The organism is Pseudomonas sp. PKS, assembly GCF_051913525.1.
GTDB lineage: Bacteria > Pseudomonadota > Gammaproteobacteria > Pseudomonadales > Pseudomonadaceae > Aquipseudomonas > Aquipseudomonas guariconensis_D.
On record NZ_JBEGDO010000011.1, the window covers coordinates 1 to 115,343 of the forward strand.

Annotated in this window: 95 protein-coding genes, 1 pseudogene and 2 riboswitches (1 of these 98 running past the window's edge); of the genes and pseudogenes, 34 read left to right on the forward strand and 62 right to left on the reverse strand. The window is 63.4% G+C overall.

Translation table 11 applies throughout. The features are described from left to right. Positions 1-57: 57 nt before the first annotated feature. The 13 genes and pseudogenes from ABOA88_RS13195 to ABOA88_RS13255 all read right to left on the reverse strand — a co-directional run bounded on the left by ABOA88_RS13195 (position 58) and on the right by ABOA88_RS13255 (position 14,463). A complete protein-coding gene (locus ABOA88_RS13195) occupies positions 58-942 on the reverse strand; it encodes a methyl-accepting chemotaxis protein (RefSeq protein ID WP_390483973.1) in 885 nt (294 codons plus the stop codon). Further along, positions 916-1,656 (reverse strand): annotated as a pseudogene (locus tag ABOA88_RS13200) (HAMP domain-containing protein); the annotation flags it as partial. The pseudogene ABOA88_RS13200 and the gene ABOA88_RS13195, both read right to left, overlap by 27 nt. Before the next feature lie 534 nt (positions 1,657-2,190). Beyond that, positions 2,191-3,483 carry an adenylosuccinate synthase gene (locus ABOA88_RS13205; protein ID WP_013974430.1) on the reverse strand — a complete coding sequence of 431 codons (1,293 nt, stop codon included), beginning with the start codon at positions 3,481-3,483 and terminating at the stop codon, positions 2,191-2,193. Between the two features lie 56 nt (positions 3,484-3,539). Then, positions 3,540-4,727 carry an ATP phosphoribosyltransferase regulatory subunit gene (locus ABOA88_RS13210; RefSeq protein ID WP_043211975.1) on the reverse strand — a complete coding sequence of 396 codons (1,188 nt, stop codon included), beginning with the start codon at positions 4,725-4,727 and terminating at the stop codon, positions 3,540-3,542. Positions 4,728-5,017: 290 nt separating this feature from the next. Beyond that, complete coding sequence (gene hflC / locus ABOA88_RS13215) at positions 5,018-5,887, reverse strand: protease modulator HflC (RefSeq protein ID WP_196169278.1); 870 nt, start codon at positions 5,885-5,887, stop codon at positions 5,018-5,020. Further along, on the reverse strand, positions 5,887-7,068 hold the full coding sequence (gene hflK / locus ABOA88_RS13220; protein WP_196169279.1) for an FtsH protease activity modulator HflK: 1,182 nt from the start codon (positions 7,066-7,068) through the stop codon (positions 5,887-5,889). Before hflK ends, hflC begins: the two co-directional genes overlap by 1 nt. A 96-nt stretch (positions 7,069-7,164) precedes the next feature. After that, complete coding sequence (gene hflX, locus ABOA88_RS13225) at positions 7,165-8,466, reverse strand: ribosome rescue GTPase HflX (RefSeq protein WP_043211980.1); 1,302 nt, start codon at positions 8,464-8,466, stop codon at positions 7,165-7,167. 12 nt (positions 8,467-8,478) lie between these two features. Then, positions 8,479-8,739, reverse strand: coding sequence for an RNA chaperone Hfq (gene hfq / locus ABOA88_RS13230; RefSeq protein WP_003258160.1), 261 nt, complete (start codon positions 8,737-8,739; stop codon positions 8,479-8,481). 94 nt (positions 8,740-8,833) lie between these two features. Then, entirely contained in the window at positions 8,834-9,805 is a 972-nt protein-coding gene (gene miaA, locus ABOA88_RS13235; RefSeq protein ID WP_196169280.1) for a tRNA (adenosine(37)-N6)-dimethylallyltransferase MiaA, read from the reverse strand. A gap of 1 nt (position 9,806) precedes the next feature. Beyond that, positions 9,807-11,705: a DNA mismatch repair endonuclease MutL gene (gene mutL, locus ABOA88_RS13240; protein ID WP_367851637.1), complete on the reverse strand. Its 1,899-nt coding sequence runs from the start codon at positions 11,703-11,705 to the stop codon at positions 9,807-9,809. Then, positions 11,702-13,141 (reverse strand): N-acetylmuramoyl-L-alanine amidase, encoded by a 1,440-nt coding sequence (locus ABOA88_RS13245; RefSeq protein WP_196169282.1) that lies wholly within the window; start codon positions 13,139-13,141, stop codon positions 11,702-11,704. The genes mutL and ABOA88_RS13245 overlap by 4 nt, the downstream gene beginning before the upstream one ends. Further along, positions 13,142-13,615: a tRNA (adenosine(37)-N6)-threonylcarbamoyltransferase complex ATPase subunit type 1 TsaE gene (gene tsaE / locus ABOA88_RS13250; protein ID WP_043211984.1), complete on the reverse strand. Its 474-nt coding sequence runs from the start codon at positions 13,613-13,615 to the stop codon at positions 13,142-13,144. Next, a complete protein-coding gene (locus ABOA88_RS13255; RefSeq protein ID WP_367851636.1) occupies positions 13,603-14,463 on the reverse strand; it encodes an NAD(P)H-hydrate dehydratase in 861 nt (286 codons plus the stop codon). The genes tsaE and ABOA88_RS13255 overlap by 13 nt, the downstream gene beginning before the upstream one ends. A 65-nt stretch (positions 14,464-14,528) precedes the next feature. On the opposite strand from ABOA88_RS13255, the gene queG reads away from it, so the two are divergent. Continuing rightward, positions 14,529-15,593 carry a tRNA epoxyqueuosine(34) reductase QueG gene (queG, locus tag ABOA88_RS13260; protein WP_196169284.1) on the forward strand — a complete coding sequence of 355 codons (1,065 nt, stop codon included), beginning with the start codon at positions 14,529-14,531 and terminating at the stop codon, positions 15,591-15,593. A gap of 32 nt (positions 15,594-15,625) precedes the next feature. Here the strand turns inward: queG and ABOA88_RS13265 are convergent, their stop codons facing one another. Next, complete coding sequence (locus ABOA88_RS13265) at positions 15,626-16,237, reverse strand: trimeric intracellular cation channel family protein (RefSeq protein WP_367851635.1); 612 nt, start codon at positions 16,235-16,237, stop codon at positions 15,626-15,628. 108 nt (positions 16,238-16,345) lie between these two features. After that, positions 16,346-16,888: an oligoribonuclease gene (gene orn, locus ABOA88_RS13270; protein WP_196169286.1), complete on the reverse strand. Its 543-nt coding sequence runs from the start codon at positions 16,886-16,888 to the stop codon at positions 16,346-16,348. Positions 16,889-17,023: 135 nt separating this feature from the next. Here orn and rsgA point away from each other — a divergent pair, with 135 nt between their 5' ends. Beyond that, a complete protein-coding gene (rsgA, locus tag ABOA88_RS13275) occupies positions 17,024-18,055 on the forward strand; it encodes a small ribosomal subunit biogenesis GTPase RsgA (RefSeq protein WP_196169287.1) in 1,032 nt (343 codons plus the stop codon). Between the two features lie 76 nt (positions 18,056-18,131). Here the strand turns inward: rsgA and motB are convergent, their stop codons facing one another. Next, on the reverse strand, positions 18,132-19,166 hold the full coding sequence (gene motB / locus ABOA88_RS13280; RefSeq protein ID WP_196169288.1) for a flagellar motor protein MotB: 1,035 nt from the start codon (positions 19,164-19,166) through the stop codon (positions 18,132-18,134). Positions 19,167-19,169: 3 nt separating this feature from the next. Further along, the gene (motA, locus tag ABOA88_RS13285) at positions 19,170-20,021 is read right to left on the reverse strand and encodes a flagellar motor stator protein MotA (protein ID WP_043211996.1); all 852 of its coding nucleotides are present in this window, start codon (positions 20,019-20,021) and stop codon (positions 19,170-19,172) included. Positions 20,022-20,151: 130 nt separating this feature from the next. Here motA and ABOA88_RS13290 point away from each other — a divergent pair, with 130 nt between their 5' ends. From ABOA88_RS13290 to asd, 3 genes are read left to right on the forward strand one after another with little or no spacing between them, the layout of a single operon-like run. Next, positions 20,152-21,687, forward strand: coding sequence for an HDOD domain-containing protein (locus tag ABOA88_RS13290; RefSeq protein WP_367851634.1), 1,536 nt, complete (start codon positions 20,152-20,154; stop codon positions 21,685-21,687). 46 nt (positions 21,688-21,733) lie between these two features. Next, positions 21,734-22,543: a rhodanese-like domain-containing protein gene (locus tag ABOA88_RS13295; RefSeq protein WP_196169290.1), complete on the forward strand. Its 810-nt coding sequence runs from the start codon at positions 21,734-21,736 to the stop codon at positions 22,541-22,543. A 17-nt stretch (positions 22,544-22,560) separates the two neighbouring features. Then, entirely contained in the window at positions 22,561-23,424 is an 864-nt protein-coding gene (gene asd / locus ABOA88_RS13300) for an archaetidylserine decarboxylase (protein WP_043212003.1), read from the forward strand. 71 nt (positions 23,425-23,495) lie between these two features. On the opposite strand, the gene serB is transcribed toward asd, so the two are convergent. Further along, positions 23,496-24,710, reverse strand: a complete 1,215-nt coding sequence (gene serB, locus ABOA88_RS13305) for a phosphoserine phosphatase SerB (protein ID WP_043212004.1) — start codon at positions 24,708-24,710, stop codon at positions 23,496-23,498. 136 nt (positions 24,711-24,846) lie between these two features. On the opposite strand from serB, the gene ABOA88_RS13310 reads away from it, so the two are divergent. Beyond that, the gene (locus ABOA88_RS13310) at positions 24,847-26,292 is read left to right on the forward strand and encodes a histidine kinase (protein ID WP_367851633.1); all 1,446 of its coding nucleotides are present in this window, start codon (positions 24,847-24,849) and stop codon (positions 26,290-26,292) included. A gap of 168 nt (positions 26,293-26,460) precedes the next feature. On the opposite strand, the gene ABOA88_RS13315 is transcribed toward ABOA88_RS13310, so the two are convergent. The 8 genes from ABOA88_RS13315 to ABOA88_RS13350 form a co-directional block, all read right to left on the reverse strand. Continuing rightward, positions 26,461-27,174, reverse strand: coding sequence for a PqiC family protein (locus ABOA88_RS13315; RefSeq protein WP_196169292.1), 714 nt, complete (start codon positions 27,172-27,174; stop codon positions 26,461-26,463). A 175-nt stretch (positions 27,175-27,349) separates the two neighbouring features. Then, the gene (parC, locus tag ABOA88_RS13320; protein ID WP_367851632.1) at positions 27,350-29,608 is read right to left on the reverse strand and encodes a DNA topoisomerase IV subunit A; all 2,259 of its coding nucleotides are present in this window, start codon (positions 29,606-29,608) and stop codon (positions 27,350-27,352) included. Positions 29,609-29,684: 76 nt separating this feature from the next. Next, complete coding sequence (locus ABOA88_RS13325; RefSeq protein WP_367851631.1) at positions 29,685-30,671, reverse strand: esterase-like activity of phytase family protein; 987 nt, start codon at positions 30,669-30,671, stop codon at positions 29,685-29,687. Continuing rightward, on the reverse strand, positions 30,668-32,572 hold the full coding sequence (gene parE / locus ABOA88_RS13330; protein WP_196169295.1) for a DNA topoisomerase IV subunit B: 1,905 nt from the start codon (positions 32,570-32,572) through the stop codon (positions 30,668-30,670). Before parE ends, ABOA88_RS13325 begins: the two co-directional genes overlap by 4 nt. 35 nt (positions 32,573-32,607) lie before the next feature. Then, the gene (locus tag ABOA88_RS13335; protein ID WP_196169296.1) at positions 32,608-33,216 is read right to left on the reverse strand and encodes a YqiA/YcfP family alpha/beta fold hydrolase; all 609 of its coding nucleotides are present in this window, start codon (positions 33,214-33,216) and stop codon (positions 32,608-32,610) included. 174 nt (positions 33,217-33,390) lie between these two features. Continuing rightward, entirely contained in the window at positions 33,391-34,206 is an 816-nt protein-coding gene (gene cpdA, locus ABOA88_RS13340) for a 3',5'-cyclic-AMP phosphodiesterase (RefSeq protein WP_367851630.1), read from the reverse strand. A gap of 85 nt (positions 34,207-34,291) precedes the next feature. Continuing rightward, positions 34,292-34,744: a DUF1249 domain-containing protein gene (locus ABOA88_RS13345; RefSeq protein WP_070090498.1), complete on the reverse strand. Its 453-nt coding sequence runs from the start codon at positions 34,742-34,744 to the stop codon at positions 34,292-34,294. Next, positions 34,735-35,352, reverse strand: coding sequence for an NUDIX domain-containing protein (locus ABOA88_RS13350; protein WP_043207336.1), 618 nt, complete (start codon positions 35,350-35,352; stop codon positions 34,735-34,737). Before ABOA88_RS13350 ends, ABOA88_RS13345 begins: the two co-directional genes overlap by 10 nt. 184 nt (positions 35,353-35,536) lie before the next feature. On the opposite strand from ABOA88_RS13350, the gene ABOA88_RS13355 reads away from it, so the two are divergent. Further along, positions 35,537-36,283 carry an RsiV family protein gene (locus ABOA88_RS13355; RefSeq protein ID WP_367851629.1) on the forward strand — a complete coding sequence of 249 codons (747 nt, stop codon included), beginning with the start codon at positions 35,537-35,539 and terminating at the stop codon, positions 36,281-36,283. Here ABOA88_RS13355 and cytX read toward each other — a convergent pair. Beyond that, the gene (gene cytX, locus ABOA88_RS13360; protein WP_196169299.1) at positions 36,252-37,535 is read right to left on the reverse strand and encodes a putative hydroxymethylpyrimidine transporter CytX; all 1,284 of its coding nucleotides are present in this window, start codon (positions 37,533-37,535) and stop codon (positions 36,252-36,254) included. The two genes, ABOA88_RS13355 and cytX, sit on opposite strands and share 32 nt — an antisense overlap. A gap of 189 nt (positions 37,536-37,724) precedes the next feature. Then, on the reverse strand, positions 37,725-39,611 hold the full coding sequence (gene thiC / locus ABOA88_RS13365) for a phosphomethylpyrimidine synthase ThiC (RefSeq protein ID WP_043207332.1): 1,887 nt from the start codon (positions 39,609-39,611) through the stop codon (positions 37,725-37,727). A gap of 141 nt (positions 39,612-39,752) precedes the next feature. Further along, positions 39,753-39,859, reverse strand: a riboswitch (TPP riboswitch). Positions 39,860-40,012: 153 nt separating this feature from the next. Here thiC and ABOA88_RS13370 point away from each other — a divergent pair. Further along, positions 40,013-41,443, forward strand: a complete 1,431-nt coding sequence (locus tag ABOA88_RS13370; protein ID WP_196169300.1) for a TolC family outer membrane protein — start codon at positions 40,013-40,015, stop codon at positions 41,441-41,443. A gap of 77 nt (positions 41,444-41,520) precedes the next feature. On the opposite strand, the gene ABOA88_RS13375 is transcribed toward ABOA88_RS13370, so the two are convergent. The 3 genes from ABOA88_RS13375 to ABOA88_RS13385 all read right to left on the reverse strand — a co-directional run bounded on the left by ABOA88_RS13375 (position 41,521) and on the right by ABOA88_RS13385 (position 44,285). Beyond that, on the reverse strand, positions 41,521-41,970 hold the full coding sequence (locus ABOA88_RS13375) for a hypothetical protein (protein ID WP_196169301.1): 450 nt from the start codon (positions 41,968-41,970) through the stop codon (positions 41,521-41,523). 104 nt (positions 41,971-42,074) lie between these two features. After that, positions 42,075-43,343 carry a lipid IV(A) 3-deoxy-D-manno-octulosonic acid transferase gene (gene waaA, locus ABOA88_RS13380; RefSeq protein ID WP_367851628.1) on the reverse strand — a complete coding sequence of 423 codons (1,269 nt, stop codon included), beginning with the start codon at positions 43,341-43,343 and terminating at the stop codon, positions 42,075-42,077. Between the two features lie 51 nt (positions 43,344-43,394). Continuing rightward, complete coding sequence (locus ABOA88_RS13385; RefSeq protein WP_196169303.1) at positions 43,395-44,285, reverse strand: LysR family transcriptional regulator; 891 nt, start codon at positions 44,283-44,285, stop codon at positions 43,395-43,397. Between the two features lie 88 nt (positions 44,286-44,373). Between ABOA88_RS13385 and ABOA88_RS13390 the strand changes: the two genes are divergently transcribed. The 4 genes from ABOA88_RS13390 (at position 44,374) to ABOA88_RS13405 (ending at position 47,838) form a co-directional block, all read left to right on the forward strand. Continuing rightward, positions 44,374-44,706 carry a DMT family transporter gene (locus ABOA88_RS13390; RefSeq protein WP_043207325.1) on the forward strand — a complete coding sequence of 111 codons (333 nt, stop codon included), beginning with the start codon at positions 44,374-44,376 and terminating at the stop codon, positions 44,704-44,706. Between the two features lie 231 nt (positions 44,707-44,937). Further along, positions 44,938-46,113, forward strand: coding sequence for an NAD(P)/FAD-dependent oxidoreductase (locus tag ABOA88_RS13395; protein WP_367851627.1), 1,176 nt, complete (start codon positions 44,938-44,940; stop codon positions 46,111-46,113). Then, the gene (locus ABOA88_RS13400) at positions 46,110-46,922 is read left to right on the forward strand and encodes an aldo/keto reductase (RefSeq protein ID WP_196169305.1); all 813 of its coding nucleotides are present in this window, start codon (positions 46,110-46,112) and stop codon (positions 46,920-46,922) included. Before ABOA88_RS13395 ends, ABOA88_RS13400 begins: the two co-directional genes overlap by 4 nt. Positions 46,923-46,959: 37 nt before the next feature. Next, entirely contained in the window at positions 46,960-47,838 is an 879-nt protein-coding gene (locus ABOA88_RS13405) for a metal ABC transporter ATPase (protein ID WP_437437093.1), read from the forward strand. Positions 47,839-47,877: 39 nt separating this feature from the next. On the opposite strand, the gene ABOA88_RS13410 is transcribed toward ABOA88_RS13405, so the two are convergent. The 6 genes from ABOA88_RS13410 to msbA form a co-directional block, all read right to left on the reverse strand. Beyond that, positions 47,878-49,815 (reverse strand): acyltransferase family protein, encoded by a 1,938-nt coding sequence (locus tag ABOA88_RS13410; protein WP_440127979.1) that lies wholly within the window; start codon positions 49,813-49,815, stop codon positions 47,878-47,880. A gap of 199 nt (positions 49,816-50,014) precedes the next feature. Beyond that, positions 50,015-50,662 (reverse strand): acyltransferase, encoded by a 648-nt coding sequence (locus ABOA88_RS13415; protein ID WP_196169306.1) that lies wholly within the window; start codon positions 50,660-50,662, stop codon positions 50,015-50,017. 3 nt (positions 50,663-50,665) lie between these two features. Continuing rightward, on the reverse strand, positions 50,666-52,090 hold the full coding sequence (gene hldE / locus ABOA88_RS13420) for a bifunctional D-glycero-beta-D-manno-heptose-7-phosphate kinase/D-glycero-beta-D-manno-heptose 1-phosphate adenylyltransferase HldE (RefSeq protein ID WP_196169307.1): 1,425 nt from the start codon (positions 52,088-52,090) through the stop codon (positions 50,666-50,668). Positions 52,091-52,155: 65 nt separating this feature from the next. Next, on the reverse strand, positions 52,156-53,556 hold the full coding sequence (locus ABOA88_RS13425; protein WP_367851625.1) for a PIG-L deacetylase family protein: 1,401 nt from the start codon (positions 53,554-53,556) through the stop codon (positions 52,156-52,158). A 3-nt stretch (positions 53,557-53,559) separates the two neighbouring features. Next, entirely contained in the window at positions 53,560-54,456 is an 897-nt protein-coding gene (locus tag ABOA88_RS13430; RefSeq protein WP_196169309.1) for a GNAT family N-acetyltransferase, read from the reverse strand. Beyond that, entirely contained in the window at positions 54,450-56,270 is a 1,821-nt protein-coding gene (gene msbA / locus ABOA88_RS13435) for a lipid A export permease/ATP-binding protein MsbA (protein WP_196169310.1), read from the reverse strand. The genes ABOA88_RS13430 and msbA overlap by 7 nt, the downstream gene beginning before the upstream one ends. 127 nt (positions 56,271-56,397) lie before the next feature. On the opposite strand from msbA, the gene ABOA88_RS13440 reads away from it, so the two are divergent. Further along, positions 56,398-57,060: a toluene tolerance protein gene (locus ABOA88_RS13440; RefSeq protein ID WP_196169311.1), complete on the forward strand. Its 663-nt coding sequence runs from the start codon at positions 56,398-56,400 to the stop codon at positions 57,058-57,060. A 3-nt stretch (positions 57,061-57,063) separates the two neighbouring features. Here the strand turns inward: ABOA88_RS13440 and ABOA88_RS13445 are convergent, their stop codons facing one another. The 5 genes from ABOA88_RS13445 to putP form a co-directional block, all read right to left on the reverse strand. Further along, complete coding sequence (locus tag ABOA88_RS13445; protein WP_367851624.1) at positions 57,064-58,446, reverse strand: hypothetical protein; 1,383 nt, start codon at positions 58,444-58,446, stop codon at positions 57,064-57,066. A gap of 107 nt (positions 58,447-58,553) precedes the next feature. Then, positions 58,554-59,456 carry a glycosyltransferase family 2 protein gene (locus tag ABOA88_RS13450; RefSeq protein ID WP_196169312.1) on the reverse strand — a complete coding sequence of 301 codons (903 nt, stop codon included), beginning with the start codon at positions 59,454-59,456 and terminating at the stop codon, positions 58,554-58,556. Continuing rightward, entirely contained in the window at positions 59,443-61,197 is a 1,755-nt protein-coding gene (locus tag ABOA88_RS13455; RefSeq protein ID WP_196169313.1) for a carbamoyltransferase family protein, read from the reverse strand. The genes ABOA88_RS13450 and ABOA88_RS13455 overlap by 14 nt, the downstream gene beginning before the upstream one ends. A gap of 177 nt (positions 61,198-61,374) precedes the next feature. Further along, complete coding sequence (locus tag ABOA88_RS13460; protein WP_043207307.1) at positions 61,375-62,211, reverse strand: 23S rRNA (adenine(2030)-N(6))-methyltransferase RlmJ; 837 nt, start codon at positions 62,209-62,211, stop codon at positions 61,375-61,377. 166 nt (positions 62,212-62,377) lie between these two features. Beyond that, positions 62,378-63,856 (reverse strand): sodium/proline symporter PutP, encoded by a 1,479-nt coding sequence (gene putP, locus ABOA88_RS13465; protein WP_196169315.1) that lies wholly within the window; start codon positions 63,854-63,856, stop codon positions 62,378-62,380. A 354-nt stretch (positions 63,857-64,210) separates the two neighbouring features. On the opposite strand from putP, the gene putA reads away from it, so the two are divergent. The 7 genes from putA to yccS all read left to right on the forward strand — a co-directional run bounded on the left by putA (position 64,211) and on the right by yccS (position 77,900). Further along, positions 64,211-68,164, forward strand: coding sequence for a trifunctional transcriptional regulator/proline dehydrogenase/L-glutamate gamma-semialdehyde dehydrogenase (gene putA / locus ABOA88_RS13470; protein WP_367851623.1), 3,954 nt, complete (start codon positions 64,211-64,213; stop codon positions 68,162-68,164). 373 nt (positions 68,165-68,537) lie between these two features. Further along, the gene (locus ABOA88_RS13475) at positions 68,538-69,980 is read left to right on the forward strand and encodes a TldD/PmbA family protein (RefSeq protein WP_196169318.1); all 1,443 of its coding nucleotides are present in this window, start codon (positions 68,538-68,540) and stop codon (positions 69,978-69,980) included. Then, complete coding sequence (locus ABOA88_RS13480) at positions 69,980-71,311, forward strand: TldD/PmbA family protein (protein WP_367851622.1); 1,332 nt, start codon at positions 69,980-69,982, stop codon at positions 71,309-71,311. The genes ABOA88_RS13475 and ABOA88_RS13480 overlap by 1 nt, the downstream gene beginning before the upstream one ends. 92 nt (positions 71,312-71,403) lie before the next feature. Continuing rightward, on the forward strand, positions 71,404-72,831 hold the full coding sequence (mdtD, locus tag ABOA88_RS13485) for a multidrug transporter subunit MdtD (protein WP_196169320.1): 1,428 nt from the start codon (positions 71,404-71,406) through the stop codon (positions 72,829-72,831). Positions 72,832-72,943: 112 nt separating this feature from the next. After that, positions 72,944-74,281 (forward strand): ATP-dependent RNA helicase DbpA, encoded by a 1,338-nt coding sequence (gene dbpA / locus ABOA88_RS13490; protein ID WP_230387760.1) that lies wholly within the window; start codon positions 72,944-72,946, stop codon positions 74,279-74,281. Positions 74,282-74,404: 123 nt separating this feature from the next. After that, positions 74,405-75,586: an NAD(P)/FAD-dependent oxidoreductase gene (locus tag ABOA88_RS13495; RefSeq protein ID WP_367851621.1), complete on the forward strand. Its 1,182-nt coding sequence runs from the start codon at positions 74,405-74,407 to the stop codon at positions 75,584-75,586. A gap of 130 nt (positions 75,587-75,716) precedes the next feature. After that, positions 75,717-77,900, forward strand: coding sequence for a YccS family putative transporter (gene yccS / locus ABOA88_RS13500; RefSeq protein ID WP_367851620.1), 2,184 nt, complete (start codon positions 75,717-75,719; stop codon positions 77,898-77,900). Between the two features lie 48 nt (positions 77,901-77,948). Here yccS and ABOA88_RS13505 read toward each other — a convergent pair whose 3' ends face one another. Then, a complete protein-coding gene (locus ABOA88_RS13505; RefSeq protein ID WP_196169323.1) occupies positions 77,949-78,686 on the reverse strand; it encodes a substrate-binding periplasmic protein in 738 nt (245 codons plus the stop codon). Positions 78,687-78,909: 223 nt separating this feature from the next. On the opposite strand from ABOA88_RS13505, the gene ABOA88_RS13510 reads away from it, so the two are divergent. Then, positions 78,910-79,362, forward strand: a complete 453-nt coding sequence (locus tag ABOA88_RS13510) for a GNAT family N-acetyltransferase (RefSeq protein ID WP_367851619.1) — start codon at positions 78,910-78,912, stop codon at positions 79,360-79,362. A gap of 30 nt (positions 79,363-79,392) precedes the next feature. Here the strand turns inward: ABOA88_RS13510 and ABOA88_RS13515 are convergent, their stop codons facing one another. The 8 genes from ABOA88_RS13515 to tkt form a co-directional block, all read right to left on the reverse strand. Further along, positions 79,393-79,689, reverse strand: a complete 297-nt coding sequence (locus ABOA88_RS13515; RefSeq protein WP_070090534.1) for a winged helix-turn-helix domain-containing protein — start codon at positions 79,687-79,689, stop codon at positions 79,393-79,395. A gap of 12 nt (positions 79,690-79,701) precedes the next feature. Continuing rightward, the gene (locus ABOA88_RS13520) at positions 79,702-80,202 is read right to left on the reverse strand and encodes a M48 metallopeptidase family protein (RefSeq protein WP_070571097.1); all 501 of its coding nucleotides are present in this window, start codon (positions 80,200-80,202) and stop codon (positions 79,702-79,704) included. Between the two features lie 102 nt (positions 80,203-80,304). Next, positions 80,305-81,369, reverse strand: coding sequence for a class II fructose-bisphosphate aldolase (gene fba, locus ABOA88_RS13525; RefSeq protein WP_367851618.1), 1,065 nt, complete (start codon positions 81,367-81,369; stop codon positions 80,305-80,307). Between the two features lie 99 nt (positions 81,370-81,468). Continuing rightward, complete coding sequence (locus ABOA88_RS13530; RefSeq protein ID WP_367851617.1) at positions 81,469-81,798, reverse strand: MliC family protein; 330 nt, start codon at positions 81,796-81,798, stop codon at positions 81,469-81,471. A gap of 78 nt (positions 81,799-81,876) precedes the next feature. Further along, complete coding sequence (locus tag ABOA88_RS13535) at positions 81,877-82,092, reverse strand: hypothetical protein (protein WP_196169326.1); 216 nt, start codon at positions 82,090-82,092, stop codon at positions 81,877-81,879. A 32-nt stretch (positions 82,093-82,124) separates the two neighbouring features. Next, a complete protein-coding gene (locus ABOA88_RS13540) occupies positions 82,125-83,288 on the reverse strand; it encodes a phosphoglycerate kinase (protein WP_367851616.1) in 1,164 nt (387 codons plus the stop codon). A 12-nt stretch (positions 83,289-83,300) separates the two neighbouring features. Further along, positions 83,301-84,362 carry an erythrose-4-phosphate dehydrogenase gene (gene epd, locus ABOA88_RS13545; RefSeq protein WP_196169328.1) on the reverse strand — a complete coding sequence of 354 codons (1,062 nt, stop codon included), beginning with the start codon at positions 84,360-84,362 and terminating at the stop codon, positions 83,301-83,303. Between the two features lie 148 nt (positions 84,363-84,510). Further along, positions 84,511-86,508, reverse strand: a complete 1,998-nt coding sequence (gene tkt / locus ABOA88_RS13550; protein ID WP_367851615.1) for a transketolase — start codon at positions 86,506-86,508, stop codon at positions 84,511-84,513. A gap of 249 nt (positions 86,509-86,757) precedes the next feature. Here tkt and ABOA88_RS13555 point away from each other — a divergent pair, with 249 nt between their 5' ends. The 5 genes from ABOA88_RS13555 (at position 86,758) to ABOA88_RS13575 (ending at position 91,773) form a co-directional block, all read left to right on the forward strand. Beyond that, positions 86,758-87,750 carry an ArsR/SmtB family transcription factor gene (locus ABOA88_RS13555; protein WP_367851614.1) on the forward strand — a complete coding sequence of 331 codons (993 nt, stop codon included), beginning with the start codon at positions 86,758-86,760 and terminating at the stop codon, positions 87,748-87,750. A gap of 20 nt (positions 87,751-87,770) precedes the next feature. Beyond that, positions 87,771-88,961 carry a methionine adenosyltransferase gene (gene metK / locus ABOA88_RS13560; protein WP_196169331.1) on the forward strand — a complete coding sequence of 397 codons (1,191 nt, stop codon included), beginning with the start codon at positions 87,771-87,773 and terminating at the stop codon, positions 88,959-88,961. A 167-nt stretch (positions 88,962-89,128) separates the two neighbouring features. Continuing rightward, positions 89,129-90,799 (forward strand): NAD-dependent DNA ligase LigB, encoded by a 1,671-nt coding sequence (gene ligB, locus ABOA88_RS13565; RefSeq protein ID WP_367851613.1) that lies wholly within the window; start codon positions 89,129-89,131, stop codon positions 90,797-90,799. Positions 90,800-90,859: 60 nt separating this feature from the next. Beyond that, the gene (locus ABOA88_RS13570) at positions 90,860-91,255 is read left to right on the forward strand and encodes a DUF1090 domain-containing protein (RefSeq protein WP_196169333.1); all 396 of its coding nucleotides are present in this window, start codon (positions 90,860-90,862) and stop codon (positions 91,253-91,255) included. Between the two features lie 122 nt (positions 91,256-91,377). Further along, positions 91,378-91,773 (forward strand): DUF1090 domain-containing protein, encoded by a 396-nt coding sequence (locus ABOA88_RS13575; RefSeq protein WP_367851612.1) that lies wholly within the window; start codon positions 91,378-91,380, stop codon positions 91,771-91,773. Positions 91,774-91,894: 121 nt separating this feature from the next. Here ABOA88_RS13575 and ABOA88_RS13580 read toward each other — a convergent pair whose 3' ends face one another. Next, positions 91,895-92,341 (reverse strand): c-type cytochrome, encoded by a 447-nt coding sequence (locus ABOA88_RS13580; protein WP_070571090.1) that lies wholly within the window; start codon positions 92,339-92,341, stop codon positions 91,895-91,897. Between the two features lie 116 nt (positions 92,342-92,457). On the opposite strand from ABOA88_RS13580, the gene mltA reads away from it, so the two are divergent. Further along, entirely contained in the window at positions 92,458-93,609 is a 1,152-nt protein-coding gene (gene mltA / locus ABOA88_RS13585) for a murein transglycosylase A (RefSeq protein ID WP_367851611.1), read from the forward strand. 111 nt (positions 93,610-93,720) lie between these two features. Here the strand turns inward: mltA and ABOA88_RS13590 are convergent, their stop codons facing one another. Next, positions 93,721-94,107, reverse strand: coding sequence for an MAPEG family protein (locus tag ABOA88_RS13590; protein WP_367851610.1), 387 nt, complete (start codon positions 94,105-94,107; stop codon positions 93,721-93,723). A gap of 30 nt (positions 94,108-94,137) precedes the next feature. Next, entirely contained in the window at positions 94,138-94,971 is an 834-nt protein-coding gene (locus ABOA88_RS13595) for an EamA family transporter (protein ID WP_367851609.1), read from the reverse strand. A 214-nt stretch (positions 94,972-95,185) separates the two neighbouring features. On the opposite strand from ABOA88_RS13595, the gene ABOA88_RS13600 reads away from it, so the two are divergent. Next, complete coding sequence (locus tag ABOA88_RS13600; RefSeq protein WP_196169337.1) at positions 95,186-96,421, forward strand: cation:proton antiporter; 1,236 nt, start codon at positions 95,186-95,188, stop codon at positions 96,419-96,421. Positions 96,422-96,452: 31 nt separating this feature from the next. Here the strand turns inward: ABOA88_RS13600 and ABOA88_RS13605 are convergent, their stop codons facing one another. Next, complete coding sequence (locus tag ABOA88_RS13605; protein WP_043207235.1) at positions 96,453-96,854, reverse strand: acyl-CoA thioesterase; 402 nt, start codon at positions 96,852-96,854, stop codon at positions 96,453-96,455. A gap of 179 nt (positions 96,855-97,033) precedes the next feature. After that, a riboswitch (S-adenosyl-L-homocysteine riboswitch) is annotated at positions 97,034-97,129 on the forward strand. Positions 97,130-97,150: 21 nt separating this feature from the next. Between ABOA88_RS13605 and ahcY the strand changes: the two genes are divergently transcribed. From ahcY to ABOA88_RS13625, 4 genes are all read left to right on the forward strand, one after another. Next, on the forward strand, positions 97,151-98,560 hold the full coding sequence (gene ahcY / locus ABOA88_RS13610) for an adenosylhomocysteinase (protein WP_043207233.1): 1,410 nt from the start codon (positions 97,151-97,153) through the stop codon (positions 98,558-98,560). 164 nt (positions 98,561-98,724) lie between these two features. Next, complete coding sequence (gene metF / locus ABOA88_RS13615) at positions 98,725-99,570, forward strand: methylenetetrahydrofolate reductase [NAD(P)H] (protein ID WP_196169338.1); 846 nt, start codon at positions 98,725-98,727, stop codon at positions 99,568-99,570. A gap of 172 nt (positions 99,571-99,742) precedes the next feature. Continuing rightward, positions 99,743-100,522, forward strand: coding sequence for a substrate-binding periplasmic protein (locus ABOA88_RS13620; protein ID WP_367851608.1), 780 nt, complete (start codon positions 99,743-99,745; stop codon positions 100,520-100,522). A 218-nt stretch (positions 100,523-100,740) separates the two neighbouring features. After that, positions 100,741-102,648, forward strand: a complete 1,908-nt coding sequence (locus ABOA88_RS13625) for a DEAD/DEAH box helicase (RefSeq protein ID WP_367851607.1) — start codon at positions 100,741-100,743, stop codon at positions 102,646-102,648. A gap of 64 nt (positions 102,649-102,712) precedes the next feature. Here ABOA88_RS13625 and ABOA88_RS13630 read toward each other — a convergent pair whose 3' ends face one another. The 3 genes from ABOA88_RS13630 to ABOA88_RS13640 all read right to left on the reverse strand — a co-directional run bounded on the left by ABOA88_RS13630 (position 102,713) and on the right by ABOA88_RS13640 (position 106,028). Continuing rightward, positions 102,713-103,291 (reverse strand): YceI family protein, encoded by a 579-nt coding sequence (locus ABOA88_RS13630; protein ID WP_043207221.1) that lies wholly within the window; start codon positions 103,289-103,291, stop codon positions 102,713-102,715. Positions 103,292-103,325: 34 nt separating this feature from the next. Continuing rightward, positions 103,326-103,877 (reverse strand): cytochrome b, encoded by a 552-nt coding sequence (locus ABOA88_RS13635; RefSeq protein ID WP_367851606.1) that lies wholly within the window; start codon positions 103,875-103,877, stop codon positions 103,326-103,328. A gap of 291 nt (positions 103,878-104,168) precedes the next feature. Continuing rightward, positions 104,169-106,028 carry a flavin monoamine oxidase family protein gene (locus tag ABOA88_RS13640; protein WP_196169342.1) on the reverse strand — a complete coding sequence of 620 codons (1,860 nt, stop codon included), beginning with the start codon at positions 106,026-106,028 and terminating at the stop codon, positions 104,169-104,171. A gap of 231 nt (positions 106,029-106,259) precedes the next feature. Here ABOA88_RS13640 and ABOA88_RS13645 point away from each other — a divergent pair, with 231 nt between their 5' ends. After that, positions 106,260-107,666 (forward strand): adenosylmethionine--8-amino-7-oxononanoate transaminase, encoded by a 1,407-nt coding sequence (locus ABOA88_RS13645; protein WP_367851605.1) that lies wholly within the window; start codon positions 106,260-106,262, stop codon positions 107,664-107,666. Between the two features lie 144 nt (positions 107,667-107,810). Beyond that, on the forward strand, positions 107,811-108,530 hold the full coding sequence (locus ABOA88_RS13650) for a 16S rRNA (uracil(1498)-N(3))-methyltransferase (RefSeq protein ID WP_196169344.1): 720 nt from the start codon (positions 107,811-107,813) through the stop codon (positions 108,528-108,530). Here ABOA88_RS13650 and trhA read toward each other — a convergent pair. The 4 genes from trhA to ABOA88_RS13670 all read right to left on the reverse strand — a co-directional run. Next, positions 108,527-109,144 (reverse strand): PAQR family membrane homeostasis protein TrhA, encoded by a 618-nt coding sequence (gene trhA / locus ABOA88_RS13655; RefSeq protein ID WP_196162498.1) that lies wholly within the window; start codon positions 109,142-109,144, stop codon positions 108,527-108,529. The genes ABOA88_RS13650 and trhA overlap by 4 nt on opposite strands. A 110-nt stretch (positions 109,145-109,254) precedes the next feature. Beyond that, positions 109,255-109,716, reverse strand: coding sequence for a chemotaxis protein CheW (locus ABOA88_RS13660; RefSeq protein ID WP_196169345.1), 462 nt, complete (start codon positions 109,714-109,716; stop codon positions 109,255-109,257). Continuing rightward, positions 109,709-114,994 (reverse strand): Hpt domain-containing protein, encoded by a 5,286-nt coding sequence (locus ABOA88_RS13665; protein ID WP_367851604.1) that lies wholly within the window; start codon positions 114,992-114,994, stop codon positions 109,709-109,711. The genes ABOA88_RS13660 and ABOA88_RS13665 overlap by 8 nt, the downstream gene beginning before the upstream one ends. Positions 114,995-115,004: 10 nt before the next feature. Further along, positions 115,005-115,343, reverse strand: partial view of a methyl-accepting chemotaxis protein gene (locus ABOA88_RS13670; protein WP_328327413.1) — the final stretch only. It continues 1,665 nt past the right edge of the window; only the last 339 of its 2,004 coding nucleotides appear in the window; its start codon lies off the right edge, out of view; the stop codon is at positions 115,005-115,007.

Consider the following 115,343-nt stretch of genomic DNA (forward strand, 5'->3'; position numbering starts at 1 on the left):
CACACCAAAGGTCCGGCAGGGCAACAGTTGCCCAGTCACAACCCCCAACGATCTTTTTCAGGCGCGGAACTGCCCCAGGCTCGCCCGCAACTGTGCCGCCAGATCATCCAGCACCTTGCTGCTGGCCGTGGTCTGCATCACCACCTCTGCCGAACGCTCAGCCTGGGCATGGATATTCTCCACTCGTCCGCGCACAGCCTGCGCCCCGTGAGCCTGCTGTTCAGCCGCCCGGGTCGCAAGACCGATGGCCGAGTGCACCTGCTCCACCGCTGCCTGCACCGACTGCTGACGACGCTCGTTGTCACGCAGCACCAGCAACCCCTCGCTGGCCTGGCGGCCCGCCTGGCTGATGGTGGCCACCGCCTCCTTGGCTCCGGCCTGCAAGGCGGCGATATGCGCCTGGATATCGCCCGTGGAGCTCTGGGTCTTGCTTGCCAGGGCGCGCACCTCATCGGCGACCACGGCAAAGCCGCGCCCCGTCTCTCCGGCCCGGGCAGCCTCGATGGCAGCGTTGAGCGCCAGCAGGTTGGTTTGCTCGGCGATGCCGTGGATCACGGTCAACACCACTTCGATCTGCTCGCTCTGCTTGGCCAGACGCTCGATTACCTGAGACCCCGTCTCCACCTCCCCGGCCAGGTTCTCGATCAAACGCGCCAGCTGGGTGGACGCGCGACTGTTCTCGTCAGTGGCCTGGCGGATATCCACCACTTGCTGCAAGGCCGCTTGCATGGCTTGGCTTTCGGCCTGGGCCTCGTCTGCCATGCTCGAAAGATCACGCAGGCTGGCGGCGACCTCGTCACGCTGCAACGCAGCGGCTGCGTCCGCGCCCGCGTTGCGCTGAGCCATGGTGTCGATTTCCACACCCGTACGCTGAGCCACTTCGCCAGCCTCGCGGACAATGGGTTGCAGCTTGTCGACGAAGCGATTGACCGCCGAGGCCATGTCACCGATCTCGTCACGGCTGTCGAGGGTCACCCGCTTGGTCAGATCGCCCTCGCCCGCCGCCAGGTCGTTCAGCGCCCCAATCAGCAAGCGCAGCTTGTTGACCACACGCCGCCCCAGCACCACGGCCACCACCAACAGCACGCCCAAGCCCACTAGCACCAGGCCCAGACCGATCCGCCAGCGCAGCTCGGCAGCGGCATCGCGCACGGTTTGCGCGGTGTTGGCCTGCATGGCGGTGGCGCTGTTCTGTGCGGTCTCGAGACGCGACCGCAGGGCCTTGCCACTGTCGGCGGCGGCCGCGACGAGGCTATCGCCCACCAGTTGCTCGCCGCTGGCGATCAAGGCGGCAAAGCGCTGGTCCAGCGCCTTGAGCTCCTGCTCCACGCCGGCAGTGGACACGCCCATCAGCACCTTGCCGATCTCGGCGCCATTGGGGTTGATGGACGCCTCGACGTAGTACACCGAAGGGTCCTTGCGCGCGGCATCGAGCACCTTGTCCAGTGCACGCTCGCCCTGCCCGCGCTCGATCAGCGTCTGGTTGATGGGATTTTGCCGGTTCAGGTAGCGGGTCAGGTGTTGGCCTTGGGCGTCGTCATAGATGACAAACAGCACGTTGGGATTACGCTGAGCGCGACGCGCAAAGTCCGAAAGCGTCGGCACGTCGTTGTCCCAGATGGCGCGCGGCGCAACAGAGGCCAATAGCTCGGCCATGTCGTTGGCCGAGTCTTTGAGGTTCTTCTCCAGTGTGGCGCGCAGTTGCTGCTGCTCGCCCTGCAGCCGCTCGGAAAGGCCGGCGCTCAAACGCTGACGAGTGCTGGCCGAGAGGCTGTCGAGCCCGGCGCGGACATCCTGCCCGGCCTGCTCCAGTTCACCGGCCAGTTTCTGACTGTCGCTGCCCAGGCGTGCACCCAAATCGGCTTCCAAGGCCGTGACCGTGCTCCGCGTCAGTGCAACGGCAACCAGCACCTGCACCAGAAGAGCGATACCAAGTGCAACAAACACTGGCCGCAAGAGGCGGCTTCGTAACAGTGAAAGAATGGCAGACACGTTGTAACTCCCGTGTTTTCTGGCGCCATTACTTTGATGGCACCGACAGGAGTTTCATACAGCAAGGGTTGTGCCCGACGCAGCAGGGATAAACGCCAATGTCTGGCGCTGGGCAAGGCATTTCTGCATGGCGCTCAAATGAAAACGCCGCACCTCCTTGCGGGGGCGCGGCGTTCGATCAACTGCCGAAGCAGTTGATCAGGCGAACGGATGACGCAGTACGATGGTCTCGTTGCGGTCCGGGCCAGTCGAGATGATGTCGATTGGGGCGCCGATCAGCTCTTCGATGCGCTTGATGTAGGCGCGGGCGTTGGCCGGCAGTTCTTCCAGGGTTTTCACGCCCAGGGTCGACTCGCTCCAGCCTGGCATCTCTTCGTACACCGGCTCCAGGCCGATGTAGCTGTCAGCGTCGGAAGGCGCGTCGATGACCGCACCGTTCTCGTTCTTGTAGCCAACACAGATGTTGATGGTTTCCAGGCCGTCCAGCACGTCCAGCTTGGTCAGGCAGATGCCCGAGATGCTGTTGACGTCGATGGCGCGACGCAGGATCACGGCATCGAACCAACCGCAGCGGCGAGCACGACCGGTGGTGGAGCCGAACTCATGGCCGCGCTTGGCCAGGGTGGCGCCGGTCTCGTCGAACAGCTCGGTCGGGAACGGGCCGGAACCCACGCGGGTGGTGTAGGCCTTGGTGATGCCGAGGATGTAGTCCAGGTACATCGGGCCAACGCCGGAACCCGTGGAGATACCGCCAGCGGTGGTGTTGGAGCTGGTGACGTACGGGTAGGTGCCGTGGTCGATATCCAGCAGCGAGCCTTGGGCGCCTTCGAACATGATGTCCTTGCCGGCGCGACGCAGGTTGTGCAGCTCGGCGGTAACGTCGAGCATCATCGGCTTGAGCTGCTCGGCGTAGGCCATGCACTCGTCCAGGGTCTGCTGGAAGTCGATCGCCGGCTCTTTGTAGTAATTCACCAGCTGGAAGTTGTGGTAATCCAGCAGCTCACCGAGCTTGGCGGCAAAACGCTCGCGGTGGAACAGATCGCCAACGCGCAGGCCGCGACGAGCGACCTTGTCTTCGTAGGCTGGGCCGATACCACGGCCAGTGGTGCCGATCTTGGCTTCGCCACGCGCCTTTTCACGGGCCTGGTCGAGGGCCACATGGTAGGACAGGATCAGCGGAGCAGCCGGGCTGATGCGCAGGCGCTCGCGCACCGGTACACCCTTCTCTTCCAGCTTGGTGATTTCACGCATCAAGGCATCCGGAGCCACGACCACGCCGTTGCCGATCAGGCACTGCACGCCTTCACGCAGGATGCCGGAAGGAATCAGGTGCAGAACGGTCTTCTCACCGTTGATCACCAGGGTGTGACCCGCGTTGTGGCCACCCTGGTAGCGCACTACGGCGGCAGCATGTTCGGTCAGCAGATCGACGATCTTGCCTTTGCCCTCATCACCCCACTGGGTGCCCAGGACGACGACATTCTTACCCATAACACTTGTCCTCATTCACGCAAACTTGGTTGCCGGCCCACGGCCGACGAAGAATCTCAATGGGTCAGCGGCAGTACCTGCCAGCGCCCGTCTTGCTGAATCAATTGCCGATCACAATCCGCCTCGAGAGCAGCACTCAACGGCTGTCCAGGCAGAGCCTGGACCACACGCTGGCCCTCGTTGCGCAACTGGCAGACCATCTGCCAGAGGGCCGTGTCACCGCTGTCGGGCATCCAGATCCCGCCAGAAGGCAATACGACCTCCGCTCGCCCCAGTGTGACCAGGGTCTTCAAATCCGTGGAGAAACCGGTGGCCGGGCGTGCCCGGCCGAAATCGGCACCGATGTCGTCGTAGCGTCCTCCCTGGGCGATCGACTGACCGACACCAGGAACGAACACGGCGAACACCACGCCGGTGTGATAGTGGTAACCGCGCAGCTCGCCCAGGTCGAAGTACAGCGGCAAGTCTGGATAACGCGCCGCCAGGCGATCGGCGATCGCCAGCAGATCGTCAAGCGCCGCCAGCACGCTGGCTGGCGCGCGACCCAGGCGGACACGGGCCTCGGCCAGTACTTCACGACCACCGCACAGCTCGGTCAGGGCGCGCAGCATGTTGCCCAGATCCTTCGGCAGGTCGGCGGTCAGGGCCTGCACTTCATCGACGGCCTTGCGCTGCAGGGCGTCGAACAACTGCTGCTCGACCGCCCCGGACAAGCCGGCGGCACGGGCCAGGCCACGGTAGATGCCCACATGGCCGAGGTCCATGTGCACATCGGCGACATCGGTCAGTTGCAACGTGGCGAGCATCAGACTGATGACCTCGACGTCACTGGTGGGGCTGGCATCGCCGTACAACTCGGCACCGAGCTGAATGGGGCTGCGCGAAGTGGACAGCGCACGGGGTTGAGCGTGCAGAACGCTACCGGCATAGCACAGGCGGCTCGGTCCTTCGCGTCGCAAGGTGTGGGCGTCGATGCGCGCCACCTGCGGGGTGAAGTCGGCGCGGAAGCCCATCAGGCGACCGGACTGCGGGTCGACCACCTTGAAGGTGCGCTGGTCCAGGTCCTGGCCGGCACCGGTGAGCAGCGATTCCAGGTACTCGATATGCGGGGTGACGACCAGCTCGTAACCCCAACTCTGGAACAGGTCCAACACCTGGCGACGCGCGATCTCGATGCGCGCAGCCTCAGGCGGCAGTACTTCCTCGATGCCATCTGGCAGCAGCCAGCGGTCTACCGTTGCCATTACGCCATTTCCCCTCTGGTCCGGGCGGCTTGCCTGCTGGCGAGCCGTCAGTAAAGCAGGCATTGGCGCACAGCAGCGGGCAGCACTGATCCCAGCGCTACCACCGTACCCAATACCCTCGAATAGCCTTGCGACCTGACCAATTCGTCAACCGACGCGTTGCCGATCAACCTTGCAGACGCAAAAAAGCCGGGAATTTCCCGGCTGACTCATCATACACCCCTTTTCCTTCAGGATGCACCCCGCTTGGCATTTTAGCTGCCGGGCGGGGCGCGCCCTTCAGGAGAGACTCAAGGCTTGCTCTTGTCCAGGAAGCGGAAGAACTCGTTCTTCGGATCGAGGACCAGCACGTCGCTCTTGCTGGAGAAGCTCTCGCGGTAAGCCTGCAGGCTACGGTAGAACGCGTAGAAGTCCGGATCCTGGTTGTAGGCCTTGGCATAAATGGCGGCCGCCTGGGCGTCGCCGTCACCACGGGTCTCTTCTGCTTCACGATAGGCCTCGGCCAGCAGCACACGACGCTGACGGTCGGCATCGGCACGGATACCTTCGGCCAGTTCGTTACCCTTGGCGCGGTGCTCACGGGCCTCACGCTCACGTTCGGTGCTCATGCGGTCGAACACGCTGCGGTTGACTTCTTTCGGCAGGTCGATGGCCTTGACGCGCACGTCGACGACCTCGATACCCAGCTCCTTGCTGGCCATGCGATTCAGCGAAGCGGTGATGTCGGCCATCAACGCGTCACGCTCACCGGAGACCACTTCATGCAGGGTGCGCTTACCGAACTGGTCACGCAGGCCACTTTCCAGACGACGGGACAGACGCTCATCGGCGATCTGCTTTAGGCCCGACGTCGCGGTATAGAAGCGCTCAGCGTCCTTGACGCGCCATTTGGCGTAAGCATCGACCATCACCGCTTTCTTCTCGAGGGTCAGGAAGCGCTGGGTCGGTGCATCCAGGGTCATCAGACGGGCGTCGAACTTGCGCACCTGGTTGACGTAGGGGACCTTCACATGCAGGCCTGGCTGGACATCCGCCTGGACCACGCGGCCGAATTGCAGCAATACCGCACGCTCGGTCTGGGACACGATGTAGAAGCTGTTCCAGGCCACGATGGCCAGCACCACGGCGGCGATCAGGGCGATCAGCGATTTATTGCTCATCAGCGGCTCTCCCTAGAACGCAGCGATTGTTGCTGCTGTTGCATTTCCTGCGCCGCGCGCGCGGCCGCATCGTTGGCCGACGCCGGTACAGTGCTGACCGGTGCAGCCGAATGGCGGCTGCCTTCGACCATTTTGTCCAGAGGCAGGTAGAGCAGGTTGTTCTGCCCATCCTTGCTGGTCACCAGGACCTTGCTCGAGTTGCTGTAGACCTCCTGCATGGTCTCCAGGTACAGGCGCTGACGGGTCACGTCCGGTGCCTTGCGGTACTCGGCAACCAACTTGCTGAAGCGATCGGCCTCACCCTTGGCGCGGGCGATCACTTCATCGCGGTAGCCGTTGGCATCTTCGATGATGCGCTGGGCCTGACCACGGGCCTCCGGCACCACGCCGTTGGCGTAGGACTCGGCCTGGTTGCGTGCACGCTGCTCGTCCTCGCGGGCACGGATCACGTCGTCGAAGGCTTCCTGGACTTCACGTGGGGCTGCCGCGCTCTGCACGTTGACCTGGGTGACGGTGATACCGGTGCGGTAGTTGTCGAGGAAGCGCTGTAGGCGCTCACGGATATCGACGGCCATCTGCTCACGGCCTTCGGTCAACACCTGGTCCATCGAGGTGGAACCCACCACATGGCGCAGGGCGCTTTCGGTCGCGTGCTGCAGACTGACCTCCGGCTGGTCGACGTTGAGCACGAAGTCCTGCAGGTTGGTGATTTTGTACTGCACGGTCAGCGGCACCTCGACGATGTTCTCGTCCTCGGTGAGCATCTGACCCTGCTTGGTGTAGGCCCGCTCGCGGGTCACGTTCTCAAGGTACTTACGGTCGATGGGCGGGAAATAGATATTCAAGCCCGGGCCGACAGTCTCGTAGTACTTGCCAAAGCGCAGCACCACAGCCTGTTCCTGTTCGTCCACGACGTACACGGCGCTGTACAGCCAGATGGCCGCCAGCACGGCCAGGCCGATGCCCAGCAGGCCCAGACCGCCACCTTTGCCAACATTGCGGTCACCACCGCCACCGCGTTTCTTGCCGCTGCCGAACATGCCGTTGAGGCTGTCCTGCAGCTTGCGGAAGGCCTCGTCCAGATCCGGTGGACCTTTCTTGTCGCCACCACCACCGCCGCCACGACGGCCGCCCCAGGGATCCTGATTGTTCGAGTTGCCACCCGGCTCATTCCAAGCCATAGCGCTCTCCATCTGATAAAGCAAAGACGCGCCCACGGCGCGCCGTCCAATGCTACAGAATGCCTGTCACGGTCGCCCGGCGACCTCGACGGGCATTTATTGCAAAGTGTGTTGCTCGATGAAAAGTTCAGGCTCCATGCCCTCGCGACTGACCAGGCGATTGAGCTCCACCCGGGGCAATCGCACGCTCAGCAGGCTGCGACCTTCTTCATCGTGCTCTTCGCCTTGCACCGCGCCTAGAGCGAAGAATTGCGCGCGCAAGCGGGCAAGTCGCTGTTCCAGACGCAGGGTTCCGACATACAGATCATCCCCCAGCAACTCGGCAATCGCCTGGCCAACCAGTTCCAGGCCACGTCCATCACGTGCCGATACCCAGACCCGCTGCGGTTTGCCGTCGGCATCTCGCTGGATCTGCGGCTCGACATCTTCGAGCAGGTCGAGTTTGTTATAGACCTCGAGGATCGGCAAGCCTTCAGCGCCGATCTCGCCCAGCACCGCCAGCACCTGCTCGATCTGCTCCATGCGCTCGGGCTCATGAGCGTCGATGACGTGCAGCAGCAGGTCGGAGTTACTCGATTCTTCGAGCGTAGCCCGAAATGCCTCGACGAGCTTGTGCGGCAGGTGGCGGATGAACCCCACGGTGTCGGCCAGCACGATCGGCCCCAGGTCCGCGAGTTCGAGTCGACGCAAGGTCGGATCGAGGGTCGCGAACAACTGATCGGCGGCGTAGACGTCGGAGGTGGTCAAGGCGTTGAACAGCGTTGACTTGCCAGCGTTGGTATAGCCCACCAGCGAAACGGACGGGATATCCGCACGTTTGCGGCCGCGCCTGGCCTGTTCGCGCTGACTGCGCACCTTCTCCAGACGCGCCTTGATCTGCCGCAGGCGGACCCGCAACAGGCGGCGGTCGGTTTCCAGTTGGGTCTCACCCGGGCCGCGCAGGCCGATACCGCCCTTCTGCCGCTCCAGGTGGGTCCAACCGCGTACCAGCCGCGTGCTCATATGCTCGAGCTGGGCCAGTTCGACCTGCAGCTTGCCCTCATGGGTGCGCGCCCGCTGGGCGAAGATGTCAAGGATCAGCCCGGTACGGTCGAGCACACGACACTCGAAGACGCGTTCGAGGTTGCGCTCCTGGCTGGGCGTGAGGGTGTGATTGAATATCACCAGATCGACCTGTTCGGCGTGGACCAGATCGCGCAGTTCCTCGACCTTGCCACTGCCAATCAGGTACTTGGCTGTAGGCTGGTGCCGGGCCACCGTGGCCAGCGAAACGATCTCCGCTCCGGCCGACAGCGCCAGTTCCTGAAACTCCTGCGGGTCTTCGCGCGCCTCAGGGTTCTGACCTTCCAAGTGAACGAGCAACGCTCGCTCACCACCACCGTGGCGCTCAAAGAACAATGCAGGCTCCTATCAGGCGTTGCCTGGCTCGCTGTCGCCGTGTTCGGAATCGGACGGGCTTGGCAGGCGAACCGGACGGGCAGGAACCACGGTCGAAATGGCGTGCTTGTAGACCATCTGGCTGACGGTGTTCTTCAGCAGCACTACGAATTGGTCGAAGGATTCGATCGAGCCCTGCAGCTTGATACCGTTTACCAGGTAAATGGAAACCGGGACCTTTTCTTTTCTCAAGGTGTTCAAGTAAGGGTCTTGTAGCGAATGCCCTTTTGACATATGCCGCACTCCTGTAAGGATCAATAGTAAAAAAACAATAAAATCGGTAATTCAAGCCATTCTAATCGCAAGAATAGACGGCAATTGCAGGGACTCAGCTCAATATGGAGATGGCCCCCAGGTATTTCAAGGTGCGGGACAGATTGTCGCAGGCCAGGCTGTCGAGCCACTCTACGCCGGACCAACCACGTAACCAGGTGAATTGCCGCTTGGCCAATTGGCGAGTGGCAATGATACCGCGTTCACGCATTTCTTCGGCTGTCAGCTTGCCGTCCAGGTAGTCCCAGACCTGCCGATACCCCACTGCCCGTATAGACGGCAGCCCTGCGTGCAAGTCACTTCTGGCGCGCAGTGCTCGGACCTCGTCGACGAACCCCTGTTCCAGCATTTGCGAAAATCGTAGCGCAATTCGCTGATGCAAAATGTGACGATCTGTAGGAGCAATCGCCAAACTGGCGACAGTATAGGGCAAATGGCCGCCCGCGCCTGCGTCTGAGCCGCGACTTTCCGCGTATTGACGTTGTCGGTGCGCGGTCATGCTTTCGCCGCTCACCCGATAGACTTCCAGGGCGCGGATCAGTCGCTGCGGGTCGTTGGGATGGATGCGCGCCGCCGACTCCGGGTCCACCTCGGCCAGTTGCCGGTGCAACGCGGCCAGGCCCAAGTCCCGCGCCTGGGCTTCGAGCTCGGCGCGTACGGTAGCATCTGCGGCGGGCATGTCCGCCAAGCCATCGACCAATGCCTTGTAATAGAGCATGGTGCCGCCCACCAGCAAAGGGATCTTGCCCCGGGCGGTGATCTCAGCCATCGCTTCCAGCGCATCGGTGCAAAACTGCGCCGCCGAATAGCTCTCGGCCGGGTCGAGAATGTCGATCAGCCGATGGGGGTGTGCGGCCAGCACATCCTTGGAGGGCTTGGCGGTGCCAATGTCCATGCCGCGATAGACCAGCGCCGAATCGACACTGATCAGCTCACAGGGCAGCACTTTGGTCAGCTCGATGGCAAGGTCGGTCTTGCCGGCCGCCGTCGGGCCCATGAGGAATATCGCTGGGGGCTTGCCGCTCATGTCATCGACCGCGCAGGAAAAGTTTGTCCAGATCATCCAACCCAAGCTGTGTCCAGGTCGGCCGACCGTGGTTGCACTGGCCGCTGCGCTCGGTATTCTCCATGTCACGCAGCAGCGCGTTCATCTCGGGGATGGCCAGGCGGCGGTTGGCACGCACCGCGCCATGACAAGCCATGGTACCGAGCAGCTCGTTGAGGTGCGCCTGGATACGATCACTGGTGCCGTACTCCATGAGATCCGCGAGCACGTCCTGGACCAGCCGGTTGGCCTCGGCCTGCTTGAGCAAGGCAGGAATCTGTCGGATCGCCAGGGTTTCTGGGCCCAGGCGCTGCAGTTCGAAGCCCAGGCGCTGGAACCATTGGGCATGCTCCTCGGCGCAATCAGCCTCGCGCTGGCTCAGGGCCAGCGACTCGGGCACCAGCAGCGGCTGACCACTCAGCCCTTCACTGGCCATTGCCACCTTGAGGCGTTCGTACATGATGCGCTCATGGGCGGCATGCATGTCCACCAGCACTAGGCCAACGGCGTTCTCGGCCAGGATGTAGATGCCTTTGAGCTGGGCCAGGGCAAAGCCCAGCGGCGGTACATCGCCCTGGCTTTGCGGCAGCGCCACCGGGGCAGGGACGCCGCCCTCCAGCGGGGCGAAGAACTCACGATAGACAGCCTGCGCTTCGGCAACCGGCACAGGCTGCGAGGGGCGCGGGGTGTATTGGTACTGATAACCCGAACCACCGCCACCGGCGAACGACTGCCGCGGCTCGGCCTGAGGCTGCTCCAGCACTGGCGAGGCCAGGCGCATCTCGCCCTGGGGCCCGAACTCACCGGCCTGTAGACCACTGGGACGTACGATCTCGGTAGCCGCAGCCGGCGCAGCGAGCTGGTCTTCCGGACGCACGTCCGCCAGGGCACGGTGCAGGGTGCCATACAGAAAATCGTGGACCATGCGCCCTTCACGAAAGCGCACTTCATGCTTGGTGGGGTGCACGTTGACGTCAACCCCGTTCGGTTCGAGTTCAAGGAACAATACGAACGTCGGGTGGCGACCATTGAACAGTACATCGCGGTAGGCCTGACGAACCGCGTGCGCCACCAGCTTGTCACGCACGGCGCGACCGTTGACGAAGAAATACTGCAGGTCGGCCTGGCTGCGCGAAAACGTCGGCAGCCCCACCCAGCCCCACAATCGCAGGCCATTGCGCTCGACATCGATCGGCATGGCCTGCTCGAGGAAGCCCGGACCGCAGATCGTTCCGACCCGCCGCGCCCGGGTCAGCTCATCGGGCGCCTCGTGCAGGCTGAGGATGCTCTTGCCGTTATGGCGCAAGTGGAAGCCGACATCGAAGCGGGCCAAAGCCAGACGACGGACAACTTCCTGCAGGTGATCGAACTCGGTCTTCTCCGACTTGAGGAACTTGCGCCGGGCCGGGGTATTGAAGAACAAGTCACGCACCTCGACCGAGGTGCCGACAGGGTGCGCGGCAGGCTGCACACGCGGCGTCATGTCACGCCCCTCTGTCTCTACCTGCCAGGCTTCGCCAGCGCCGGCGGTGCGCGAGGTGAGCGTCAGGCGCGCCACCGAACTGATCGACGCCAGGGCCTCGCCGCGAAAGCCCAGGCTGAGCACGCCTTCGAGGTCTTCCAGTTCGCGAATCTTGCTGGTGGCATGGCGCGCCAAGGCCAGCGGCAGATCATCAGGCGCGATGCCGCCACCGTCATCCCGCACGCGCAGCAGCTTCACTCCGCCCTGTTCGACCTCCACATCGATACGTCGAGCACCGGAGTCCAGGCTGTTCTCCAGCAGCTCCTTGGCCACCGAAGCCGGGCGCTCGACCACCTCGCCTGCGGCGATCTGGTTGGCCAGCCGAGGGCTGAGCAACTGGATGCGCGAACCACCACTCATTGCTGGGCAGCCAGGGTAGTGCCAGGGATGTCGAGGTGCTGGCCGACCTTCAGCTCATCGCTCTTGAGGCTGTTGGTGGTCCGCAGGCTAGCCACGCTGACCTGATAGCGCACAGCGATCATGGCCAAGGTCTCACCGGGGCGCACGGTATGCTCGCGCGGCCCTTGGGCAATCTTGCCGCTGTCGCGCAGCCACGCGATGTACGTCCCCGGTGGGGGGCTTTGCTGGAAGTACTGACGCACACCAGTGTGGATCGAGCGAGCCAAGGCCTGCTGGTGGCTCGTGGTCGCCAGCTTGGCGGCTTCGTTGGCATTAGAGATGAACCCGGTTTCCACCAGGATCGACGGAATATCCGGGGATTTCAGAACCATGAACCCAGCCTGCTCCACGCGGCGCTTGTGCAGCGGGGTAATGCGCCCCATGTTGCCCAGCACCTTCTGCCCCACATCGAGACTGGAGCTGAGCGTGGCGGTCATGGACAGGTCCAGCAGCACGCCCGCGAGCATGCGGTCCTTGTCGTCGAGGCTGACATTGCCGGCGCCCCCGATCAGGTCGGAGCGGTTTTCCGTATCGGCCAGCCAGCGCGCAGTCTCGGAGGTTGCGCCCCGATCGGACAACGCGAACACCGATGCACCGAAAGCGGCCTTGGACGGCGCGGCATCGGCATGGATGGAAATGAACAGATCGGCGCCCTTCTTGCGCGCGATCTCGGTGCGCTTGCGCAACGGGATGAAGTAATCGCCCGTTCGAGTCAGCTCGGCGCGATAGCCGCGCTCGGTGTTGATCTGGCGCTGCAGCTCGCGGGCAATCTGCAGGACGATGTCTTTTTCATGCTGGCCACGCGAGCCCGATGCACCCGGGTCCTCGCCGCCATGTCCGGCGTCGATGGCGACGACGATGTCGCGCTTGCCACTCGGTACCGGCGGCAATTTGATAGCCGGCTGGGCAGGCGTCACCGGCACGGCCGGGGCGGTAGCGGGTGTCTGCGCGGGCGGCGGGGTCGGGGTAGTGGCGGCAACGGCGTCGGCCTCCTGGTCGTACAGGTCGACCACCAGGCGGTTGCCATACTGGGCGTTGGGCGCCAGGGTGAAGCTCTTGGGCGTCACGGCCTTTTTCAGGTCGACGACCACGCGCAGATCAGTGGGCGTGCGCTGGGCGGAACGCACACTGTTGATCGGTGTATTGGAGGTGGCGACATTCAGCGCCCCCCCCAAGGTGGCGCCGTTGATGTCGATGACCAGGCGGTCCGGCGCGGTCAGGGTAAAGACGCTGTGCTGCACAGGGCCGGATAGGTCGAAGACCAGCCGTGTGTTATCCGGTGCGCGCCACAGACGCATGCTCTTGACTTGTGTGACGGCCAGAGCGTCAACGGTCACCGCTGTCAGCAGCAGCCCAACGACGGCGACCAGTGCGCGTATGCGCATACCTAACCCCATTTACTGTTTGAATTCTGTGGCCAGGGCGGCGCACCAGGCCTCACCGCGAGCCCCCTGCGGTGAAAGGAGAAGCGAGCGTCCACTCGCTTGCGGGCTTATGGTAATGGTCAGGTCGGGCTTTGGCAAAACGCCCGCACCCTTTTGTGGCCATTCGAACAGGCACAGCGGGTCTCCTTCGAAATAGTCACGGATCCCCATGAACTCCAGCTCTTCCGGATCGACCAGACGGTACAGGTCGAAATGGAAGGCGCGCACATCGCCAATCTCGTAGGGCTCGACCACGGTGAAGGTCGGGCTTTTGACTGCCCCGGTATGGCCCAGGCCGCGGATCAGCCCGCGCGAAAGCGTGGTCTTGCCGGCGCCCAGGTCGCCTTCGAGAAAGATCACGCCATGACCGCCGGTCACTTCGGCCAAGCGCGCACCAAATGCGACGGTGGCCGGTTCGTCGGCCAGAAACAGGGTTATGCCAGACACGCTGAATGCTCCTCCAACAACTCACGAATGACCGGAACCAGATCACTGGCCGCCAAGCCTCTTCCCTTCACACCCAAGCGCTCCCCCGCACAGGCGTGCAACCACACGCCCAGGCAAGCGGCCGACCACGCGTCCATGCCTTGGGCCAGCAAGGCGGCCAGCACACCGGTCAGCACATCGCCCAGGCCCGCGCCCGCCATGGCCGGATGGCCACGCTCGCACAGCGCCAACTGCCCGTCCGGGCCCGCCACCAAGGTACCGGCGCCCTTGAGCACACAGACACTGGCATGCTTGCGAGCAAGCTTGCGGGCCGCTCCCGGGCGATCGGCCTGAACCGCTTCGGTGGAAATACCCAGCATGCGCGCCGCCTCCCCTGGATGCGGAGTTAGGATGCTGCCGCTGTGCAAGGCCAGGGGTCTGTGCGCCAGTTGATTCAACGCATCGGCGTCCCAAACCTGCGGCACAGGCGCGTTGGCCGCCGCCGACAACAGGCTGCGGCCCCAAGCCGCCTGGCCCAGCCCAGGGCCGACCACCAGCACCGAGGCACGCTCGAGCACGCCCATCAACTGGTTGGCCGAACTCACGCTGAGCCACATGGTTTCGGGCAGACGCGCAAGACCCGCAGCGACGTGCTCGGGGCGTGTCGCCACGCTCACGAGGCCAGCACCACAGCGCAGGGCCGCCTCGGCACTGAGCATCACCGCTCCGCCGGTGCCCAGGTCGCCCCCGACCACCAGCACATGACCGAAGTCGCCCTTGTGGGCGTCGGCGCGGCGCGGTGGCAGGTGCGCAGTAGTCAGGCTGCTCAGCAGCTGGGGGGCATTACCGGGGTGTTTGGTCTGAGGCATGGGGTCAAAGGCTCCGATGTCTGGCAGAATTATACGCACCTCTGCCTGTATTGCCTTGTCCATCCATGTCCGCTTGCCTTCCTGATCTCAATACGCTGGCCCAATCGATCAAGGATTGGGGCCGCGAACTCGGTTTCGCCCACGTCGGTATCGCCGACGTGGCGCTTGGCGAGCACGAACACCATCTGCAGCGCTGGCTGGAAGCCGGCTACCAGGGCGAGATGGACTACATGGCCGCCCATGGCAGCAAACGCTCACACCCCGACGAACTGGTACCCGGCACCGTGCGTGTGGTGTCGCTGCGCATGGACTACCTGCCCGGCGATACACGCATGACCCAGATGCTGGCGCACCCTGAGAAAGCGTACATTTCCCGCTATGCCCTGGGTCGCGACTACCACAAGCTGGTGCGCAAACGCGTGCAGCACCTGGCCGAGCGCATCCAGCAGGCCATCGGCCCCTTTGGTTTTCGCGCCTTCGTCGACAGTGCCCCGGTGTTGGAAAAAGCCATCGCCGAACAGGCCGGCCTGGGCTGGATCGGCAAGAATACCTTGCTGCTCAACCGCAAGGCCGGCAGCTACTTCTTCCTTGCTGAGCTGTTCGTCGACCTGCCACTACCGGTGGACCAGGCCCAGGCCAGCGAACATTGCGGGCGCTGCCAGGCCTGCCTGGACATCTGCCCGACCGCCGCCTTTGTCGGGCCGTATGTGCTCGACGCCCGGCGCTGCATTTCCTATCTGACCATCGAGCTCAAGCACGCAATTCCGGTCGAGTTGCGCCCGCTGATTGGCAATCGGGTGTTCGGTTGCGACGATTGCCAGATCGTCTGCCCTTGGAACCGTTTCGCACGCCCGACCCAGGAAAACGACTTCAAGCCCCGTCACGGACTGGACAACGCCGAGCTGGCCGCACTGTTCCTCTGGGATGAAGCGACCTTCCTGAACAACACCGAGGGCTCCCCCCTGCGCCGCGCCGGCTACGAGCGTTGGTTGCGCAACCTGGCGGTGGGGCTGGGGAATGCGCCGACTACCATCCCGGTGCTCGAAGCCTTGCGAGCCCGGCGCGAGCATCCCTCGGCATTGGTACGCGAGCACGTGGAATGGGCGCTGGCACAGCACGAAGATCAGTAGCGACCCAGCCCCTCAGGCCTGCAGAGGGGCAATCATTGCTGGTCGTTGTAGTGGAACTTGGGCATTTCCCAGTGGAAGCGGATCGCCAGCAATCGCACCAGGAACCCACCGAACAAGGTCAGCAGCATGGACTGCTCGGCCGGCACCTTGAAGTACACGCAGCCCAGGTAGAACCAGGCGGCGGCAAAAGAGACGCTGGCATAAAGCTCCCGGCGGAATACCAGGGGGATATCGTTGCAGAAGATGTCCCGCAGGATGCCACCGAACACACCAGTGATCACGCCACTGATCGAAGCCACCAGCATGCCCTGCCCCATCTCCAGGGCTGTCATGCAACCAATCAATGTGAACGCCACCAGCCCCAGCGCATCGAGCACCAGAAACAGTGAGCGCAGATGGCGCATCAACGGCGCTATGAAGATGGTCAGCAAGGCTGCGAAGCTGGTCAGCACAAGGTACTCAGGGTGCTTCACCCACGTCAGTGGGTAGTGCCCAAGCAGCACATCGCGCACCGAACCGCCACCCAGCGCGGTGACGCAGGCGATCAGCACTACGCCAAACCAATCCATGCCGCGGCGCCCCGCGGAAAGCGCGCCGGTCATGGCTTCGGCGGTAATGGCGACAAGGTAGAGCATCAACAACATGGTGCATGTCCAAAAAAAAGCGGCAAACGCCAAACCCACAAGCAAAACGCCACGGCGGGCTGGTCACTCAGCCGCTGTGGCGCTGATGCTTGGCTCGAGGCTCGAAACTTAGACTTTGATGAAGTGTTCGCGGTAGTGACGCAACTCGGCGATCGACTCACGAATGTCGTCCAGCGCCAGGTGGGTCCCACCCTTCTTGAAGCTGTCACGCACCTGTGGGGCCCAGCGAGCGGCCAACTCCTTGAGCGTGGAGACGTCCAGGTTGCGATAGTGGAAGAACCTTTCGAGCTTAGGCATGTGGCGATAAAGGAAGCGGCGATCCTGGCAGATGCTGTTGCCGCAGATCGGCGACTTGCCCGTGGGCACCCATTGCTCGAGGAAGGCCAGGGTCTGCGCCTCGGCCTCAGCCATGTCGATGCGGCTCTCGCGCACACGCTGGGTCAGGCCGGAAGCACCATGGGTACGGGTGTTCCAGTCGTCCATACGCGCCAGCACCTCATCGCTGTGGTGGATAGCGATGACCGGACCTTCGGCCAGGGTATTGAGCTCACTGTCGGTGACAATGGTCGCCATCTCGATGATGACATCGTTGTCCGGATCCAGACCGGTCATTTCCAGATCGATCCAGATCAGGTTCTGTGCGTTTTGCATGAAGGGCTCCTCGAATAGGCCGTCATTTTAGCCCACGACGCGGCTTTCGTGGCGCAAACGCCAACACAAGGGACAGGATGGTCCATGCTAAACTGCCAGCCGTTTTTCTTTCTGCCCCGCCAACACGGAACCTTCATGGCCAAACGCCAGCTCAACCGTCGCCAGAACTGGCGTATCGAAAAAATCCAAGGCGAGCGCGCCGCTCGCGCCGCCAAACGTGAGCAACACGCTCTGCAGGAGCTGGAAGGGGGCGACCTGGGCCCTGAGCAGTTGGGGCTGGTGATCGCTCACTTCGGCGTACAGGTGGAGGTCGAGGCGCAGGATGGCGAAGCCAAGGGCCAGGTGTTTCGCTGTCATTTGCGAGCCAATTTACCGGCACTGGTCACGGGCGATCGGGTGGTATGGCGAGCGGGCAATCAGGGCAACGGTGTCATCGTCGCGCAGATGCCCCGCACCGCCGAGCTGTGCCGGCCGAACAACCACGGCCAGTTGAAGCCGGTGGCGGCGAACGTCGACCTGATCGTGATCGTCTTCGCCCCTGCCCCCGAACCCCAGGCCAACCTGATCGACCGCTACCTGGTCGCCGCCGAACATGCCGGCATCCGCCCTCTGCTGCTGCTGAACAAGGCCGACCTGATCGATGAGCAGAACGGTCCGACCATAGAAGCCCTCCTGGCGGTCTACCGCGACCTGGGCTATCCCCTGTTGGAGGTTTCGGCTCATCAGGGCGAGGGCATGCAGCGTCTGCAACAGACGCTGGACAAGCACATCAGCGTGTTCGTTGGCCAGTCCGGGGTCGGTAAGTCATCGCTGGTCAACAGCCTCCTGCCGGAGGTCAGGACTCGTGTGGGCGATCTGTCCGAATGGTCCGGCCAGGGCACGCACACTACCACCACGGCCCGCCTGTACCACTTCCCCAATGGGGGTGACCTGATCGACTCACCCGGCATCCGCGAGTTCGGCTTGGGCCATGTCAGCCGCGACGATGTCGAGGCCGGCTTCATCGAGTTCCGCGAGCTGCTCGGCCACTGTCGCTTCCGCGACTGCAAGCACGACCGTGAACCCGGCTGCGCCTTGCTCCAGGCTTTGGATGACGGGCGTATCAAGCCACAGCGGATGAACAGCTATCGCTCGATCATCGCCAGCCTGCCGCAAGACACCTACTGAGCCCCCTCGGTGACAAAAAGGCCGCTCCTGCAGTGATTGCAGGAGCGGCCTTTTGTCGACTGGCCCAGCCCAGGTCTCACTCCTGGGTGTTGTCCATTTTCAAGACGCCATCTTCGAAGATGTTCAGCTTCTGACGCAGTTCTCGCGGCTGCATCGGCGCCTGGGCCGTATCGCCCTGGCCCGGAGTGGCTGGTGCGCTAGCGCCAGGTGTGCCATTGACAGGGGGCGTTTGCTCGGTAGGCACCGGGGCATCCGGCGCGCCCTGCTCGCCCTCGATGCTGCGCTGAGCCTTCTTGGTGAGGACGATGATGTCGATACGTCGGTTGACCGGGTTGAACGGGTCCTTGCGATCGAACAGCGACGACGAGGCGTAACCCACCACCCGTGCCACCTGCTCATCCGGGTACCCCCCGGCGACCAGCGCACGTCGCGCGGCATTGGCGCGGTTGGCCGACAGTTCCCAGTTGCCGAATTCGCCAGTACCGGCATAGGGCTTGGCATCGGTATGACCACTGATGCTGATCTTGTTCGGCACCGCCTTGATGGTGTCGGCCATGGCCAACAGGATGTCCTCGAAGTACGGCTGCAGGCGTGCACTGCCCAGGTCGAACATCGGCCGGTTCTCGGCATCCATGATCTGAATGCGCAGGCCGTCCTGGGTGATCTCGAACAGGATCTGGTCCTTGAACTTCTGCAGTTGCGGGTTTTCCTCGACCTTGTTCTGCAGTTCCTGCAACAGCAATTGCAAGCGCTCCTGCTCGACCTGCTCGGCCAAGGTCTCGACTTTGTCTTTGTCCAACTGGATGCTGGTGTCAGGTGTCGGCTCGGATTTTTCTTCCGGATTGATGGTTTTCTCCGGCGCCAATTGTGGCGAACCACCCAAGTCGATGACGTAGGGGGTGCCGCTCTCGGAGAAGCCTATCGGGTCCTTGAAATAGCCAGCGATGGCGAGCTTCTGTTCAGGCGTGGCCGTGGACAGCAGCCAGAGCACCAGAAAAAACGCCATCATCGCGGTGGCGAAGTCGGCAAAGGCGATCTTCCAGGCACCGCCGTGGTGACCGTCGCCAAAGCGCTTGACGCGCTTGACGATGATGGGCTGATTGTTCTCCATGATTTAGCGACCGCGAACCGCTTGTTCCAGCTCGGCGAAGCTTGGACGGTGCGCCGGATAAAGCACCTTGCGCCCGAACTCCACGGCCAGCGACGGCGGCATGCCAGAGGCAGAGGCCACCAGCGATGCCTTGATTGCCTCGTAGACGTTCAGCTCTTCCTTCGCGTCATGACGCAGGGCGTTGGCCAACGGACCAAAGAAGCCGTAGGCCGCGAGAATACCGAAGAACGTACCCACGAGCGCGGCGCCCACGTGCAGACCGATGGACTTCTGGTCGCCATCGCCCAGCGATGCCATGGTCACGACAATCCCGAGAACCGCGGCCACGATACCGAAGCCGGGCATGCCATCGGCGATGCCTGTCACCGCATGGGAAGGGTGCTCGAGCTCTTCTTTCATGTTCAACAGCTCCATGTCGAACAGGCCTTCGAGCTCGTGGGGCGCCATGTTGCCGGTGGACATGATGCGCAGGTAGTCGCAGATGAACGCGGTCATGCGCTCGTCGCCCAGAACGGCCGGGTATTTGGCGAAGATGGGGCTGGCGGCTGGGTCTTCGATATCACCCTCGATGGCCATCATGCCCTCGCGGCGGCTCTTGTTGAGGATCTCATAGACCAGGCCCAGCACCTCCAGGTAGAAGGTGTGAGTGAAACGGGTGCCGAACATCTTCAGCGACTTCTTGATCACATGCATGGTCATGTGACCAGGGTTGGCCTGAAGGAACGCACCGAAGGCCGCACCGCCGATGATCAGCACTTCGAACGGCTGGATCAGCGCCGCGATCTTGCCGTGGGATAGCACGTAGCCGCCGAGCACGCTCGCGAATACGACGATGATGCCGATAATTTTAGCCATAGGTTCAAAGCACTTGCTGTGGTGGTCAGGGTCAGGGGCGGGAGCTTTAAAACTCTTCTTCTACTTATCGACAGAACTGCGCCAGACTATAGGCACAAAATGCGAAAAGCCAGTTCGGACTGATGTCAAAATGCCAATGGACGCTAAGGTACCAAGCCAGATTCCACCCACGCTCGATGCCTGGGTAAAACTGCTCGACGGCATCCGCCTGCCAGTACCCAAGGAGAGTCATGACCGGGTACTGGCCGCCATCAACGATAGCCGGCGCTCTTTGCGCGACATCGCCGAACTCATGCAGGACAGCCCAGCGCTGGTGCTTTCGGTGATGCGCGAGGCGAACCATCCGGCCAACGCCAGCCAGGCCGAACCCGCCGAAAGCCTGGAAGTCGCCCTCAATCGCCTAGGTCTGGCCCGCACCGCGAGCCTGCTGGCACGTCTGCCTGCCGTCCCCGGCGAAGATATTCCGCCGGTACTGCGTCAGTTCCTGCTGATCAGCCAGCACGCTGCCCAGCAGGCCAGTGGCCTGTTCGCCAGCCGCCTGGCCCGGTTGTGGCAAGAGATCCATTGGGGCAGCCTGTTGTTCCTGTCGCCACTGTGGCCCCTGGCTTTGGCCTATCCCAAGTTGCTCGATGCCTGGGAGCTGCGGGTGATCCATAAGGGTGAGGAAGCTGCCGAGGTCGAGCAGGCGCTGTTCGGCGTGCGCATCGTTACCCTGTGCCAGGCCATGGCCGAGCAATGGCGCCTGCCCGGCTGGGTGACCCAAGGCTATCGCCTGCTGCTCGATGAGCGCGAACAATTGGCCCAGATCCTGAGCATCGCGCGCGAGCAGGATGCCTTCACCCAGCAACAGCGCCTGGATGAAGAGCCCGGGCTGCGCCGCTGGTTCAACCAGCCGGCCAACACCGTGCTGCTGGCCAACGGACTGGCCCTGGCGGCGCAGGTGGGCTGGGACAATCCTCACCTGCTGCGCTGGCAGTTGCTGACGGCGTTGTACCTGCAGACCTCGCTTGATGATGTCCAGCAGCAAATTCACCAGCAAGCGGCGGCCAGTGCCCGGCACCACGCCCGGCACGCCCTGTTCCATCCCGCCGAAGCACTACTCTGGCCCTGGCACCAGCGGCGACCGCATCCGGACATGCTCGCACCTGAGCCACCCACCAGTAAGGATCTGGAACACTGGCGCAAAATCTGTGGCGAGTTGCTGGTCCAACCCAGCCCGTTCACCACCATCCTGCACCTGAGCACCCAGGCGCGCGAAGCCCTGCTGGCCTGCGGCATGCAGCGGGTCATGCTGCTGGCGCTCGACAGACCCAATGAATGCCTGCGCGTGCAGCAGACCGCAGGCCTGCCACCGGAAGCGGCCTCGCTGGTACTGCCGCTGGCCCAAAGCAAATTGTTGCAACGGCTAATGGGCCAAGCGGCGCAACTGCGCCTGACGCCGGAGAACCACGCCCAGTTCTCGGCCTTGCTACCCCCACCTTTGCAAGCACTCCTGTCCAGCGAGCATCTGTTGCTGCGCTCACTGGCAGTCAACGGCCAGGTGGCGATGCTGATGATCGCCGACCAAGGCGGCAGGCCCATGGCCGATGTCAGCGTGCAGGCTTTCGGCAAGACAGCCCAATGCACCGAGCGTGCGCTGTCGGCCTTTACCAACCGCAACGCTTGAGCCTTAGGCTACAATCGCCTCCTCTATTCCACCCTGGAGATCGTGGATGACTGACTTTTCCGGCTTGCCCCTGGTGATCGAACCGGCCGACCTGCTCGCGCGCCTGGATTCGCCACAGCTGATCCTCGTCGACCTGACCAGCGTCAATCGCTATGGCAGCGGGCACATCCCTGGCGCCCGGTTCGTCGATCCCAAGCGCACCCAGCTGGGCCAACCACCGGCGCCAGGGTTGCTGCCGGCGCGGGCTGACCTGGAGAAGCTGTTCGGTGAGCTCGACCACCGGGACGATGCGGTCTATGTGGTGTACGACGATGAAGGGGGCGGCTGGGCCGGGCGCTTCATCTGGCTGCTCGATGTCATCGGGCACACGCGCTACCACTACCTCAATGGCGGCATCCAGGCCTGGCCCGCTGACAAGCTCAGCGTTGAAATCCCACCAAGCAGCGGCGGCCCGGTCAGCCTGCAGTTGCATGCAGAGCCCACCGCCACCCGCGAATACCTGCAAAGCCGACTGGGCGCGGCCGACCTGGTCATCTGGGACGCCCGCAGCCCAGGCGAATACAAGGGCGAGAAAGTCCTGGCCGCCAAAGGCGGGCACATTCCGGGCGCGGTCAACTTCGAGTGGACCGCAGGCATGGACCTGAACGACCACCTGCGCATCCGCTCGGACATGGCCGACATCCTGCAACAACTCGGCATCACCAAGGATAAGGAAGTGATCACTCACTGCCAGACCCACCACCGTTCCGGCTTCACCTATCTGGTGGCCAAGGCCCTCGGCTATCCACGGGTCAAGGCCTACGCCGGCTCCTGGGGCGAATGGGGCAACCATCCGGACACGCCTGTAGAAGTTTGAAATTCCAAGGAAACCCAATGAAATCCCGTTTGTTCATCATCAGCCAGTACCTGCTGCCGCATCACCTGCTCTCGCGGCTGGCCGGCTGCGTCGCCGAATGCCGCGCCCGCTGGTTCAAGAACGCCTTCACCGCCTGGTTCGCCAAGCGCTACCAGGTGAACATGTCCGAAGCATTGGTCGAAGACCTGACCGCCTACGAACATTTCAACGCCTTCTTCACCCGCGCCCTGAAGCCGGGCGCCCGCCCGCTGGACGAAACCCCAGGCGCCATCCTGTGCCCGGCCGATGGTGCCGTCAGTCAGCTCGGCCCGATCGAACATGGCCGTATCTTCCAGGCCAAAGGGCACAGTTTCAGTGCCCTGGAACTGCTCGGCGGCGATCCCGCCTTGGCCGCGCCTTTCATGGGGGGTGAGTTCGCCACCATCTACCTGTCGCCCAAGGACTACCACCGCGTGCACATGCCGCTGGCCGGCACCCTGCGTGAAATGGTCTACGTGCCTGGCCGGCTGTTCTCGGTCAACCAGACCACCGCCGAGAACGTACCCGAACTGTTCGCCCGCAACGAGCGTGTAGTCTGCCTGTTCGACACGGAGCGCGGCCCGATGGCTGTGGTACTGGTCGGCGCGATGATCGTGGCCTCGATCGAGACGGTCTGGGCAGGCCTGGTCACGCCACCCAAGCGTGAACTCAAGACCTTCCGCTACGACGAAGGCAGCCGTGCCCCTATCCACTTGGAGAAAGGCGCCGAACTGGGGCGTTTCAAGCTGGGTTCGACCGCAATCGTGCTTTTTGGCCCAGAGCAGGTGAAGTGGGCGCAAAGCCTGGGTGCAGGCTCCGCGGTACGCATGGGCGAGTTGCTGGCTCAGCCTGCCCAAGCCTGAGTCATCGCAACGAAAAAAGGCCCCGCACAAGCGGGGCCTTTTTCATGGTGCTACGTCAGTAGGCGCTAACCTCAGCTACGCGCGTCGCGATCACGCAGCCCCAGCAGGTACAGCACGCCATCGAGCCCCAGGGTGGAGATTGCCTGTTTAGCCGACTGGCGCACCAGCGGCTTGGCACGGAAAGCCACACCCAGCCCGGCCAGCGACAGCATCGGCAGGTCGTTGGCGCCATCACCGACGGCAATGGTCTGTTCCAACTGCAGGCCTTCTTCGCTCGCCAATTGCTGCAGCAGGTCGGCCTTGCGCTGCGCATCGACAATCGGCTCAACGGCGACGCCGGTTACCTTGCCATCAACCACTTCCAGTTCGTTGGCGAAGACGTAGTCGATGCCCAGGCGCGCTTGCACCTGCTTGGCGAAGTAGGAGAAGCCACCAGACAGGATCGCAGTCTTGTAGCCCAGGCGCTTGAGCTCGGCGAACAGGTGCTCGGCACCCTCTGTCAGGCGCAGGGAGGCGCCGATCTGGTCCAGCACGCCAACATCCAGGCCCTTGAGCAAGGCCATGCGCTCCTTGAAGCTGGCACGGAAATCCAATTCACCGCGCATGGCGCGCTCGGTGATCGCTGCCACTTGCTCGCCCACCCCGGCGGCCTTGGCCAGCTCGTCGATCACCTCAGCCTCGATCAGCGTCGAGTCCATGTCGAACACCGCCAGGCGCCGGTTGCGGCGGAACAGGTCATCCTTCTGGAAGGCGATGTCGACGCTCAGCTCCTCGGCCAGGGCGAAGAAGTCCGCGCGCAGAGCCTGGGAATCACTTGGCTCACCGCGCACGGAAATTTCGAGGCTGGCCTTGCTCTTCTCGCACGAGGCATCCAGCGACACCCGCGCAGACAGGCGCTCGATGCGCTCGATGGTCAGGCCGTACTGGCTGATCACCGCACTGACCCGCTGCAACTGCTCGGGGGTCACTTTGCGGCTGAGCAACGTCACGATATGGCGTGCCTCGCCCTGGCTGTCGGCCCAATGCTGGTAGTCGGCCTCGGAAATGGGCGTGTAGCGGGCCTGCAGGTTAAGCGCATGGGCTTTGGCCTGAACGCTCTGCAGCAGGTTGGTGGCCACTTCGTTGTCCGGAATATCGACCAGAATGCCAAAGGACAGGGTGCCATGCATCACCGCCAGGCCGATGTCGAGAATGTTCACACCGCCCTGGACCAGGACGCCGGTGATGGCCGCAGTGAGACCGGGACGGTCTTCACCAGTGATGTTGATCAGGACGATTTCGCGCAAGACCGGGCTCCGACTTCGATGAAAAATGCGCATTCTACCGATTTTCCGTGACCATCGGGCGCTACCGATACTTTGCCGACAAAACACGGCTCGCTATACTGCGCAACACCTTTTTCGCCATAAAGAGCCGCGCTCTGTGAACCGGCCCACGCCAGTCAAACCTGATAACTTCTTCCTGATGATCTTCCGAGCCCTGCGCCAGCGTCGCGTTCCGCTGGCTCTGCGCATCGCCAGCCACAATATTTTCCTGGTGGCCCTGGCGCTGGTGATCTATGCCTGCGTCATGGGTCTGCAGTTCCGGCAGGCCATGCATGAACAGGCCGACGCCCTCGGCCAGAGCCTGACCATCCAGACCGCCAACTCGGCGACCGAGCTGCTGGTGTCGAACGACATCCTCAGCCTCAACGTATTGCTGGGCAATCTGGTGAAGAACCCGCTGGTGGCCCATGCGGCAATCTACAGCGTGGACAACCGTATGCTGGCCGAAGCCGGCCAGCGGCCGAAGAACGGACTGCTGGGCGAGGCTGAAGGGCTCTACCAGACCAAGATCACCTTCCAGGACGTGACCGCTGGTCAACTGCGCATCAGCCTGGACATGAGCCAGTTCCAGCAGCCAATGACCATCAGCCTGCAGAGCATGGGTATCCTCGGCGGCATCTTGCTGGCCTTGGCACTGGCCCTGAGCCTGCGCCTGGGTCGTCACATCACGACGCCGCTCTTGCAGTTGCGCGTGTGGCTGCGTGACCCGCATCCCTATACCCCTGCTACCGATCGCCAGGACGAGATCGGCGACCTGGCGCGTCAGTTGCACGCCCGCCTGGCCCCGCCGCCGCCAGAGCCTGAGGAAGTCGAAGAAGACTTCGAGGACCTGGACGAAGTCGCCGCCGCCCCCAAGGCCACGGCAAAAGCCAAGATCGCGACCGAAGACGACGAGGACGATGACGCGTTCGCCGGTCTGATCGACGCCGAGGACAGCCACGCCAAGCCTGTCGCCGCGGTATCCGACGAGCCGCAGTACAGCGCCGTGCTCGCCGTGCAACTGGGCTCCCAGGAGCAACTGCGCCGCCTGCCCCGCACACGCCTGACCGAACTGCTGGAGCGCTATCGCGACTGCCTGGAGCAGGCCACATCGCTGTATGACGGCGAAACCTACACCCTCAACGATGGCAGCACCCTGCTGCTGTTCCACAGCCGCGACTGCGGTGAGGATTACCTGACCAATGCCATCTGCTGCGGCGAACTGCTGCGGGCACTGGGCCATGCCTTGCAGATCGAGGTGGCCGACAGCGGTATCACCCTGCAACTGCAACTGGGCCTGGTCCTGGCGGACGACCTGCAGGGCCTGGAGCAGGTCGACCTGCTGATGACCGAAAAAGCCCAGGATGCCCTGGCGCTTTCGCAGCACAGTCGCAACCTGCTGCTGGTGGAGCGCAAGATCAGCGACGATGGACTGATTCGTCAGCGCGCTCGCATCCGCCCGATAGCCAGCCCCGAAGGCGCCTGCTGCGTCGAGCGGCTGATGGAGCCCTACCCGTCCATGCTCGAGCGTCAGCTGGCGCGCATGCACGAACGCCGGGCCTGAGTTCGACAAAGAGTGGGGCCAAGCCAGCGTACCGTAGGCGCTGGCGCAGCCTGCGATGGGCCGTACAGCGGCCCTCAAATGCGCAATTGTTCGACAGCTCGAATCACCAGCACTTCTCGAAGCAATAAAAAAGCCCGCATTGCTGCGGGCTTTTTTGTGTCTATCGGTTTAGAACCGGTAGACCTCCATGTCGGTCCGAATCGGCGAAGCCATCGGAATCTTTGGTTTCTCAGGCCCCTTCTTGACCTGGACCGGGGCTGACTTGCGTTGAGGCGGGGACTCTTCAGCAATTGCCGGCTGGTTAGCCAGCGGCTTGACCGCCACACTGAGCTGCTCGGCCAACTTCTGTAGCAATTGCCCCTGGGCCTGCACCTGGGACGCCTCGGAGCCCTCGTGTGGCTGCTCCAGGTGGACGATACGGTTATCCCGTACCTTGCCGCGACGATCGAGCAGGCGCCACTGGGCGTCGAGAATGGCCGGCTGGTTCTTGCCCGAATCCAGGCGGGTAATCGACAGCAACACTTGCACGTCCGGGTTGAAACCGGCGGTCGCCGGTGCCAGGACCACGCGCTGGCTGTCCAGACGCCAGGCCAACTGGCGAACCAGCAACTGATCGATGTCCGAAGACAGGCTGCCGGCCCAACGACCGTCGGTCGCCGAGGTCAGGCTGCCATCAGGCTGACGCTGCAGGAAGGTTTCGCGTTGCAGGTAATCGGCGACCGATACCGGGCCGAGCACAACCGCCATGCCGGCGCTCTGCGAGGGCTGGCCTGGATCACCGCTGTCCAGCTGATACAAGGCCACCGGCTGATGCATACTGCATCCGCTCAGTCCCAGCAGACCTGTCATCAACAGCGCAAATGGAAGGCGCAGAAATTTCATTCATCCCGTCCAGGCGGTCGCCCAGGGGCAAACCGCAGTGATACTCATGTAGATTCTTACGGGCACACGGCCACGCCGGTACCGCAAGGGCACTATCATCCGCGAAATAACCGCCCGACTCCAGCATTTCTGCCTGAAATGACGCTGAAATTGCCGTTCCAGACAGACAGCCGGTTCATTCGGGCCGTTCGACCGCCATGCCGTCCACGCGCTGGAAGCCACGCGGCAACTTGCTGCCACGCCGTCCCCGCTCACCTTTGTAATGCTCAAGATCATCAGGCTTGAGAGATAGCGTACGCTTGCCCGCTTGCAATACAAGGGTCGCGCCCTCGCTCACTACCGCAAGGTCAGTGACAAATTCTTCACGGCTGGCGACCCGGTCACCGGGCACCCCAATGATCTTGTTGCCCTTGCCTTTGCCCAATTGCGGCAGGTCGCTGACTTTGAAGATCAGCAGGCGGCCTTCGGTGGTCACCGCAGCCAGCCAGTCCTGCTCCCGGTCCGTCACCGGCCGCGGAGTCATCACCTTGGCACCGTTGGGCAGACTGAGCAGGCCTTTGCCGGCCTTGTTCTTCGCCTGCAGGTCTTCACCCTTGACCACAAAGCCGTAGCCGGCGTCGGAGGCTACCACATAGAGCGCATCGTCATCAGGCAGCAGCACGCAATCGAAGCTCGCGCCCGGTGGCGGCGTCAGACGACCGGTCAGCGGCTCACCTTGGCCACGTGCCGAAGGCAGGCTGTGAGCGGCCAGCGAATAGCTGCGTCCGGTGGAATCGATGAACACGGCATACTGGTTGGAGCGGCCCGCGGCAGCCCCCTTGAAACCATCACCGGCCTTGTAGGACAGGCCAGTAGCATCGATGTCATGCCCCTTGGCGCAGCGTACCCAGCCCTTCTCGGAAAGCACGACGGTGACAGGCTCGGTCGGCATCAACTCGTTTTCCGAGAGTGCCTTGGCCTCGGCTCGCTCGACGATCGGCGAGCGGCGATCATCGCCGTAGGTCTCGGCATCCTTGATCAGCTCGCTGCGCACCAGCTTGCGCAACTTGGCATCGCTGCCCAGCAGCGCCAGCAACTTGGCCTGCTCCTTGAGCAGTTCGTCCTGCTCGCCGCGGATCTTCATCTCTTCCAGGCGCGCCAGCTGACGCAGGCGGGTCTCGAGGATGTAGTCGGCCTGAACCTCAGTGAGGTCGAAGCGGGCAATCAGCGCCTGCTTGGGCTGGTCTTCGGTGCGAATGATGTGGATGACTTCATCCAGGTTGAGGAACGCAGTGAGCAAGCCTTCCAACAGGTGCAGGCGCTTTTCGACCTTCTCCAGGCGATGCTGCAAGCGGCGGCGGACGGTGCCAATGCGGTACTCCAGCCATTCGAGCAGCAAGGCACGCAGGTTCTTGAGCTGCGGCCGGCCGTCTAGACCGATGATGTTGACGTTGACCCGGTAGCTGCTCTCGAGGTCCGTGGTGGCGAACAGATGCTGCATCAGTTCGTCGGCATCCACACGGTTCGAACGTGGAATGATGACGATGCGGCAGGGGTTCTCGTGATCCGACTCATCGCGCAGGTCGGCGACCATCGGCAGCTTCTTGGCCTGCATCTGCGCGGCGATCTGCTCCAGCACCTTGGCACCGGAGACCTGATGCGGCAGGGCCGTCACCACGATGTCGCCGTCTTCTACGCGGTACACGGCACGCATGCGGATCGAGCCGCGGCCGCTCTCGTAGAGTTTGAGGATCTCGGCGCGCGGCGTCACGATCTCGGCTTCGGTCGGATAGTCCGGCCCCTGGATGTGTTCGCACAGCTGCTCGATGGTGGCCTTGGGCTCGTCGAGCAGGCGCACGCAGGCGCTGGCGACTTCACGCAGGTTGTGCGGCGGCACGTCAGTGGCCATGCCCACGGCGATGCCGGTGGTGCCGTTGAGCAGGATGTTGGGCAGGCGTGCCGGCAACACGGTAGGCTCCTGGAGGGTGCCATCGAAGTTCGGTACCCAGTCGACAGTGCCCTGGCCCAGCTCACTGAGCAACACCTCCGAATAACGCGACAGGCGCGCCTCGGTGTACCGCATGGCGGCGAACGACTTCGGATCGTCCGGCGCACCCCAGTTGCCCTGGCCATCGACCAGGGTATAGCGGTAGCTGAATGGCTGGGCCATCAGCACCATGGCCTCGTAGCAGGCCGAGTCGCCATGGGGGTGGAACTTGCCGAGCACGTCACCGACGGTGCGCGCCGATTTCTTGTGCTTGGCATCGGCATCGAGCCCCAACTCGCTCATGGCGTAGACGATGCGTCGTTGCACCGGCTTCAGGCCGTCGCCGATATGCGGCAAGGCACGATCCATGATCACGTACATGGAGTAGTTGAGGTAGGCCTGTTCGGTGAAGTCAGCCAGGGAGCGGCGTTCGACGCCTTCGAGACTGAGTTCCAGTGAGTCGCTCATGCGGGCCTCGTCATTTCAGGTTCTGGCACGACGGCAATTACCGCCGCGCCGGGTAAATTCAAATCAGCCGGCAAGCCTACGGCTTGGCGTTCCAGCCACCTTCAGGGGCCGCGAAACGCCAGACGATTGGACGAGCCTCGCCATCGGCACGGTCGCCGTTGTTGTTGTCCACACCCACCCAGGCGCCTTTGGCGTCGATCACCAATGCCTCGGCCAGCCCATACGGCTGGTCGTAGCGGCGCGATTCCACCAATGCATCGGCGGCGAACGACCAGCAACGCTCGACCTGCCCATTCTCGCTATCACGGCGGCAGATGCGATAGGCGTTGCGTTCGAGGGTGTACAGTTTGCCCTCGTACCAGGCCAGGTCGGAGAAGTCCCGCGCCATGGCCTGTGGGTTGGGCATCTGCTCGGGCTGCATCTCGACGCCCGCCTCGCTGAGCAACACACAGCTGCGTGCGCAGTTCCAGACCGACTGCTGGCGTTCGACCAGCAGCAACCCACGTCGCTCACGCTCGGCCGCCAGCCACAGACGATCACCGGACGGGTGGATTGCCAGCCCTTCGAACAGCGCATTGAAGTGCAGTAGCATGCCGCTGGCACGCGCCTGGCGAACCATGGCCGGGTCGATCTTCAACCAGCGCGGCTCGCCATCGACAGGCAGTTGCAACACCGCGGCATGGGCTTCGCTGATCAGATAGAAGTTGCCGGCCTTATCACAGGTGATGCCCTCGAAGTCCAGCTCGCCGCCACGGATATAAGACGCCGCCCAGTTGCGCGACTTCAATCCCCAGGGCAGGCCACTCTCCGGCACCGGTGGCGGGGTGAAAGTCAGTGGCTGGGCACGCCAGGTCCGGTCCTGCTGATCGAGGCGGTAGATGCGGTCGTCGTCCCGGTCGGACACCGTCCACAAAGCCCCACGGCACCAGGCCAGGCCCGACAGGTTGCCTCCGCGCATGCCGTCGACCGGGTGCTCCTCGCTCATCTTGAGCGCCGGCCAGTTGGCCGCCAGGCTCGGCAAGGCGACCAACAGCAGGCAAACCGCTGCAATCAGGCGGGTCAAACCAGTACCTCGGCGAGGTTACCCTTGGTCTCCAGCCAGCTCTTGCGATCGCCGGCGCGCTTCTTGGCCAGCAGCATGTCCATGATCTCGGTGGTGCCCTGCACATCGTCCAGGGTCAGCTGGACCAAGCGCCGAGTGTTCGGATCCATGGTGGTCTCGCGCAACTGCGGTGGGTTCATCTCGCCCAGGCCCTTGAATCGGGTGACCTGCGGCTTGCCACGTTTCTTCTCGGCCACCAGGCGGTCCAGGATGCCGTCGCGTTCTGCCTCGTCGAGGGCGTAGTAGATTTCCTTGCCCAGGTCGATGCGATACAGCGGCGGCATGGCCACATACACGTGACCGGCTTCCACCAGCGGGCGGAAGTGCTGAACGAACAAGGCACATAGCAACGTGGCGATGTGCAGACCGTCGGAGTCGGCGTCGGCGAGGATGCAGATCTTGCCGTAGCGCAACTGCGACAGGTCCGCAGCGCCCGGATCGACACCGATGGCCACGGCGATGTTGTGCACCTCCTGGCTGGCGAGGACTTCGCCACCGTCGACTTCCCAGGTATTGAGGATCTTGCCGCGCAGCGGCAGGATCGCCTGGAACTCCTTGTCACGCGCCTGTTTGGCCGAACCACCGGCCGAGTCACCCTCGACCAGGAACAGCTCGGCACGCATCGGGTCCTGGCCTGCACAGTCGGCCAGCTTGCCAGGCAGCGCCGGCCCCTGGGTGATGCGCTTGCGTTCGACCTTCTTGCTCGCCTTCAGACGGCGTCCGGCGTTGCTGATGGCCAGCTCCGCCAGTTGCATGCCCAGCTCGGGGTGGGCATTGAGCCACAGGCTGAACGCATCCTTGACCACGCCGGAAACAAACGCCGCCGCCTCACGGGAGGACAGGCGCTCCTTGGTCTGACCGGAGAACTGCGGCTCTTGCATCTTCATGGACAAGACGAAGCAGATGCGCTCCCAGACGTCCTCGGGCGCCAGCTTGACGCCACGCGGCAGCAGGTTGCGGAACTCGCAAAACTCGCGCATTGCATCCAGCAACCCCTGGCGCAGCCCGTTGACATGCGTACCGCCCTGGGCGGTGGGGATCAGGTTGACATAGCTTTCCTGGACGCTGTCGCCGCCCTCGGGAAGCCACAACAAGGCCCAGTCGACCGCCTCCTTGTTGCCTGCGAGGCTGCCGCAGAACGGCTCGTCAGGCAGACGCACGAACTCGCTGACCGAGTCGACCAGGTAAGAGCGCAGGCCGTCCTCGTAATGCCATTCGACCTTTTCGCCGCTGGCTTTGTCTTCGAAACTGACTAAAAGGCCTGGGCAAAGCACGGCCTTGGCCTTGAGCACATGCTTGAGACGGCTGATGGAAAATTTAGGTGAATCGAAGTACTTCGGATCGGGGCTGAAATAGACACTGGTGCCGGTATTGCGCTTGCCAACAGTGCCGACCACCTCCAGTTCGCTGGCCTTGTAGCCATCGGCGAAGGTCATCTGGTACTCGGTGCCATCACGCTTGACGCGCACGCGTACCTGGCTGGACAAGGCGTTGACCACCGAAATGCCCACCCCATGCAGGCCGCCGGAGAACTGGTAGTTCTTGTTGGAGAACTTGCCGCCAGCGTGCAGCTTGGTGAGGATCAGCTCGACCCCGGACACCCCTTCCTCGGGGTGAATGTCCACCGGCATGCCGCGACCGTCGTCGCAGACTTCCAGCGAGTGGTCGGCGTGGAGAATCACCTGTACCGAACGGGCGTGGCCGGCCAGGGCTTCGTCGACACTGTTGTCGATGACTTCCTGGGCCAGGTGGTTGGGCCGGCTGGTATCGGTATACATGCCCGGCCGCTTGCGGACCGGATCAAGGCCCGAGAGGACTTCGATGGCGTCTGCGTTATAGGCGCTAGCGCTGGGATTGGCCATGGGTTCTCGTCGTCAGTCTGGTGAATGCAAAAAGATCAAAATACAGAAAAATCGAGCGCCGCATACTGCCCACGCGCAATGCCGGCGTAGGCCAGCAATGCCGGCAGGTGCTCGGCGAAGCCCTGGAAACTGTGGTCGCCGCCAGCCTGGATGCGCAGGGCACAGGCTCGGTAATAGCGCTCGGCATGGCGATAATCCAGGGTTTCGTCGGCGGTCTGCAACCATACCTGATAGCGGTTGGCATCCTGCGGGGGCGGCACCTCCAGCTCGGCCAGGGCTTGTACATGATCCAGGGTGAGCTCCCAGGTCTCGTCGGTGTAGAGGTTGCGCTGGGTACCGAGGTATCCGTCGAACAGCCGGTGCGGTCCGACCGCCGGGTTGATGAGCAGTGCCTTCAGGCCATGGCGCTCGGCCAGGTAGGTGGCATAGTAGCCGCCGAGCGAACTGCCCACCAGCAAGGGGTGGCCCAGCTCGGCGATGGCCCCTTCGAGCTGGGCAATGGCTTGGCGTGGGTGGTGATGCAGGGCAGGCACTCGCAGTTGATCGGCCAGGCCCAGTTGCTGCATCACCGCCTCAAGCTGGAGCGCCTTCCTCGACAGCGGCGAGCTGTTGAAGCCATGGATATAAAGGATGGAACCCGACATGCTGCCCCCGGAGTGTACTGCGGCGCGCCCGTCCGTGCGGGCGCAGGGACGCGCAGTGTAGCCTGTTCGCTGGGTTTTGGCGCAGCTTCGGGCTTTTCGCAACAAATTCTTCAAGCCGTAGACAGCAAGAGCTTGGCCCTTGTTCGCGGGCCCTCACCCGGAGCACACCGAGCCTCAATACCCCGGACTGTTGAAGTCCAGCTGTACTTCGAAATCCCGGGCCCGCTCGAACCCGCTCTCGACCCGCCCATCGCCATGCAAGCGCAACCACCGGTAGCCCGGCTGCTCCTCACTGACCTGGAAGTCCTCACTGCTGGGCGCGAACTGGATGCAAGTCGAGGGCGTGGCCAGGAGTCGAACACCTTCACGCCGCTCATCCCAGGGCTGGTGAATATGCCCCCAGAGCACTGCCCTTACCTGTGGATAACCGCGCAGTCGCTTCCACAGTTCATCGGCATTGCGCAGGCCGATCGGCGCGATCCAGGCACAACCGACATCCACCGGCTGATGGTGCAGGCAGACCAGACAGTGGCGCTCCCCCGCACCAATCAGGGCTTGGTCCAGCAGGGCCAGTTGATCGTCGGCGAGCCAACCATGGGTGGCATCGGGCACATTCGAGTTGAGCATGACAATGCGCCAGGCGCCCAGATCGGTCACGGCCTGCACCAAGTCGCTGCCCTGCGCGAACTCGGCCATCACCTTGGCCTCGTCGTGATTGCCCGGCAGCCAGCGGCTCGGCGCATCCAACACCGCCGTCAGCTGGCGGAAGGCTTCATAGGACGCGACGCTGCCATCCTGGGAAAGATCACCAGTGCACAGCAGCAGGTCCGGCTGCGGCTGCTCGCGGCGCACCTGCTCGACCACATGGCGCAAGCTGTCTCGGGTATTCATGCCCAGCAGGGTAGCGCCCGCATCCGCGAACAGGTGGGCATCGGTCAGTTGCACCACCTTCAGGGGTGCCGGAGCTTGAGGGAGATTGGATTGCGGCAACGGCCGGTTCCTCGAACGGATTCAGCGCGATTATGGGATGCCGAAGGGCCGTGAGCAAAGGGCTGAAACCGACCGCCGTCACATTTCAGCGAACGGCTTCCAACTCATGGCCGCAGGCCAGGCAATGACTGAGCCATTCACCCAGGAACAGGTTGAGCTGGGCTTTTTCGTCTGGCTGGTGCATGGCCGCGTTGGGATAGGGGTAAATGCTGCGCAGGCGCCGGGTATGCTCGGCGCTGACCACTTCGGCCATGCGTGCGTCGTGGTACACCTGCACCTCCAGGTGCGGTACCGGCAACCACGGCAGGCTGTGTTCCTGACGCACGCGCAAGGTGGTGGTGTAAGGGCAGGCCAGCAGCACGTCAAGCACCAGCACGCCCAGCATCTGGTCACCTTGGGTCATGCCGATGCGCCGCGAGCTCTGGGTGGTGCGCATGTCTGGCAACAGGCGCATCAGGCGGGCGTAGTTGGCCTCGCAGGCTGCCTGCAGCCCGGCCAGGTCGACCCGATAGCGCTCGCGTAACAGGTTCACGACCACATTCCTCGCACTTCCGCACGGTTCAGCGCCAACCATTGCAGGCCGATGATGGTCGCGGCGTTGCAGATACGCCCATCCCGCACAGCCTGCAGGGCGTCCTCGAACGACCAGACGCGCACGCGGATGTCCTCGCCCTCTTCCTCCAGACCATGCAGCCCGCCGGCGCCTTCGCTGGAGCAGCGGCCGAGGAACAGGTGCACGTACTCGTCACTGCCTCCGGGCGACGGGAAGTAGCGGGTCATGGGCCACAGTGCGCTGAAGGTCAGGCCGGCTTCCTCCTGGGCTTCGCGATGGGCGACCTCCTCCGGCTCCTCGTCCTTGTCGATGAGCCCGGCGACCATCTCGATCAGCCAAGGGTTCTCGACCTTGCCCAGGGCACCGACGCGGAACTGCTCGATCAGTACCACCTCGTCACGCTGAGGATCGTATGGCAGCACACAGACCGCATCATGGCGCACGAACAGTTCCCGGCTGATCTCCCGCCCCATGCCGCCAGCGAACAACTCATGGCGCAAGCGCACCTTGTCGAGCCGGTAGAAGCCCTGGAAGCAGTTGGCCTGCTCGACGATCTCGACCGCCTTGGGCACTGAATTCAACGTATCTGACATGGGAATCCTCGTTACCTCATTTACCGCATCGCGCCATCCTACTCTGCGAGCCGCCGTGTTTCACCCCTTTCCAGTGACCGTTCAGGCAGCCAGGACAGAGCGTCTCTACTCTGTTAGCTTAGTGGCGAACTGAAGGCCGCGCTGACGGTCGAAGCTCGACTCCATCTGTTCTGCAAGGATCATCATGACGCTTGTCAAACTGACTTCCGTGGCTGTGCTGGCATTGGCCCTTGGCGCCTGCCAAAGCCTGTTCGAGCCCAACTACCGAGCCCCGCTCGAGGTCAAGCGCGACGCCTGGGAACACGTCAAGCCCGGTTGCAGCGAAAGCGACTGCCCGCTGGTGAATATCGACACCATTCATTTTCCGGCCCTGCCCAAGCTCGACGCCATCGTCGAACAGCGCCTGCTGCAGCTGACCGAAGACAACCAGCGCAGCACCGCGCCTACCTCGCTGCAAGCCTACGAGCAGCAATACCTGGCCAGTGCCGAGAAACGCAACAGCAGCTACCTGCAGGCCAAGGTACGCGAGCAGCATGACGGGCTGGTGATCATCGAACTGTCCAGCTACCTGGACAGCGGCGGCGCCCACGGCATGCCGGGGCGCGGGTTCATCAACTATTCGCGCAAGCTGGACAAGGTCCTGACCCTGCAGGACATGCTGCTGCCCGGCCAGGAGGAGACCTTCTGGAAGACAGTCGAGGAGTCCCACCGCGCCTGGATGATCAGCACCGGCATGGACAAGGACCCCGAGTTCGTCAAGACGTGGCCGTTCCGCAAGTCCCCGCACGTGGCGCTGACCTATGGTGCGGTGGTGGTCAAGTACGAAGTCTATGCCATTGCGCCCTATTCCATGGGCCACATCGAACTGAAGATCCCCTACCCACGCCTCAATGGCGTGCTCAAGCCCGAGCTGTTTCCTGGCCGCGGTTGAGGCTCAGCAGGCCATGCAGTACCCCTGCCAGCAGCAGTGCCGGCAGGGTCGCCCCAAGCTCCGGTGCGACATTGGCCATGAAGTGATACGCCGCCACCCCCACCGCCCAGGCGACCAGCGCCTGCCAGTGTAAGCCACTGATCGCAGCCGGCATCTGCCGACGACGAATGACGAAGTGGTCCATCAGCACGACACCGAACAACGGCGCGAATACCGATCCGATCAACAGCAAGAAGTTCTGGTACTGCGCCAGCGGCGCCAGCAGGGCGATCAATGTGCACAGCACACCGATGGCCAGGGCCAGGTGCTCGACCTTCATGCGCACCAGCAAACCAGTAGACACTGCAGCCGAGTGGATGTCGGCAAAAGCGTTCTCCGACTCATCCAACAAGATCAGCAGCAGGGGAATGCCCAGCCCTGCGCCCGCCAAGGCCAGCAGCAGTGCATTGACTTCACCGCTTGGCGCGAAGGCCAGGGTGTAGGCCACGCCCAGGCTCATCAGCCAGGCATTGCCAATGAAAAAGCCCAGCGCCGTGCCGCCGAACACGCGACTGGCACGCTGGCCGAAACGTGAGTAGTCGGCGATCAGCGGCAACCACGACAACGGCATGGCAATGACGATGTCAAAGCCCACCGCCAGCGACATCGAACCGTCGCCCGCCTGGCGCCACAGGGCCGCCAGGTCCGCTTTGGCGAACAGGTTCCAGGTCAGCCACAGGCACGCCCCTAGCAGCAGCCAGATACCCCATTTGCGCAGCACCTTGCGCACGAAGGTCAGTGGGCCGCTCACCGCCAGCAAAGTGGCCAGAGCGCCAAAGCACAAGGTCCAGAGCAGTGGGCTGCTCCAGCCGCTGCCCTCGCCGAACGCCCGGGTGCCGAGCAGGCTGGCGGCATCGCGCATGACGATGATCTCAAACGAACCCCAGCCCACCAGTTGCAACAAGTTGAGCAGCGCCGGCAGACGCGCGCCATGACGCCCCAGGCTCAGGCGCAGGGTGGCCATGGCCGATAGCCCAGTGTCGCTGCCGATGACCCCGGCCGCCGCCAACAGCAGCACGCCTACCGCGGAGCCCAGCACGATCGCCAACACCGAGCCTGCCAAGCCAAGGCCTGGAGCCAGCAGCCCACCGACCTGCAGGACCATCAGGCCAATGCCAAGGGAGAACCAAAGGGAAAACAGGTCGCGGGCACCGAACTGGCGTTGCCCATGGGGGACCGGATGGTCGGGAGAGAAGTGACTGGGAGTGGTCATCGGCGGGCTTACCAGAGTTGTTGTTGGGGATACCGAGTCAAACTGACGAAGGGCACAGCCCTATAGGAGTGGGTTTACCCGCAAATGCGTCAGTGAATTCACCAAAGCATTCGCGGGTAAACCCGCTCCCACAGGGGCGTGCCCCGCACAGAAAAATGTGCCCCTCCCACAGGAAGGGGCCGTGATGCGTTACACCTTTTTGTACAGCTGACTGCCTTCCTGGCGGAACCGCTCGGCCTGCTCGCGCATGCCCTCTTCCACGGACACATCCGTCGCCTCGATACGCTGGTTGGCTGCGTACTCACGGACTTCCTGGGTGATTTTCATGGAGCAGAACTTCGGCCCGCACATAGAGCAGAAGTGCGCGACCTTGGCCGACTCCTTGGGCAACGTCTCGTCATGGAACGCACGGGCGGTGTCCGGGTCCAGCCCGAGGTTGAACTGGTCTTCCCAACGGAACTCGAAGCGTGCCTTGGACAAGGCGTTGTCGCGGATCTGTGCGCCCGGGTGGCCCTTGGCCAGGTCAGCGGCGTGCGCAGCGATCTTGTAGGTGATGATGCCGGTCTTGACGTCGTCCTTGTTCGGCAGGCCCAGGTGCTCCTTGGGCGTCACGTAGCAGAGCATGGCGCAGCCAAACCAGCCGATCATCGCGGCACCGATACCGGAGGTGATGTGGTCGTAACCAGGGGCGATGTCGGTGGTCAGGGGGCCGAGCGTATAGAACGGCGCCTCATCGCAGCACTCGAGCTGCTTGTCCATGTTCTCCTTGATCAACTGCATCGGCACGTGGCCAGGGCCTTCGATCATGCACTGCACGTCATGCTTCCAGGCGATCTTGGTCAGCTCGCCCAGGGTTTCCAGTTCACCGAACTGGGCCGCATCGTTGGCATCGGCAATCGAACCCGGACGCAGGCCGTCGCCCAGCGAGAAGCTGACGTCGTAGGCCTTCATGATTTCGCAGATCTCGTCGAAATGCGTATACAGGAAGTTTTCCTTGTGATGCGCCAGGCACCACTTGGCCATGATCGAACCGCCACGGCTTACGATACCTGTGACCCGCTTGGCGGTCAGCGGTACGTAGCGCAGCAGCACGCCAGCATGGATGGTGAAGTAGTCCACGCCCTGCTCGGCCTGTTCGATCAGGGTGTCGCGGAACAGCTCCCAGGTCAGGTCCTCGGCCACACCGCCGACCTTTTCCAGGGCCTGGTAGATCGGCACGGTGCCGATCGGCACCGGCGAGTTGCGGATGATCCACTCGCGGGTTTCGTGAATGTGCTTGCCGGTGGACAGGTCCATGACGGTATCCGAACCCCAGCGGATGCCCCAGGTCAGCTTGGCCACTTCCTCCTCGATCGAGGAGCCCAGTGCACTGTTGCCGATGTTGCCGTTGATCTTCACCAGGAAGTTGCGGCCGATGATCATCGGCTCAAGCTCCGGGTGGTTGATGTTGGCGGGGATGATCGCGCGGCCGCGGGCGATTTCCTCGCGCACGAACTCAGGGGTGATTTCCTTGGGAATGCTGGCACCGAAGCTGTGCCCGGCGTGCTGCTGGTCCAGCAGGCCAGCGGCGCGGGCCTCCTGCAGCTTCATGTTCTCGCGGATGGCGACGTATTCCATCTCGGCGGTGATGATGCCCTGACGTGCATAGTGCATCTGGGTGACGTTGGCGCCTGGCTTGGCGCGGCGTGGGTTGCGCACGTGGGCAAAGCGCAGCTTGGCCAGTTCGGGATCATTCAGGCGCTGCTGACCGAAATTCGAGCTCAGGCCATCCAGGCGCACGGTATCGCCACGGGCCTCGATCCATGCAGAGCGCACATCGCCCAGGCCTTTGCGCACGTCGATGACAACGTTGGGATCGGTGTAGGGGCCAGAAGTGTCGTACACCAGCACCGGAGCATTCTGCTCACCGCCGAAGTCAGTGGGCGTGTCATGCAGACTGATCTCGCGCATGGGTACGCGGATATCGGGGCGCGAGCCTTCGACATAGACCTTGCGCGAACGGGGGAAAGGTTGCACGGACTGCTGGTCGACTTGCGCCGACTCGCTGAGGTGGATCGATTTTTCTTGTTGGCTCATCACAGGCTCTCCAGACAGCGTGGAATGTCGGGGAGAACCTGAAGGGGCGCGGATACACCTAGGACGGTGTGGTGCCGGATGCGAGAAATGCCTTGAGCTTGAGCTTCGACAATCCCGGACCTGGCACAAGATCTCGCCGGGAAAGCGAGCAATCTTGTTCCCTACGCAGGCGCTAACCTGATCAGGTTCAACGGGATCCGGAACTATCCGATCTCAGCCTTCGATTCAAGGCACCCCGACAAGAACATGCGCAGTCTAGACTCAAGTGGTCGGCAAAGCCAAGCGTGTAGATTGGCGAATGATGAAAGGCACATCAGGCGATTGTTGCCAGGTGCGCCCGGCACTACACTGGCCCATCGTTCGATACTCAACAGTTCAGAAATTCATTTCAAGGATTGCCTATGCTGCGCAAACTCTCACTGGCGATAGCCGTGTCTTGTGCGTCCAACGGAGTGGTCTGGGCAGCGGATATGCCCACGACGGTGAAAACCGACCTGGTCAGCGTCTACCAGGAGGCGGTCGACAACAACGCCGACCTGGCCGCCGCCCGCGCCGACTACGGCGCCCGCCGTGAAGTGGTCCCCCAGGCCCGGGCCGGACTGCTGCCGAACCTGTCGGCCGGTGCCGAGATGCTCAACACCCGCACCAAGATCGACGAGCCGTCCATCACCTCCAACCGCAGCGGCAATTCCTGGAGCGCCACCCTGGCGCAACCGATCTTCCGTGCCGACCGTTGGTTCCAGTTGCAGGCGGCCGAAGCCGTCAACGAACAGGCGGCCCTTGAGCTGTCGGCCACCGAACAGAACCTGATCCTGCAAACCGCCGAAAACTACTTCGCGGTACTGCGCGCCCAGGACAACCTGGCCTCGACCAAAGCAGAGGAAGCGGCTTTCAAGCGCCAGCTTGACCAGTCCAACGAGCGCTTCGACGTCGGCCTTTCGGACAAGACCGACGTGCTGCAGTCCCAGGCCAGTTACGACACCGCCCGGGCCAACCGGATCATCGCCGAGCGCCAGGTACAGGATGCCTTCGAGGCTCTGGTGACCCTGACCAACCGCGAATACAGCTCGATCCAGGGCGTAGTCCATACCCTGCCGGTGCAGGTGCCGACTCCCAACGACGCCAAGGCATGGGTCGACACCGCGGCGCGGCAGAACCTCAACCTGCTTGCCACCAATCATGCCGTGACCGCCGCCGAGGAAACCCTGCGCCAGCGCAAGGCCGGCCACGCCCCGACGCTCGATGCTGTGGCCAAATACCAAAAAGGCGACAACGACAGTCTCGGGTTCACCAACCCCTCGCCGATCGGGCGCTACAGTGGCGACGTGGAGCAGACCAGCATCGGCCTTCAGTTGAACATCCCGATCTACAGCGGCGGGCTGACCAGTTCCCAGGTTCGCGAGGCCTACCAGCGCCTGAGCCAGAGCGAACAGCAGCGCGAAAGCCTGCGTCGTCAGGTGGTGGAGAACACCCGCAACCTGCACCGCGCGGTAAACACTGACGTGGAACAGGTACAGGCGCGCAAGCAATCGATCATTTCCAACCAGAGCGCCCTGGAGGCTACCGAGATCGGCTATCAGGTCGGCACCCGCAACATCGTCGACGTACTCGATGCCCAGCGCCAGCTGTACACCTCGGTGCGCGACTACAACAACAGCCGTTACGACTACATTCTCGACAACCTGCGCCTCAAGCAAGCCGCCGGGACGCTCAGCCCGCAAGACCTGCAGGACTTGGGCCGCTATCTGAAAGCCGACTACAACCCAGACAAGGACTTCCTCCCACCCGACCTGGCAGCGGCGGCGGCAAAGAACTTCGAGCGGCGCCCCTGACGCCGCGCGCTACCGGCTCTTCACGGGCAGCCTGCCCTGCGGCTCGTGAGGAAGCAGGCGCGTGCTGTCGATGCACGTCACTTCATGAAAAAGCGGATGGCATTGTGATCGCCATCGACATGCAGGAAAGACCTGCAATCGGCGTGTGCCTTGCCGATGGACCCGGCGTGGAGTCTGACACGCCGCAGGTCGTACATGATGCTGAAATTGCACGCCTGCCCGCCCGAGACCACGAGGACTTCCTCAACGAAGCTATGCTTTCCCAGTACCTTCGGCACCATCTCCAGCCGGCCCTGATCGCCGTCATCCGTCGACCGACCGGCGTTGCTATTGATGGTGAAGTGCGGCCCTCTCAGGGCGTCGATGAAATATGCCCCGGTGTGCTGGATGCTGGCCTTGGGATCTTGGTGGGTCACGCTCACGCTGGCCCACGGCTCGAAGAACTTCGGGTAATTCGGCTCACCAATCGAGGCCTGTGTCGACAAGGCGGTCATCAGGCCGAACGCGGTGAGTGTCTTGCTGTACATGCGTCTTCTCCTCAAGTCTCCGAGACGCCTGTTGGCGTTCTGGACAGGAGCGTAAGCAGCACGCACAGCGCAAATGGACTATCTGTTTGCCACCTCTGGCGTCCTCAAAGCCATTTGGCCAATGCCTGCACAAGCCGATCCAGCGCCCCTTGATTGGCTTGCATCACGGCCTTGCCCGCCTGCCCCATGCGCCGGGCATCCTGTGGCAGCTCGATCAAGCGGCGTACAGCGCCAGCCAGCCCCTCGGCATCGTCCACCTGCTGCAAGGCACCGGCCTCACGCAACATGGCGCTGATTTCGAGGAAGTTGAACACATGCGGCCCCATGATCACCGGCAAGGCCAGCGCAGCAGGCTCCAGCGGGTTGTGCCCGCCGGTGGCCACCAGGCTTCCGCCGACGAAGGCGATGTCGGCCAGTGCGTAGAGGAACAGCAATTCGCCCATGGTGTCGCCCAGTAGCACCGTGGTCTGACCGGTTACCGGCGTCCCCAAGGAGCGCCGCACCGTGGCGAACTGGTCGCGGCACAAGGCGTACACCGCATCGAAGCGCTCCGGATGACGCGGTACCAGAATCAGCAGCGCATCGCCATGAACCTGCAACAACTGCCGATGGGCCTCCAGAATCAGCGCGTCCTCCCCCTCATGGGTACTGGCGGCGATCCACACCGGGCGGTGCTCGGCGCCCCACTGCTCGCGCAGCGCCCTGGCGCGCGGTTGCAGTTGCTCATCGATCGTCAGGTCGAACTTGATCGAGCCGGTCACCTGCACGCACTCGGGTCGCGCGCCCAAGCTGCGGAAACGCTCGGCCTCGACCTCGGTCTGCACGGCGATCAGGTTCATCTCGGCGAGCATCGGCCCGGTCAGCCCGGCAAAGCGCGCGTAGCCGCGCGCCGAACGCTCGGACAGCCGCGCATTGGCCAAGGCCACCGGGATACCGCGCTTGGTGCATTGGTGAATGTGGTTTGGCCACAGCTCGGTTTCCATGATGATCCCTAGCCGTGGCCGTACATGATCGAGGAAACGCCCGGCGGCCCAGGGCAGATCGTATGGCAGGTAGCAATGCTGGATGCGCGGCTCGTCGGCGAACATCGCACGGATCCGCTCCGACCCGGTCGGCGTCATGCAGGTCAGGGTGATGGGCAAGTCCGGGTAGGCCTTGAGCAGGGCGCGAATCATCGGCGCCGCGGCGATGCTCTCGCCCACCGACACCGCATGCACCCAGATGCCCCCCTGGCGCATGGGCGCAAGCTTGCAGGCAAAGCGCTCGGCGATGCGCTGGCCGTAGGCCGGAGCCTTGCGGGCGCGCAGGTACAGGCGCAGCGCGACCAGCGGCAGGCCCAGGTGAAACAGCAAGGTATAGAGGGTTCTGTTCATGGCGAGGCAGTGTACTAGGAACTGCAGGAAAAGGCCTGCGAGCGGCAGCCCTCAGCCAATCGCCCGCAGGTGCACGGCGAAGCGCTCGGCCAACCATTGCGCCGCCGGCCCCAGCGGTTGGTCGCGGCGCCACGCCAATTCGACCACCAGCGCCGGCGGGCGCCACTCGCTGTCCAGTTCGACCATGTGCGTCTGGTAGGTCGGATACTGCACCACATGCCGCGGCAGCCAGGCCCAGCCCAGGCCACGCATTAGCAGCTCGGCCATGGAATAGAAGCTGTCGGCGCGCCATACCTGCGGACTGATCGCCTCGCCACCAGGATAACCGCTTTGCTGGGGCGTGATCAGCAATTGCCGATGACGCGCCAGTTGCTGACGACTGACCCGTTGCTCGCCGGCCAGCGGATGCCCTACGGCGCAGACCGTGACCATCTCGACGCTGCCCAGCGCCCGACGCTCCAGCGAGGCGGGAATCTGCTCGTGATGGAAGAACAACCCCAGGTCCGCGCGCCGCTCGACCAGCTTGCGCGCCACATCCCCCTGGGCGCCGCTGGCCAGTTGCACCTCGAGGAACGGAAAGCGGGTAGACAGCTCGTCCAAGCTGTCGATCACCGGCTGGTAGGGCATGGCTTCGTCATTGGCTACCCGCAGCAGTGCTTCCTGCCCCCGCATCAATGCCAAGGCCCGGCCGTCCAGACGCTCGCACTGGCGTAGCAACTCGCGGGCATCCTCGAGCAGGGCTGCGCCGCTCTCGGTCAAGCGTGGCTGGCGGCCGCTGCTGCGCTCGAACAAAGTTACGCCCAGGTCTGCCTCCAACAGCGCGATTGCATTGCTGATGGCTGACTGCGCCTTGCGCTGCTCCCGTGCGACAGCAGAAAACGAGCGCAACTCGGCCACCCGCAGGAACAGACGCAACTGATCCAGACTCCACTGCTCAGCCATTCGACCTATCTCCAAGTTAGATAGGTAATGACTTTACCGCATTTCACCAAGGCCTAGAATGCGAGGCCTGGCAACGGAGACTCGCACCATGAACGCATATACCTACCTGACCATCGCCATCTGCGCAGAAGTCATCGCCACCGCTTCCATGAAAGCAGTGAAGGGCTTGAGCACACCGCTGCCACTGCTGCTGATGGTGTGCGGTTACGCCGTGGCGTTCTGGATGCTGACGCTGGTGGTACGCAGCATTCCGGTGGGTATCGCCTACGCCATCTGGTCGGGCCTGGGCATCGTGCTGATCAGCGCGGTGGCGCTGGTGATCTATGGGCAGAAGCTGGACTTCCCGGCCATGCTGGGCATGGCCATGATCGTCGGCGGCGTGGTGGTGATCCAGCTGTTCTCCAAGACCGCGGGACACTGAACGACAGCGCATTTCTTGCACGCCCAAGGGCGGCAAGTGTCTTGCGCTGTGGTGTCCTCTTCAGCAGGCAAACCTGCTCTCTCCGATTCCTCGGCGCTCTCAATAGCACCGCTGTAACGATGGGAGCGGGTTTACCCGCGAACGCGACAACACGGTCTGCACCTCTCCCCGGACAAGCATCGCGCCACAGCCTGTATACTGGGCAACTGTCCCAGTTCTAGAGGTGCCCGCATGCCATCTGCCATTTCCACTGACGTGCTGATCGTCGGCGCCGGGGTCGCAGGCCTCTGGCTCAACGCCCGGCTGCAGCGCCTGGGGTACTCGACCGTACTGGTCGAGCGCGCCAGCCTCGGCGGCGAGCAGACCATCAAGTCCCAGGGCATCATCCACGGCGGTACCAAGTACGCCCTACACGGCGCCCTGACCGGTGCATCGGAGGCCATCGCCGACATGCCTCGCCGCTGGCGCGAAGCATTGGCCGGCAACGGCGAACTCGACCTCGGCAAGACCCGCATTCTCTCCGAAGCCCATTACCTGTGGTCTCCCGGCACCCTGGCCGGCAACCTCACCAGCTTCTTCGCCAGCAAGGCCGTGCGGGGCCGGGTCGATCAGGTCAAGGGCGATCAATTACCCCCTGCCCTGCAGGATCGCGCCTTCAAGGGCAAGGTCTATCGCCTGGCCGAACTGGTCATCGATGTGCCCAGCCTGCTCGCCAACCTGGCCGAACTGGCCGGCGACAGCCTATTGGCCGGTGAGCGCATCGAACCCCTGAAAGAAGGCGAGGAGCTCGTCGGCTTGCGTGTCGATGACCGTGAGATCCGTGCCCAACGCATCGTCCTCAGCGCCGGCGCGGGCACCGAGGCGCTGCTGCAGGCCCTGGGCCTGAGCCAACCCGCCATGCAACGCCGACCACTGCACATGGTCATGGCCAAGGGGCCGAACCTCAAACCGCTCTACGCCCACTGCCTGGGCGGCGGCCCCAAGCCTCGGGTGACCGTCACCACCCACCCAGCTGCGGACGGCCAGTGGGTCTGGTACCTGGGTGGGGATCTGGCCGAGGCCGAGGGGGTCGCCCGCGAGCCTGCGGCGCAGATCGCCGCGGCACAAAAGGAAATCGCCAGCCTGTTGCCGTGGGTCGACCAGAACCCAGTACGCTGGGCCACCCTGCGTGTCGACCGCGCAGAACCTGCGCAATCAGGCCTGGTACGCCCGGACAACGCCTTCCTGGCCGACCAACAGCGCCTGCTGGTGGGCTGGCCGACGAAGCTGGCCCTGGCTCCGGATTTCGCTGATCGCGTCTTGGCGAGCCTGGACCGGGACGGCATCCGCCCCACCGCCCAACCGAACCTGGTCGACGTGCCCCGCCCACCGGTTGGCGTGCCTGCCTGGGAGCAACTGCTGCCATGAGCCTGCCAACCCTGCACGACTTCCATCGCCCGCTGGGCAGCACCGGCCTTAAGGTCTCGCCCCTGGGCCTGGGCACCGTCAAGCTTGGCCGGGACCAGGGCGTCAAGTATCCCACCGGTTTCACCATTCCAGGCGATGACGAGGCCCGGCTGCTGCTGGCCCAGGCGCGTGAGCTGGGCATCAACCTCATCGACACCGCCCCTGCCTATGGCCGCAGCGAAGAACGCCTGGGCCCGCTGTTGCGCGGCCAGCGCGATGAGTGGGTGATCGTCAGCAAAGTGGGCGAGGAGTTCGAGGACGGCCAGTCCCGATTCGACTTCAGCGCCGCCCATACACGCCTGTCGGTGGAGCGCAGCCTGCGTCGTCTGGAGACCGACCGCATCGAGCTGGTGCTGGTGCATTCGGACGGCAACGACCTGGCAATCCTCGAACAGCAAGGCGTCTACCAGGCCCTCGCCGAGCTCAAGCAGGAGGGCAAGATCCTCGGCTATGGCCTGTCCGGCAAGACCGTGGCCGGCGGACTCAAGGCGCTGGAGCAAGGCGACTGTGCCATGGTCACCTACAACCTCAACGAGCAGGCGGAACGCCCGGTGCTGGACTACGCTGCCGAACACGGCAAGGCCATCCTGGTGAAAAAGGCCTTGGCCAGCGGGCACATTTGCCTAGCGCCCGGGGTCGATCCAGTGCAGGCCAGCTTCGAGCTGCTGTTCTCCCACCCTGGGGTGAGCAGTGCTATCGTCGGCACTATCAACCCGTTGCACCTGGCCCATAACGTGGCCACCGTCGCCCGAATCCTGGGACGGCCTTGAATCGCCCAGACGGGCGCCCAACGCAAGGAGGAGCCTCGTGCCGCGAACGCTGATCCGCAAGAACCCGAGCAACTTCAAGACCTTGCCGCTGCATGTCGAAGCCACACCCGACGGCCTGACCTACAAGCCGATCGGCATGCCGCTGAACTTCTCCCAAGTGCAGCAGCGACGCAAAGCCATCCAGCTGGGCAACCCGGAGCGCTTCGTGGCCGAACTGGCCAACCTCGGGGTATCGGTGCGCCTGACATTGCATTGGCAGCATCGCGACTACTGGGTGCTGGTGCGCCAGCGCCGTCAGGATCGCGGCGATGTGGTGCTCAAGCTCATTTCCGGTTATGTCCCCGCCCAGGAGCTCAATCTGCCACTCCATACGGCCTTGCAGGAGGTTGCCGAGGAGTGCTTGCTGGAGACGCCGGAAGGGTGGCTGCAGGGACGTTATGCCGACACATGGCTACCGACGCCCTATCAGGACAGCCTGAACTATCGGCCCAACCTGCACTTCAATCTCTGCCCTCTATCGGGCGCCGCACGGCCAGTGCATTACGCCAGCTTAATGCTGCTAGAGCGGCCGCACGCCTACGTGCACCTGCCAACCGCATCATTGCAACTGGTCTATGACCTGCGCCTTGAAGTCCCCAGGGAGGCCCGCCAACTCAGCCTGCAGCATGTCGATGAGCAACTGCACGACGGCCAATTGATTACCCGTCTCGACCGCCGTAGCCCAGGCCTGTTCCTGCTACCGCTTGACCAAGGCCAACCGAGCGCCGAGCTGTTCACCCTCGCCCAAGGCCAACTTCGCCCCGTCAGCACGCGCGGCTTGTGGCTCGCAGAAAGCTTCGCCGCACAGGATGGCTGGCTTGTCCGGGACGAGCGCATCCGTTGGAAAGACTGGCTGTCCCTGCGCTCCCAGCCATGAGCACGACATTATCGTGCCCTTGGCAAGGCGGCTATCCGATCAGTGCTGGAACACCTGACTGAACATGGGGATCAACATCCGATTACCAAACTCACTGAGATGGTCGGCATCGCGATAGAGCGGGCGCCCCTTTTCGGCACTATGGCACACGCCATCCGCGCACAGGTAAGGCAGCGGATCCAACAGGTGGGCCGCGCATTTTTCGACCACTTCATCCTGCAACGCCCAGATGAACGCATGACGCTTCTTGTAAGCGTCGAGTGTCAGGCTGATCTCACGGGGATGGCCTAGCAGAATCCCACGTCCCATGCGAGTTGGCACGCTGACGGCCATTTCCGGTAGCGGGCGCAAGAGATAGAGCGGTCGATCCTTGGCGAGGCGGCACATGGTATCCACATAGCGCGCGCGAAACTGGGCCAAAAACGCCTCATCAAAGGAGGAAAATGAATCGCCAAAGTCGAAGCTCGGCTTGTCTGTGCTTGGTTGACCGCCACGGATGTATTCGGAAGTACGCCCGACGACGACAATCGGCACGCCCGCCGGGTAACGCAAGTACTCTTGCTCGATGTCTTTGTTCAGCTTTTCGCAGTAAGGTTTGTCATTGGTACTGCGCATGCCGAACGCGAACAGACAACCGCTGCCGCCACGGAACAACACACCGCCCTTCTGGCTCGGTAACGCCGCCTCCAGCGCCGTGACCACGGCATCGGCATGGCTATCGCCGATCAGAATGGCCCGCACAGGCTCCTCGCCGTAGACACAATGCTTATCGGGATCCAGGCATTCCTCTAGGCGTGGGTTATGGTTCTCACGCTCCGCCTCAACCATCGCCACGCTTTCTGGCAGACGCGCAGGAATGCCAGTACGACGGACATGCTGAGCCATCGCGGCCACCAGGATCAACGTCACGACCAGGACGGTTCCTGCCCGTTTTGCAGAAAACTGGCTCAAGCGGCGTCGAGCGGGGGTCTCCACCAGGTTGTAGGAGGCATGCCCCAGCAACAACGACATCACGATGGCCATCGCGACCCAAAGGGGTTGATCGAGCTTTTCCAGGTAGGCCAGCGCAACCACCAACGGCCAGTGCCAGAGATAGATCGAATAGGAGCGGGTCCCCAACCATTGCGCAGGACGATTGGCAGTCCACATCGAACGCTCCCGTGCGGCCAACAAGACCAAGGCACTCCCTGCCACGGGCAGGATGGCGCGCCAGCTTGGCCAGACACTGTGCTTGTCGAACAGCACGATGGTCGCGATGATCAGGCCAAAACCGAGCAACTCCAAGGCCCGACGCAATAGGTCTGACCCTGGACGCTGCCCCGCCATGAAAACCAGCGCCCCAGCCAGCATTTCCCAGGCCCGGGTCTGGAGCAGATAGAACGCCTCACTCGGCGCCACCGCCGAACGCCACACACAAAGGCCCAGCGAAGCGGCAAACAGCAGCCCCAGCGCGATCGTGATCGCCTGTCGTCCAGGCATCCATTTGCCCAACAGCATCAGCACCAACGGCAGGATCAAGTAGAACTGCCACTCCACCGACAGCGACCACGTATGCAACAGCCACTTCTCCTGGGACGCAACATCGAAGTAGCCAGATTCATTGAGGTAACGCAGGTTGGACCCGAACGTCAGGCTTTCCCGGACATGCCTGCCCAGTATTTTGTATTCTTCTGGCATGAGGAAGAACCAGCCAGCGATCAGCGCAACGATGCACAGTACGACCAACGCCGGGAAAATACGCCGGGCACGCGCCAGGTAGAAACGCCAGACCGAAAAGTCATCCCGCGATATACCTGTAAAGATGATCCCGCACATCAAGTAACCGGAAATGACGAAGAACACGTCAACACCGGCAAAGCCGCCATTGATGCCGCTGACGCCAAAATGGTACAGCACCACGGCCATGACCGCCCAAGCGCGCAATCCATTGATATCTTGCCGAAACTCTTGCGCCACCGCGCTTGTCGCTGCACTCACTCAGTACTCTCCCCAGCACTCTAAACACAGCATTAATGCCCATCGGTCGATGCCTTTCAGTGACCGGCACTGCTGGCGATACAAAACCGCGCCCACAGATTGATAAACTGTGGGCGCGGTTTTGTATCGCCGTCGACGCAACGGCAGTAAGAAGGCGTTAACAGATAAATATTAAGCCGACAGACAGTTTTTTCTTTTTTTAAATAAGTTGGCGATCCCAACGGATACCACGTTTCACGATCTTCGCCGGCACCCCGGCGATCACACAGTTGCCTTCGTCGAATGCCTTGGTCACCAGCGAACACGTACCTACCACACTTTCGCGCTGCAGGACGGTGCCCTTGAGAATCTGAACACCACGGCCAATCCATACCCGATCAGCAATGCGTATGTCACGTGAATGATTGACCCGCTGGTCGGTTGCCACATCGATGATCGAATGCTTGTCACCCGTGCGGATCAAGATATCGGTGGACAACATGCAGTCGTTGCCAATCTCGATGCTCGCCGATTCGTCCACCAGCAGGTAGGCATCTTCAATCGTCGTATCCGCACCGATGCGAATATGCTGTCCGGTCGTATGACGCAGGTAAATCTTGCCGGAACTAATGCGCACGCGTGGGCCGATTTCGATCAGGTTGTCCTTTCCGTCGAGGCGAATCTCACAATGGCTGACCTCGGCCCCCTCGCCCAGGACCAGCCGATTGTTTTCCCCCCTCAGTTTGATGGTGGTTTTTTTCATCAAACGCTGGGCACTCAAGGGAAGTTCAAAGCGATTGCCGGCTTGGATCGTGCGCCGGTTCTTGTAAGCGATATCGCGCAATCGCAAATACAACGGTTCGACCATGCATCATTCCTTGTTGCGAATTTTCTCGACGATGGCGGTGGTCGAGCTGTTTTCCACGAGCCCCAGCACCTTCACGGTGCCGCCATAGGCCTTGACGATATCTGCGCCAACCACCTGGTCGATACCATAGTCTCCCCCTTTTACCAGCACGTCGGGCTTGACCTGACTAAGCAGGTTTTCCGGCGTGCCCTCTGGGAAGCTGATGACCCAGTCAACCGCCCCCAGGCCAGCGAGCACGGCCATGCGCCGATCGACACTATTGATCGGTCGGCCCGGCCCCTTGAGGCGACTCACCGAAGCGTCATCATTGACCGCGACGATCAGGCGGTCGCCTTGGGCACGGGCCTGTTCAAGGTAGGTCACATGGCCGGCATGGAGGATGTCGAAACATCCATTGGTGAAGACGATCTTCTCGTTGTGTGCACGGGCGTCGTCGATGGCCAGCAGCAACTGCTCGAGGGTCAGCACGCCGCGCTCGGAACCTTCTTCACGCTGGATAGCCCGACGCAACTCCGGGGCGCTAATGGCCGCGGTACCCAGCTTGCCGACCACAATACCAGCCGCCAGGTTGGCCAGGGCGACGGCGTGAGGCAGATCCTCGCCCGCAGCGATGGCAGCGGCCAAGGTGGAGATCACTGTATCGCCAGCACCAGTGACATCGAACACCTCGCGGGCCCGAGCAGGCAGGTGCAGGGCCGGGTGACCGGTACGCAGCAGCGTCATGCCATGCTCGCCACGGGTCACCAGCAGCGCCCCCAGCTCCAGGTCCTGGAGCAGCTGTAGGCCCTTGGCGACCAGTTCGGCCTCATCAGCGCAACGGCCAACGATGGTCTCGAACTCGCTGAGGTTCGGCGTGATCAGGCTGGCGCCGCGGTAGATGGAAAAGTCCTTGCCCTTGGGGTCGGCCAGAACCGGAATGCCCTTGGCACGGGCCGCCTGGATCAGGCTTTGGTGGTTCTTAAGTGCTCCCTTGCCGTAGTCGGACAGGACCAGCACCTTGATACCCTCGAGCAGGTCATCAACTTCTTCGCCCAGCGACAGCGGGTCGGTGGCGAACGGTTCTTCGAAATCGATGCGCAGCAGCTGTTGGTGACGGCTCATGACCCGCAGCTTGACGATGGTTGGCTGGTGGGCAATGCGCTGGAAGACCGAACGTACACCCGCGGCCTGCAGGCTGTTGGCCAAGCTGTCGGCAGCTTCGTCCTGCCCGGTGACGCCGACCAGCGAAGCGGGCGCGCCGAGTGCGGCGATGTTCAGTGCGACGTTGGCCGCACCGCCGGGGCGATCCTCGATCTGCTCGACCTTGACCACCGGTACCGGCGCTTCAGGAGAGATCCGTGAGGTACCGCCATGCCAGTAACGGTCGAGCATGACATCACCGACCACCAGGACCGGAGCTTGATCGAAACGCGGCATGGACAACTTCATGGGCAACCCAATAAACAGAATGAACAGGGGCGGGATATTAGCATAGGGTTGATAGCACCACGTCTTCACTTGACGATACGGCGTACCCAGAAAAGCTCGTGTCGTCTCACCGCTTTGCGGAAGAACTCGTCCTCACCGGTGACCGGCCAGCGGCGAGCACTGAGCAAACGCTGAATGGCCCGGCGCATGCGCCGCTTCAACGAGAGCGGCCCTCGTAGATCATGCTGCATCCCCAAGGCCATGGCCTTGTCCAGCTGCACGGCAGGCTCCAACGACGGACTCCACAGGCGATCTGCCGGCAATGCCTCGATCGCCGGTGGCAAAGGAATACCCATGCCCGCCGGGCCCATGGGCCAACGGTCATTGTCGTGTAGATGATTGGCGTACAACAGCGCGATATCCGGCTTGCTGCGGCTCAGCGCAATAGCTTCGAAGACCGCCTGGGTAGTCGCCACATGATCGGCGTGAGGGTCCAGCTCGGGATGAGGCGTGATGATCACCTCGGGCCGATAGTGTTCAAGCAGAGCCACCAGGTCAGCGATCAGGTTGTTCCAGCTAGGCAAGCCGTCAGCATCCGCGGGCAATTGAAACGGGTTGTACCGACGCACACTGCGGATATCGCTCTCGCCCGACTCACGCGAGCCAAACCCCTTGCCCGGCTCCTTGGCCATGGCTGGGAGTTGCAGACAGTAATAACCCAACTGCACGCAGTGGCTGGCTTTCACCCCCCCCCACAACGGTATGGCGAGGCTGTCCCAACTGCGCAAACGGCCCTTAAGTCGTGCGGCGTCGGCCATGCTCAGGCCAAGGCGCTGGAATGCCTGCGCTTCGATCTCGCCCTGGGTCAGGGTGACGATGCTGACCTCAGGACTGCGACGGTAGAAACCGAATGCCGCGAGTTCGGCATCGTCAGCATGAGGCGCCAGAATCAGGGTGCGCTGACGGGTGTAGTCTGGATTGCTCATGACATGCAGCGTGCCGCTGCTGGCCAGCCGGCAACGACGCCCACGCAATCTCAGTTCGCCCCGCGCCAGCTGCTCGCGCTGCCCAGAAAGGTTCAGGTAACGCAGGCCGGCGACGCCGCGCTCGAAGTCCTGCCGGTCATCGCCCACTTCGACGAAGGGGTCTAACCAACGACCGAGCCAGCGATGGCGCAAATGCAGCGCCAAGACCAGCGTCTCGCCCTCGGCCAGCTCGGCCGAAAGGCGCACCCGGTCGTTTTCCAGTGTCACCGGCTGGGAAACAGCCTCGCCTGGAAACTGATAGTGATAGTCGTCGCTACCGCGGTAGAACAGATGGTCGGCAAACCACGCTTCGTGAGCCACCCATCCCAACAGCAGGAGCAATGGCACAAGCCACCAGGCAACGCCAATCCCCACCACCGCGAGCAGCACCGACGCCCCCAGCAACATCATGCGCTTGTTGCGCCGATGGGACTTCAACAGCAATTGTTTACGCGCGCTCATGGTTCAAACCTGGTAGACCGGCACCCTGCGGCACCAGCGATCCTTGTATTCGCGGTCGGCCCGTCCAAACGAGTAGCGCAATGGCTTACCCAATGCCCTCGCCTCTTCCCAGGCTTGCTGGGTATTGACGAAACTGAGCACACTACCGGGGCTGAACGCACGACTTTGCGGGTCGACCCCTCCATTGATGTACTCCAGCGAAACCCACTGCGGCGCCTCAACTCGGTACAACACTTGTATCGCCACCGGCGTATCTTCCAGCATCGCCACCGAGCCGGTCATGAACTCGCGCAACAGCGTGAATACCTCAACCAACCCTCGTTTGCCAGGGACTTCAAAGCCCCAACGGCGCTCGAACAGGTCGGTGTACATGGCCGCCTGCTGGGCGGGCGTGAACTCGCAGATCGGGCGCATCGCCCCACCGGCTTCTTCGAGCAGACGCAGTTCGCGACGCTGGTTGTAGCGAAACTTCTTCGAATAGTCCTCTGGTTCACGGGCCAGCGCCAAGCCTTCAGGCTGCTCGCGCAAGGTGGTTATGCGCCCGGCGTTAAGCTCGGAAACATAACGCATACGCTGGCGCACCGGCACCTGCACTGACGCGGCCACCGGCAGGATGATCTCCGCATTGCCCAAATCTAGCAGGTCGCGCTTGCCCTCACGCTTGAGCACTTCCTTGGCCAGCGCCAGATGCCGCCCCCAGCAGGGAATTGCAGCCTGTACCTGACCGTCGACCAGCCACCCGAGATAGCGAACCGGCAAACCGAGAAACGCCGACAACCGAGCCACTACCTCTGGATGCGTGGCGAAACTGCCGCCATGCTGCTGCCAGGCCGTGGCATACGCCACTTGGTCGATTTCGCTCCAGCCCCGTTCACGCCACCAGCGCAGCGCACTCAACATGCGTCGACCGCTTTTGTCGGTTTGTCCTCGTCGCCCTCTTCGAACTCGCGGGCATGCAAGCGGGCGTAATGACCGTTTCGCGCCAGCAACTCCAAGTGCGTCCCTCGCTCGACGATACGGCCATCTTCCATGACCAGGATCTGGTCAGCCTTCTCGATGGTCGACAGGCGGTGGGCGATCACCAGTGTCGTGCGGTTCTGCGCCACGTTGTCCAGAGCCGCCTGGATGTGCCGTTCCGACTCAGTGTCCAAGGCCGATGTGGCCTCGTCGAGAATCAGCAATGGCGCATCCTTGAGCAGCGCACGGGCAATGGCCATGCGCTGACGCTGGCCGCCAGACAACAGAACGCCGTTTTCACCCACCAGCGTGTCGTAGCCCTCGGGCATCTTGCGGATGAATTCGTCGGCATACGCCTCGGAGGCCGCCTTGCGAATCTCTTCCAGTGGTGCCCCTGCCAGCTCCCCGTAGGCAATATTGTTGGCCACGGTATCGTTGAACAGGTTCACCTGCTGGGTGACCAAGGCGATGTGACGCCGCAAGTTACTCAGGGTAAACGCCTGCACTTCGGTGTCATCGAGCAAGATTTGGCCGTGGACGTGCTGGTAGAAGCGTGGAATCAGTCCTGCCAGGGTCGACTTGCCACTCCCCGAACGCCCCACCAAGGCCACCATCTGCCCTGGCTCCACCACAAAGCTGATGTCATCAAGCACCTGCTTGTCGGAGCCGGGGTATTGGAAGCTCAGGTTGCGCACTTCGAGACGCCCCTGCACACGCTCACGCTCGATCCGGCCCTCGTCCACTTCAGCCGGCTCGTCTAGCTGCTCGAAGATGCTCTCGGCACCGGCCACGCCGCGCTGAATGGTGGAGCTCACTTCCGAAAGCTGGCGAATCGGTTTGGGCAACAGACCCGCCATGGTGATGTAGGCGACCAAGTCGCCCGCCGAGGCTTCGCCCCGCAGCAGCAGGACCAGAAACATCACTACCGCCATGGCGCTGTAAGTCACCAATTGCAGGGCCGGGGTATAGACCGCGCCGGTCTTGGTCATCGACAGCTGCTTTTCAGTATTGCTCTGGCTGGCCGATTCGAAACGGGCCTTTTCGTAAGCCTCGCCACCGAAGCTACGTACCACGCGATAACCCTGTATGGTCTCGGAGGCCACATGAGTGACGTCCCCCATGGACACCTGAATCTTCTTGCTCTGCTTGCGGAACTTGCGGCTGGTGCTGTTCACCATCAACGCGATGATTGGCAGGATAGCGACCATGACCAAGGTGAGCTTCCAGTTCATCCACAAGAGCGTGCAGAACAGGAAGACCACGGTCATGCCCTCGCGGATTACCACCTTGATCGCATCGGTGGCGGCCCCGGTGACCATGGTCACGTTGAAGGTGATGCGGGAAATCAGATGACCGGAGTTGTGCTTGTCGAAATACTGATTCGGCAGATCCAGCAGCTTGTTGAACAGTACGATCCGCAAGTCATGCACCAGCCCGAGAGAAACCCTGGCCAGGAAATAGTTGCCCAGATACGAGCCGACCCCTTGCCAGGCTGCGATCGCAACGATCATCAGCGGTACGGCTTGCAGCAGCCGCAACTCGCCCAGGTACGGATTACCGGGGAACAGCGTGGCCTCTGGGTTTGCCAGGCCATCGACGAAGTATTTGAGAATATAGGCCAGCATCGGCTGGGTTGAGGCAAAGATCAGGAAGCCGACAATGCTCACCAAGAACAACCCGATATAGGGCCGCACATACGACAGCAGGCGGAAATAGATCGCCAGCGTGGACTGAGGACGAGGTTCAGGATTACTCATGGGAATCCGCACAAGATAAATAAGGAAGAAATGATAACACAGCGACTTTTTCCCCAAGGGGAAGCGACCAGGAGCGAGTCTGCGACAAGTCGGCTAAGATAGCCGGCTTCTTGATCGGAGATGACGCATGCAAGCAATGGATCATACCACCTACCTGGCACTACGCGAGGGCGCCCAGGTGCTGGAGGCCGACGGCTCCGGCGACAAGGTGCTGCGCTTGCGTGACGGGCGAATGCTCAAGCTGTTCCGACGCAAGCGCCTGCTCAGTTCCGCGCTGTTGTTTCCCTATGCTTGGCGCTTCGCACGCAACGCACGCGCATTAAACGCCCTGGGAATCCCCAGCCCCGAGGTCATTGGGCTCTACCGGATTCCCAGCATCCAGCGTGATGCTGTCCACTATCTGCCACTACCAGGCGATACCCTGCGTCAGTTGGCGGATGACCAGGACCAGGGGCAAGCACTCAGAACCCAACTGGGACACTTCGTGGCACACCTGCATGAGGTCGGCATCTATTTTCGCTCACTGCACCTGGGTAACGTGGTACTGACCCCAGACAACCAATTGGGCCTGATCGACATCGCCGACCTGCAACGCCAACGCCACCCCCTACGCGACAGCCAACGCGAGCGCAACTTCCATCACATGCTGCGCTATCGACAGGACCACCAGTGGCTGCTTGGCACGGATGCTGGCCACACCTTCCTGGAAGGCTACCGCCAGGAGCTGGAGCAGGGCCCGTCCGGCCCCCGCCCGCGCCTGTTGGACAATTTTCGGCAGATGCTCAGCTAGGCCCTAGCGGCCGATTACCAAGACCGTCGCCTTCTTCCGGTTCGAGAAGCTCGCCAGCACACGCAACTGATGCTTGTCTAGCCACGCCACCAACCATGGCTCATCGGCTCGGGCTTCCAGCGCAAAATAACTGTAGTTGCCGACATGGGCATCATCGATGGCCTGGTCGCGCGGCAACACCTCCCGGTAACCTCGCCCCGCGTAATAGCCAATCCGGCTGTCTTCGTAATAAAGGGAAGCCTTCGGATCAATGTGTTCGGCGATCCAGCGACCCGAATCGACCAACTGCCCCTTGCCCGCCCCCGTGGAAATGACGTTGGCCAGCATCACCAGCAACCCGATCACCGCCAGCACCTTGGCCAACCGCGCAAAGCGCTGGGCAAAAAGCATCGCGCCAATCGCCAGCAGCGGCAACGCCAGCACGTTCAGGAAGCTCAGGTAGCGAGAGTTCATGAACTGCAGCTTGATGTAGAACAGCATCAGGACGATCAGGTACAGCAGCCCAGCCCAGGCAAACGGCTGGTATTCGCGCAAGTAGGTACGCACCGCCTGCCAAGTGCTGCGATGGAGGAAGGGAAGGGAAAATGGCCCCATCAATGCGACAAACTTGATCAGCAGCGAAGCGAGCAAGCCGAAGAAGATAATCCGCCCCGCCTCGTCACGCGAATACTTGAGGGTCAGGCTGTTGCCGAACTGCTCCGCCAACTGCCGGAATGCGATAAAGACCTTCTGCGGATTGATCAACCCGAGATAGTAGTCCACCCGCGTCAACGACAGTCCACCCTTCTCCAGAATGATCAGCAGCCCCACAACCACGGCTAGCACAGGCAGGGCCACAAATTGAGCAAAACGCTTCACGTTGCGCCGGGTATACAACTCCACCAGTTGCCACGCGCCCAACGCCGCCACCAACATAAGCGCCTCGAGGCGAAAGAGCGCAGCCATGCCGACCGCCAGATGCATGCCCGCAGCCAGCACCCAACCACCTCGCACCTGCCAACGCATGGTCAACCACAAGGCCAGGACGCAGAAAAACCAGAAGCCGTACTCACGAATGATGTCGTCACGGAACTGGTTGATCGCGGGCATGGCAAGCACCAGCAGGCAGGCCCAGCCAGCCGCAGCAGGTACGCGCTGACGCACGCAATCCACCAGCAACGCACAAGTGCCCGCCATGAACAACGCACACCAAAGATTGGCACACCATTCCAATGGCAAATGGGTAATGCCATGGGTACCTGCCAACAGGAACGTGAACCACGGCCAGTCGAAAACCCGCCACCCAGCCTGGAGCCCGTCCTCATTCACCTGACGGGCAATGTCCAGGTAGTACGCCGCATCGCGACTCAAAGCACTGCTCCCCAGCAGGGCAACCAGCGACAGCAACAGGCTTGCGACGAAGGCCAAGCGAACGGGGTGTGCACGCAGCGCCCTTGTGATGCCAGCCCCCACGCCAGCACTCACTCCATCAACAACAGTACTCACGATTACTCCTAGATCATGACCAGACGGGCAGCTTTGCGCAGGTACGTCCAGCGCATTGCCTGCAAAGGACTCAACTGCAAGGCCCGGACGTAATAGCGACGCGCGTTGACACGATCATTCGACAACAGCGCGGCGCGGAACAACGACAGGTAACGCTGCGCCTCGTAACGCCCGCGCAACGATTGGCACTCGGCAGGTAGACTGGCGAACACCTCGCGAACCATACCCATTGCGTACTCTTCTTCGTTTTCCCGGCTGTGGCGCAAGCTATCGGCGTGCTTATGGATCCGTGCCAAAGGCTCATTGGTGACGACCACGCGAGCACTGACCAGCAGGTAGGCGAACACAGGGATATCCTCCCCTGTACGCAAGGTTTCCGGGTAAGGGCGACGCAGCAACAGCGCTCGCTCGAATAGCGTGCAGCAATGGGAAATCGAAATGCACTTGCGCAACAGGTAGCGCTTGATCAATGCCCGCGCGCTCGCCGCTGGCACTGGCGTGGGCAGCCGCAAGCGCTCACGGCCATCGGGGTAGACCGAGATCTGACCACCCAGCACCATGCCTGCATCCGGGTTGACACGCAGCACCTCGCGCACCACCGCAAGGGCACCCGGCGTCAACTCATCGTCGGCGTCCAGCAGCAACACATAGCGACCGCGCGCTGCGGCGATGCCATTGTTGCGCGCCGCAGCGGCACCGGCATTGGCCTGGTCGATGATCTGCACCTGCGGATAGCGCTCGGCGTATCCAGCCAACACCTCAAGGGTGTTGTCCTTGGAGCCATCATTGACCACGATCAACTCGAGGTCATCCGCCCACTGACTCAGGACGGAGTCCAGAGCCCGGGGCAGAAGCTTCGCATAGTTGTAGGCCGGAACGATCAGACTGATCAGAACCTCATGGTTCGCCATATTCGGGTGCACCCTCTTTGACCACCAGAATATCCTCCATGATCAGGTACTGCAGGTCCGAGCCGAAGAACATGTTCAAGGCATCGGTCGGCGAGCAGATCATCGGCTCGCCTCGGCGGTTGAGAGAGGTATTGAGCGACACACCGTTGCCGGTCAGGTCCTCGAGGGCCTTCATCATGTCGTAGTAACGCGGGTTGTATTCACGCTTGAGCACCTGGGCGCGAGAGGTACCGTCCTCATGGACCACTTCTGGCACGCGGGTTTTCCATTCCTCGGCGACCTCGAAGGTGAAGGTCATGAACGGCGCCGGGTGATCGACCTTGATCATCTGCGGCCCTACAGTGTCGAGCATCGACGGGCAGAAGGGTCTCCAGCGCTCGCGGAATTTGATCTGCTCGTTGATCCGGTCGGCCACGCCCGGCACGCTCGGGCAACCGATGATCGAACGACCACCCAAGGCACGCGGACCGAACTCCATGCGACCCTGGAACCAGGCCACTGGGTTGCCATCGACCATGATCTTGGCGATGCGCTGCGGCATGTCGTCGATCTTGCGCCATTTCGGTGCATTTGGGTGACGGGCGCAGGCGGCGATCACGTCTTCGTTGGAGTACGAAGGGCCGAGGTAGACGTGCTCCATCTTCTCGACCGGCACGCCACGGGCGTGGGAAACATACGCCGCGGCACCGACAGCGGTACCGGCATCGCCCGAGGCAGGCTGCACGAACAGCTCCTTGACATCTGGGCGGGCGATGATCTTCTGGTTGAGCTTGACGTTCAGCGCGCAGCCGCCGGCGAAGGCCAGCTTGCCACCCTGCTTGAGGATGTCGCCCAGATAGTAGTCGATCATCTGCAGCGCGAGCTTCTCGAACAGCGCCTGCATGCTCGCGGCGTAATGGATGTATGGCTCGTCGGCGATGTCGCCTTCACGCTTGGGCCCCAGCCACTCGATCAGTTTGGGTGAGAAGTAGAAACCTTTGCCCTTCTCTTTATAGCGGCGCAGGCCAATGACGTTGGCGTACTCGGTGTTGATCACCAGCTCGCCATTCTCGAAGCTGGCCAGGCGGGAGAAGTCATACTTGCTGGCATCGCCATAGGGCGCCATGCCCATGACCTTGAATTCGCCATCGAGCATCTCGAAACCGAGGAACTCGGTGATCGCGCCATACAGGCCACCCAGGGAGTCCGGATCGTAGAACTCCTTGATCTTGTGGATCTTGCCGTTCTCGCCATAGCCGAAGAAGGTGGTGGCGTACTCGCCCTTGCCGTCGATGCCGAGGATCGCGGTCTTTTCCTTGAAGCCCGAGCAGTGGTAGGCGCTGGAGGCGTGGGCCAGGTGGTGTTCGACCGGCTCGATCTTGATCTTCTTCGGATCGAAGCCCAACTGCTCCAGGCACCAGACGATCTTCTTGCGGTAGCGCTTGTAGCGACGATTGCCCATCAGGATCGCGTCGAGGGCGCGGTCCGGGGCGTACCAGTAGCGCTTGGCATAGTGCCAGCGCGCCTTGCCGAACAGGCTGATGGGGGCGAACGGAATGGCCACCACGTCGACGTCGGACGGCTTGATGCCGGCCTGCTCCAGGCAGAACTTCGCCGACTCGTAGGGCATGCGGTTCTTCGCATGCTTGTCACGCACGAAGCGTTCTTCTTCGGCGGCGGCAACCAGTTTGCCGTCGATGTACAGGGCCGCGGAAGGGTCATGGCTAAGGGCGCCGGACAGGCCAAGAATCGTCAATGCCAAGGGTCTAGCCTCATCTTTCGGTAGGGATGCGCCATCGGCCGTGCAGGCGGATGGCGGCTAAAGGGCGGAATTATAACGCAAACCGCAGGGGGTGCGATTGCTCGAAGGGGCCATAGGAAGCAGCACTGTACCGCAGGCGAGGTCGCAGCCTGGGATGGCCTGCGCAACAAACCCTTGTCACTCGGCGATCAGCCAGTCCATGCGGAAGCTGCCGGCCGTTTGCGCCAGCTCCTTGGCCAGCCACGGCAACAGCTCGCGCAACTCCTCCTCCAGACCCCATGGCGGGTTGGCGATAGCCAGACCCGAACCGTTGAGGCCCTGGGGGCTGTCCTGATGATGGACATACAGCTCGACTCGCAGCAGCTTGGGCGCCCCGGTGCTGGTGAGATCCTGATAGAAACGTGTCAGCGAACGCTGGTCCTTGATCGGATACCAGATTGCAGCGACGGTCTGGCGCATGCGGCCGATCGCCTCTTTCATCGCCACGGTGCAGCGCTTGAGCTCATCAGCCTGCTCGAAAGGCGGGTCGATCAGCATTACCGCGCGCTTCTCCTGCACCGGCAGCAATGCCCGAGGCACGTGCCAGCCCTCGCCCAGGTGCACGACCACCCGCGGGTCCTTCTTCATGTTTTCCTTGAGCAACGGACCGTCTTCGGGGTGCTTCTCGTTGAGCAGCGCCCGGTCCTGCTGACGCATCAGGCGCCGCGCCAGCTCCGGGGAACCGGGGTAATAGCGCAGCTCACCGTCCGGATTCAGCCGCTTGATGATACGCAGGTAGTCAGCAGTGACGGCCGGCAGGTCTTCGCGGTTCCACAGCCGGGCGACACCTTCGAGGTACTCGCCGGTGCGGGTCGCCTGGTCACCCTGCAAATCGTACAGACCAAGGCCGGCATGGGTATCGATGTAGGCGAACGGCTGCTCCTTGCGCGACATCAGGGCGATGAGGCGGGTCAGCACGATGTGTTTGAGGACGTCGGCGTGGTTGCCGGCGTGGAAGGCGTGACGATAGTTCATGGCAACTCCTGCGGGGGCGACAAGTTTACCTTGTCAGCCAGGCGGAGTCAGGCCTGGCTGTCGATCGGCGCAAGCGGCATTCGCGGCAAACCCGCTTCCACCAGGTCAATTAGAGCCTGTGGGAGCGGGCTTACCGCAAACAAAGCAGCGCCAACCTAACGCGGGATCACTTGTCAGCGTGATACGCCGCGTCGGCTTTCTCGAAGCGCGACACCATGCTGCCGGTCGGCGTACCCAGCTTGCTCACCACCACGATGGCGATGCTGGCGAACAGGAAGCCCGGGATGATTTCGTACAGACCCAGCCCAACGTAGTTCTTCCACAGAATCACGGTCAGGGCGCCGACCACGATACCGGCCAGCGCGCCATTGCGGGTCATGCCCTTCCACAACACGGAGATCAGCACGACCGGGCCGAAAGCTGCACCGAAACCTGCCCATGCGTAGGCCACCAGACCCAGTACGCGGTTTTCCGGGTTGGCGGCCATGGCGATGGCGATCAGGGCCACGGCCAGCACCATCAGGCGACCGACCCAGACCAACTCACGCTGGGAGGCATTCTTGCGCAGGAAGGATTTGTAGAAGTCTTCGGTCAGGGCGCTGGAGCACACCAGCAGTTGGCAGCTCAGGGTGCTCATCACCGCAGCCAGGATGGCCGACAGCAGGACACCGGCGATCCAGGGATTGAACAGGATCTTGGCCAGCTCGATGAACACACGCTCGTGGTTCTCGGTGACAGGACCCGCGACTTCGGGGTGAGCCGAGAAGTAGGCGATACCAAAGAAACCGACGGCGCAGGTACCGGCCAGGCACAGGATCATCCAGGTCATGGAGATGCGACGGGCCTTGGCGATCGACTTGACCGAGTCGGCCGCCATGAAGCGCGCCAGGATGTGAGGCTGGCCGAAGTAACCCAGACCCCAGCCCATCAGCGAGATGATGCCGATGAAGGTCGCACCGCGGAACATGTCGAAGTTTGCAGGGTTCTGCGCTTCAATGGCCAGGAAGGTGGTGTCAAAGCCGCCGGTGGAGATCAGCACGATGATCGGCGTGAGGATCAGGGCGAAGATCATCAGCGAAGCCTGTACGGTATCGGTCCAGCTCACCGCCAGGAAACCACCGACGAAGGTGTAGGCGATGGTGGCGGCCGCGCCGGCCCACAGGGCGGTCTCGTAAGGCATGTCGAAGGTGCTTTCGAACAGGCGGGCACCGGCGACGATGCCGGAGGCGCAGTAGATGGTGAAGAACACCAGGATAACGATGGCCGAGATGATCCGCAGCAGGCCGCTGTTGTCTTCGAAACGGCTGGAGAAGTAGTCCGGCAGGGTCAGGGCATCGCCGTTGTACTCGGTCTGCACGCGCAGGCGACCGGCAACGAACAGCCAGTTGAGGTAGGCACCGACGGTCAGGCCGATGGCGATCCAGGCTTCGGAAAGACCTGCGAAGTAGATGGCGCCCGGCAGGCCCATCAGCAGCCAGCCGCTCATGTCGGAGGCGCCGGCGGAAAGCGCGGTGACCACGCTACCAAGGCTGCGACCGCCCAGGATGTAGTCGGAGAGGTTCTTGGTGGAGCGATAGGCGGCGAAGCCGATCAGCACCATTGCCGCAATGTAGATCACGAAGGTGATCGTGAGTGGATTGCCCATGGTTGTGCCCTGGCGTTGTTTTTATGTTTTGCGACCGCCGGCAAGGCGGTTGCACCTAGGCGGCGCATCCTATGCAACAACATGAACGAGGTGCAACCATTTTTCATTTGCAAGTTGCACCTACACCTGCATTTTCAGACAAAACCGCTTCTTTGCGCCTTTTTGTTTCAAAAACCGGGTTTTTCATAAGAAAAAGCACCAAGAAAGTACATTTTTCTGCCACCCATGAGGCCGTCGGACGAGTTGCACCTACGTCGATCAAAAAACGGGTTGCACCCGGTTGCACCCGGATTGTCCTACAGCTAATCTTGCCGCCAGCTTAGGCCACATCCGTGGCAATAACGAGGATAAGAAATGGCGACGACCACCCTTGGGGTCAAACTCGACGACCCGACCCGTGAGCGACTCAAAGCAGCTGCGCAGTCCATCGACCGCACGCCGCACTGGTTGATCAAGCAAGCGATCTTCAACTACCTGGAGAAGCTCGAGGGTGGCGCCACCCTGAACGAACTCAACGGCCATGCCGCCAGCCTCAGCGACGATGCCGGCGACGTCCAGCCTGACCACAGCCATCAGTGCTTCCTCGAATTCGCTGAAAGCATCCTGCCGCAATCGGTCCTGCGCTCGGCCATCACTGCTGCCTACCGCCGCCCGGAACCCGAAGTGGTGCCGATGCTGCTGGAGCAGGCCCGCCTCTCCACCGAGCAGGCCGAGGCCACCAACAAGCTGGCTGCCGGCATCGCCGAGAAACTGCGCAACCAGAAGAGCGCCAGCGGCCGCGCCGGCATCGTCCAGGGCCTGCTGCAGGAATTCTCCCTGTCGTCCCAGGAAGGCGTGGCGCTGATGTGCCTGGCCGAAGCGCTGTTGCGCATCCCGGACAAAGGCACCCGTGACGCCTTGATCCGCGACAAGATCAGCACCGGCAACTGGCAGCCGCATCTGGGCAACAGCCCGTCCCTGTTCGTCAATGCCGCCACCTGGGGCCTGCTGCTGACCGGCAAGCTGGTCTCCACCCACAACGAATCCGGCCTGACCTCCTCTCTCACCCGCATTATCGGCAAGAGCGGCGAACCGATGATCCGCAAGGGCGTCGACATGGCCATGCGCCTGATGGGCGAACAGTTCGTCACCGGCGAGACCATCGCCGAGGCCCTGGCCAACGCCAGCAAGTTCGAAGCCAAGGGCTTCCGCTACTCCTACGACATGCTCGGCGAGGCCGCCCTGACCGAGCACGACGCCCAGAAGTACCTGGCCTCCTACGAGCAGGCGATCCACTCGATCGGCAAAGCCTCCCACGGCCGTGGCATCTATGAAGGCCCGGGCATCTCGATCAAGCTGTCCGCCCTGCACCCGCGTTACAGCCGCGCCCAGTACGAGCGCGTGATGGAAGAGCTGTACCCGCGTCTGCTGTCGTTGACTCAACTGGCCAAGCAGTACGACATCGGCCTGAACATCGACGCCGAGGAAGCCGACCGCCTGGAGCTGTCCCTGGATCTGCTCGAGCGCCTGTGCTTCGAGCCATCGCTGGCCGGCTGGAACGGCATCGGCTTCGTCATCCAGGCCTACCAGAAGCGCTGCCCGTATGTGATCGACTACGTCATCGACCTGGCCAAACGCAGCCGCCACCGCCTGATGATCCGCCTGGTCAAGGGCGCCTACTGGGACAGCGAGATCAAGCGCGCCCAGGTCGAGGGCCTGGAAGGCTACCCGGTCTACACCCGCAAGGTGTACACCGACGTCTCCTACATCGCTTGCGCCCGCAAGCTGCTGTCGGTGCCGGAGGCCATCTATCCGCAATTCGCCACCCACAACGCCCACACCCTGTCGGCCATCTATCACATTGCCGGCCAGAACTACTACCCGGGCCAGTACGAGTTCCAGTGCCTGCACGGCATGGGCGAACCGCTGTACGAGCAAGTGGTGGGCAAGGTCTCCGAAGGCAAGCTGAATCGTCCATGCCGCGTGTACGCCCCCGTCGGCACCCACGAAACCCTGCTGGCCTACCTGGTCCGCCGCCTGCTGGAAAACGGTGCGAACACCTCGTTCGTCAACCGCATCGCCGACCACTCGATCTCGATCCAGGAACTGGTCGCCGACCCGGTCGCCAGCATCGAGCGCATGGGCACCCAGGAAGGCAGCATCGGCCTGCCGCATCCACGCATTCCCATGCCGCATGAACTGTATGGCAGCGAGCGGGCCAACTCGGCCGGCATCGACATGGCCAACGAACACCGCCTGGCGTCGCTGTCCTGCGCGCTGCTGGCCACTGCCCACAACGACTGGAAAGCTGCTCCGCTGCTGGCCTGCGCCGCCAGCGAGCAACCTGCTGTGCAAGTGCTCAACCCAGCCGACCACCGCGATGTCGTCGGTCACGTGCAGGAAGCCACTGTCGCGGACGTCGACAATGCCATCCAATGCGCACTCAACGCCGCCCCGATCTGGCAGGCCACGCCGCCAGCCGAGCGCGCCGCGATCCTCGAACGCGCCGCTGACCTGATGGAAGCCGATATCCAGCCGCTGATGGGCCTGCTGGTGCGCGAAGCCGGCAAGACCTACGCCAACGCCATCGCCGAAGTGCGCGAGGCGGTGGACTTCCTGCGCTACTACGCGGTGCAGGCACGCAACGACTTCAGCAATGACAGCTGCCGCCCGCTGGGGCCGGTGGTGTGCATCAGTCCGTGGAACTTCCCGCTGGCGATCTTCTCCGGCCAGGTCGCCGCGGCCCTGGCCGCCGGCAACCCGGTTCTGGCCAAGCCTGCCGAACAGACCCCGCTGGTCGCCGCTCAGGCCGTGCGCCTGCTGCTGGAAGCCGGTATCCCTGAAGGCGTGCTGCAACTACTGCCAGGCCGCGGCGAAACCGTCGGTGCCGGCCTGGTCGGTGACGAGCGCGTCAAGGGCGTGATGTTCACCGGCTCCACCGAAGTCGCTCGCCTGCTGCAACGCAACATTGCTGGCCGCCTGGACAACCAGGGTCGTCCGATTCCGCTGATCGCCGAGACCGGCGGCCAGAACGCCATGATCGTCGACTCCTCGGCCCTGACCGAGCAGGTGGTCATTGACGTGGTGTCCTCCGCGTTCGATAGCGCCGGCCAGCGCTGCTCGGCCCTGCGTGTGCTGTGCCTGCAGGAAGACTCCGCCGACCGCGTGATCGAGATGCTCAAGGGCGCCATGGCCGAAAGCCGCCTGGGCAACCCGGAACGCCTGTCCGTGGACATCGGTCCAGTCATCGACGCCGAAGCCAAGGCAGGCATCGAGAAGCATATCCAAGGCATGCGCGATAAAGGCCGTACGGTCTACCAGGTCGCCATCGCCGAAGGCGAAGAGATCAAGCGCGGCACCTTCGTGATGCCAACCCTGATCGAGCTGGAAAGCTTCGACGAACTCAAGCGTGAGATCTTCGGCCCAGTCCTGCACGTGGTGCGCTACAACCGCAAGGACCTCGACCAGCTGATCGAGCAGATCAACGCCTCCGGCTACGGCCTGACCCTGGGCGTGCACACCCGCATCGACGAGACCATCGCCAAGGTGGTGGACAACGTCAATGCCGGCAACATGTACGTCAACCGCAACATCGTCGGCGCCGTGGTCGGCGTCCAGCCGTTCGGTGGCGAAGGCCTGTCCGGCACTGGCCCGAAAGCCGGCGGCCCGCTGTACTTGTACCGCCTGCTGTCGACCCGTCCGGCCGACGCCATCGCCCGCCACTTCCAGCGTGTCGACGGCGAAGGCAAGGTCGACACCGTCCTGCGCGACCAGCTGATCAAGCCGCTGCACACCCTCAAGACCTGGGCTGCCAGCAGCCAGCTGGGTGAGCTGGCCAGCCTGTGCGACCAGTTCGCCGCCCAGTCCCAGAGCGGTATCAGCCGCGTGCTGCCCGGCCCGACCGGCGAGCGCAACACCTACACCGTGTTGCCGCGTGAGCACGTGCTCTGCCTGGCCGACAACGAAGCCGACCTGCTGGCCCAACTGGCCGCCGTACTGGCCGTGGGCAGCTCGGCGGTATGGGCCGACGCAGAGCCTGCCAAGAGCCTGCGTGCCCGACTGCCGAAGGAGCTGCAGGCCAAGGTCAAGCTGGTGGCCGACTGGCAGAAGGACGACGTCGCCTTCGACGCCGTCATCCACCACGGCGACTCCGACCAACTGCGCGGCGTGTGCGAGCAAGTGGCCAAGCGCGCCGGCGCCATCGTCGGCGTCAACGGCCTCTCCAGCGGCGACCACCAGATCGCTCTGGAGCGTCTGGTGATCGAGCGTGCAGTGAGCGTCAACACCGCAGCAGCAGGTGGCAACGCCAGCCTGATGACCATCGGCTGATTCACCGTTGTGAACAAAAAAGGAGAGCTTCGGCTCTCCTTTTTTATGTTTGCAACGCCAGATTCCCGCTCACCCAATCAGGCGGACACCTGCTTTCTACCGAAGAGCCAGAGCCTCCAGATCTTGAACAGCTTGCACGTCAGCACGATCAAAAAGAACATCAACGGATGTGCTGACGCTTGATACCCCTCGTACAGGTAGAGGACCGAAACGCAGGGAATGAACAAGAGCAGCCTGACACGTTATTTCCTCCACCGGCCAAGTGCGAGGCTGCCATAATGACCTCGCGCGGCTCAAGGCAAGCAACGTCAACCGCCTGAGCGCGCAAGAGGGGTGGTTCTAGGGGGAGCCACCGCGCACCGGAGGTTCCCGCATGTTCGATTCCAGTGCCTTGCTGCGCCAACGCTTTGCCGCGCTGCGCAGTTCGGCCGAGTTGTTTTCCCTGCGCCATGTGAAGCAGTCGCACCAGAGCCTGTCGGTGCGTCGCAATGTGGCCGAGCCGCCGTTCTTCAGCCAGGACGAAGGCGCCATGCTCACCGTGCGCGTCAAGGGCGTGGAGGCCTATGCTGCCACCGCCGACCTGTCCCAAGCCGGCCTGCAACGCGCCCTCGAACAGGCCGAGACGCTGGCTCGCACGATTGCCGCCCACAGCCTCCTGGACCTGAGCGGGCAACCGGTGGCCAGCGAGCGCCATGATCATGTTTCGCCCCACTTCGACCATCCCCTGCCTAGCCTCGCCGAGTGCCTCGAGCTGCTCACCGCCGAATCGGCCAGCGTGCCCAAGGACAGCCGCCTGGTTGATTGGCAGGCGAGCCTGGGCATAAGCCTTGTCGAGCAGACCTACCTCAATTCTGCAGGCGCCGAGCTGCGCCATGCCCAGCGCTTCCTGTTCCCGGGCCTGGGCGTGACCGCAAGCGATGGCCAGGACAGCCAGAGTCGCAGCCTCGGCCGGGAGAACTTCGGCCAGCAAGGCGGCTTCGAGGTCATCGAGCGCTGTGGCCTGGTCGGTGCGGCCCGGTGCATCGCCGACGAGGCCCTGCAGTTGCTGCTCGCGCCCAATACCCCCAGTGGCCCGCGCGATCTGCTGCTGATGCCGGACCAGATGATGCTGCAGATCCACGAATCCATCGGCCACCCGCTGGAGATGGACCGCATCCTGGGCGACGAGCGCAACTACGCCGGCACCAGCTTCGTCAAGGCAAGCGACTTCGGTCACTTGCAATATGGCTCGAAGCTGCTCAACGTGACCTTCGACCCGACTATCGACGAAGAGCTGGCCAGCTACAGCTTCGACGACGATGGCACTGCGGCGAGCAAGCAGTTCCTGATCCGCGACGGCCTGCTGCTGCGCCCGCTGGGCGGCGCCTTGTCGCAGTACCGCTCGGGCCTGGACGGTGTGGCCAACAGCCGGGCTTGTGGCTGGAACCGCGCGCCGATCGATCGTATGGCCAACCTCAACATCGAGCCGGGCGATCAGTCGCTGGCGCAGCTGATCGGCGGTATCGAGCATGGCATCCTCATGCGCACCAACCGCTCCTGGTCCATCGACGACGCACGCAACAAGTTCCAGTTCGGCTGCGAGTGGGGCCAACTGATCGAAAACGGCGAACTCAAAGGTGTAGTGAAGAACCCCAACTACCGCGGCATCTCCGCACAGTTCTGGGGCAATCTCGCCGCCGTCGGCGATCGCAGCACGTTCCAGGTACTGGGCACGCCAAACTGCGGCAAGGGCGAACCCAACCAGGTGGTACGAGTCGGCCATGCCTCGCCGGCATGCGTGTTCCGCCAGATCGACGTATTCGGAGGAGACGCCTGATGAGCGCCACACCCCAGCAACGCTTCGAGGACCTGACAGGCGCCCTGCGCGACGCACTCCAAGCTGGCGAGCAGTTCACCCTCGGCTACAGCGCCGAGCACTCGCAGTTCCTCCGCTTCAACCATGCCCGCGTGCGCCAGGCCGGCGAAGTCGCCCAGGCCAGCGCGCACTTGCGCCTGATCCGCGACGGGCGCCAGGCCGAGCAGCACTTCACGCTGGGCGACGATCCACAGCTGGACCGCCAGCGCCTGCACGACGCGCTGGCCCAGCTGCGTCAGATCCTGCCGCTGCTGCCTGTCGACCCTTACCTGCGCCTTGACGAAAGTGCCTGGCACAGCCACAACCTGCAGGCAGCGGCGCTGCCGGACTGCGCCGATGTCCTGGGCCTGATCGAGCGTGAAGCCGGCGACCTGGACCTGGTCGGTATTTATGCCGCAGGCCCGATCTGCCGGGGGTTCGCCAGTTCCTTCGGGGCCTTTGGCTGGCATCAGGCCAACAGTTTCAACTTCGACTGGAGCCTGTTCCACACCAATGGCCAGGCGGTCAAGGCCAACTATGCAGGTCAGGTGTGGGACAGTGGGGCCCTGGTGGCGCGCCTGCGCCAGGCCCGCGAGCAACTGGATTTCCTTGGCCGCCCGGCAATCATCCTCAAGCCTGGCAGCTACCGCGCCTACCTGTCCCCGGCGGCGATGGACGAGATTGCCGGCATGCTCTGCTGGGGTGGTTTTTCCGCCCAGGCTCTGGCCACAGGCAACAGCGCGCTGCAACGCCTGTACACCGGCGATGCCAGCCTCAGCCCGCAGGTCAGTTTCGATGAACAGGTCAGCGGCTCGCTCAGCCCGCCCTTCTCCGACGAAGGCTCGCCGCGCCAGGACGTGCACCTGATCCACGAAGGCCGCGCACACGCGCGTCTGGTCAGCGCGCGCAGCGCTGCGGAGTTCGACCTGCAGGCCAACGGCGCCGACAGCTTCGAGTCGCCCTGTGCGCTGAGCCTGGCACCGGGGCAACTGCCTTCGGCGCAGATCCTCGAGCGACTCGGCACGGGCCTGTATATCAGCAACCTCTGGTACCTGAACTACTCGGACCTGCCTGCCGCCCGCATGACCGGCCTGACCCGCTTCGCCACCTTCTGGGTACAGGACGGTTGCATCCAGGGGCCGGTCGGCACCATGCGCTTCGACGACAGCCTGTACAACCTGCTGGGCAGTCAGTTGGAAGACCTGACGCGTGAGCGGGAGCTGATCCTGTCGACCAGTACCTACGGCCAGCGCAGCACCGGCTCGAGTCATTTGCCGGGGGCGCTGGTCAAAGCCCTGACCCTCACCCTGTAATGGGTCTGTGCTGACTGCTTCACAGGGCTCCCACAGGACGATAAGCCTGTGGGAGCGGGCCAGCACGATCAAGCAGCAAAGCCGAGGTATTCATGCCCGAACGCGCCCCGCTGGACCCCATCACCGCCCGCTGGATCCCCTGGGTGGTGGCCATCGCTTTCTTCATGCAGTCCCTGGACGGCACCATCCTCAACACTGCCCTGCCGGCCATGGCCCGCTCTCTGGCCGAAGACCCGCTGCGCATGCAAGGTGTGATCATCGCCTACATGCTCACGGTGGCCCTGCTGATTCCTGCTTCAGGCTGGATCGCCGACCGCTTCGGCACCAAGCGCATCTTCTTCAGCGCCATCCTGCTGTTCAGCCTGGGCTCGCTGCTCTGTGCCATGGCCAACAGCCTCACGTTCCTGATCCTGGCCCGGGTCATCCAGGGCCTGGGCGGTGCGCTGATGCTGCCAGTCGGGCGGCTGGTGGTGCTGCGCGCCTACCCGCGTTCGGAGCTGGTGCGGATCATGAGCTTCATCACCATCCCCGGCCTGCTTGGCCCGCTGCTGGGACCAACCCTGGGCGGCTGGCTGGTGGAGATCCTCACCTGGCACTGGATCTTTTTGCTCAATCTGCCCGTCGGTGCGCTGGGCTGCTACGCCGTATGGAAGTTCATCCCTGATCTGCGCGGCGCCGAGCGCACCACCTTCGACGGCCCGGGGTTCATCCTGTTCGGCGCCGCGATGGTACTGATCACCATCGCCATGGAAGGCCTGGGTGAGTTGCACCTGCCGCACCTGCGGGTGATGTTGCTGCTGTTCGCCGGTATGGCCTGCCTGGCCGCCTATTGGCTGCGCGCCGGGCGTGATCCGCAGCCGCTGTTCTCGCCGGGCCTGTTCCGGGTGCGTACCTTCGCCATCGGCATCCTTGGCAACCTGTTCGCCCGCCTGGGCAGTGGCGCCCTGCCGTTTCTGGTGCCGTTGCTACTGCAGGTGGCGCTGGGCTATTCGCCCGCCGAGGCCGGCATGAGCATGATCCCTCTGGCCGCCGCGGCGATGCTCGCCAAGTCCATCGCACGGCCGCTGATCGAACGCTTCGGCTATCGCATCATCCTCACCGGCAACACCCTGTTGCTTGGCCTGCTGCTGGCCAGCCTGGGGCTGGTGGACGCGGACACGCCGTATGCCCTGCTGCTCGCGCAACTGGCCCTGCTCGGCGCCGTGAACTCCATGCAGTTCACCGCCATGAACACTGTGACCCTGATCGACCTGGATGACGCCAGCGCCAGCAGCGGCAACAGCCTGTTGTCGGTGGTCGCGCAGCTGTCCCTGAGCCTGGGGGTGGCCTGTGCCGGCGCCTTGCTTGGCGGGTTTACCGCCGCTGGCAGCGCAGAGGGCGTGGAAAGCACCCTGGGCGCCTTCCAGTTGACCTTCCTGACCATCGGCCTGATGGCCATGCTGGCGGCAGCGATCTTCCTGCAGTTGTCGCCGACAGACGGAAGGCGTGCCCGTCGTCAGGAAGCGCACATGGAGTCGTAGGGCGAATGGCCACGAGGCTGGTAGACTGTGCGGCATTTTTCGCTTCGCAACGCAGGCCCGCCTCGTGACCACCGACTCCACCGCCTTTGCCACTCTGCCGCTGTCCGCCGCCATGCTGGCCAACCTGGACGCCCTCGGCTACGCCTCGATGACGCCGATCCAGGCCCAGAGCCTGCCGGTCATCCTCAAGGGCCAGGACCTGATCGCCCAGGCCAAGACCGGCAGCGGCAAGACCGCCGCCTTCGGCATCGGCCTGCTCAACCCGATCAATCCGCGCTACTTCGGCTGCCAGGCCCTGGTGCTGTGCCCGACCCGCGAGCTGGCCGACCAGGTGGCCAAGGAGCTGCGTCGCCTGGCCCGCGCCGAGGACAACATCAAGATCCTCACCCTGTGCGGCGGCGTTTCGCTAGGCCCGCAGATCGCCTCGCTGGAGCATGGCGCACACATCATCGTCGGCACCCCAGGGCGCATCCAGCAGCACCTGGACAAGGGCACCCTGGTGCTCGACGGGCTCAACACGCTGGTGCTGGATGAAGCCGACCGCATGCTCGACATGGGCTTCTTCGACGCCATCGCCAGCATCATCGGCAAGACCCCTTCGCGCCGCCAGACGCTACTGTTCTCGGCCACCTACCCGGCCGGCATCGAGCAGTTGGCCGCCGAGTTCATGCGCAAGCCACAGCAGGTCAAGGTCGAAAGCCTGCACGCCGACAACCAGATCGAACAGCACTTCATCGAGATCGACTCCCAGCAACGCCTGGAAGCCGTCACCCGCGTACTCGGCCACTTCCGCCCGCAGTCGTGCGTGGCGTTCTGCTTCACCAAACAACAGTGCGAGGACGTGGTGGCCCACCTCAGCGCCAAGGGCATCGTCGCCCAGGCTCTGCATGGTGACCTGGAACAACGCGACCGCGACCAGGTGCTGACGATGTTCGCCAACCGCAGCAGCTCGGTGCTGGTGGCCACTGACGTGGCGGCCCGTGGCCTGGACATCGACGGCCTGGACATGGTGATCAACGTCGAGCTGGCTCGTGATCCCGAGATTCACGTACACCGCGTCGGCCGCACCGGCCGCGCGGGTGAAAAAGGCATCGCCATCAGCCTGGTCGCCCCTGCCGAGGGCCACCGCGCCCAGGCCATCGAAGACCTGCAGAAGCGCCCATTGCGCTGGGAGCAGCTCGACAGCCTCAAGCACAAGGGGGGTGAGCCGTTGCTGCCAGCGATGACCACCTTGTGCATCGCCGCAGGCCGCAAGGACAAGCTGCGCCCAGGCGACATCCTCGGCGCCCTGACCGGCGACGCCGGCATCCCCGGCAAGCAGGTCGGCAAGATCGCCATCTTCGACTTCCAGGCCTTCGTAGCGGTGGAGCGCGCTGTGGCCAAACAAGCCATGCAGCGCCTGAACAGCGGCAAGATCAAGGGTCGGTCCCTGAAAGTCCGCATCATCTAAAGATTTGCACGACTCCTGTGGGAGTGGGTTTACCCGCGAATGCGATGGTGGGCTCACTGCCGCCTTTGCGGGTAAACCCGCTCCCACTGGGGCCAGTGTGTCATTTCAGAAAAGGTTTACACCGTGCATTCCACCGACGTGATCATCATCGGCGCCGGCGCCGCCGGCCTGATGTGCGCCCAGCTCACCGCCCGCCGCGGACGCCGGGTGCTGGTGCTCGACCACGCCAACAAGCCGGGCAAGAAGATCCTCATGTCCGGAGGCGGTCGCTGCAACTTCACCAACATGTACACCGAGCCGGCCAACTTCCTCTCGCAGAACACGCACTTCTGCAAGTCGGCCCTGGCCCGCTATACCCAGTGGGATTTCATCGAGCTGGTGTGCAAGCACGGCGTGCCTTACCACGAGAAGAAACTTGGCCAGCTGTTCTGCGACAACAAGTCCAGCGACATCCTCGACATGTTGCTCGCCGAATGCGACGAAGCCGGGGCCGAGATACGCCTGCAGACCAGCATCGAGCAGATCGAGAAGACCGCTGAAGGCTATTGTCTGCAAACCTCCGCCGGCCCGTTCGCCTGCCAGTCCCTGGTGATCGCCACCGGCGGTCTGTCGATCCCGACCCTGGGCGCTACCGGCTTTGGCTACCAGGTCGCCCGCCAGTTCGGCCATACCCTGCTGCCGACCCGCGCGGGCCTGGTGCCTTTCACTATCACCGAGCCTCAACTCAAGGCCCTGTGCACCGAGCTCTCCGGCACCGCGCTGGATTGCATCGCCAGTTGCAATGGCACCAGCTTCCGGGAAAACCTGTTGTTCACCCACCGCGGCTTGAGCGGCCCGGCGATCCTGCAGATCTCCTCGTTCTGGGAGGCGGGCGATACCCTGGAGATCAACCTGCTGCCCGATCGCGACGCCCTCAGTTGGCTGCAACAGCAGCAGGCCGAACGCCCCAACAGCGAGCTCAAGACGCTGCTGGGCGAGGTTTTCACCCGCAAGCTGGCCAACCTGCTGGCCGAGCAGTGGTTCGTGTCCAAGCCAATGAAGCAGTACACCCCGGCCGAGCTGGCCCAGGTGGCGGACAAGCTGTCGGCCTGGCAACTGGTTCCGGCCGGTACCGAAGGCTATCGCACCGCGGAGGTCACCCTCGGCGGCGTCGATACCCGCGAGGTGTCTTCAAAGACCATGGAGTCGCTCAAGAGCCCGGGGCTGTACTTCATCGGCGAAGTGCTCGATGTCACGGGCCACCTGGGCGGGTTCAATTTCCAGTGGGCATGGGCCTCGGCCAACGCTGCAGCGCAGTTCGTGTAGAGTAGAATCCTTTCAGCAGCACGGAACGCTTCTTGCTGGTCTGTGCTGAGGTGCCGATTTCCTGGGGCTGCTGCGCGGCCCCACTATGAATGGCGCCAAGGTATTCATTCGATCACTGCCCAGGGCCATCATGTCATCGAGCTCGTTCCGCCATTCATTGCGTCGTTTGTGGGGCCAAGACAAGTTCAGCTACAGCATCCGGGTAACGATCGCACTCACCGGCAGCCTGGCGCTGTGCTGGTACCAGGACGAAATGGCACTGTTGATTCCGCTGTTCCTGGGCATCATCGCCAGCGCCCTGGCCGAGACCGACGACGGCTGGCAAGGCCGCCTGAGCGCCCTGGCCGTTACCTTGGTGTGTTTCGCCATCGCCGCCTTGTCGGTGGAACTGCTATTCCCCTACCCCTGGATCTTCGCCGGCGCCCTGGCCCTGGCAGCCTTTGCCCTGACCATGCTCGGCGCCTTGGGCGAGCGCTACGGCGCCATCGCCTCGGCGACGTTGATCCTGTCGGTGTACACCATGATCGGCGTGGACCAGCGCGGCGGGCAGGTCAGCGACTTCTGGCACGAGCCGTTGCTGCTGGTGGCCGGTGCGGCGTGGTATGGCCTGCTCTCGGTCCTGTGGCAGGCGCTGTTCTCCAACCAACCGGTGCAGCAGAGCCTGGCGAAGTTGTTCATGGAGCTTGGCCGCTACCTCAAGCTCAAGGCCAACCTGTTCGAGCCGATCCGCAACCTGGACCTGGAAGCCCGTCGCCTGGAACTGGCCCAGCAAAATGGCAAGGTGGTGGCGGCACTGAACGCAGCCAAGGAAATCATCCTGCACCGGGTTGGCAACAGCCAGCCGAACGCCAAGGTCAGCCGTTACTTGAAGCTGTACTTTCTGGCCCAGGACATCCATGAGCGGGTCAGTGCCTCGCACTATCCCTACAACGCCCTGGCCGAAGCGTTCTTCCACAGTGATGTGATGTTCCGCTGCCAGCGCCTGCTGCGCCAGCAAGGCTCGGCCTGCCAGCAACTGTCCCACTCGATCCGGCTGCGCCAGCCGTTCGTCTACGGCGGCGGGTTCGCCGAAGCGCTGGAAGACCTCAACGCCTCCCTGGAACACCTGCGCCAGCAAAGCAATCCAGCCTGGCGCGGCCTGCTGCGCTCATTGCGGGCGCTGGCCGGTAACCTGGCAACCCTGGACCGCCTGCTGGGCGCCGCCAGCAACCCCGACAGCCTGGCCGATGCCAGCGACAGCAGCCTGCTCGACCGCTCGCCACGCAACCTCAAGGATGTCTGGAGCCGCCTACGCACGCAGCTGACGCCGACGTCGCTGCTGTTCCGCCACGCCCTGCGCCTGTCCCTGGCGCTTTCGGTGGGCTACGGCATGGTGCACCTGATCCACCCGACCCAAGGCTACTGGATCATCCTGACCACCCTGTTCGTCTGCCAGCCCAACTATGGTGCGACCCGTCGCAAGCTGGTGCAGCGCGTGCTGGGTACGGCCGTCGGCCTCACGGTGGGCTGGGCGCTGTTCGACCTGTTCCCCAGCCCGGTCATCCAGTCGATGTTCGCGGTCGTCGCCGGGGTGGTGTTCTTCGTCAACCGAACCACCCGCTACACCCTGGCCACGGCGGCAATCACCCTGATGGTGCTGTTCTGCTTCAACCAGATCGGCGATGGCTACGGCCTGTTCCTGCCGCGCCTGTTCGATACCCTCGTGGGCAGCCTGATTGCCATCCTGGCGGTGTTCCTGTTCCTGCCGGATTGGCAGGGGCGGCGCCTGAACAAAGTGCTGGCCAATACGCTGACCTGCGCCAGTGCCTACCTGCGCCAGATCATGCAGCAATATGCCCATGGCAAGCGCGACGACTTGGCCTATCGCCTGGCCCGGCGCAACGCCCACAACGCCGATGCAGCACTGTCGACCACACTGGCCAATATGCTCATGGAGCCTGGGCACTTCCGTAAGGAAGCCGATGTGGGCTTCCGCTTCCTGGTGCTCTCACACACCCTGCTCAGCTACCTCTCTGGGCTCGGCGCGCACCGCGACACGGCGCTGCCACCGGAGGTTCACGAGCAGTTGATCGATGGCGCCGGCCAGAGCCTGGCCAACAGCCTCGATGAGATCGCCAATGGCCTGGCCGCGCGCCTGCCTGTGGCCATCCACAGCGATGCCGAGGAAGCCCTGGCCGGCGCCCTGGAACAGATGCCCGAAGAGTTGGACGAACATCAGCGTCTGGTGCAAACCCAACTGGCGCTGATCTGCCGCCAACTCGGACCGCTGCGTACCCTGGCGGCGCACCTGATCAAGGAAAGCCCGCCGGACTGACGCTTCGCAGGCCAACCCGTTCCTACAGCCAGCGGGCAGTGAGGCGGTTCAGAACCCGTGTTGGCGCAACAGCCGGGCATAGCTGCCATCGGCCTTCATCGCGGCGATGGCGCGGTCGAAGCGCTCGATGATCTGCTGATGATCGGGATGCTTGAGGCTGACGAGAATGTGCAGGTTGTTCTCGCCCAGCGCGGGCTCTACGAAGGTCACGGCCTCACGCACCTCCTTCGACTCGCGTTGCAGGCTGTAGCGCGCGACGTATTCATCCTCCACTGTCAGGTCGACCCGTCCCGCCGCCAGCATGCGCACCGCCGACGAGAAGTTGCGCACCGCCACCTTGTGCAAACGGGCGTCGCTGTCGAATTCCGGGGAATAGGCGTAATCGCGTACCACGGCAATGGAGTAGTCATAGAGGTCGGCCAGTTGACGGTAGCCCAAAGGCTTGTCCTGCGGCCTGAGCAAGCGGATGCGGTTGACCAGGTAGGGTTTGGAAAACGCGCCTAAGCGCGTGCGCGAGTCGTTGTACCAGGTGTTGACCAGGATGTCGTAGCGGCCTTCACCGATGCCCATCAGGGCCCTGGCCCAAGGCACCTGCTCGACACTGCTGGCATAGCCGGCACGGGTCAGCGCCGCGGTGACGATGCTGGTAGCCAGGCCACCGCCGGGCAAGTCGCTGTCAGTGAACGGCGGCCAGCTGTCGGCCACCAGACGCAACTTCTCGGCCGCCAGGGCGGGTGTGACCAGCACGATCAACAGTAAACCAAGCGCGCAAAGCAATGGCCGCATGCTGGAATCCTTCGCAGTTGGGTGATCCACTCTGATGGTGGCGATCCGCACTACTACAGGGTGGGCAGATTACACAAAGCCCTCTCGGTCGGCAGCCGACAAATGATATCAAATAGCCTCTATTTTGGCCGAATGTGCCTGAAGCCGTTTTTGGGCAATGTCCGACTCGTCGTCAAGACCGGGATTTGCGATGATCGACCACCCCTTCAAAGAGGTCATACCCATGTCCATCGAGTGGATTTGCAAGCACCATACCGACCTTGGCAAGGAGCAACTCTATGCCATCCTGCGGTTGCGCACCGAAGTCTTCGTGGTGGAACAGCAATGCGCCTACCAGGAGGTCGACGGCCAGGACCTTTGCGCAGATACGTTGCACCTGATGGGGTGGGAGCAAGACCGCTTGGTGGCCTATCTGCGCCTGCTCGACCCTCAAACCCAAGGCGGCGATGTGGTCATTGGCCGCGTGGTAACCGCCCCCGCCGCGCGCGGTGGCGGCCTCGGCCATCAGCTGTTGCTCAAGGGGCTGGAGTGCGCCGAGCACTGCTGGCCTGGGACACCCATCTACCTGTCGGCCCAGGCACATCTGCAGGCCTACTACGCGCAGCACGGATTCGAGGTGGCGGGAGAGCAGTACCTGGAGGATGGCATTGCGCATATCGGTATGCGCAAAGCTTGAGGTAAGAGGGCAGCGGTCGGGGCGCTCAGGTCATGGATAACCCAGCACGTCCCTGATCTGGCGCAGGTGCTGGATGATCCACTGCTTGTCGATAGCCCCCCAATCATGGATGCGGTAGTGCCCGGCGTGATTGCGCGCCCCGGCCTGCTGCTCGAATTCACAGACGATATCCAGGTCGGCCAAGGCGGCGATGGTGTCCTGGGCAGTGCGACGAGGCATGCCGGTGGCTTCCATCAGCGCCGGAACACTGGTAGCGGTCTGGCTGTCAATCAACCAGGCCACATAGAGGCGCCGGTAGAAACTGCTCTTGGTCTTGCTCACATCCATGCTGCTCGATCCTCAGGTGGTGCCCGGCAGCTCCTGGTAGGTCAGGTAGACGCGCAGGTCGAATTCCAATTGATGGTAGTCCGGCTCCATGTGCTGGCAGAGCTGGTAAAACGCCTTGTTGTGGTCCCGCTCGCGCAGGTGCGCCAACTCGTGCACCACGATCATGCGTAGAAACTGGGGCGCCGCGTCCTTGAACAGCGAGGCGATGCGGATTTCCTTCTTGGCCTTGAGTTTGCCGCCCTGCACGCGGGAGACCGCAGTGTTCAGGCCCAGGGCCCGATGGGTCAGATCCAGGCGGTTGTCGAACAGCACTTTGTCCAGGTTCGGCGCACTGCGCAGGTATTGCTGTTTCAAGTCCTGGGCATAGCTGTACAGCGCTTTGTCGCTCTGTACGTCGTGTCGATCCGGGTAGCGCTGGCGCAGGTAGTCGCCCAGGCGATCGGAGGCGATCATCTGGCGGACCTGCTCTTGCAGGTGAGGCGGGTAGGCTTGCAGGTAGCGTAATGCGGTCATTGCACGGCGTTCAGCGAGAAGAACCGCGAGTGTATCCGATCCGCATCCAATATGAACAAGGGCCGTTTCGCAGGTGCGAAACGGCCCTTGTTCATCGCAGGATCAGTTGACCTTGGCGGCCAGATCACCTTTGGCGTAACGCTGGAACATGCCTTCGAGGGAGATCGGCTTGATCTTGGAGGCGTTGCCGGCGGTACCGAAGGCTTCGTAACGGGCGATGCAGACATCACGCATGGCCTTCACGGTCTCGGCGAAGAACTTACGTGGGTCGAACTCGCTCGGGTGCTGGGCCATGTAGCGACGGATGGCACCGGTAGAGGCCAGGCGCAGGTCGGTGTCGATGTTGACCTTGCGCACGCCGTACTTGATGCCTTCGACGATTTCTTCGACCGGCACGCCGTAGGTTTCCTTGATGTCACCGCCGTATTCGTTGATGACTTTCAGCCACTCCTGCGGCACCGAGGAGGAACCGTGCATCACCAGGTGGGTGTTGGGAATGCGCTTGTGGATTTCCTTGATGCGGTCGATGGCCAGGATGTCACCGGTTGGCGGCTTGGTGAACTTGTAGGCGCCGTGGCTGGTGCCGATGGCGATGGCCAAGGCGTCGACCTGGGTCTTCTTGACGAAGTCGGCGGCTTCTTCCGGGTCGGTCAGCATCTGGCTGTGATCCAGGGTGCCTTCGGCGCCGATGCCATCTTCTTCACCGGCCTGGCCGGTTTCCAGGCTGCCCAGGCAACCCAGTTCGCCTTCGACGGACACGCCGCAGGCGTGGGCGAATGCCACGGTCTGCTGAGTGACGCGAACGTTGTACTCGTAGTCGGACGGGGTCTTGCCGTCTTCCTTGAGCGAGCCGTCCATCATCACCGAGCTGAAGCCCAGCTGGATGGAACGCTGGCAGACGTCAGGGCTGGTGCCGTGGTCCTGGTGCATGCACACCGGGATGTGCGGGAACTCTTCGATCGCCGCCAGGATCAGGTGACGCAGGAACGGGGCACCAGCGTACTTGCGGGCGCCGGCCGAGGCCTGGACGATGACCGGGGAGTCGGTGGCGTCCGCAGCTTCCATGATGGCGCGCATCTGCTCGAGGTTGTTGACGTTGAAAGCCGGAACGCCGTAGCCGAACTCGGCGGCGTGGTCCAGCATCTGGCGCATGCTAATGAGTGCCATTGTGTATCTCTCTCCCGACAAGCGTCGTTGTTTCGTGCAAGCCTGCCGCAGGGGCGGTTGCTGTTCAAGTAGTGTGGGCCACCGTCGCGGCCCGGCCAGTCACGGTGCCTTGCAGCCCCGCCCAATCAGATCGTTGGTCGCCACCCAGTACACCAGGCCTTCGTCGCCCTTGGTGTGGAAGGCAAGTACCCCGTCGCTGTACAGCGCGCCCGAGGCGCCCGGCTCGGACTTGAGCCGGTAGACTTGGTCGCCGCCGCCCAGGCGTACGTCGACTGCATCCTGGCTCGCATCGGCGAATCGCCACAGCACTTCAGCCTGGCTGTCGCAGACCCAGCGGGTCCACTTGTCCGCCGGGGCGGAGGGGGTCGGTTGCAGTAGCGAGCATCCTGCCAGGGTCGCCAGGGCCAATGCGGCCAAAAGCGCTTTCATCCAAAAACCTCGTCGTGGATCCGCTACGCGGCCCTAATCCAAGACCACAAAACCCAACCTTGGTTGCCTGGCGCCCGATCAAGGGCAGCCCGGCGCCTGGCGCTGGTGTTCGTCGTCGTACTTTTCCAGGCCCTCCGGGCCCATGCGCTTGTTGATGACCGGCGCGGTCTCCGCCTGCCACTGAGACTGGTAGCAGCCGCCCTTGGGCGGCTGCGACGGCTCGGTATCGGCAGACTTGCTGGAGCAGGCGCCCAGCAACACGGCCAGGATCATCACAGGCAATTGCTTGACCATCAGGTCGCTCCCTTTGCCAGGCGCCGCCATGCTCAGGCCTTGGCCCGCTCTTCCAGGATAGCCACGGCGGGCAGGACCTTGCCTTCGACGAATTCGAGGAACGCGCCGCCACCGGTAGAAATGTAGGAGATATCAGCGCCAACGCCATATTTGTCGATGGCCGCCAGGGTGTCACCACCACCGGCGATGGAGAAAGCGTCGCTGTCGGCGATGGCCTTGGCCAGCACTTTGGTGCCGTTACCGAACTGATCGAACTCGAACACGCCGACCGGGCCGTTCCACAGAATGGTCTTGGACGACTTGAGCAGCTCGGCGAACTGTTCGGCAGTCTTCGGGCCGATATCCAGGATCATGTCGTCATCGGCCACATCGGCGATGGACTTGACGATGGCCTCGGCGCTCTCGGCGAACTCTTTGGCAACCACCACATCCACCGGCAGCGGTACGCTGACCTTGGCGGCGATGGCCTTGGCGGTCTCGACCAGGTCAGGCTCGTACAGCGACTTGCCGACCTTGTGGCCTGCCGCGGCGAGGAAGGTGTTGGCGATACCGCCGCCGACGATCAGTTGGTCGCAGACCGTGCTCAGGCTGTTGAGCACGTCCAGCTTGGTGGACACCTTGGAGCCGGCGACGATGGCAGCCATCGGCTTGGCCGGGGCCTTCAGGGCCTTGCCCAGGGCATCGAGTTCGGCCGCCAGCAGCGGGCCTGCAGCGGCCACTTTGGCGAACTTGGCAACACCGTGGGTCGAACCCTCGGCACGGTGGGCGGTACCGAAGGCGTCCATGACGAATACGTCGCACAGGGCGGCGTACTTTTGCGCCAGCTCGTCGGCGTTCTTCTTCTCGCCCTTGTTGAAGCGAACGTTCTCGAACAGCACCAGATCACCGGCCTTGACCTCGACACCGTCCAGGTAGTCAGCGACCAGCGGCACGTCGCGGCCCAGGGCCTTGCTCAGGTAATCGGCAACCGGCTTGAGGCTGTTCTCGGCGGAGAACTCGCCTTCGGTCGGACGACCCAGGTGCGAGCAGACCATCACGGCCGCACCCTTCTCGAGGGCCAGCTTGATGGTCGGCAGCGCGGCCAGGATACGCGCATCGCTGGCTACCACACCGTCTTTCACAGGGACGTTGAGGTCTTCGCGGATCAGTACGCGCTTACCTTGCAGGTCGAGGTCGGTCATCTTCAACACGGTCATGAATGCAGTCCTTCAGGGCTGTTTGGTGCGGGTTTGGTGGACGACGTGCAGGAAGTGGCCGGCAACGTCGAGCATACGGTTGGCGAACCCCCATTCGTTGTCGAACCAAGCCAGCAGGTTCACCAGGCGGGGGCCGGAAACACGGGTCTGGCTGGCATCGACAATGGCCGAATGCGGGTCATGGTTGAAATCACAGCTGGCGTGGGGCAGCTCGGTATAGGCCAGCAGCCCCTTCAGCGGGCCGTTCAGCGCAGCCTCGCGCAACACCCTGTTGACCTCTGCCGCGCTGGTATCACGGGCGGTCTGCAGGGTGATGTCCAGGCACGACACGTTGACGGTCGGCACACGTACGGCTTTGGCCTGGATTCGACCGGCAAGTTCCGGAAGCAGGCGCTCGATGCCGCGCGCCAGACCAGTGGACACCGGGATCACCGACTGGAACGCCGAACGGGTGCGGCGCAGATCCTCATGGTGATAGGCATCGATCACCGGCTGGTCGTTCATCGCCGAGTGGATGGTGGTGATCGATACGTACTCGATGCCGAACGCCTGGTCCAGCACGCGCAACAGCGGTACGCCGCAGTTGGTGGTACAGGAGGCGTTGGACACCAGGCGCTCGTCGCCGCTCAGGCAGTCCTGGTTGATGCCATAGACCACCGTGGCGTCGACATCCGCTTCACTGGACATCGGCTGGGAGAACAACACCCGCGGCGCACCGGAATCGAGAAAGCGCTGGGCATCGGCACGAGTGTTGTAGGCCCCAGAGCACTCCAGCACCAGATCGACACCCAGCGCCGTCCAGTCGATGCCTTCCGGGGTGGCGCTGCGAAGGACCTTCACACAGTCGCCATTGATGTGCAGGCAGTCGCCGTCGACCCTCACCTCGCCGGGAAATCGCCCGTGGGTGGAGTCGAAACGGGTCAGGTATTCGAGGCTGGCCTGGTCGGCCAGGTCGTTCAGCGCGACGATCTCGAAGCCGGCGTCCGCTCTTCGCTCGAACAGTGCGCGCAAGACACAACGACCGATACGGCCGTAACCGTTGAGTGCAACTTTGTAGGGACGCGGATGGGGCATTCGATACTCACGGAACAGATCTATTGTCAGCAGCCTGCGGGATTGCGGTGTGGCATTCGCAGGCAAGCCCGCTCCCACAGGGATACACGACCACTGTGGGAGCGGGCTTGCCCGCGAATCGGGGCGACACCGCCCGCAGATCCTTACATCAGTCTTCCAGCAGCTCTTCAGCGGTACCCAGGATGTTCTCCAGGGTGAAGCCGAATTCCTCGAACAGTGCGGAGGCCGGCGCCGACTCACCATAGGTGGTCATGCCGATGACGCGGCCTTCCAGGCCCACGTACTTGTACCAGAAGTCCGCATGGGCAGCTTCGATGGCAATACGCGCACCGACTTCCAGCGGCAGCACGGACTGCTTGTAGGCGGCGTCCTGGGCGTCGAACACGCTGGTGCACGGCATGGAAACCACTCGCACCTTGCGGCCCTGCTCGGTCAGCTTGGCATGCGCCTGAACCGCCAGGCCCACTTCGGAACCAGTGGCGATCAGCAGCAGCTCAGGCTCGCCGGCGCAATCCTTGAGGATGTAGCCGCCACGGCTGATGTTGGCGATCTGCTGGGCGTCGCGCTCCTGGTGCTGCAGGTTCTGACGGGAGAAGATCAGCGCCGACGGGCCGTCCTTGCGCTCCAGGGCTTGTTTCCAGGACACGGCGGATTCCACCGCGTCGGCTGGACGCCAGGTGTCCAGGTTCGGCGTGCTGCGCAGGCTGGTCAGTTGCTCGATCGGCTGGTGGGTCGGGCCGTCTTCGCCCAAACCGATGGAGTCGTGGGTATAGACATGGATGACGCGCTGCTTCATCAGGGCGGACATGCGTACTGCGTTGCGGGCGTATTCCATGAACATCAGGAAGGTCGCGCCGTAAGGCACCAGGCCGCCGTGAAGGGCAACGCCGTTCATGATGGCGGTCATGCCGAACTCGCGCACGCCATAGAACACGTAGTTGCCGCTGGCGTCGTCAGCGCTGACGCCTTTGCAGCCTTTCCACAGGGTCAGGTTGGAGCCGGCCAGGTCAGCCGAACCGCCGAGGAACTCAGGCAGCAGCGGGCCGAAGGCATTCAGGGCGTTTTGGCTGGCCTTGCGGCTGGCGATGGTCTCGCCCTTGGCGGCGACTTCGTTGATGTAGGCCTGGGCCTTCTCGGCGAAATCGGCCGGCAGCTCGCCACTTTCACGGCGTTTGAACTCGGCGGCCAGCTCAGGGTAGGCCTTGGCGTAGGCCTCGAAGCGCTGGTTCCAGTCGGCTTCGAGCTTGGCGCCAGCAGCCTTGGCATCCCACTCGGCATAGATGTCGGCCGGGATCTCGAACGGACCGTAGTTCCAGTTCAGTTCCTTGCGGGCCAGGGCGATTTCATCGTTGCCCAGCGGTGCGCCGTGGCAGTCTTCCTTGCCCTGCTTGTTGGGCGAGCCGAAGCCGATGATGGTCTTGCAGCAGATCAGGGTCGGGCGATCGCTCTTGCGGGCGGTCTCGATAGCGGTCTTGATCTCGTCGGCGTCATGACCGTCGACGTTGCGGATCACCTGCCAGTTGTACGCCTCGAAGCGCGCCGGGGTGTTGTCGGTGAACCAGCCGTGCACTTCGCCGTCGATGGAGATGCCGTTGTCGTCGTAGAAGGCGATCAGCTTGTTCAGGCCCAGGGTGCCGGCCAGGGAGGCGACTTCGTGGGAGATCCCTTCCATCATGCAGCCGTCGCCCAGGAACACGTAGGTGTTGTGGTCGACGATGGTGTGGCCTTCACGGTTGAACTGGGCCGCCAGGACTTTTTCCGCCAGGGCGAAGCCCACGGCGTTGGCGATACCCTGGCCCAGCGGGCCGGTGGTGGTCTCGACGCCTGCGGTATAGCCATACTCCGGGTGGCCCGGAGTGCGGCTGTGCAGTTGACGGAAAGCCTTGAGGTCGTCGATCGACAGGTCGTAGCCGGTCAGGTGCAGCAGCGAGTAGATGAGCATCGAGCCGTGGCCATTGGACAGCACGAAGCGGTCGCGGTCGGCGAATTTCGGATTGCTCGGGTTGTGCTTCAGGTAATCGCGCCAAAGCACCTCGGCGATATCCGCCATGCCCATGGGGGCACCTGGGTGGCCGCTGTTGGCCTTTTGCACGGCATCCATGCTGAGGGCACGAATGGCGTTGGCACGTTCACGACGGCTGGGCATCGCTGAGTCTCCTGGGGCTTGAAAAGGTAGTGAAACGAAAAAGGCCGCCATTTTCGCCCACAGGCGGGGCCGGGGGCAAACTTTTCCAGCCACAGGCGACAAGCTTGAAGCTGCAAGCAGAGGTGGATCGGCGCCCGATCTGCTCTAACCTTGCAGCTTGACCCTTGCAGACCGCAGCTCATCGCCCATATCAAAACTTTTTGATATTGCTATTGCTACGACAGCATCCCATGTCTAGACTGCCGCCTCATGAATCAAAGTGCGCCCATCACCCCTCACCGCAGCGACGAGCTGGCCGCCCTGTGCAAGGCCGGCGGCGATCCGCTGCGCCTGAACGTGCTGCGCGCGCTGGCCAGCGACTCGTTTGGCGTGCTGGAACTGGCGCAGATCTTCGACATTGGCCAGTCCGGCATGAGCCATCACCTCAAGGTACTGGCCCAGGCTGAGCTGGTGGCAACGCGCCGCGAAGGCAATGCGATCTTCTACCGCCGCGCCTTGCCCGACAGCCTGCGCTTGGGCGGCCGTCTGCACGCGGCCCTGCTCGAAGAGGTGGACGGCCTGGCCCTGACGCAGGACGTGCAGGCACGTATTGCCCAGGTGCAACAGCGCCGCGCCGCCACCAGCCAGGACTTCTTCCTGCGCGTGGAAGAAAAGTTTCGCGCCCAGCAAGACCTCATCGCTGGCCTGCCGCAGTACCGCGACAGCCTGCTGGCCCTACTCGACAACCTGAGTTTCGACCCCGATGCCAGCGCGCTGGAAGTCGGCCCAGGCGATGGCGGCTTCCTGCCGGACCTGGCGCGGCGTTTCAATCAGGTCACGGCCCTGGACAACAGCTCGACCATGCTCGAACTGGCCCGCCAGGTCTGCGAGCGCGAAGGGCTGGATAACGTAAACCTGCAGTTGGCCGATGCACTGGGTGCAACGGATGTGGAAGCCGACTGCGTTGTGCTGAACATGGTGCTGCACCATTTCAGCGACCCGGCCCTGGCCCTGCGCCTGCTGGCCAAACGGGTGAAAGCGGGCGGCAGCCTGCTGGTCACCGAGCTGTGCAGCCATGACCAGAGCTGGGCGCGGGAAGCCTGCGGCGATCTCTGGTTGGGCTTCGAGCAGGACGACCTGGCCCGTTGGGCCCGGGTAGCGGGGCTAGTACCCGGGGACAGCCTCTATGTGGGCTTGCGTAACGGTTTCCAGATTCAGGTCCGCCATTTCCAGCGGACGACTGGCGACACTCACCATCGGTAAATTTTTAGGAACCCGTCGAGATGAGCGAATACTCCCTTTTCACCTCCGAGTCCGTGTCCGAAGGGCATCCGGACAAGATCGCCGACCAGATTTCGGACGCGGTCCTTGATGCAATCATCGCCCAGGACAAATACGCCCGCGTTGCTTGCGAAACCCTGGTCAAGACCGGTGTCGCCATCATTGCCGGCGAAGTGACCACCTCTGCCTGGGTCGACCTGGAAGAGCTGGTGCGCAAAGTCATCATCGACATCGGCTACAACAGCTCCGACGTCGGCTTCGATGGCGCCACCTGCGCCGTGATGAACATCATCGGCAAGCAGTCGGTGGACATCGCCCAGGGCGTCGACCGCTCCAAGCCGGAAGACCAGGGCGCGGGCGACCAGGGCCTGATGTTCGGCTACGCCAGCAACGAAACCGACGTGCTGATGCCTGCCCCAATCTGCTTCTCCCACCGTCTGGTCGAGCGCCAGGCCGAAGCGCGCAAGTCCGGCCTGCTGCCGTGGCTGCGCCCGGACGCCAAGTCGCAGGTAACCTGCCGTTATGAAAACGGCAAGGTCGTGGGTATCGATGCCGTGGTCCTGTCGACCCAGCACAACCCGGAAGTCTCCTACAATGACCTGCGTGAAGCGGTCATGGAGCTGATCGTCAAGCACACCCTGCCAGCCGAGCTGCTGCACAAGGGCACCCAGTTCCACATCAACCCGACCGGCAACTTCATCATTGGTGGCCCAGTGGGCGACTGCGGCCTGACCGGTCGCAAGATCATCGTCGACTCCTACGGCGGCATGGCCCGCCACGGTGGCGGCGCGTTCTCCGGCAAGGACCCGTCCAAGGTCGACCGCTCGGCAGCCTACGCCGGCCGCTACGTAGCCAAGAACATCGTTGCCGCAGGCCTGGCCGACCGCTGCGAGATCCAGGTGTCCTACGCCATCGGCGTGGCGCAGCCGACCTCCATTTCGATCAACACCTTCGGCACCGGCAAGATCGCCGACGACAAGATCGTGCAACTGGTCCGCGAGTGCTTCGACCTGCGCCCGTACGCCATCACCACCATGCTCGACCTGCTGCACCCGATGTACCAGGAAACCGCTGCCTACGGTCACTTCGGCCGAATCCCTCAGCAGAAGACTGTCGGCAACGACACCTTCACCACCTTCACCTGGGAACGCACCGACCGCGTCGACGCCCTACGCGCTGCAGCCGGCCTGTAAGGATGAGCGGCTGACTGCAGGCCGCACGCCACAGGTTGCAAGAAAAAGCCCCTGCCGAGTGATCGGCAGGGGCTTTTTCGTGACATATCGGCTGACAACTCCACCCGGCGCACTGGCCTGCGATTGCCTAGGCTGAGCGTTCCTCCCGCCAAGCAAGGATGCTGGCCATGCCCTCAATGCTCATCGCTGCATTGCTCATAGTTCTGCCGCTCGTCACTCAGGCCGCCTCCTGTCCGCCCTGGCCCCAGGCCCGTGCCCACGATGAAATCACCCGATTGCGCGAAACCCTGGCCACCTGGGACGACCAATACCACCGCCAGGGCCATTCACCCGTGGCGGACGAACTCTACGACCAGAGCCGGCAGCGCCTGCACGCGTTGCAATCCTGCTTCGACCTGCCAGGCAGCGATGATCCGCTGGCCAGCGCCCGCGGCACCACACCTCACCCGATCCCCCATACGGGGGTGATCAAACTGGCCGATGAACAGGCCGTGGCAATTTGGCTGCAAGGCAAACGCGATGTCTGGATCCAACCGAAGGTCGATGGCGTCGCAGCGTCGCTGGTGTACCGCGACGGGCACTTGGTGCAGCTGCTCAGCCGCGGCGATGGCCTCCAGGGGCATGACTGGAGCCGCCATATTCCCTACCTGAGCGGCATCACTCGGCAACTGCCGGAGCCGCTCGACCTCGTGCTGCAGGGCGAACTCTATTGGCGTCGGGCCCAGCACACGCAAGTGCTGGCCGGCAGTGCCAATGCCCGCGGTACGGTGGCCGGACTCCTGGCGCGCAAGACCCTGAACGATGCCCAAGGTGGCGACATTGGCCTGTTCGTCTGGGATTGGCCCGAGGGACCGCCCCGTCAGGCCGAACGCCTGTCTCGGCTGGCACAGCTCGGTTTTGCCGACAGCCAGCGCTACAGCGTCGCCATCGAGACCTTCGACCAGGCCTCGCACTGGCGCCAGCATTGGTACCGTTCACCCCTGCCCTTCGCGACTGACGGCGTGATTCTGCGCCAGGACAGTCGCCCGCCGGCCGAACGCTGGCAGGCCAAACCGCCCTCCTGGGTAGCGGCCTGGAAGTACCCGTTCCAACAAGCCCTGGCCGAGGTGCGCGAGGTGCGCTTTCGGGTCGGACGAACCGGTCGCATCACGCCCATGTTGCACCTGCACCCAGTCGTACTGGATGACCGCCGCATCAGCCTGGTCAGCCTCGGTTCGCTGGCCCGCTGGCAGAGACTGGACGTGCGGGCGGGCGACCAGGTGGCGATCACCCTGGCCGGGCTGACCGTGCCGCGACTGGAAAGCGTGGTGCACCGCTCGACGCACCGGGAGCCCGTGACGGCGCCGGACGCAGCACAGCACCACCCACTCAGTTGCTGGCGGCCCGATGACATCTGCAAGGAACAGTTCCTCGCCCGCCTGGTCTGGTTGAGTGGCCGCCAGGGTTTGCAGATGCCCAACCTTGGCCCTGGCACCTGGGCGCGCCTGGTGGAAAGCGGGGCCGTGAGCAGCCTGCATGACTGGCTAGCCCTGGAGCGCGACGACCTGCGGCGCATACCGGGCATCGGCACGGCCCGTGCTGAGCAATTGCTGCAAACCTTTACCAATGCTCGCCAGCAACCGTTCGAGCGCTGGTTGCGGGCCCTCGGCGCCCCGGCTCCCCGCAACCTCCAACTGGGCCCGGATTGGCAGACCCTCGCGGCCAAGCGCCGTGAACAATGGCTTGCCGAGCCCGGTATCGGCCCTGGACGCGCCGTGCAACTGGAGGCGTTCTTCACGGATGAAACGCTGGCCCTGCTGGCAAAGCAATTGCGCGCACACGCAATCCAGGGTTTCTAATTTCGTCAGATCAGGGCAGCATTTCGTTTTCCGCTGTCCTGCCTTCGAATGGAGTCCACGATGAAATTGCTTTCGTCCCTTGCACTGTCCGCCCTGCTCAGCGTGGCCGCCAGCCCTCTGCTGGCCGCCGAAGAGCAGCCAGGGCTGACCGGCTGTGCGGCCAAGCGCCAGGCTATCAGCGAACAGCTCGAACAAGCGCGCAGCCAAGGCAACAGCGAGCAGCAGGCCGGCCTTGAAAAGGCCCTGGCCGAAGTCACCGAACACTGCACCGATTCCAGCCTGCGCAAGGAGCGTGAGCAGAAGGTCCTCGAGGCCCGCCACGAAGTGAACCAACGCACCAAGGACCTGGACAAGGCCATGAAGAAAGGCGACCCGGAGAAGATCAACAAGCGTAAGGAAAAGCTCGCCGAGGCCAAGAAGGAACTGCAGGAAGCCGTCGACGGACTGGAGCGCTGATGTCGGCCAAGCGGAAGTAGGGCTTTTCTGAAAACGATGTAGCACCCTTATCCAGGGTTCACTCGGCAACCGGTTGTAGGCACTATCCCCTACAAATTATGTTGCTATTGAAGGAAGTGTTCATGAAAGCCCGTTCCGCCCTGACATTGCTGGCGATCCTTGGCCTGGCCACGGGCACAGCGCAGGCCGCGCAGCCCGAGCCAGGACTGACCGGTTGCGCGCCCAAACGCAGCGCCATCGAGAACCAGCTCGAATACGCCCGCAAGCACAACAATTGGGGTCAGATCCGCGGCCTGGAGAAAGCCTTGAAGGAAAACGCCGCCCACTGCACCGATGCCGGGCTGAAACAGGCGCGTGAAGCCAAGGTCGCCAAGGCGAAGGCGGAAGTGGCCGAACGCAAGGCAGACCTCGCCGAGGCTCACGCCAAGGGCGACAAGGACAAGATCGCCAGGCGCGAGCGCAAGCTTGCCGAGGCCGAGGCTGAACTCAAGCAGGCCGAGCTGGCGCTGAACAAGTGACATCGACTCCATGGGCTACCGCTGGGAGGGGCATTGCGCGGTAGTCGTGCGACCCATCGCAGGCTTGGCCCGCTCCCACAGGTATTGCGGGAGGCGGCCGCAAGCCCGGCCCTGCGGGCAATCAATGATTGCGAAATTCCGTGTGGCAGGCCTTGCACGCGGCCTCGACCTTGTCCATTGGCGCCTTCAGACTTGCCGCCTCCAGCGGCTGGTCACGGGTCACGCTGACCAGCTCGCCCGTCACCCCTTCCAATTGCCGAGCCAAATCCTGGAAGCGCGCCTGACGCTCCCACACCTCAGGCCGCGCGCTGCTGTCACCCTCATCCTTGACCTGCGGAAAATGCTGCCACGGTTCGCGGGACAAGCCATCGAGCTTCACCGCACCCTCGGCGAACCGGGCGCCGTCGAACGGTAGTCGCCCCCGCAGCATGCCGCCCATATCCTCGCTGGTCTTGAGCATCTGCTTGAAGATCGCCTTGCGCTGACCCAGTGGTGAGTTAGGATCGACACGGTCACAGGCCGCCAGGGAAAGGCCGACCAACAGCAGAACGGTGAAACATTTCAACATCACGGTCACATTGGCAGAGGGAAAGGGCCGACAGTATCCTCGCCTGCTCGACAAAGACCAATACCCCCACGAAAAACATGGGCAGCCGTACAGGCCGCCCATTCAAGGATTCAACCATGAGATCTGCTCTGCGCCACCTTGCCTGGGCGCTTCCCACCCTGGCCCTGCTGGCCGGTTGCAACGGCGGCGAAAACGCCAAACCCGAACCCCACGCCGTGGCGACCTACGCCCCGGCCACCTGGCAAGACCTGCCAAGCGTCAGCGACGACGACCTGTTGGCCGGTTTCCAGGCCTGGCGCAATGGATGCGAAAAGCTCAAGCGTGACCCGGTCTGGGCCGCTACCTGCGAGGCCGCGGCCCGCATGCCTGAAGACGCCGCCCAGGTCCGTGCCTTCCTGCAGCAGAACCTGTCGGTCTACGGTCTGCGTTCAGCTCAGAACAACGCCCACGGCCTGATCACCGGCTATTACGAACCGGTCTACCCCGGAAGCCTCAGCCGTACCGAGACCGCCCACGTGCCGGTGTACGGCATTCCCGAAGACATGATCGTGGTCGACTTGGCCAGCATCTACCCGGAGCTAAAAGGCAAACGCCTGCGCGGGCGCCTCGATGGTCGCGTGCTCAAGCCCTACGACACCGCTGAAGTGATCAACCGCGACGGCGTAAAAGCGCCGGTACTGGCCTGGCTCACCGATCCGATGGACCTGCAATTCCTGCAGATCCAGGGCTCCGGGCGCATTCAGCTCGAAGACGGGCGCCAACTGCGCCTGGGCTACGCCGACCAGAACGGCCACCCCTACCGCCCCATCGGGCGCTGGCTGGTGGAGCAAGGCCAGTTGAAGAAAGAAGACGTGACCATGGGCAGCATTCACGCCTGGGCCCAGGCCAACCCGCAGCGGGTTCCCGAGCTGCTGGCCAGCAACCCAAGCTACGTATTCTTTGGCACCCGTCCAGACAGCAACGAAGGCCCGCGCGGCTCGTTGAACGTGCCGTTGACCGCCGGTTACAGCGTCGCCATCGATCGCAAGGTGATCCCCCTGGGCAGCCTGCTCTGGTTGTCCACCACCCGTCCGGATGGTAGCCCGGTGGTACGTCCGGTGGGGGCCCAGGACACCGGCGGCGCCATCACCGGCGAGGTCCGCGCAGACCTGTTCTGGGGAACTGGCCCGCAGGCCGGCGAACTGGCAGGGAACATGAAGCAGCCAGGGCAGCTCTGGATGCTGTGGCCCAAGGGCGCGGCGCTGCCTGAGGTGCCGAAAGTCCCTTGATCAGCGTTGGATGCTTCGCGGTGGCCCCCGCTCCCACCAGCCCTGCACAGATCTCAAGATCCAGGATGCCGCTGGGAGAGCGGGTTTAACCGCGAAGAGAACGACCCGGTTTCAGATGGAGACCACGAAAAACGCAACGATCAGCGCCAACCCAGCAAACCACACCAGCGAACGCAGGATGGCCAGGTCGGCCAGGTAGCAGATGATGAAGAGCAGGCGACTGGTGATGTACAGCACCGCCAGCACATCCTGCGTCACCTGCTCCGCGTTGCCGACGATATCGGCAACGAGCACCGCGGCAGCAAAGGCGGGAAAGGCCTCGAAGCCGTTCTGCTGGGCGGCATGGGCACGGCGTGGCAGGCCCGACAAGGTATCGAGGAAGGCGCGTGGATCGTGGTTGTCACGCAAGCCGAAACGGCCACTGCTCAGTTTCGCCGTCAACCCACACAACGGCGGCAGGATCATGGCAATCAGGATGCACCATAGGGCAACGGTCATGGAAAGGACTCCTTGTTCAAATGGTCGGTTTCAGAGCTTCATCACCAGCATGCCAGCCAGGACCAGCCCGCAAGCTAGGAGTCTCGGCCCGCCAAAAGGTTCTTTGAGGTAGCGCATGCCCAGCAGCACCACGAGGATCACGCTCAGCTCCCGCAATGCCGCCGCTTCGGCAACCGACCCCAGGTGCATGGCCCACAGCACCAGGGCATAGCTCAATAGCACGCACAACCCCACCGCCAACCCCAGACGCCACTGGGTGCGCCAGAACAACACGAACGGCGCCCGCCGTGCCACGCTTGCCAGCAACGGAAACGGCCAGGCACTGAGCAAGGTCAACCAGACCAGATAATCCAACGGCTTGCCCCAGATCTGCACGGCCCTGCCGTCGAACCAGGTGTAGCAACCGATGCACAGGCCTATCAGCGCGACCACCGGCAGCATCGACCACGGCAGCCGATCTCCGCCGCCGCCATGCCAGAGCAAGCAGGCCATGCCGCAAGGAATCAGCAGGATGCCGATGATCTGCTTGTCACTCAGCGATTCTCCGGCAAAGGCCAGCGTCAGCCCCAGCACCACCAGGGGCGATAGGCCGCGCATCAGAGGATAGACCAGCCCCAGGTCGCCAACCCGATACGCCTGGATCAACAGAAAGCGGTACAGCTGCTCGGCCAGCGCCGATGCGAGCAACCAAGGCCAGATGTGCGCCGGAGGAATGTCTACGAACGCCACCGCCGCCACGGCGAAGGCGAGGGCTACCAGGTCCATGCTGGCAATCACCAGCAAACGCTCGCCACTGAATTTGATCAGGGTATTCCAGGTCGCGTGGAGCAGGGCCGCGACCAAAACCAGCGAAGTTGCCAACACGGGAGGGTCCTTGCACAGAGTCCAGGCCCTCGTTGGCCTGATTGTCCGACACTATATCGATTTCCAGTCCTAATGTAGGAATCAGGGCCCTGTCCAGCGGAACGAATCCTACGGATCGGGTCATAAGGTGTGTCCCGAAACGCTCACCCGGCCATCAAAGAACTGCCCGAGCATTTCGGGTAACGACTTGGAAGCCACTGTTACAGGATTTGGGATGCTTGAACTTGTTGCCGCTTTTATCTGCCTGACCACCCTCCTCACCTACGTCAATTACCGCTTCATCGGCCTGCCGCCGGCCATCGGCGTGATGGTCACCGCCCTGCTGTTCTCCTTGATCCTGCAAGGCCTGAGCCTGATCGGCTTCCCCGGCCTGGAAGCACGCGTCGAGGGGCTGATGAACCAGATCGACTTCAACGACCTGTTGATGCACTGGATGCTGTCGTTCCTGCTGTTCGCCGGTGCGCTGCACGTCAACCTCGCCGATTTGCGCAGCTACCGCTGGCCGATCGGCCTGCTGGCCACCTTCGGTGTACTGATCGCCACGCTGGTGATCGGCTATCTGGCCCATTGGGTTTTCTCGATGTTCGGTTGGAACGTGCCGCTGCTCTACTGCCTGCTGTTCGGCGCGCTGATCTCTCCCACCGACCCGATCGCCGTGCTCGGCGCACTGCGTACCGCCAATGCCTCCAAGCCACTCAAGACTACGATCGTGGGCGAGTCGCTGTTCAATGACGGCACGGCGGTGGTGGTGTTCACCGTCCTGCTGGGCATCGTCCAGCTCGGCGAGGCGCCAAGCGTTGCCGACACCGCCTTGCTGTTCGCCCGCGAGGCCATTGGCGGGATCGTCTTTGGCGGTGTGATCGGTTACGCCACCTATCGCATGATCAAGAGCGTCGAGCAGTACCAGGTCGAGGTGATGCTGACCTTGGCATTGGTGATCGGCGGCTCGGCCATGTGCTACGAGCTGCATGTGTCGGCGCCGATCGCAATGGTGGTGGCCGGCCTGATCATCGGCAACCTGGGGCGCAACCTGGCGATGAATGACATGACCCGTCGCTACATGGATGGTTTCTGGGAACTGATCGACGACATGCTCAACGCCCTGCTGTTCGCCCTGATCGGCCTGGAACTGTTGCTACTGCCGTTCAACTGGCTGCACCTGGCCGCAGGGAGCGTGCTGGCCGTGGCAGTGCTGCTGTCGCGCCTGCTGACCGTGGCGCCTGCGATCGTATTGCTGCGCCGCTGGCGCAGCGTGCCCAAGGGGACTGTCCGCGTACTGACCTGGGGAGGTCTGCGCGGTGGCGTGTCGGTGGCCCTGGCGCTGTCGCTGCCCGCTGGCGCCGAGCGTGACCTGCTGCTGTCGATCACCTACATCGTGGTGCTGTCGTCGATCCTGGTTCAGGGGTTGAGCATCGGGCGGGTGGTGCGCGGGGTTACTGCACAGCCTTGAGGCTTTTGGGGCCGCTTTTGCGGCCCCAATGTCATTCCACCGCGGTGTCGGGGAACTGGTCCTGGATGTACTTGATCTCGGTTCGCCCATGCGGGGCCGGCAGGCCGTCCTCGCCCAGGTTGACGAAGACCATCTTGTCGACGGTCAGGATGCTTTTGCGGGTGATCTTGTTGCGCACTTCGCACTTGAGGGTGATGGACGTACGGCCAAACTCGGTGGCGGTGATGCCCAGCTCGATGATGTCGCCCTGACGCGAGGCACTGACGAAGTTGATTTCCGACATGTACTTGGTGACCACGCGCTGGTTGCCCAGCTGGACGATGGCGTAGATCGCCGCCTCTTCGTCGATCCAGCGCAGCAAGCTGCCACCGAACAGGGTGCCGTTGGGATTGAGGTCTTCGGGTTTTACCCATTTGCGGGTGTGGAAATTCATCGGTACTCCTGACCTGCTTGGCTAACGTAGGGTAATGATGGCAGAGCCTTTGGCACCTCTCCATTGAACATCGACTATCGTCTCGATTAAGCGACAGAAAACCTTGGGCGTGGCACGACGCCACGGCTATAATCCCTGCCGATTCACATGGCCACCCGCCGCGGGGGCCATCCCGCCACCCATCCGAGGGGCGCTGCAGCAGGCTCGGCCTGTCAGGCTCGGTTGGGGCGTTGTCCGCACTGCGGACGCCTAACGCACAACGGCGCCCATTCGCACACTACGAATGGAGGCTCTCGATGAGCGCTGTAAACACGCCTGCAGGTTTTTCCGACTTCAAGGTCGCCGACATTTCCCTGGCCGACTGGGGCCGCAAGGAAGTCATTATCGCCGAATCGGAAATGCCCGCGCTGATGGGCCTGCGTCGCAAGTACCAGGCTGAGCAACCGCTCAAAGGCGCCAAGATCCTGGGCTGCATCCACATGACCATCCAGACCGCCGTGCTGATCGAGACCCTGGTCGCCCTGGGTGCCGAGGTGCGCTGGTCGTCGTGCAACATCTTCTCGACCCAGGACCAGGCCGCTGCCGCTATCGCCGCCGCCGGCATTCCGGTTTTCGCCTGGAAGGGCGAGACCGAGCAGGAGTACGAGTGGTGCATCGAGCAGACCATCCTCAAGGACGGTCAGCCATGGGACGCCAACATGGTCCTGGACGACGGCGGTGACCTGACCGAAATCCTGCACAAGAAGTACCCGGCGATGCTGGAGAAGATCCACGGCATCACCGAAGAAACCACCACTGGCGTGCACCGTCTGCTGGACATGCTGGCCAAGGGCGAACTGAAAGTCCCGGCGATCAACGTCAACGACTCGGTCACCAAGAGCAAGAACGACAACAAGTACGGCTGCCGTCACAGCCTCAACGACGCCATCAAGCGTGGCACCGACCACCTGCTGTCGGGCAAGCAGGCCCTGGTGATCGGCTACGGCGACGTGGGCAAGGGCTCGGCCCAGTCCCTGCGTCAGGAAGGCATGATCGTCAAGGTCACCGAAGTCGACCCGATCTGCGCCATGCAGGCCTGCATGGACGGCTTCGAAGTCGTCTCGCCGTTCAAGGACGGTATCAACACCGGCACCGAGGCCGGCATCAACAAGGACCTGCTGGGCCGCATCGACCTGATCGTCACCACCACCGGTAACGTCAACGTCTGCGACGCCAACATGCTCAAGGCCCTGAAGAAGCGCGCCGTTGTCTGCAACATCGGTCACTTCGACAACGAGATCGACACCGCCTTCATGCGCAAGAACTGGGCATGGGAAGAGGTCAAGCCGCAGGTTCACAAGATCCACCGTACCGGCGCTGGCACCTTCGATCCGCAGAACGACGACTACCTGATCCTGCTGGCCGAAGGCCGCCTGGTGAACCTGGGCAACGCCACTGGCCACCCAAGCCGCATCATGGACGGCTCGTTTGCCAACCAGGTGCTGGCCCAGATCTTCCTGTTCGAGCAGAAGTTCGCCCAACTGCCTGCCGCACAAAAGGCCGAGCGTCTGACCGTGGAAGTACTGCCCAAGAAACTCGACGAAGAAGTGGCCCTGGAAATGGTCCGCGGCTTCGGCGGCGTGGTCACCCAGCTGACCCCTCAGCAGGCCGAATACATCGGCGTGACTGTCGAAGGCCCGTTCAAGCCGGACACCTACCGCTACTAAGCGGCAAGCTTGAAGCTTCAAGCGGCAAGCAACGGCAGATCGCGCCGGTGCCGCTTGAAGTCCAGGCTGAAAAATCTTGAACGATGCCAAGCCAGATCGGCCATCACCGATCTGGCTGTTACTTGCAGCTTGCCGCTTGAAGCGGGCTGCTCGAGGAACGAGTGATGTCACAAGAACGCCGCTACAGTTTCGAGTTTTTCCCCACCAAGACCGATGCCGGCCATGAAAAGCTGATGGCCGTCGCTCGCCAGTTGGCGGGCTACAATCCCGATTTCTTCTCCTGCACCTACGGTGCCGGTGGTTCCACCCGCGATCGCACCCTGAACACGGTGCTGCAGTTGGAAAGCGAAGTGAAGATTCCTGCCGCGCCGCACTTGTCTTGCGTCGGCGACAGCAAGGAAGAACTGCGCGCCCTGATCGCCCAATACAAGGCGGCAGGCATCAAGCGCATCGTGGCCCTGCGCGGAGACCTCCCGTCGGGCATGGGCATGGCCTATGGCGAGCTGCGCTATGCCAGCGACCTGGTCGAGTTCATCCGCCAGGAAAGCGGCGATCACTTCCATTTGGAAGTCGCGGCCTACCCGGAGATGCACCCCCAGGCACGCAATTTCGAGTCCGATCTCGCCAACTTCGTGCACAAGGTCAAAGCCGGTGCAAACAGCGCCATCACCCAGTACTTCTTCAACGCCGAGAGCTATTTCTACTTCGTCGAGCGTGTGCAGAAGATGGGCGTGGACATCCCAGTCGTGCCCGGCATCATGCCGATCACCAACTACAGCAAGCTGGCGCGTTTCTCCGACGCCTGCGGTGCTGAGATCCCCCGCTGGATTCGCAAGCAGCTGGAAGCCTATGGCGACGACACCGCCAGCATCCAGGCGTTTGGCGAAGAGGTGATCACCCGCATGTGCGAGCAGTTGCTCCAAGGCGGCGCACCCGGCCTGCACTTCTACACGTTGAACCAGGCCGAGCCAAGCCTGGCGATCTGGAACAACCTGAAGCTGCCGCGCTGAAATTTTCGCTAACGGGCCGCGAAGGCACCTCAGGCTTTGGTGTTTAAGCTAAAGCCCAGCTTGTCTTCGGGCCTGTTTGCGAGCAGCGTCATGCAGCCTTTGTCTACACCTCTATTCATCTCTCTGCGGTTCGGCGAGTGCCCGTGACACACATCGGAGGTGCCCTGCTGCCATGTCCCGCCTCCTCTGCACCCTGCTGCTCGTCTGCCTGAGCCCGCTGGCCCACGCAGAACGCCTGCGTCTGGTCAGTGACGACTGGGCGCCCTACATCTATTGGCAAGATGGCCAACCCAAGGGCATCGACTATGAAGTCGCCAGTGAAGTGCTCAAGCGGCTCGGAATCGACGTCGACTGGCAACTCATGCCGTGGAAGCGCTGTCTGGCCGTGGTGCAACAAGGCTTGGCCGACGGCGTGATGGACATTTTCCGGGTCGACTCACGCAAGCCGTTCATGTTCTATCCAGACGAACCGCTGTCCGACGTGGAGTTCGTCCTGTTCCAGAACAACGCCAAGCCCCATGCCATCGAGCGCCTGGAGGACCTGACCGGCCTGACGGTAGGTACTTCTCCGGGCTACACCTATAGCCCCGCGTTCAGCGACTCCTCCCTGTTTCGCCGGGAGGCCGCGCCCACCCACGAAGCCAACTTCGGCAAACTGATGCTCGGGCGCATCGACCTGCTGGTGATCGATCGCCGTGCAGGTCGCCAACTGCTTCGGCAGTTGGGGCTTGAGCAGCAAGTCCAGGAACTGCCCCTGGTGATCAGCCGCCACGCGCAATACCTGGGCCTGGCGCACAAGCCCGGCCGCGAGCAGCTGGCCCGTGCTTTTGCCGACGAACTCAGACGCTTCAAGCAAGAGCCCGCGTATGCCGCTATCGGTGCCCGCTATGAGCGCGCCATGCGCACTATTCCTGACACCGTTGAGCAGCACGAACACAGCAGAGCGCGATAGCTCTGTTATACTCGGGCCTTCCCGCCCGGCTCACGCCCGGACGCTCGGCCTCGCAACAGGCATCTCGACCCGTCGGCAACGCACCCCAGTGCCGCCCGCCGCCTCCCGGATGCGCAGTGAATGCCCAGCTGGACCGGACGCGATCGCATCTCGCCGATGCCCGTCGCGCCAGGCAGATCATCCCATCGGGCCCAGCCCCCACGAGAACAGGATTGCCCATGTCCTTTGCTTCCCTCGGTCTCTCCGAGGCTCTTGTCCGCGCTATCGAGGCTGCGGGCTATACCCAGCCCACTCCGGTGCAACAGCGGGCCATTCCCGCCGTGTTGCAAGGTCGCGACCTGATGGTCGCCGCCCAGACAGGTACTGGTAAAACCGGCGGTTTCGCACTGCCGATCCTCGAGCGCCTGTTCCCGGGGGGCCACCCTGACAAATCCCAGCGCCACGGTCCGCGTCAGCCTCGCGTCCTGGTACTGACCCCAACCCGCGAACTGGCAGCTCAGGTACATGACAGCTTCAAGGTCTATGCCCGTGATCTGAACCTGATCAGCGCCTGCATCTTCGGCGGCGTCGGCATGAACCCGCAGATCCAGGCCATGGCCAAGGGCGTCGACGTCCTGGTGGCCTGCCCAGGCCGCCTGCTCGACCTGGCCGGCCAAGGCAGCGTGGACCTGTCCCACGTGGAAATCCTGGTCCTCGACGAAGCCGACCGCATGCTCGACATGGGCTTCATCCACGACGTCAAGAAGGTCCTTTCCCGCCTGCCGGCCAAACGCCAGAACCTGCTGTTCTCGGCAACCTTCTCCAAAGACATCACTGACCTTGCCGACAAGCTGCTGCACAACCCCGAGCGCATCGAGGTCACGCCGCCGAACACCACGGTCGAGCGTATCGAGCAACGTGTCTATCGCCTGCCTGCCAGCCACAAACGTGCCCTGCTGGCCCACCTGATCACCCTCGGTGCCTGGGAACAGGTGCTGGTGTTCACCCGTACCAAGCATGGCGCCAACCGCCTGGCCGAGTATCTGGAAAAGCACGGCCTGAGCGCTGCCGCGATCCATGGCAACAAGAGCCAGAACGCCCGCACCAAGGCCCTGGCCGACTTCAAGGCCAACACCGTGCGCGTGCTGGTCGCCACCGATATCGCCGCCCGCGGCCTGGATATCGACCAACTGCCTCACGTGGTCAACTTCGAGCTGCCCAATGTCGAGGAAGACTACGTCCACCGTATTGGCCGCACCGGTCGCGCGGGTCGTTCGGGCGAAGCCATCTCCATGGTCGCGCCGGATGAAGAAAAACTGCTCAAGAGCATCGAGCGGGTTACCAAGCAGAAGATCCCGGACGGCGACCTGATGGGCTTCGACCCAAGCCAGGTGGAAGCCGAGAAGCCGGAAGTCCGCGAACGTCCCCAGAACAACGGCCGTGGTGGCCGCAACCAGCAGCGCGCCGAAGGCAGCAAGGACGGCAGCGGTGGTCGCAAGGACAAGGGCAAGGATAAAGGCAAGGCCAAGCAGCATGCTGCCGAGAAGCCAGCCGAGCAGGAAAAGTCCGGCGAGAAATCCCAGCAACAGCGCAAGCCGCGCAACAAGAAGCCCCGCCAGGCGCAAGCGGCCCAGGGCCAGAGCAGCATGCCGTCGGTCCCGGTGGACCGTGATCCGGAAGAATTCCTGGACGACGACATCGACAACTTCGGCAACCGTGCTGACTATGTCAGCCCCTACCAGAACGCCAAAAACCAGGGCCGTAACCGTCGTCCGGGCGGTGGTCAGGGTCAGGGGCAAGGTCAGGGCCAGCGCAACGGCAGCGGTAGCGGCCAGCCACGCAACAATGGCGGTGGCCAGCGCAAAGGCCAAGGTCAGAGCCAGGGCCAAGGCTCCGGCGAGAAACGCGCCCGCAACAACAACGGCGGTGCACGTCGCGACAACAATGGTGGCGGCCGCAACCGCTCCTCGAGCCGTGACGACTTCTCCCGCCAAGAGCCAGCCGTTCGCAGCCCGCGTGAAACCCATCAGCCGGTGATCATCCGCAAAGAGTCCAAGCTCGATCGCTACCCGACACCGGAGCAACTCGATGACTTGCCGAGCCGCCCGCGCGGTGAGCGCCCTGCTCTGCTGACCCGCAAGGGCTGAGCCCAGCACTCGCGCAAATGAAAACGCCGCCCAATGGGCGGCGTTTTCGTTAGGGCAAAGCGAATTACTTCTGCTTCACGCCTTCGACGCTGATGTCCAGGTCCAGAGTCTGGGAGGACGGGCCTGGGCCTTTGATGCCGAAGTCGTTCAGGTTCAGCGTGGTGGTGGCGTTGAAGCCGGCACGCTCGCCGCCCCATGGGTCCTTGCCTTCGCCATTGAAGGTTGCCTTGAAAGTGACAGGCTTGGTCACGCCGTGCATGGTCAGATCGCCGGTCACGTCAGCGGTCTTTTCACCGGTCGACTTGACGCTGGTGGAGACGAACTTGGCTTCCGGGTACTTCTTCACGTCCAGGAAGTCTGCGCTGGCGATGTGCTTGTCACGCTCGGCGTGGTTCGACCACAGGCTTGCAGTCTTCAGATTGACGGCAATCTTGCTGGCCTCAGGCTTGGCGCTGTCCCAAGTGAAGTTGCCGTCGAAGTCCTTGAAGGTGCCGTGGATGAAGCTGTAACCCAGGTGGCTGATCTTCCAGTCGACGAACGCGTGCTGGCCTTCCTTGTCGATCTTGTACTCGGCAGCCATGGCCTGGCCGGCGGAGAGCAGTGCGGTACCGAGCGCCAGTGCGGCAAAAGTCTTTTTGAACATCCTTACTTCCTTCCTATGCAATTGAGGTAGAGAGTCAAGCTTTGCGGCCCAGCATACGGGTCAGGGTCGCGTCACGGTCGATGAAATGGTGTTTCAGAGCTGCCAAGGCATGCAGGATGGCAAAAATCACCAGCCCCCAGGCCAGGTAGAGGTGAATGGCTCCGGCGGTGTCCGCCTGATCGGGCAGGTCACTGACCAGCGCCGGAACCTCGAACCAGTCGAATACCGGGATGCCCACCCCATCAGCGGTGGAAATCAGGTACCCGGCAATCATCACGGCGAACAGCCCAAGGTACAGCACCGCATGGCCAAGCTTCGCAGCCAGGCGGGTGAATGCGCCGTGGGTGGCAGGCGCCGGCGGTGGCGGGCTGACGAAACGCCAAAGTACACGCAGTACCATCACCGCCAACAGCACCAGACCGATGCTCTTGTGCAGGTCGGGAGCGGACTTGCGCCACGGGCTGTAGTAGTGGAGGCCGACCATCCACAGGCCAAGGCCGAACAGTCCGAAGACCGCCAGGGCCACGCCCCAATGCATGACGATACTGACCAGGCCGTAGCGAGAAGCAGAGTTGCGCAGTTGCATGTTGGCGTGATTCCCCGTGAAAGCTGTGCACAGACTAACGCGTAACGTATCGAAAGAAAGCGGAAAAATTCGCTTGGGATTATCGACAAATACGATAGGTATTTTGGAAGTTTCCTATTAAGGAAACATTAACGATAGATGTTCAGCGGCAGGTTGTCGTAGTGCGGCATAAACCCGCCCCCAAAGGGTTTGCAGTGTTCTCATAAACAACGCAATCCGAGTGGGAGCGGGTTTACCCGTAAAGAAGGCACTGATAGCTCTGGAAGCGGGCCCCGCGAGGAGCCCGAGTAATCAGCCCGCCTTGGCCTGGGTATTGGCCAGCGGCTTTTTCACAGGCTCGGATTTGGCCGTGGTCTTCTTCACCGGCGCAGGCTTGTGGGCCTGTTTGGCGGACGGCTTGTGGGTCTGGACGGGCTTGGCCGGTGCAGCCTTGCTCGCTGCGGGCTTGACGGGCTCCTCCTTGGCCACGGGTGCTGGGGCAGGCGCAGGCGTAGGCTCTGGCGCCACCACCGGTGCGACCTCGTCAGCCTTGGCGATCGGCGCAGCCTTGGTCTGGGCCTTGTCGCCGCCACCGAACAGGCGCGAGAAGAAGCCTGGCTTGTCCTGCTTGGCTTCTTCAGCCTTCACCGCATCCGCCTTGGCAGTCGCTTTGGCAGGTGCCTTGTCGGAGGAGCCCCCGAACAGATTGGAGAAGAATCCACCCTTGTCCTTCGCGGCGACCGCGCCCGCTGCGGCTGCGGCGGCAACCGGTGCAGCCTTGGCCGGATCGAACGACTTGCCGGCCGCCAGGTCCTGCACCTGGCTGGCGGCACGCTGGCCACTGCGTAGCGCGCCTTCGAGGGTACCGGGGTAGAGTGCGTCGGTGTGTTCGCCGGCGAAGGTCATGCGTTGCACCGGACGCTCCCACAGGCGCCAGTACTTGCTGATCTGGCCCGGGCCATAGGCCAGGTAGGCGCCGCCAGTACCTGCGTCGGTGCTGTAGCGGCGCACTTCGTAACCGGTGAACGCACCCCGAGCCTGCGGATAGAACGCGTGCAGTCGGATCAGTACCTGATCGACCATCTGCTTGTCGCCAAAGGCCTGCAGCAGGCGGGCATTGTCACCCGAGAGGTTGATCACCACGTTGGCGCCCCCCTTGAGCGCAGGCTCGATCCACAGCATGCCGAGGCCGGCATTGCTGAAGATCTCGCCGGACATGCGCGCACGGCTTTCCCAGACCGGCTTCTTGAACTTGAGCATCATCTGGTCGCGCCAACCGTAGTTGGTGCCCTTCAAGGCCGCCAGGTGCTGGCTGTCCAGTCCCGGGGTCATCTGGATCTTCGCCAGTGCGCGCAGTGGCACGGCCATGACCAGGTAATCGGCCTGGTAGCCGACGCTGCCGACCTTGACCGTCACGCCTTTGTTGTCCTGGACGATCGAGGTGACCGGCGAGCTGGTCTTGATGGTCTTGAGTTGCTTGACGAAGGCCTGCGCCAGCACCGGGCTGCCGCCTGGCAGGCGGGCAGCGCGCAGGTCACGATCACTGACACCGCGGTAGACGCGGTTCTGCTGGGCGAAATAGAGCAGCGACAGACGCGACGGCTCGTCGTAGCGCGTGCGGATCTGCTGGTTGATCAGTTGCCGTGCCGTAGCAGGCAGTTGCAGTTTGTCCAGCCAGGTGGAGACGTTCATCTGGTCGAGGGCAAACAGGGTGCTGGTGGCGGCTGGGTTCAGCGGGTCCTCGATCGAACGGGCCAGGTCATCGAGGGTCTTCTCGTAACGTTTGAGCGCATCGGCGGTGGCCGGTTGCTTGGTGGCCAGGTCGCTGGCGCTGAAATACTCGCCGTCGATCAGGTAGCCGGGGGTGCGCACGAATTCAGGCGCGGGCAGTGTTTCAAGCTTGAAACGGTCCAGGTACTGGTTGAGCACCGGCTGGCTCTTGCCGTTACCGATCCACTCGCTGGTGGCCAGGCCCGAACGGCCGCCCATGCCGGACTTGGCCTCCAGCAGCGTGACCTGCCAGCCTTTGTTCTGCAGCTCATAGGCCGCGGTCAGGCCTGCCAGGCCCCCGCCCACGACGATCGCCGTGGGGCTCGTGTCCTTGGCCAGCGCGGCACCGCTGGAGACACCAATCAATACCAACGCGCACAGGCGCACCCAAGCAGCAGCCATGTTGGCGAACTCCGGATCAGAAGTGAGAGAAAAGAGGGGGAGAAAGCCCCTGGGACGAGATGCGTTAAGAATACGTCAGGTATCCAGCCCCTGCCAGCTTAGTGACATCAAGTACCTGCCAGCACAGGAAATTTAATTTCCCACGCAATCACGCGCTACGCGTCGGTTGTCCTGCGCGGCCCCATTGCTTAGGCTTGTCGGCCTCAGCAAGCCCCGCCAGGAGATCTGCCCATGGGCCTCAACCAACAGTGGATGCAACGTGACCTCAAGGTCCTGTGGCACCCCTGCACCCAGATGAAAGACCACGAGCAACTGCCGCTGATCCCGATCCGCCGTGGTGAAGGGGTGTGGCTGGAGGACTTCGAAGGCAAGCGCTACCTGGACGCCGTCAGCTCCTGGTGGGTCAACGTGTTCGGCCACGCCAATCCGCGCATCAACCAGCGCATCAAGGACCAGGTCGATCAGCTCGAACACGTGATTCTGGCAGGCTTCAGTCACCAGCCGGTCATCGAGCTGTCCGAACGCCTGGTGGCCATGACACCGTCGGGGCTGGACCGGGTGTTCTACGCCGACAACGGCTCCTCGTGCATCGAAGTGGCGCTGAAGATGAGCTTCCACTACTGGCAGAACAAGGGCCAGGTGAACAAGAAGCGCTTCGTCACCCTGACCAACAGCTATCACGGAGAAACCATCGCCGCCATGTCGGTGGGTGACGTGCCGCTGTTCACCGAGACCTACAAGGCGCTGCTGCTCGACACCATCAAAGTGCCGAGCCCGGACTGCTACCTGCGCCCCGAAGGCATGGGCTGGGAAGAGCACTCACGCAACATGTTCACGCTCATGGAGCAGACCCTGGCCGAGCACCATTCCAGCCTCGCCGCCGTGATCGTCGAGCCGCTGATTCAGGGCGCTGGCGGGATGCGCATGTACCATCCGGTCTACCTCAAGCTGCTGCGCGAGGCCTGCGACCGCTATGGCGTGCACCTGATCCACGATGAGATCGCCGTGGGCTTCGGCCGTACCGGGACGATGTTCGCCTGCGAACAGGCCGGGATCCGCCCGGACTTCCTGTGCCTGTCCAAGGCCCTGACCGGCGGTTACCTGCCGCTGGCCGCTTGCCTGACCACCGATGATGTCTACCAGGCGTTCTACGACGACTACCCGACCCTGCGCGCGTTCCTCCATTCGCACAGCTACACGGGCAACCCGCTGGCCTGCGCTGCGGCCCTGGCAACGCTGGATATCTTCGAGCAAGACAACGTGATCGAGGCCAACAAGGCCCTGTCGGCACGCATGGCCAGCGCCACTGCGCACCTGGCCGACCACACCCACGTCGCTGAGATCCGCCAGACCGGCATGGCCCTGGCCATCGAGATGGTCCAGGACAAAACCAGCAAGGCTGCCTACCCCTGGCAGGAACGGCGCGGCCTGAAGGTCTTCGAGCACGCTCTGACCCGCGGTGCGCTGCTGCGACCACTGGGCAGCGTGGTGTATTTCCTGCCGCCCTACGTGATCACCCCGGAGCAGATCGATTTCCTGGCCGAAGTGGCCAGCGAAGGCATCGACATTGCCACCCGCGACAGCGTCAGCGTGGCGGTGCCGGCCAACTTCCACCCCGATTTCCGCGATCCGGGTTAACCCTAACGTTCGCCTCGCCCTCTGTGGGAGCGGGTTCACCTGCGAATGCGGACCGAGGATTTCCCCTCGCATTCGCCGGTCAATCGCAGCGGCCAACCGCCGCTTCCACGGGGACGATGTCCATCCCATTGCCCGAGCAAAACCATGAGACTGTCCCGCTTCTTCATCGACGCCCCCCTGAGCCTCGGCGAGCACGAGCTGCCCGAAGCCCAGGCCCACTACATTGGCCGCGTACTGCGCATGGCCCCTGGCGATGCCGTGCAGCTGTTCGACGGCAGCGGCCAGGAGTTTCGTGGACAGTTGCTCGACGTCGGCAAGAAATCCGTGCGCGTCACCCTCGACCAGGCCCTGCCCGGCCAGGCCGAGTCCCCTTTGCATGTCCACCTGGGCCAGGGCCTGTCCCGCGGCGAGCGGATGGACTGGGCGATCCAGAAGGCCACCGAGCTTGGCGCCAACGCGATCACCCCAATCGTCAGCGAGCGCTGCGAAGTGCGCCTGAAGGACGAGCGCGCCGACAAGCGCCTGGCCCATTGGCGGCAGGTGGCGATCAGCGCGTGCGAACAGTGCGGCCGCTCGACGCTGCCGGTAATCCACCCGCCGGTGACCCTGGCCGAATGGCTCAAGGACACCGAGGCCGACCTCAAGCTGGTGCTGCACCCGGTTGCTGAACCGCTGACCAGCCACGCACGCCCCGCCCGCCTGGCGTTCCTGATCGGCCCCGAAGGCGGCTTGAGCGACGCCGAAGTCGACCAGGCCAAGGCCGCCGGCTTTCACGCCGCACGCCTTGGCCCACGGGTACTGCGCACCGAGACCGCGCCGGTCGTGGCGTTGTCGGTGGCCCAGCAGTTGTGGGGCGACTTCTAGCGCACGTAGAAGAACACCGCGACGAAGTGCATAAGACTGCCGGCGATGACGAACAGGTGCCAGATGCCATGCCAGTGGCGAAAGCGGCTGTCGAAGGCGAAGAACAGGATGCCGATGGTGTAGAACGCCCCGCCGGCCGCCAGCCAGGCGAAGCCGGCGCCGCCTAGGCTGTGCAGTAACGGCTTGACCGCCACCAGGACGATCCAGCCCATTACCGCATAGATGATGATCGACAGCACCCGCGCTTCGGAGCGTGGCTTGATCTCCTGGAGCATGCCGATCAAGGCCAGGCCCCAGACCACGCCGAACAGGCTCCAGCCCCAAGGGCCGCGCAGGCTGACCAGGCAGAAAGGCGTGTAGCTGCCGGCGATGAGCAGGTAGATCGACAGGTGATCGAGCTTGCGCATGATCACCTTCGCCCGACCACGGGTGCTGTGGTAGAGCGTTGAGATGCTGTAGAGCAGCAGCAGGGTGCTGCCGTAGATGGAGAAGCTGACGATCTTCCACGGATCGCCCTGCAACCCGGCCACGACGATCAGCCAGATGGCACCGATACAGGCCAGCACGGCACCGACCAGGTGCGTCCAGGCGTTGAAGCGTTCACCGTAATACATGCAAACACTGACCTCCCTGACAGCTTCAAGTTTCAAGCTGTAAGCCTCAAGCAAAGCACGGGGACCAACCCGGCACAGCTAGCTTGCCGCTTGAAGCTTACAACTTGAAGCTAGTGAAGATCCGCGTCACGCACCATGCGTTCCAGCGCCGCCAGGTCAGGTACCCGCGCCACCTGCTCACCGACCTGCACCGCCGCCAGCTCCAGGCTCGCCAACGGGACATCCACGTAGTTGAGCTGGCTGTCCAGCTTGCAGGAGCGCGGGATGTCCTGCAGTAGCAACGCCAGGTAGCGCAGGCCGGTATCGCCCAGCGCGTTGAGCACCACCACCCGTGCCCGCTCGCCACAGACAGTCTCACCGCCACAGGCGGCCTCCAGGCCGATCAGCGGCAAGCGCTGCTGGCGCCAGTCGATCCAGCCCAGGTGCCAGGCCGGGTCGCCCGCCTGGCAGGCGAAGGTGCGCTGGCCGATCAGCTCGGCCACCGCCACGTTGGGCAGCACCAGGGTGCGGTCGCTCAAAGGCAAGAGCAGACCGGTCAGGCTGCTGCGCTGGCCGGCGATATGTTCAAGCATGGGGTTGACTCCAATGGGCAATGCTCTGCAACAGGACCGACTCCTGATACGGCTTGCCCAAGTACTCGTTGACGCCGATGGCCATGGCCCGATCGCGGTGTTTCTGGCCGGTGCGCGAGGTGATCATGATGATGGGCAGATCCTTCAGGCGGGCATCGCGGCGGATGCGCGTGGCCACCTCGAAGCCGTCCATGCGCGGCATCTCGATATCCAGCAGCAGCACATCGGGGCGATGCTCCTCCAGCAAGACCATGGCATCCACCCCGTCCTTGGCCGTCAGCACACTCATACCGTGGCGCTCCAGCAGACGACTGGTCACCTTGCGCACAGTGACCGAGTCGTCCACCACCATCACCAGCAGACGCTGACGCGGTGCCGGGCCAAACACCGGACGCGGCCCCCCGTAGCCACCCGGCAGGCGCGCCAGACGCCGCTGTTGCCCACGCAACTGGCCCAGCAAATCGAGAATCAGCACTACCCGGCCATCCCCCAGCAAGGTCGCGCCGGACAGCCCCGGCACCGCCGCGAACTGCGGCCCCAGGCTCTTGACCACGATCTCTCGACTTGGCGACAGGCTGTCCACCTGGATGGCGAACGACTGCTCCTGGGAATGCACCAGCAACACCGGCAACGGCACGCTCTGCCCCAGCAGGCTCGGCCGCGGCACACCGCCCTGGAGCACCTCGCCGAGGTAGCGCAGGTCGTACTCGTGACCGGCATAGACGTAGCGCGGTGCACTCAGCTGGTAGCAGGCCTCAAGCTCCGCGGGCGGCACACGCACGATGCCTTCGATGGTATTGAGCGGGATGGCGTACTGCTCCTCGCCCAGGTGCACCATCAGCGCCCGGTTCACCGACACGGTGAACGGTAGGCGGATCAAGAATCGCGCGCCCTTGCCCGGGCTCGACTCGATACTCATCGAACCGCCCAACTGCTTGACCTCCTCATGCACCACGTCCATCCCCAGCCCCCGACCAGAGATCTGGGTGATCTTCTCGGCGGTAGAGAAGCCCGGACGCAGGATGAACTGCAGGATCTCGTGGTCGCTCAAGTAAGCCTGCGGGTCCAGCAGGCCACGCTTGATGGCCTTGTTGCGCACCGCCTCCAGGGGCACTCCGGCACCGTCGTCGCTCATTTCGATGACGATATCGGCGCCTTCGTGCAGCAGGTTCAGGTGAATGGTGCCCTGCTCCGGCTTGCCCGCCGCCAGACGCGCTTCGCGCGACTCCAGGCCGTGGTCCACGGCGTTGCGCAGCATATGCTCCAGAGGCGCCACCATGCGCTCGAGCACGCTGCGGTCCAGCTCGCCCTCGGCGTTGCCTACCACCAGTTCGACCTGCTTGCCCAGCTCGCTGGCCACCTGGCGGACCACCCGCTGCAGACGCGGCACCAGGCGCTCGAAGGGCACCATCAAGGTGGCCGTGAGACCTTCTTGCAGCTGACTGTTCACCCGCGCCTGCTGCTGGAGCAAGCTGTAGGCTTCCTGGGCACGCTGGGCAAGGGTTTCCTTGAGATCGAGCAAGTCCGAGGCCGACTCGAACAGCGCCCGGGACAACTGCTGCAACTGGGAATGTCGGTCCATCTCCAGCGGGTCGAAGTCCTCGTAGGCATCGCCCTCGGCCGGGTAGCGGCTGGACATCCGCCCCTGGGTCTCGATGTCCAGGCGCAGCAACTGGTCGCGCATGCGCTCGAGCGTGGTCTCCATCTCGTTGAGGGCGAACTGGGCATCGTTGACCTGCTGCTCGATGCGCCCGCGAATGACCGAGTGCTCGCTGGCCAGGTTGCCCAAGTCATCCAGCAGCTCGGCGTCCACCTTGACCATGTCGCCCGGTGCGCGCTCCGGCGCGGCGGCCGGCGCCTCTGGAGAGGGTGCTCCAACCGGGGCCTGGCCGGCCGCGCTGTCGGTCAACGCGGCGCTGCTGAAGTTGCGGATATAGTCGATCAGCGCCGTGGCTGCGTGCAGGGGCTGGCCGAGGCGCACGGCGTCGAGCATGTGCGCCAGACGGTCGTGGCAGTTCTGCAGCAGGGCGAACAGTGCCGGGCTCGGCGGTAAGCGGCCGGCGGCGAGCAGTTCGTACAAGAATTCCAGTTCATGGGCCAGATCGCCGATGGCGGCGATCTCGACCATCCGCGCGCCCCCCTTGAGGGTATGCAGATCGCGCAGCAGGTTCTCCACTTCGACGCTGTTGCGCGGATCGGCCTGCCAGCGTGCCAAGGCGGCGGCGGCGCTTTCGACGATATCCGAGCTTTCTTCTAGGAAGACTTCCAGCAGTTCGTTGTCGCTCGAACGCTGGGCTTCGTCAGCCACCGCCTCGACGGCAGCAGGCGCAGGCGGGGCATGGCGGTACTCGCGCAGCTCGCCCAGGAGCGCCGTTGCCGAAGCCGGCGTCTGCCCTTTGCGCAGCGCCTGCAGCATCTGCCCAAGGGTCTGGTGGCCACGGCGCAACAGATCGAGCAGCGCGGCAGTAATCCCCAGGCGACGGTCCACCAAGCCCTCGTACAGCGCGTCCAGCGCCTGGGCCAACACCTCCACCACACCCACGCCAGCCATCTGCGCACCGCCCTTGAGGGTCTGGATGTCGTGCTGCAGGGTCGACAGTGCCGAGAGGTTGTCCGGGGCCTGGACCCATTGCGCCAGTGCCTGGTCGGCGCCGTCGAGGATATCGCCCGCCTCGTCGAGGAACAGTTGCACCAGCGCGGGATCGTTCGCTGCCGGGTAGACCGCCAGCGGTACCACCGCATCCTGGCCCACCACGCCCATGATCCCGGGGTCCAGGGCGTCGTCCAACAGACCACGCATGGCCGCGATGCAATCGACGCGGGCGCTGAGCGCCTGGCCGGCGGCTATTTCGTCGAACATGTCGAGCAGCGCCTCATGGGCCTGCTGGGCCAGGGCAAAGAATCGCGGGCTAGCGGCCAGACTGCCCTCTTCCACCGCGCCATACAGGTCGAGCAACGCCTCGCAGACTTCATCCACCTGCCACAACTCGGCCAGGTACGCCGACTGGCCGAGGGTGGTCAACTCGTCCAGCAGCGTTTCCAGTGCCGAGCGGTCGCCGGGTTGCGCCTGCCAACGCGACAGCAACGCCTCGGCCTCGAGCAGGATATCCATGCCCTGGGTCAGGAACGTGGCGATGCGCTGCGGATCGCGCTTGGGTCGATGACCGTGCTGTGGGTCCTGCTGCAGAAAGGCCAGACGCACATCCACCGACTGCCCGACCTGCTCGATCAACTGCGCCGCTCCCGGAATGGGGGCCAACGGCGTGCTACCCAGTTGTGCAAGGCCAAGGTGGAACAAGGCGCGGGCCGCCTCCAGCCACTCCAGCTCCGCCACTTGCAAGGGCAATTCGTGGCCTTTGTACTCGCGCACCAGGCGGTCGAATGCGGTGGCCAGCTCGGCGATCGGCATGACGCCCGCCATCGCCGCGCTGCCCTTCAAGGTATGCAGGGCGCGCTGCAGGCTGTCGTTGACGGGCGTGCCATGGCCATCGGCATCGCGCAGGAACGCTTCCAGGCTCGCGAGATGGCCCTGGGCCTCGTTACCGAAGATCGCCAGCAATTGTGGGTCTAGCCCGTCGACCTGCGCGGGCGCCGCCGCATCATTGATCGCCAGGTGATGCAAGTGGCCGGATAACGGCTCGACCTCGACCCGCGACGGCAGATGGCCCACCGCGAAGTCGGCGAGCAAGTCCGGGAGCCGGACGAACACCTGTTGCAGGGCCAGCACGCCTTCGGTGCCAAGGGTGATCCGCCCTTCCAGTACACGGTTGAGCAGGTGCTCGGCGCCCCAGGCAAGCTCAGCCAGCGCCTCGGCATGGACCATGCGTCCACTGCCTTTGAGGGTATGCAGGGCTCGACGCACCTCGACCAGGGCCTCGCGCAAGCCATTGTCGGCGCGCCAGCGCAGCCAGTGGCGTTCGATTTCCGGGAGCAGCTCGCCGGCCTCCTCAAGGAAGACATCACGCAATTCATCATCGACCGCTTCGAGCTCGACGCGGGCCTCGGCCTGACCGCACGAGACGCCCAGCGCCGCCAGGCTGGCCCGCGCCCTGTCGATGAATGGCTGGGCATCGACCAGCGGGTCGGCCACCCGCCATTGCACGTAGCACTCGCCAGCGCTCAGGGCTTCGGCCAGATGCGCCAGCTCGTCTGCAGGTGGCTGCTGCTCCAGATGCGACAGCCAACCCTGCACATAACCGGCGCAGCCACCGAACACCTCGGCGGCCTCCGGCCACATGAGCATCGTCAGCGCGCCACGGATCTGGTGCAAAAGCCCCGGCAGCGGCTGCAAGCGCTCTGCCGGCCAGCCCGACTCCAGGCAATCGCCGATCAAGTCCTTGGCCTGTTGCAGCACCGCCAGGGACTCATTGAGCACCAGCTGGCGGATCTCTGTCAGGTCCGCGCCCGGCAGGCCGCCTTGGCCGGTCTCCTCCAGCGGGCCGACCATCCCGTTGAGGGTGGCCTCCACGTACAGCAGGGCGCCGGCCACATCCATCAACACGGCGTCGTCCACCGCCTGCTCGCCCTGGGCCAGGGCCTGCAGCACCAGCACTTGGTCGATGATCACCCGGCGCGGCTGCTGGAAGGCGAGCACCGCCAAGGTATCGGCGACCTGGCGCAACGGCGCCAGCAGGGCCTCCAGTTGCTCGCGCTGCTCACGATCGCCTCGCATGTACTGATCGAGGCGGTCCTTGATGCGCATCAGGTCATCGCACAGTGCCGTCACCACCGAGCGCAGGGCGTCGCGTCCGTGACCGGCCTGCAAGTGTTCGCGCCAGTTGCCCAGGGACAGGTCCAGGTCCGCAAGGTCCGCCGCCCCAGCCAGACGCTGCGCCACGCCGCCGACCAGGCTGCCCTGGGGCAACGGCTCGACGCCACGGCAGCCGCGCAGTTGGTTGAGCAGCGGCACCACCACCAACGGCAGGTCGTGTCGCGAGCCGCGCAGCCGCTCCAGATACGGCGGCAATTGCTCGAGCCCGCGGAACAGCGCACCCAGGCAGTCGCCCCGGGGGCTGACCTGACCATCGGCCATGGCCCGGCCCAACTGCTCCAATTCATCGGCAAGGTGCGCCGCGCCGCGCAGTTCGAGCATGCGCAGGCAACCCTGGACCTGATGCAGGTTGTCGACAAAGAAAGCCAGCATCGCCGGATCACCCGGTTCGCTGGCGAATCGCTCCAGGGCCTGGCGGGCCTGGCCCAGGCAATCGAGGATCGGCGCCTTGACCCACGCCAAGGCGACGGTGTCGTGGCGCTCGGGGCTCACTGCTGAAGCAGCCATCAGTCGCTCCTCAACGCCGCTCGGCGGGTGCCGGCAAGGTAAAGCCGGACACCGAGCGACGCATCTCGCTGGCCATGCGCGCCAAGTGGCGGATGCTGTCGGCGGTGGCGCTGGAACCGGCCGAGGTCTGGGCGGTGATCTGCTGGATCACCGCCATGGTGTGGGAGATCTGCCCGGCCGAGGAGGTCTGCAACTGGGCCGCGTCGGAGATGCTGTGGATCAGCTCGGCGAGGGTCTGCGATACGCCTTCGATCTCGGCCAGCGCCACCCCGGCGTCCTGGGCCAGGCGCGCACCGCGTACCACCTCGGCGGTGGTCTGCTCCATGGAGATCACCGCCTCGTTGGTATC

Coding starts and splice junctions, on each gene's coding strand:
- ABOA88_RS13195 (WP_390483973.1), bottom strand. CDS start 942: ATGGCCTCGGCGGTCAATCGCTTCGTCGACAAGCTGCAACCCATTGTC.
- ABOA88_RS13205 (WP_013974430.1), bottom strand. CDS start 3,483: ATGGGTAAGAATGTCGTCGTCCTGGGCACCCAGTGGGGTGATGAGGGC.
- ABOA88_RS13210 (WP_043211975.1), bottom strand. CDS start 4,727: ATGGCAACGGTAGACCGCTGGCTGCTGCCAGATGGCATCGAGGAAGTA.
- hflC (WP_196169278.1), bottom strand. CDS start 5,887: ATGAGCAATAAATCGCTGATCGCCCTGATCGCCGCCGTGGTGCTGGCC.
- hflK (WP_196169279.1), bottom strand. CDS start 7,068: ATGGCTTGGAATGAGCCGGGTGGCAACTCGAACAATCAGGATCCCTGG.
- hfq (WP_003258160.1), bottom strand. CDS start 8,739: ATGTCAAAAGGGCATTCGCTACAAGACCCTTACTTGAACACCTTGAGA.
- miaA (WP_196169280.1), bottom strand. CDS start 9,805: ATGAGCGGCAAGCCCCCAGCGATATTCCTCATGGGCCCGACGGCGGCC.
- mutL (WP_367851637.1), bottom strand. CDS start 11,705: ATGAGTGGTGGTTCGCGCATCCAGTTGCTCAGCCCTCGGCTGGCCAAC.
- ABOA88_RS13245 (WP_196169282.1), bottom strand. CDS start 13,141: ATGGGGTTAGGTATGCGCATACGCGCACTGGTCGCCGTCGTTGGGCTG.
- ABOA88_RS13255 (WP_367851636.1), bottom strand. CDS start 14,463: ATGCCTCAGACCAAACACCCCGGTAATGCCCCCCAGCTGCTGAGCAGC.
- queG (WP_196169284.1), top strand. CDS start 14,529: ATGTCCGCTTGCCTTCCTGATCTCAATACGCTGGCCCAATCGATCAAG.
- ABOA88_RS13265 (WP_367851635.1), bottom strand. CDS start 16,237: ATGTTGTTGATGCTCTACCTTGTCGCCATTACCGCCGAAGCCATGACC.
- orn (WP_196169286.1), bottom strand. CDS start 16,888: ATGCAAAACGCACAGAACCTGATCTGGATCGATCTGGAAATGACCGGT.
- rsgA (WP_196169287.1), top strand. CDS start 17,024: ATGGCCAAACGCCAGCTCAACCGTCGCCAGAACTGGCGTATCGAAAAA.
- motB (WP_196169288.1), bottom strand. CDS start 19,166: ATGGAGAACAATCAGCCCATCATCGTCAAGCGCGTCAAGCGCTTTGGC.
- motA (WP_043211996.1), bottom strand. CDS start 20,021: ATGGCTAAAATTATCGGCATCATCGTCGTATTCGCGAGCGTGCTCGGC.
- ABOA88_RS13290 (WP_367851634.1), top strand. CDS start 20,152: ATGCCAATGGACGCTAAGGTACCAAGCCAGATTCCACCCACGCTCGAT.
- ABOA88_RS13295 (WP_196169290.1), top strand. CDS start 21,734: ATGACTGACTTTTCCGGCTTGCCCCTGGTGATCGAACCGGCCGACCTG.
- asd (WP_043212003.1), top strand. CDS start 22,561: ATGAAATCCCGTTTGTTCATCATCAGCCAGTACCTGCTGCCGCATCAC.
- ABOA88_RS13315 (WP_196169292.1), bottom strand. CDS start 27,174: ATGAAATTTCTGCGCCTTCCATTTGCGCTGTTGATGACAGGTCTGCTG.
- parC (WP_367851632.1), bottom strand. CDS start 29,608: ATGAGCGACTCACTGGAACTCAGTCTCGAAGGCGTCGAACGCCGCTCC.
- parE (WP_196169295.1), bottom strand. CDS start 32,572: ATGGCCAATCCCAGCGCTAGCGCCTATAACGCAGACGCCATCGAAGTC.
- ABOA88_RS13335 (WP_196169296.1), bottom strand. CDS start 33,216: ATGTCGGGTTCCATCCTTTATATCCATGGCTTCAACAGCTCGCCGCTG.
- ABOA88_RS13350 (WP_043207336.1), bottom strand. CDS start 35,352: ATGTCAGATACGTTGAATTCAGTGCCCAAGGCGGTCGAGATCGTCGAG.
- ABOA88_RS13355 (WP_367851629.1), top strand. CDS start 35,537: ATGACGCTTGTCAAACTGACTTCCGTGGCTGTGCTGGCATTGGCCCTT.
- cytX (WP_196169299.1), bottom strand. CDS start 37,535: ATGACCACTCCCAGTCACTTCTCTCCCGACCATCCGGTCCCCCATGGG.
- thiC (WP_043207332.1), bottom strand. CDS start 39,611: ATGAGCCAACAAGAAAAATCGATCCACCTCAGCGAGTCGGCGCAAGTC.
- ABOA88_RS13370 (WP_196169300.1), top strand. CDS start 40,013: ATGCTGCGCAAACTCTCACTGGCGATAGCCGTGTCTTGTGCGTCCAAC.
- ABOA88_RS13375 (WP_196169301.1), bottom strand. CDS start 41,970: ATGTACAGCAAGACACTCACCGCGTTCGGCCTGATGACCGCCTTGTCG.
- waaA (WP_367851628.1), bottom strand. CDS start 43,343: ATGAACAGAACCCTCTATACCTTGCTGTTTCACCTGGGCCTGCCGCTG.
- ABOA88_RS13385 (WP_196169303.1), bottom strand. CDS start 44,285: ATGGCTGAGCAGTGGAGTCTGGATCAGTTGCGTCTGTTCCTGCGGGTG.
- ABOA88_RS13390 (WP_043207325.1), top strand. CDS start 44,374: ATGAACGCATATACCTACCTGACCATCGCCATCTGCGCAGAAGTCATC.
- ABOA88_RS13395 (WP_367851627.1), top strand. CDS start 44,938: ATGCCATCTGCCATTTCCACTGACGTGCTGATCGTCGGCGCCGGGGTC.
- ABOA88_RS13400 (WP_196169305.1), top strand. CDS start 46,110: ATGAGCCTGCCAACCCTGCACGACTTCCATCGCCCGCTGGGCAGCACC.
- ABOA88_RS13415 (WP_196169306.1), bottom strand. CDS start 50,662: ATGGTCGAACCGTTGTATTTGCGATTGCGCGATATCGCTTACAAGAAC.
- hldE (WP_196169307.1), bottom strand. CDS start 52,090: ATGAAGTTGTCCATGCCGCGTTTCGATCAAGCTCCGGTCCTGGTGGTC.
- ABOA88_RS13425 (WP_367851625.1), bottom strand. CDS start 53,556: ATGAGCGCGCGTAAACAATTGCTGTTGAAGTCCCATCGGCGCAACAAG.
- ABOA88_RS13430 (WP_196169309.1), bottom strand. CDS start 54,456: ATGTTGAGTGCGCTGCGCTGGTGGCGTGAACGGGGCTGGAGCGAAATC.
- msbA (WP_196169310.1), bottom strand. CDS start 56,270: ATGAGTAATCCTGAACCTCGTCCTCAGTCCACGCTGGCGATCTATTTC.
- ABOA88_RS13440 (WP_196169311.1), top strand. CDS start 56,398: ATGCAAGCAATGGATCATACCACCTACCTGGCACTACGCGAGGGCGCC.
- ABOA88_RS13450 (WP_196169312.1), bottom strand. CDS start 59,456: ATGGCGAACCATGAGGTTCTGATCAGTCTGATCGTTCCGGCCTACAAC.
- ABOA88_RS13460 (WP_043207307.1), bottom strand. CDS start 62,211: ATGAACTATCGTCACGCCTTCCACGCCGGCAACCACGCCGACGTCCTC.
- putP (WP_196169315.1), bottom strand. CDS start 63,856: ATGGGCAATCCACTCACGATCACCTTCGTGATCTACATTGCGGCAATG.
- putA (WP_367851623.1), top strand. CDS start 64,211: ATGGCGACGACCACCCTTGGGGTCAAACTCGACGACCCGACCCGTGAG.
- ABOA88_RS13475 (WP_196169318.1), top strand. CDS start 68,538: ATGTTCGATTCCAGTGCCTTGCTGCGCCAACGCTTTGCCGCGCTGCGC.
- ABOA88_RS13480 (WP_367851622.1), top strand. CDS start 69,980: ATGAGCGCCACACCCCAGCAACGCTTCGAGGACCTGACAGGCGCCCTG.
- mdtD (WP_196169320.1), top strand. CDS start 71,404: ATGCCCGAACGCGCCCCGCTGGACCCCATCACCGCCCGCTGGATCCCC.
- dbpA (WP_230387760.1), top strand. CDS start 72,944: ATGCTGGCCAACCTGGACGCCCTCGGCTACGCCTCGATGACGCCGATC.
- yccS (WP_367851620.1), top strand. CDS start 75,717: ATGTCATCGAGCTCGTTCCGCCATTCATTGCGTCGTTTGTGGGGCCAA.
- ABOA88_RS13505 (WP_196169323.1), bottom strand. CDS start 78,686: ATGCGGCCATTGCTTTGCGCGCTTGGTTTACTGTTGATCGTGCTGGTC.
- ABOA88_RS13510 (WP_367851619.1), top strand. CDS start 78,910: ATGTCCATCGAGTGGATTTGCAAGCACCATACCGACCTTGGCAAGGAG.
- ABOA88_RS13515 (WP_070090534.1), bottom strand. CDS start 79,689: ATGGATGTGAGCAAGACCAAGAGCAGTTTCTACCGGCGCCTCTATGTG.
- ABOA88_RS13520 (WP_070571097.1), bottom strand. CDS start 80,202: ATGACCGCATTACGCTACCTGCAAGCCTACCCGCCTCACCTGCAAGAG.
- fba (WP_367851618.1), bottom strand. CDS start 81,369: ATGGCACTCATTAGCATGCGCCAGATGCTGGACCACGCCGCCGAGTTC.
- ABOA88_RS13530 (WP_367851617.1), bottom strand. CDS start 81,798: ATGAAAGCGCTTTTGGCCGCATTGGCCCTGGCGACCCTGGCAGGATGC.
- ABOA88_RS13535 (WP_196169326.1), bottom strand. CDS start 82,092: ATGGTCAAGCAATTGCCTGTGATGATCCTGGCCGTGTTGCTGGGCGCC.
- ABOA88_RS13540 (WP_367851616.1), bottom strand. CDS start 83,288: ATGACCGTGTTGAAGATGACCGACCTCGACCTGCAAGGTAAGCGCGTA.
- epd (WP_196169328.1), bottom strand. CDS start 84,362: ATGCCCCATCCGCGTCCCTACAAAGTTGCACTCAACGGTTACGGCCGT.
- tkt (WP_367851615.1), bottom strand. CDS start 86,508: ATGCCCAGCCGTCGTGAACGTGCCAACGCCATTCGTGCCCTCAGCATG.
- ABOA88_RS13555 (WP_367851614.1), top strand. CDS start 86,758: ATGAATCAAAGTGCGCCCATCACCCCTCACCGCAGCGACGAGCTGGCC.
- metK (WP_196169331.1), top strand. CDS start 87,771: ATGAGCGAATACTCCCTTTTCACCTCCGAGTCCGTGTCCGAAGGGCAT.
- ligB (WP_367851613.1), top strand. CDS start 89,129: ATGCCCTCAATGCTCATCGCTGCATTGCTCATAGTTCTGCCGCTCGTC.
- ABOA88_RS13570 (WP_196169333.1), top strand. CDS start 90,860: ATGAAATTGCTTTCGTCCCTTGCACTGTCCGCCCTGCTCAGCGTGGCC.
- ABOA88_RS13575 (WP_367851612.1), top strand. CDS start 91,378: ATGAAAGCCCGTTCCGCCCTGACATTGCTGGCGATCCTTGGCCTGGCC.
- ABOA88_RS13580 (WP_070571090.1), bottom strand. CDS start 92,341: ATGTTGAAATGTTTCACCGTTCTGCTGTTGGTCGGCCTTTCCCTGGCG.
- mltA (WP_367851611.1), top strand. CDS start 92,458: ATGAGATCTGCTCTGCGCCACCTTGCCTGGGCGCTTCCCACCCTGGCC.
- ABOA88_RS13590 (WP_367851610.1), bottom strand. CDS start 94,107: ATGACCGTTGCCCTATGGTGCATCCTGATTGCCATGATCCTGCCGCCG.
- ABOA88_RS13600 (WP_196169337.1), top strand. CDS start 95,186: ATGCTTGAACTTGTTGCCGCTTTTATCTGCCTGACCACCCTCCTCACC.
- ABOA88_RS13605 (WP_043207235.1), bottom strand. CDS start 96,854: ATGAATTTCCACACCCGCAAATGGGTAAAACCCGAAGACCTCAATCCC.
- ahcY (WP_043207233.1), top strand. CDS start 97,151: ATGAGCGCTGTAAACACGCCTGCAGGTTTTTCCGACTTCAAGGTCGCC.
- metF (WP_196169338.1), top strand. CDS start 98,725: ATGTCACAAGAACGCCGCTACAGTTTCGAGTTTTTCCCCACCAAGACC.
- ABOA88_RS13620 (WP_367851608.1), top strand. CDS start 99,743: ATGTCCCGCCTCCTCTGCACCCTGCTGCTCGTCTGCCTGAGCCCGCTG.
- ABOA88_RS13625 (WP_367851607.1), top strand. CDS start 100,741: ATGTCCTTTGCTTCCCTCGGTCTCTCCGAGGCTCTTGTCCGCGCTATC.
- ABOA88_RS13630 (WP_043207221.1), bottom strand. CDS start 103,291: ATGTTCAAAAAGACTTTTGCCGCACTGGCGCTCGGTACCGCACTGCTC.
- ABOA88_RS13635 (WP_367851606.1), bottom strand. CDS start 103,877: ATGCAACTGCGCAACTCTGCTTCTCGCTACGGCCTGGTCAGTATCGTC.
- ABOA88_RS13640 (WP_196169342.1), bottom strand. CDS start 106,028: ATGGCTGCTGCTTGGGTGCGCCTGTGCGCGTTGGTATTGATTGGTGTC.
- ABOA88_RS13645 (WP_367851605.1), top strand. CDS start 106,260: ATGGGCCTCAACCAACAGTGGATGCAACGTGACCTCAAGGTCCTGTGG.
- ABOA88_RS13650 (WP_196169344.1), top strand. CDS start 107,811: ATGAGACTGTCCCGCTTCTTCATCGACGCCCCCCTGAGCCTCGGCGAG.
- trhA (WP_196162498.1), bottom strand. CDS start 109,144: ATGTATTACGGTGAACGCTTCAACGCCTGGACGCACCTGGTCGGTGCC.
- ABOA88_RS13660 (WP_196169345.1), bottom strand. CDS start 109,716: ATGCTTGAACATATCGCCGGCCAGCGCAGCAGCCTGACCGGTCTGCTC.
- ABOA88_RS13665 (WP_367851604.1), bottom strand. CDS start 114,994: ATGGCTGCTTCAGCAGTGAGCCCCGAGCGCCACGACACCGTCGCCTTG.